General features: G+C 48.7%; 95 protein-coding genes and 2 pseudogenes (1 of these 97 running past the window's edge). 20 read left to right on the top strand and 77 right to left on the bottom strand.

Going from position 1 to position 115,343, the window contains the following annotated elements; translation table 11 throughout:
* The 8 genes from AC3G2T_RS30230 to AC3G2T_RS30195 form a co-directional block, all read right to left on the bottom strand.
* Positions 1-337 carry the 5' portion of a hypothetical protein gene (locus tag AC3G2T_RS30230; protein ID WP_488437846.1) on the bottom strand. Its footprint begins 125 nt before the window's first position, so 337 of the gene's 462 nt are visible here — the first part of the coding sequence; its start codon is at positions 335-337; the stop codon falls past the left edge of the window.
* A 207-nt stretch (positions 338-544) separates the two neighbouring features.
* Positions 545-1,333 (bottom strand): spore coat protein, encoded by a 789-nt coding sequence (locus AC3G2T_RS30225; protein ID WP_488437845.1) that lies wholly within the window; start codon positions 1,331-1,333, stop codon positions 545-547.
* A gap of 28 nt (positions 1,334-1,361) precedes the next feature.
* Positions 1,362-1,595 carry a hypothetical protein gene (locus tag AC3G2T_RS30220; RefSeq protein WP_474684267.1) on the bottom strand — a complete coding sequence of 78 codons (234 nt, stop codon included), beginning with the start codon at positions 1,593-1,595 and terminating at the stop codon, positions 1,362-1,364.
* 165 nt (positions 1,596-1,760) lie between these two features.
* On the bottom strand, positions 1,761-2,960 hold the full coding sequence (locus AC3G2T_RS30215; protein WP_488437844.1) for an S-layer homology domain-containing protein: 1,200 nt from the start codon (positions 2,958-2,960) through the stop codon (positions 1,761-1,763).
* A 915-nt stretch (positions 2,961-3,875) separates the two neighbouring features.
* Positions 3,876-4,811, bottom strand: a complete 936-nt coding sequence (locus AC3G2T_RS30210) for a DUF4340 domain-containing protein (RefSeq protein WP_474684269.1) — start codon at positions 4,809-4,811, stop codon at positions 3,876-3,878.
* Entirely contained in the window at positions 4,808-6,202 is a 1,395-nt protein-coding gene (locus AC3G2T_RS30205) for a GldG family protein (protein ID WP_474684270.1), read from the bottom strand. Before AC3G2T_RS30205 ends, AC3G2T_RS30210 begins: the two co-directional genes overlap by 4 nt.
* A gap of 5 nt (positions 6,203-6,207) precedes the next feature.
* Complete coding sequence (locus AC3G2T_RS30200) at positions 6,208-6,924, bottom strand: ABC transporter permease subunit (RefSeq protein WP_474684271.1); 717 nt, start codon at positions 6,922-6,924, stop codon at positions 6,208-6,210.
* Entirely contained in the window at positions 6,917-7,945 is a 1,029-nt protein-coding gene (locus tag AC3G2T_RS30195) for an ABC transporter ATP-binding protein (RefSeq protein ID WP_474684272.1), read from the bottom strand. The genes AC3G2T_RS30200 and AC3G2T_RS30195 overlap by 8 nt, the downstream gene beginning before the upstream one ends.
* Before the next feature lie 798 nt (positions 7,946-8,743).
* Between AC3G2T_RS30195 and AC3G2T_RS30190 the strand changes: the two genes are divergently transcribed.
* The gene (locus AC3G2T_RS30190; protein ID WP_474684273.1) at positions 8,744-8,929 is read left to right on the top strand and encodes a hypothetical protein; all 186 of its coding nucleotides are present in this window, start codon (positions 8,744-8,746) and stop codon (positions 8,927-8,929) included.
* Positions 8,930-9,183: 254 nt separating this feature from the next.
* Here AC3G2T_RS30190 and AC3G2T_RS30185 read toward each other — a convergent pair whose 3' ends face one another.
* On the bottom strand, positions 9,184-9,912 hold the full coding sequence (locus AC3G2T_RS30185) for an AAA family ATPase (RefSeq protein ID WP_474684274.1): 729 nt from the start codon (positions 9,910-9,912) through the stop codon (positions 9,184-9,186).
* 108 nt (positions 9,913-10,020) lie between these two features.
* On the bottom strand, positions 10,021-12,564 hold the full coding sequence (locus AC3G2T_RS30180; protein WP_474684275.1) for a U32 family peptidase: 2,544 nt from the start codon (positions 12,562-12,564) through the stop codon (positions 10,021-10,023).
* 238 nt (positions 12,565-12,802) lie between these two features.
* Between AC3G2T_RS30180 and AC3G2T_RS30175 the strand changes: the two genes are divergently transcribed.
* The 6 genes from AC3G2T_RS30175 to AC3G2T_RS30150 all read left to right on the top strand — a co-directional run bounded on the left by AC3G2T_RS30175 (position 12,803) and on the right by AC3G2T_RS30150 (position 20,824).
* The gene (locus AC3G2T_RS30175) at positions 12,803-16,021 is read left to right on the top strand and encodes an FG-GAP repeat domain-containing protein (RefSeq protein ID WP_488437843.1); all 3,219 of its coding nucleotides are present in this window, start codon (positions 12,803-12,805) and stop codon (positions 16,019-16,021) included.
* 55 nt (positions 16,022-16,076) lie between these two features.
* On the top strand, positions 16,077-16,334 hold the full coding sequence (locus tag AC3G2T_RS30170; RefSeq protein ID WP_474684277.1) for an acyl carrier protein: 258 nt from the start codon (positions 16,077-16,079) through the stop codon (positions 16,332-16,334).
* 6 nt (positions 16,335-16,340) lie between these two features.
* Positions 16,341-17,537, top strand: coding sequence for a class-II aminoacyl-tRNA synthetase family protein (locus tag AC3G2T_RS30165; protein ID WP_474684278.1), 1,197 nt, complete (start codon positions 16,341-16,343; stop codon positions 17,535-17,537).
* Positions 17,538-17,625: 88 nt separating this feature from the next.
* A complete protein-coding gene (locus AC3G2T_RS30160) occupies positions 17,626-18,528 on the top strand; it encodes an SGNH/GDSL hydrolase family protein (protein ID WP_488437842.1) in 903 nt (300 codons plus the stop codon).
* Between the two features lie 118 nt (positions 18,529-18,646).
* Positions 18,647-19,801 carry an MBOAT family O-acyltransferase gene (locus AC3G2T_RS30155; protein WP_488437841.1) on the top strand — a complete coding sequence of 385 codons (1,155 nt, stop codon included), beginning with the start codon at positions 18,647-18,649 and terminating at the stop codon, positions 19,799-19,801.
* Positions 19,802-19,855: 54 nt separating this feature from the next.
* Positions 19,856-20,824, top strand: a complete 969-nt coding sequence (locus tag AC3G2T_RS30150) for a sugar phosphate isomerase/epimerase family protein (RefSeq protein WP_474684281.1) — start codon at positions 19,856-19,858, stop codon at positions 20,822-20,824.
* Between the two features lie 81 nt (positions 20,825-20,905).
* On the opposite strand, the gene AC3G2T_RS30145 is transcribed toward AC3G2T_RS30150, so the two are convergent.
* The 4 genes from AC3G2T_RS30145 to uvrB all read right to left on the bottom strand — a co-directional run bounded on the left by AC3G2T_RS30145 (position 20,906) and on the right by uvrB (position 27,284).
* The gene (locus tag AC3G2T_RS30145; RefSeq protein WP_474684282.1) at positions 20,906-21,112 is read right to left on the bottom strand and encodes a DUF2759 family protein; all 207 of its coding nucleotides are present in this window, start codon (positions 21,110-21,112) and stop codon (positions 20,906-20,908) included.
* Between the two features lie 373 nt (positions 21,113-21,485).
* Entirely contained in the window at positions 21,486-21,644 is a 159-nt protein-coding gene (locus AC3G2T_RS30140; protein WP_488437840.1) for a hypothetical protein, read from the bottom strand.
* A 674-nt stretch (positions 21,645-22,318) separates the two neighbouring features.
* Positions 22,319-25,201, bottom strand: coding sequence for an excinuclease ABC subunit UvrA (uvrA, locus tag AC3G2T_RS30135; RefSeq protein WP_474684284.1), 2,883 nt, complete (start codon positions 25,199-25,201; stop codon positions 22,319-22,321).
* Positions 25,202-25,286: 85 nt separating this feature from the next.
* Positions 25,287-27,284: an excinuclease ABC subunit UvrB gene (uvrB, locus tag AC3G2T_RS30130; protein WP_474684385.1), complete on the bottom strand. Its 1,998-nt coding sequence runs from the start codon at positions 27,282-27,284 to the stop codon at positions 25,287-25,289.
* Positions 27,285-27,542: 258 nt separating this feature from the next.
* Between uvrB and AC3G2T_RS30125 the strand changes: the two genes are divergently transcribed.
* Positions 27,543-28,340, top strand: a complete 798-nt coding sequence (locus AC3G2T_RS30125; protein WP_488437839.1) for a flagellar motor protein — start codon at positions 27,543-27,545, stop codon at positions 28,338-28,340.
* Positions 28,324-29,133, top strand: coding sequence for a flagellar motor protein MotB (locus AC3G2T_RS30120; RefSeq protein ID WP_488437838.1), 810 nt, complete (start codon positions 28,324-28,326; stop codon positions 29,131-29,133). Before AC3G2T_RS30125 ends, AC3G2T_RS30120 begins: the two co-directional genes overlap by 17 nt.
* Before the next feature lie 24 nt (positions 29,134-29,157).
* On the opposite strand, the gene AC3G2T_RS30115 is transcribed toward AC3G2T_RS30120, so the two are convergent.
* From AC3G2T_RS30115 to AC3G2T_RS30090, 6 genes are all read right to left on the bottom strand, one after another.
* Positions 29,158-30,441 (bottom strand): PDZ domain-containing protein, encoded by a 1,284-nt coding sequence (locus AC3G2T_RS30115; RefSeq protein WP_488437837.1) that lies wholly within the window; start codon positions 30,439-30,441, stop codon positions 29,158-29,160.
* A gap of 124 nt (positions 30,442-30,565) precedes the next feature.
* Positions 30,566-32,029, bottom strand: coding sequence for a S41 family peptidase (locus AC3G2T_RS30110; protein WP_474684288.1), 1,464 nt, complete (start codon positions 32,027-32,029; stop codon positions 30,566-30,568).
* A gap of 219 nt (positions 32,030-32,248) precedes the next feature.
* Entirely contained in the window at positions 32,249-33,466 is a 1,218-nt protein-coding gene (locus AC3G2T_RS30105) for a murein hydrolase activator EnvC family protein (RefSeq protein WP_488437836.1), read from the bottom strand.
* 75 nt (positions 33,467-33,541) lie between these two features.
* Complete coding sequence (gene ftsX, locus AC3G2T_RS30100) at positions 33,542-34,459, bottom strand: permease-like cell division protein FtsX (protein ID WP_474684290.1); 918 nt, start codon at positions 34,457-34,459, stop codon at positions 33,542-33,544.
* Positions 34,449-35,135 carry a cell division ATP-binding protein FtsE gene (gene ftsE, locus AC3G2T_RS30095; RefSeq protein ID WP_474684291.1) on the bottom strand — a complete coding sequence of 229 codons (687 nt, stop codon included), beginning with the start codon at positions 35,133-35,135 and terminating at the stop codon, positions 34,449-34,451. Before ftsE ends, ftsX begins: the two co-directional genes overlap by 11 nt.
* 431 nt (positions 35,136-35,566) lie before the next feature.
* Positions 35,567-36,586: a LacI family DNA-binding transcriptional regulator gene (locus AC3G2T_RS30090; protein ID WP_474684292.1), complete on the bottom strand. Its 1,020-nt coding sequence runs from the start codon at positions 36,584-36,586 to the stop codon at positions 35,567-35,569.
* A gap of 376 nt (positions 36,587-36,962) precedes the next feature.
* Here AC3G2T_RS30090 and AC3G2T_RS30085 point away from each other — a divergent pair, with 376 nt between their 5' ends.
* The 5 genes from AC3G2T_RS30085 (at position 36,963) to AC3G2T_RS30065 (ending at position 43,697) form a co-directional block, all read left to right on the top strand.
* Entirely contained in the window at positions 36,963-39,062 is a 2,100-nt protein-coding gene (locus AC3G2T_RS30085) for an amylo-alpha-1,6-glucosidase (protein WP_488437835.1), read from the top strand.
* 169 nt (positions 39,063-39,231) lie between these two features.
* Positions 39,232-40,542, top strand: a complete 1,311-nt coding sequence (locus AC3G2T_RS30080; RefSeq protein ID WP_474684294.1) for an ABC transporter substrate-binding protein — start codon at positions 39,232-39,234, stop codon at positions 40,540-40,542.
* Positions 40,543-40,623: 81 nt separating this feature from the next.
* Entirely contained in the window at positions 40,624-41,520 is an 897-nt protein-coding gene (locus tag AC3G2T_RS30075) for a carbohydrate ABC transporter permease (RefSeq protein WP_488437834.1), read from the top strand.
* Between the two features lie 18 nt (positions 41,521-41,538).
* Positions 41,539-42,372, top strand: a complete 834-nt coding sequence (locus AC3G2T_RS30070; RefSeq protein ID WP_474684296.1) for a carbohydrate ABC transporter permease — start codon at positions 41,539-41,541, stop codon at positions 42,370-42,372.
* A gap of 194 nt (positions 42,373-42,566) precedes the next feature.
* Positions 42,567-43,697, top strand: a complete 1,131-nt coding sequence (locus tag AC3G2T_RS30065) for an RCC1 domain-containing protein (protein ID WP_474684297.1) — start codon at positions 42,567-42,569, stop codon at positions 43,695-43,697.
* A 183-nt stretch (positions 43,698-43,880) separates the two neighbouring features.
* Here the strand turns inward: AC3G2T_RS30065 and AC3G2T_RS30060 are convergent, their stop codons facing one another.
* Positions 43,881-44,330 (bottom strand): hypothetical protein, encoded by a 450-nt coding sequence (locus tag AC3G2T_RS30060; RefSeq protein ID WP_474684298.1) that lies wholly within the window; start codon positions 44,328-44,330, stop codon positions 43,881-43,883.
* 173 nt (positions 44,331-44,503) lie between these two features.
* Between AC3G2T_RS30060 and AC3G2T_RS30055 the strand changes: the two genes are divergently transcribed.
* The 3 genes from AC3G2T_RS30055 to AC3G2T_RS30045 all read left to right on the top strand — a co-directional run bounded on the left by AC3G2T_RS30055 (position 44,504) and on the right by AC3G2T_RS30045 (position 47,698).
* The gene (locus AC3G2T_RS30055) at positions 44,504-45,973 is read left to right on the top strand and encodes a VanW family protein (RefSeq protein WP_488437833.1); all 1,470 of its coding nucleotides are present in this window, start codon (positions 44,504-44,506) and stop codon (positions 45,971-45,973) included.
* A 130-nt stretch (positions 45,974-46,103) separates the two neighbouring features.
* Positions 46,104-46,814 (top strand): HAAS signaling domain-containing protein, encoded by a 711-nt coding sequence (locus tag AC3G2T_RS30050; protein WP_474684300.1) that lies wholly within the window; start codon positions 46,104-46,106, stop codon positions 46,812-46,814.
* A gap of 2 nt (positions 46,815-46,816) precedes the next feature.
* Positions 46,817-47,698, top strand: coding sequence for a DUF4097 family beta strand repeat-containing protein (locus AC3G2T_RS30045; RefSeq protein WP_488437832.1), 882 nt, complete (start codon positions 46,817-46,819; stop codon positions 47,696-47,698).
* Positions 47,699-48,136: 438 nt separating this feature from the next.
* Here AC3G2T_RS30045 and argH read toward each other — a convergent pair whose 3' ends face one another.
* From argH to AC3G2T_RS29895, 30 genes and pseudogenes are all read right to left on the bottom strand, one after another.
* Complete coding sequence (argH, locus tag AC3G2T_RS30040) at positions 48,137-49,552, bottom strand: argininosuccinate lyase (protein ID WP_488437831.1); 1,416 nt, start codon at positions 49,550-49,552, stop codon at positions 48,137-48,139.
* Between the two features lie 132 nt (positions 49,553-49,684).
* Positions 49,685-50,923 carry an argininosuccinate synthase gene (locus tag AC3G2T_RS30035; RefSeq protein ID WP_474684303.1) on the bottom strand — a complete coding sequence of 413 codons (1,239 nt, stop codon included), beginning with the start codon at positions 50,921-50,923 and terminating at the stop codon, positions 49,685-49,687.
* Between the two features lie 20 nt (positions 50,924-50,943).
* Complete coding sequence (argF, locus tag AC3G2T_RS30030) at positions 50,944-51,900, bottom strand: ornithine carbamoyltransferase (RefSeq protein WP_474684304.1); 957 nt, start codon at positions 51,898-51,900, stop codon at positions 50,944-50,946.
* A 26-nt stretch (positions 51,901-51,926) separates the two neighbouring features.
* Positions 51,927-53,120: an acetylornithine transaminase gene (gene argD, locus AC3G2T_RS30025; RefSeq protein ID WP_488437830.1), complete on the bottom strand. Its 1,194-nt coding sequence runs from the start codon at positions 53,118-53,120 to the stop codon at positions 51,927-51,929.
* A 13-nt stretch (positions 53,121-53,133) separates the two neighbouring features.
* Entirely contained in the window at positions 53,134-53,970 is an 837-nt protein-coding gene (argB, locus tag AC3G2T_RS30020) for an acetylglutamate kinase (protein WP_488437829.1), read from the bottom strand.
* A gap of 21 nt (positions 53,971-53,991) precedes the next feature.
* Positions 53,992-55,224, bottom strand: coding sequence for a bifunctional glutamate N-acetyltransferase/amino-acid acetyltransferase ArgJ (argJ, locus tag AC3G2T_RS30015; RefSeq protein ID WP_488437828.1), 1,233 nt, complete (start codon positions 55,222-55,224; stop codon positions 53,992-53,994).
* 57 nt (positions 55,225-55,281) lie between these two features.
* On the bottom strand, positions 55,282-56,331 hold the full coding sequence (gene argC, locus AC3G2T_RS30010) for an N-acetyl-gamma-glutamyl-phosphate reductase (RefSeq protein ID WP_474684307.1): 1,050 nt from the start codon (positions 56,329-56,331) through the stop codon (positions 55,282-55,284).
* A 273-nt stretch (positions 56,332-56,604) separates the two neighbouring features.
* Entirely contained in the window at positions 56,605-57,423 is an 819-nt protein-coding gene (locus tag AC3G2T_RS30005; RefSeq protein ID WP_474684387.1) for a YitT family protein, read from the bottom strand.
* 229 nt (positions 57,424-57,652) lie between these two features.
* A protein-coding gene (gene prfB / locus AC3G2T_RS30000) for a peptide chain release factor 2 (protein WP_474684308.1) occupies positions 57,653-58,769 on the bottom strand; the annotation gives its coding sequence in 2 pieces (ribosomal slippage) (positions 57,653-58,696 and positions 58,698-58,769; 1,116 coding nt in all).
* Between the two features lie 50 nt (positions 58,770-58,819).
* The gene (gene secA / locus AC3G2T_RS29995) at positions 58,820-61,330 is read right to left on the bottom strand and encodes a preprotein translocase subunit SecA (protein ID WP_474684309.1); all 2,511 of its coding nucleotides are present in this window, start codon (positions 61,328-61,330) and stop codon (positions 58,820-58,822) included.
* Between the two features lie 164 nt (positions 61,331-61,494).
* The gene (locus AC3G2T_RS29990) at positions 61,495-61,842 is read right to left on the bottom strand and encodes a type II toxin-antitoxin system PemK/MazF family toxin (RefSeq protein ID WP_488437827.1); all 348 of its coding nucleotides are present in this window, start codon (positions 61,840-61,842) and stop codon (positions 61,495-61,497) included.
* Complete coding sequence (locus AC3G2T_RS29985; protein WP_474684311.1) at positions 61,836-62,111, bottom strand: hypothetical protein; 276 nt, start codon at positions 62,109-62,111, stop codon at positions 61,836-61,838. The genes AC3G2T_RS29990 and AC3G2T_RS29985 overlap by 7 nt, the downstream gene beginning before the upstream one ends.
* A gap of 167 nt (positions 62,112-62,278) precedes the next feature.
* Positions 62,279-63,541 (bottom strand): J domain-containing protein, encoded by a 1,263-nt coding sequence (locus tag AC3G2T_RS29980; protein WP_488437826.1) that lies wholly within the window; start codon positions 63,539-63,541, stop codon positions 62,279-62,281.
* Positions 63,542-63,553: 12 nt separating this feature from the next.
* Positions 63,554-65,427: pseudogene (locus AC3G2T_RS29975) on the bottom strand (Hsp70 family protein).
* Positions 65,424-66,023: a nucleotide exchange factor GrpE gene (locus tag AC3G2T_RS29970; RefSeq protein WP_474684314.1), complete on the bottom strand. Its 600-nt coding sequence runs from the start codon at positions 66,021-66,023 to the stop codon at positions 65,424-65,426. The pseudogene AC3G2T_RS29975 and the gene AC3G2T_RS29970 overlap by 4 nt, the downstream one beginning before the upstream one ends.
* A 120-nt stretch (positions 66,024-66,143) precedes the next feature.
* Positions 66,144-66,689, bottom strand: coding sequence for a ribosome hibernation-promoting factor, HPF/YfiA family (hpf, locus tag AC3G2T_RS29965; RefSeq protein ID WP_474684315.1), 546 nt, complete (start codon positions 66,687-66,689; stop codon positions 66,144-66,146).
* A gap of 238 nt (positions 66,690-66,927) precedes the next feature.
* The gene (locus tag AC3G2T_RS29960; protein WP_488437825.1) at positions 66,928-68,157 is read right to left on the bottom strand and encodes a Kelch repeat-containing protein; all 1,230 of its coding nucleotides are present in this window, start codon (positions 68,155-68,157) and stop codon (positions 66,928-66,930) included.
* Between the two features lie 701 nt (positions 68,158-68,858).
* Complete coding sequence (locus AC3G2T_RS29955; RefSeq protein WP_474684317.1) at positions 68,859-69,056, bottom strand: cold shock domain-containing protein; 198 nt, start codon at positions 69,054-69,056, stop codon at positions 68,859-68,861.
* 439 nt (positions 69,057-69,495) lie between these two features.
* A complete protein-coding gene (locus tag AC3G2T_RS29950) occupies positions 69,496-70,584 on the bottom strand; it encodes a glycosyltransferase family 4 protein (protein WP_474684318.1) in 1,089 nt (362 codons plus the stop codon).
* 49 nt (positions 70,585-70,633) lie between these two features.
* Entirely contained in the window at positions 70,634-72,124 is a 1,491-nt protein-coding gene (locus tag AC3G2T_RS29945; protein ID WP_488437824.1) for an FkbM family methyltransferase, read from the bottom strand.
* Positions 72,125-72,187: 63 nt separating this feature from the next.
* Complete coding sequence (gene rffA / locus AC3G2T_RS29940) at positions 72,188-73,318, bottom strand: dTDP-4-amino-4,6-dideoxygalactose transaminase (protein WP_474684320.1); 1,131 nt, start codon at positions 73,316-73,318, stop codon at positions 72,188-72,190.
* Positions 73,315-74,010 (bottom strand): WbqC family protein, encoded by a 696-nt coding sequence (locus AC3G2T_RS29935; protein WP_474684321.1) that lies wholly within the window; start codon positions 74,008-74,010, stop codon positions 73,315-73,317. The genes rffA and AC3G2T_RS29935 overlap by 4 nt, the downstream gene beginning before the upstream one ends.
* Before the next feature lie 10 nt (positions 74,011-74,020).
* Positions 74,021-74,710, bottom strand: coding sequence for a metallophosphoesterase family protein (locus AC3G2T_RS29930; protein ID WP_474684322.1), 690 nt, complete (start codon positions 74,708-74,710; stop codon positions 74,021-74,023).
* Positions 74,704-75,663: an ATP-grasp domain-containing protein gene (locus AC3G2T_RS29925; protein ID WP_488437823.1), complete on the bottom strand. Its 960-nt coding sequence runs from the start codon at positions 75,661-75,663 to the stop codon at positions 74,704-74,706. Before AC3G2T_RS29925 ends, AC3G2T_RS29930 begins: the two co-directional genes overlap by 7 nt.
* Positions 75,656-76,531: an NAD-dependent epimerase/dehydratase family protein gene (locus tag AC3G2T_RS29920; RefSeq protein WP_474684324.1), complete on the bottom strand. Its 876-nt coding sequence runs from the start codon at positions 76,529-76,531 to the stop codon at positions 75,656-75,658. The genes AC3G2T_RS29925 and AC3G2T_RS29920 overlap by 8 nt, the downstream gene beginning before the upstream one ends.
* A 4-nt stretch (positions 76,532-76,535) precedes the next feature.
* Complete coding sequence (locus AC3G2T_RS29915) at positions 76,536-77,258, bottom strand: class I SAM-dependent methyltransferase (RefSeq protein WP_474684325.1); 723 nt, start codon at positions 77,256-77,258, stop codon at positions 76,536-76,538.
* A 155-nt stretch (positions 77,259-77,413) separates the two neighbouring features.
* A complete protein-coding gene (locus AC3G2T_RS29910) occupies positions 77,414-78,235 on the bottom strand; it encodes a class I SAM-dependent methyltransferase (protein WP_474684326.1) in 822 nt (273 codons plus the stop codon).
* Positions 78,236-78,259: 24 nt separating this feature from the next.
* The gene (locus AC3G2T_RS29905; protein WP_474684327.1) at positions 78,260-79,054 is read right to left on the bottom strand and encodes a phytanoyl-CoA dioxygenase family protein; all 795 of its coding nucleotides are present in this window, start codon (positions 79,052-79,054) and stop codon (positions 78,260-78,262) included.
* 38 nt (positions 79,055-79,092) lie between these two features.
* On the bottom strand, positions 79,093-81,597 hold the full coding sequence (locus tag AC3G2T_RS29900; RefSeq protein ID WP_488437822.1) for a glycosyltransferase: 2,505 nt from the start codon (positions 81,595-81,597) through the stop codon (positions 79,093-79,095).
* The gene (locus AC3G2T_RS29895; protein WP_474684328.1) at positions 81,584-83,707 is read right to left on the bottom strand and encodes a glycosyltransferase; all 2,124 of its coding nucleotides are present in this window, start codon (positions 83,705-83,707) and stop codon (positions 81,584-81,586) included. The genes AC3G2T_RS29900 and AC3G2T_RS29895 overlap by 14 nt, the downstream gene beginning before the upstream one ends.
* 164 nt (positions 83,708-83,871) lie before the next feature.
* Between AC3G2T_RS29895 and AC3G2T_RS29890 the strand changes: the two genes are divergently transcribed.
* Together AC3G2T_RS29890 and AC3G2T_RS29885 are read left to right on the top strand one after the other, a co-directional pair.
* Positions 83,872-85,698, top strand: coding sequence for a glycosyltransferase (locus AC3G2T_RS29890; RefSeq protein WP_474684329.1), 1,827 nt, complete (start codon positions 83,872-83,874; stop codon positions 85,696-85,698).
* Positions 85,699-85,707: 9 nt separating this feature from the next.
* Positions 85,708-87,675 carry a tetratricopeptide repeat-containing glycosyltransferase family 2 protein gene (locus AC3G2T_RS29885; RefSeq protein ID WP_474684330.1) on the top strand — a complete coding sequence of 656 codons (1,968 nt, stop codon included), beginning with the start codon at positions 85,708-85,710 and terminating at the stop codon, positions 87,673-87,675.
* Positions 87,676-87,740: 65 nt separating this feature from the next.
* Here AC3G2T_RS29885 and AC3G2T_RS29880 read toward each other — a convergent pair whose 3' ends face one another.
* From AC3G2T_RS29880 to AC3G2T_RS29770, 23 genes are all read right to left on the bottom strand, one after another.
* Positions 87,741-88,106 (bottom strand): hypothetical protein, encoded by a 366-nt coding sequence (locus AC3G2T_RS29880; protein WP_474684331.1) that lies wholly within the window; start codon positions 88,104-88,106, stop codon positions 87,741-87,743.
* Positions 88,103-88,492 (bottom strand): flagellar export chaperone FliS, encoded by a 390-nt coding sequence (fliS, locus tag AC3G2T_RS29875; RefSeq protein WP_474684332.1) that lies wholly within the window; start codon positions 88,490-88,492, stop codon positions 88,103-88,105. Before fliS ends, AC3G2T_RS29880 begins: the two co-directional genes overlap by 4 nt.
* An 8-nt stretch (positions 88,493-88,500) precedes the next feature.
* A complete protein-coding gene (locus tag AC3G2T_RS29870) occupies positions 88,501-88,884 on the bottom strand; it encodes a flagellar protein FlaG (protein ID WP_474684333.1) in 384 nt (127 codons plus the stop codon).
* Positions 88,885-88,906: 22 nt separating this feature from the next.
* Positions 88,907-90,697, bottom strand: coding sequence for a flagellar filament capping protein FliD (fliD, locus tag AC3G2T_RS29865; protein ID WP_474684334.1), 1,791 nt, complete (start codon positions 90,695-90,697; stop codon positions 88,907-88,909).
* 51 nt (positions 90,698-90,748) lie between these two features.
* The gene (locus AC3G2T_RS29860; RefSeq protein WP_474684335.1) at positions 90,749-91,816 is read right to left on the bottom strand and encodes a tetratricopeptide repeat-containing glycosyltransferase family 2 protein; all 1,068 of its coding nucleotides are present in this window, start codon (positions 91,814-91,816) and stop codon (positions 90,749-90,751) included.
* Between the two features lie 67 nt (positions 91,817-91,883).
* Entirely contained in the window at positions 91,884-92,693 is an 810-nt protein-coding gene (locus AC3G2T_RS29855; RefSeq protein ID WP_474684336.1) for a flagellin N-terminal helical domain-containing protein, read from the bottom strand.
* Positions 92,694-92,809: 116 nt separating this feature from the next.
* Positions 92,810-93,043: a carbon storage regulator CsrA gene (csrA, locus tag AC3G2T_RS29850; protein WP_474684337.1), complete on the bottom strand. Its 234-nt coding sequence runs from the start codon at positions 93,041-93,043 to the stop codon at positions 92,810-92,812.
* Positions 93,044-93,047: 4 nt separating this feature from the next.
* The gene (gene fliW, locus AC3G2T_RS29845) at positions 93,048-93,470 is read right to left on the bottom strand and encodes a flagellar assembly protein FliW (protein WP_474684338.1); all 423 of its coding nucleotides are present in this window, start codon (positions 93,468-93,470) and stop codon (positions 93,048-93,050) included.
* Between the two features lie 61 nt (positions 93,471-93,531).
* Positions 93,532-94,098 carry a DUF6470 family protein gene (locus AC3G2T_RS29840; RefSeq protein ID WP_474684339.1) on the bottom strand — a complete coding sequence of 189 codons (567 nt, stop codon included), beginning with the start codon at positions 94,096-94,098 and terminating at the stop codon, positions 93,532-93,534.
* 23 nt (positions 94,099-94,121) lie between these two features.
* Complete coding sequence (gene flgL / locus AC3G2T_RS29835; protein ID WP_474684340.1) at positions 94,122-95,018, bottom strand: flagellar hook-associated protein FlgL; 897 nt, start codon at positions 95,016-95,018, stop codon at positions 94,122-94,124.
* Positions 95,019-95,053: 35 nt separating this feature from the next.
* Positions 95,054-96,604, bottom strand: coding sequence for a flagellar hook-associated protein FlgK (gene flgK / locus AC3G2T_RS29830; protein WP_474684341.1), 1,551 nt, complete (start codon positions 96,602-96,604; stop codon positions 95,054-95,056).
* Between the two features lie 14 nt (positions 96,605-96,618).
* A complete protein-coding gene (locus AC3G2T_RS29825; RefSeq protein WP_474684342.1) occupies positions 96,619-97,119 on the bottom strand; it encodes a flagellar protein FlgN in 501 nt (166 codons plus the stop codon).
* A gap of 32 nt (positions 97,120-97,151) precedes the next feature.
* Positions 97,152-97,430: a flagellar biosynthesis anti-sigma factor FlgM gene (gene flgM, locus AC3G2T_RS29820; RefSeq protein WP_474684343.1), complete on the bottom strand. Its 279-nt coding sequence runs from the start codon at positions 97,428-97,430 to the stop codon at positions 97,152-97,154.
* A gap of 110 nt (positions 97,431-97,540) precedes the next feature.
* Positions 97,541-97,960: a TIGR03826 family flagellar region protein gene (locus tag AC3G2T_RS29815; protein WP_474684344.1), complete on the bottom strand. Its 420-nt coding sequence runs from the start codon at positions 97,958-97,960 to the stop codon at positions 97,541-97,543.
* A 285-nt stretch (positions 97,961-98,245) separates the two neighbouring features.
* A complete protein-coding gene (locus AC3G2T_RS29810) occupies positions 98,246-99,043 on the bottom strand; it encodes a ComFC family protein (RefSeq protein WP_488437821.1) in 798 nt (265 codons plus the stop codon).
* A complete protein-coding gene (locus AC3G2T_RS29805; RefSeq protein WP_488437820.1) occupies positions 99,040-100,989 on the bottom strand; it encodes an ATP-dependent helicase ComFA in 1,950 nt (649 codons plus the stop codon). Before AC3G2T_RS29805 ends, AC3G2T_RS29810 begins: the two co-directional genes overlap by 4 nt.
* Before the next feature lie 33 nt (positions 100,990-101,022).
* Positions 101,023-101,424 (bottom strand): hypothetical protein, encoded by a 402-nt coding sequence (locus AC3G2T_RS29800; protein WP_474684347.1) that lies wholly within the window; start codon positions 101,422-101,424, stop codon positions 101,023-101,025.
* Positions 101,425-101,475: 51 nt separating this feature from the next.
* Positions 101,476-102,201, bottom strand: coding sequence for a response regulator (locus tag AC3G2T_RS29795; protein WP_474684348.1), 726 nt, complete (start codon positions 102,199-102,201; stop codon positions 101,476-101,478).
* Positions 102,179-103,363: a sensor histidine kinase gene (locus AC3G2T_RS29790; RefSeq protein WP_474684349.1), complete on the bottom strand. Its 1,185-nt coding sequence runs from the start codon at positions 103,361-103,363 to the stop codon at positions 102,179-102,181. Before AC3G2T_RS29790 ends, AC3G2T_RS29795 begins: the two co-directional genes overlap by 23 nt.
* An 88-nt stretch (positions 103,364-103,451) precedes the next feature.
* Positions 103,452-106,055: a stalk domain-containing protein gene (locus AC3G2T_RS29785; RefSeq protein WP_488437819.1), complete on the bottom strand. Its 2,604-nt coding sequence runs from the start codon at positions 106,053-106,055 to the stop codon at positions 103,452-103,454.
* A gap of 162 nt (positions 106,056-106,217) precedes the next feature.
* A complete protein-coding gene (gene metK, locus AC3G2T_RS29780) occupies positions 106,218-107,429 on the bottom strand; it encodes a methionine adenosyltransferase (protein ID WP_474684388.1) in 1,212 nt (403 codons plus the stop codon).
* 303 nt (positions 107,430-107,732) lie between these two features.
* Positions 107,733-108,008, bottom strand: a complete 276-nt coding sequence (locus tag AC3G2T_RS29775) for an alpha/beta-type small acid-soluble spore protein (RefSeq protein ID WP_474684351.1) — start codon at positions 108,006-108,008, stop codon at positions 107,733-107,735.
* 90 nt (positions 108,009-108,098) lie between these two features.
* The gene (locus tag AC3G2T_RS29770) at positions 108,099-108,638 is read right to left on the bottom strand and encodes a hypothetical protein (RefSeq protein WP_488437818.1); all 540 of its coding nucleotides are present in this window, start codon (positions 108,636-108,638) and stop codon (positions 108,099-108,101) included.
* 105 nt (positions 108,639-108,743) lie between these two features.
* Here AC3G2T_RS29770 and AC3G2T_RS29765 point away from each other — a divergent pair, with 105 nt between their 5' ends.
* The gene (locus AC3G2T_RS29765; protein WP_488437817.1) at positions 108,744-109,505 is read left to right on the top strand and encodes a stalk domain-containing protein; all 762 of its coding nucleotides are present in this window, start codon (positions 108,744-108,746) and stop codon (positions 109,503-109,505) included.
* Positions 109,506-109,533: 28 nt separating this feature from the next.
* Here AC3G2T_RS29765 and AC3G2T_RS29760 read toward each other — a convergent pair whose 3' ends face one another.
* From AC3G2T_RS29760 to AC3G2T_RS29750, 3 genes and pseudogenes are all read right to left on the bottom strand, one after another.
* Positions 109,534-110,199: an S-layer homology domain-containing protein gene (locus tag AC3G2T_RS29760; RefSeq protein ID WP_488437816.1), complete on the bottom strand. Its 666-nt coding sequence runs from the start codon at positions 110,197-110,199 to the stop codon at positions 109,534-109,536.
* Positions 110,200-110,372: 173 nt separating this feature from the next.
* Positions 110,373-113,648 carry an S-layer homology domain-containing protein gene (locus tag AC3G2T_RS29755; RefSeq protein ID WP_488437815.1) on the bottom strand — a complete coding sequence of 1,092 codons (3,276 nt, stop codon included), beginning with the start codon at positions 113,646-113,648 and terminating at the stop codon, positions 110,373-110,375.
* Between the two features lie 378 nt (positions 113,649-114,026).
* Positions 114,027-115,343: pseudogene (locus tag AC3G2T_RS29750) on the bottom strand (hypothetical protein); the annotation flags it as partial.

The following is a 115,343-nucleotide window of genomic DNA, read 5'->3' as shown; positions in this document are numbered from 1 at the left end:
CCAGCATCGCTTTTTGCTTGCCGTCCACATATAAGTGGAGGTGGCCCTCTCCTTGTACATTTTGCTTACCCATATGGTCGGTTGACAAGGCTAAGTTGTTGACGGAATAGTTGATTGTAGCGTTGCGGCCGTCTTGAGAAATTTGCGCATCGATGGAAGGAGCGACGCCTGCATGCACGGCCTTTGCGATGCTGCCGTTTGAAGTTTGCGTTTGGCCGGTTGGCGCAGAGATTTTCGAGGTGAGCTCCTCCTCTTCTCCTTTGGAACTGCAAGCTGTCGTTAGCATGCCGAGCAATGCCAAGGAAGCTGCGCCGTAAATCCACGGTTTCTTCATCATCCCAACACCCTTTTCCCTTAAATTGGACATCCTTTGTATCTATATATGTGTGACAAGCAGGTTCCATACCATGATTATTGGAAAAGTTCGGGCCATTGCGGAAAAGCCTGTCCGGCAAGCACGCAAAAAACGCCTGAGTGCTTGAAAATCAAGCTCAAAGGCGCTTTTTGATAGTTCTCAGGCAAAAGTGCGCTTCACACCCGCCGACTAGGCTCCGCCTGTTTGGCTGCGGGCAGACATACTCGGCTGCTGGCCTTTTCCGGCTGTCCCGCCCGCTCCGGAAGCGGTCGCAGAACCGGCATAATAGCTGGGCTTGCCGGCTGCGCTGGAGCTGCCGCTCATGCCGTAATCGGATGCGGAATAGCCCTGGGCTTGCGCGAAGCCTTGCTCTTGTTGGCTGCCGTAGCCGCTATGCTGTTGCTGCGCATTTTGCGAAAGATGTTGAGTTTGCACCGCATTCGGGTAGGCGGCCGCATGGATTGTCTGAATGGGCTGAAAAGCTTGCTGCTGCGCGAGCATTTGATTGTGCTGCTGTTGCTGCTGCTGTCCGGCCATGAACTGGTGTTGCTGGTTTTGTTGGTTCTGTTGGTTCTGTTGGTTCTGTTGCTGCTGTTGGGAGCCGGCGTTGTTGAGAGCCTTGCTCAAATTTTGCTGAACGAAAGACTGCAGTTTAGCCGCCGATTGGCTTTGCTTTTGCAGTTCTTGCTGAAGCTGCTGCTGCTGTGCGGGCTGGACTTCGTAACCTCCCAGCTTTTGAATTTCCTGAAACACCTCAGCTTGATCCTGTAAAGTTTTATGCACCAGCGATTGGAAAGTTTGCCGAATTTGCGGATTCGACGCCTCCAGAGCCGCTGTCGTATATTCACGGGCTGTCCTTTTCAGTTCGGAGAGAACGAATTGGGCCAAATCCTGTTCTTGCAAATACACTTGCTGGCCCTGGCTTTGCTGCTGCTGAGCGCCAAAACCTTGCTGTTGATAAGGATTTTGTTGGAACACGTTTTCTGCACCTCCTGATTATGCGGGTTTAGTGAGTGATGCCGGCTTGCTGCTGAAGCGTGTTGATCAGCGTGCTGATGTTTTGCAGACGTTCCTGCGACAATTGGGACAGCGTTTGTTTCAAAGACTGGCTTTGGCATTCTACAGCCCCTTGCACGCAAAGCTTGGTAAGTAACTCTTCGTTCTTGAGCGAATCCGTTATGTACGCGAGTTCCTTGCCGGAAATGGCTTGGTTTCCTTGTTGATTTCCTTGATTGTACATAGTGATCGTGGCCCTCCTTTCCGTTGTTAGGTGTAGGATTCCCAATTTATTCCGCTTTATGTACGAACGCAAAAATACGCCGAATGATGAACACCGGCATAAAAAAGCTAAAGGAGCTTCTCCCTCTGTGGGGGAAACTCCCGGTTTATGACTTCTGCGTATGGGTTAGTTCGCCGCGTCGGCAGTGCCGAGCAAGCGCTCCAGCAAAGCAGCGACCTCAGCGCGGGTAATCGTTTGCTGCGGCGCGAAGTTTCCTTGGTCGTTGCCCTGAATCCAACCGTTTTGCACAGCGGTGGCTGCGTAAGGACGAAGCTCTGCCGGAATGCTGGCGGCATCTTTAAATCGTTCATTCAACAGCTTGTCCGCCGCGTCGGCATCCAACAGGCTCAAGGAGGTATTTTGCTTTAAAAGCACTTTGACCAGCGTGACGGCAACGTCCTGCCGTTTGGCCCCATCCGCCGGCTTGAAGCTCAGCTTGCCGCTGTCGTCTTTTTGCTCGTCAAAATAATCTTTGGTCGCTTCGATCGTTTTGAACGACCAGCGGCTTTGCGGCACATCGCTGAAATCGGCTGTGCCGGAAGCTGCATCTTGCGAGCTGCTCTCCAGGTTAAAGCTGCGCGCCACCATCGCCGCCAATTCCTCCCGCGTTACGGTAAAATCGGGATTAAAGCGCTTCTGATCATCGCCCTGCAAAATGCCCTTGCTCACCAGATGCTTGATGGATGCAGCCGCCCAATGCGAATCGATATCCGTCAACTGGACATCGGCAGAAGCGCTATTGCCCTGCTGCTTCTCGCCGCCGGCCGGTTTTTCGCCCTGAGAGGCCGGGCGTTCCCCTTGGCCACCCTGGCCGCCTTGCCCGCCCTGACCTTGGGGGCGGTCTCCGAAGCCTTTGCTCTCGATCTGCGTTTTCAAGCGATCGGACAAATCGGCAAGCTGTTTATCGGCTTGCTCTTGGGTTATGGTGCCGGCCGTCACCGCAGCCTGGATGGACGCCGTCATCGCCGTTGCGAGACGGCTCAGCAGTTCGTCCTCCGTCAGGCCGGCAGCGGATGCAGCTTCAACCAGAGTCTGCCCGTTCTTGAGAGACTCCATTAACGTTTGCTGCTCGACGCCAAGGATGGTCGCTGCCTCTTTCAAAAGATCGCCTCCCGGCATCCCCATTTGACCCGAGCCTTGTCCGGGGCCTTGTCCCGGCCCTTCAGGCCGTTTGCCGTCGGCGGACGCCGATGCGTCCGCAGTAACACCGGCAGCCGCCGTGTCCGACGAAGCGGCAAAAGCCGCCTGCTGCAAAATACCCGCAGAGCCGAGCAAGAAGGACGCAAGCAGGGTGCCGGTCAGAATGCGTTTGTTCAAAGATTTCATCACTTTATGCCACCTTTTCATTGGTTAGTTTTTCTTCCTAATGAAAAGAATAGCGGGTTTCGCTGAATTCTCTCTGAATGCCGCCTGAAAGATTGATGAGCATTTTCCTATAATTTCCTGAAGATATAGCGGTGGGCTTCTTTCTGCCGTTCGGACATCGAAGGGACGACATTCTGCCCCGGCGGTCCAACGGGGGGATACCGCGACCGCAGGTCTTGCTAAGATGAGCGCCCACGCTCGGGGAAAGACCCGGAATCGGGCAAACAGCTGCCCTAAAAGCTCGCGTAGGCTTCACTACGGGGCTAGCGCCTGAAAAACCTGCAAAAGTACAGGTTTTTGCACGTTGATTCGCCTGCAGCGAAAAATTCCTGCAAATGTGCAGGCTTTTAAGCTGCTGCGCGGGCTGAAGCCCATTTTTATAGGGAATTCCTGCACAATTGCAGGCATTTCCTCAAAATGAGCTTCATGCACAGAAAAAGCCTGCACTTTCGCAGGCTTTTAAGTTTGCCAAGCCGCTTCACGTACACATATGGCTGCACTCTAAAATCAAGCCCCCTCCGGCAGCCCTGAAAGTGTGTCGCGACTTTCTCGACACTCTGGCTTTTGCAGGTTCTTGCTCCAAGTCGCGCTTGCCACGATAAATTCCTGCAATTGTGCAGCAATGTGGTCGGCCGACCGCCGACATGCAGCGCAGCACCGCACGCTGGGTGCTGCACGCGGTGTTGCGCTGGGGCTCCGCAGGAAATTCCCGCACGATCCGCGCAGGTTTTCCTCCCGGCCTGGCCCGCCAAGCCGCCTCATGACTACTCCCCGTGCAAGCAGCTATCCGGGAAGAGGTCAGCGTCGGGAAGACCGGCTGCGCCGCTCCAGCAAAAAAAACGACTACCCTCCCGTATGGAGGTAGTCGTTTTGGGGTTATGGCGATGCAGTCCCCGCAGGTTTGCCGGCGTAGGCATCGGCCAATTTTTGCACATCTGCGGTGGTCAGCGCGTAGGACCACTCGCCGCCTTGTTTGGCCAGCCAAACTTGATCCTGGCTCAGCTTTCCTTCATAGACTTCCGTGGTGTCCTTGCCATCGGCAGTCAGGCCGAGCTCCACTTTAAGTTCGCCGCCTGCCGTCGGCTGTGACGCCGCAGGCTGCGGAAGCTGCGCCGTATGCAGGAAGGTCAGCTGATTGAGCAGCGGACTGGCGTCCGCCCCTTTCAGCTCCTTGTCTCCCAGCTTCCAGTTCGCCTCCGTAGTAACCTTGTCCTTGTCGGTCTTCGTCAGCGTCCACGTCTGGCCTTTCCACGTCAGCTTGACGCTCTGCACCTTGTCGTTGTCGAACAGAATCGGACTCGTCTCGGCGAAATCCAGAGGAGCCTTGTTGAGCTGCGACAGCGACTGGTCGCTAACCTGATAAACAGCCGGTGAATTCTCCGTTTTCACGTAAGAATACCCTTGGATCGGAAGCGCCGCCCCGACTTGCAGCCCTTTTTTGGAACCGTCCTTCATCGTCACTTCATACACTTGAGACGGCTGATCCAGTCCGTACTTGGACAAATCCGCGGCGTTGTCTTCGACTGCTTTTTCCTGGCTGACCAGCCCGAACGCATCAAGCCAGCTGTTCACCAGGTTCGTGTTCAGCGGCACTGCGGACGGTTTCGACATAGCCCAGCCGCTGTCTTTGCGGCTCAATTCGATCTGCTGCTGCGCCGTATGCAAACTTAAGGATTGCACCTGCTCTTGCTGAATCGAAACGAGGGCTTTCGGTTCTTCTTTCTTCTCTCGAAAGAAGTCTTTGCTCGAAGCGTACCAAAACGCTCCGATGCAAACGACGACTAACAGAATCGTAGGAATAAACCTTTTCATCCCCGTCTCCTCCTCCACCAAATGAGGCCCCCGATGACCAGGAACAGAATCGGCAGGAACACTACCGTCGTCAGGAAAATCGTATTCGCCTGGCTGGCCGTAATGACGGCTTGCTGAATGGCTGCCCCTTCACGCGGGCGGATTGTAACCTGCTCTTTTTGCTCTTGGAGCCAGCCGATGCTGTTCAAAGCAAAGTCTTTGTTGCCCTGATTTTGAATATCCTGGTCAAGCAGGAACGTGGAACCGCCCAGAATGACTGCCTTCGGCTTGTTATCCTTGCTCGCGATCGCGTAACCGAGGTTCAGAGGGCCTTTCACGTCATTCGCATCCTGCTTCGTCTTGGACTGGGTCAGCAGATTAATGTCCGTTTCCCCGTAAGCTTTGTCCGTCGTTTTGAGCAGCAGCGATCTCGTCCAGTTCGTATTGCTTTCATCCGAGTTCAGCGCAATCGCGAGCGACATGATCGTCACCAGATTGTAGCTGGACAATTTGTTCGTAATATCGTGGGAACCGTACTCTGGAATAATGGTAAGCGGATCGAACAAAGAAGTTTGCTTCGTTTCAATCGCCACCGCATGCTGATCCTGAACGCCGAACGTATTCATGATGGAATCGATATTTTTCCATTTCGTCGCCATGTCCTTGTTAAAGCCCAGGGCAATATAAATTTTGCCTTTATCTTTCAAATAGGCGTTAATCAGCTCGGTTTCCTTATCGTTCAAATCCGTTTGAGGCCCGAGCAGCAGCAGCATTTGCGCGTCATCGGGAATTTTGCCTTCGCGGTAGAGGTTAAGGTCCTTCACATCGTAATTTTCACCCTGCAAGCTGCTGCTGAGCACGCTCATGGCGGTAAGAGGGTATTCCTGGTGGCCGGACAGCACGTAGACGGTATGCTTTTCCGTGGAGGTCAGGCTGTTGATGGCCTGCGTAAATTTTTCCTCCCCGCTGAACGTATACGAGCCATCCTGCTGACCGTTGAACATTTCGTAAAAGTTGATATTTTTCTTCTTGTCACCGATCTCGAACACAAGCGTTCCGCTCTGATCGACGCCGTACTGCTTCGCCATGGAAGGCTGCTTCAGCATGTCGTATTGGTCGAAAGTGATTTTGCTCGTCTGTTTTTTGTACTCTTCCGCCAAATCCGTAACCTGCTTCGTGAGAAAATCATCCGCACTTTGCTGGCCGGAATTCGTGAAGGCGATGATGTGTATGTCCTGCTTCAAATTTTTCAGCGTGTTCACAGTCTGGTCGGAGAGCGTGAAGCTTTTATTTTTCGTCAAGTCAATCTGGAAGCCTTTGAGCGAATGAAGAAAAATCGTCAGAATGATGAAAATGCCGATAACGGCGATTGACAAAATAGTCGCATTGGTACCCCGTATCCACTTGTTCACCCTTCTCACCTCCAGCGCTTTCTTTCGAGTACTTGTATGCTAAGCACGATAAACACCGCTGCCAGCGTGATGTAGAACAGAATGTCTCCGCCGTGCAAAACGCCCTTTTGCAAATTCGCCATATGGCTGGTCAGCGAAAATTGACCGACCCACTCCTTCAGCTTGCCGCCAAAGCTGTCGCCCAGCCAATCCAGCAGCCACAGCAGCAGCAAAATGACGAATCCGGCGATGCCGCCCACCATCTGATTGTTCGTCAGACTGGACGCAAACAAGCCGACGGCCATCATCGCGCAGCCAAGCAAAAACATGCTGAGATACGACAGCCATAAAATCGGTTTGTCGAGAGTCCCGAATGCCGACATGATGAGCGGATAAATCAGGCTGATGGCAACCAGACCTAATTGTACGACCAATGCCGACAAATATTTGCCGAAAACAATTTCCCCGATCCCGGCCGGCGAAGTCAATAACAGCTCATCCGTCCCTTGACGGAACTCATCGGCTACGAGCCGCATCGTCAAAAGCGGGATGATGAACAGGTAGATAAAAGTAGTGTTGCCGACCACGTAACGAGCATCGACAATCGGCGGCTGTCCGGCGACAAAATTGACGTAGAAGAAAAAGCTCGACAGCACCACATAAAATGCGAACGCCACGTACGCAACGGGCGAATAAAAATACATTTGCAGCTCCTTGGAGCAAATCGCCCATACTCTACGCATCGGCGGCCACCTCCTCTTCGCCATCGTGAGCCGAATCCTGCGCTGCCGGCTCGTCGGTCGTCAGCTTGAGGAAGATGTCCTCCAGGCTCAAGCTTTCCCGCTTCATTTCCAAAATCGGGTAGCCCGCCTCGGCCAGACGGAAGAACAGCGCTTCCCGAATATCGGACCGGTCTGCGGACGTCACGAGCAGCTTCACGGATTCGGAAGCCTCCATGCCGGATACGGCGGACTCGTCCGACACGTCTTCCGCGCCGCCGAGCTCCTTCACGCCGGCCACGGCTTCCAGGCCGCTCAGCTCGGCAATGATCCGCTCGCGCGGGCCCTTGACCTCGAGCGATACCTCGAACGTCTCGCCCATCGTGCGGCCGAGATTTTCCGGACGCTCGTCGAGCACGACGCGTCCCGCGTTAATGATCAGCACGCGGTTGCACAGCGTGTTGATTTCAGGCAAAATGTGCGTGCTCAGCAGCACCGTATGATTCTCGCCCAGCTCGCGGATGAGCTGGCGGATCTCGATGATCTGCTTCGGATCGAGCCCTGACGTGGGCTCGTCCAGAATAAGCAGATCCGGCTTGTGCAGAATCGCCTGCGCGAGCCCCAGGCGCTGTTTGTAGCCCTTGGACAAGCCGCGGATGACCTGCTTCTCGCGTCCTTGCAATCCGAGCTTCTCTATAGCTTCGCCCACGCGCAGCTTTTGCTCCCGGACAGGCACATCGCGAAGGTTCGCGATAAATTTCAAGTAAGACTGCACCGTCATCTCCGGATACAGCGGCGGGGTCTCCGGCAAATAGCCGATCTTCCGGCGGGCCTTTTTCGGGTGATCCGCCATCGAAAACCCGTCCACAAGTATTTGCCCGCGCGTCGGGTTGACATATCCTGTAATCATTCGCATTGTTGTAGTTTTACCGGCGCCGTTCGGCCCGAGAAAGCCGACGATTTCACCGCGCTGCATCGAAAAATCGATGTTATGCACGCCGCGCTGGTTCTCATAGAGCTTGCTGACCTGTTTGACCTCAAGCATGAATGACCCTCCATTTCATACACTCGTTCATAGAAACCCTCATCACTATACCTTTGCAACAATAAGCCAACCTTAAGCCAATCTGAAAATTAGATTAAAAAATTGTGTCTAAAATGTGAAAAAAGTTAGGAATTTGAGGGATATACTCCCATCATGCCCAATCCATGGCATCTTGAAAAGTGACCGGACATATTTCCGCCTAAATGTATGGAGGATGTCCGATCGCAATATTGGCTTGAATGCAGCAGGTCCATGCAAACGAAAAAAAGAGCTGCCCCAGCAGCTCTCATTGTTAAAGTGGCAGCCCGCAAAATCTGCGATTGTCAGACCGCCCGAGAAAGTCGCGGCACTATCTTGAGAATAATGCGCGTTATGGGTGCAGCCCGGCGGCATGGGTGGGCTTTGTTAAGGCTGCCGGAAGTGGAGCTAATTGGGAGCGCAGCCATTCGCAACGTGGCTTAGCAAGCTGAAAAACCTGCGAAAGTGCAGGCTTTTTCCGCGAAAGCAGCTCGTTTTGACGAAAAGCCTGCAATTGTGCAGGAATTTCCGGTTAAAACGGGTCTAAGGCCGGGTGAGCGATGAAAAGCCTGCACTTTCGCAGGAATTTTTCGTTACCGGCGTATTCACGAGCAAAAAACTGCACTTTTGCAGGTTTTCTCCAAGTTTCGCAAGTCTTCTTCAAGTTGCCGAGCAGATATGTGCTGTCTCCTAACGTAAATGGAAGCTCCCCTCATAAAATGAATCTAAGGGCAAATCCATTGGACTTTCTCTACAGCCTGGATTGGGTAGGAATTTACCGTGAAAGTGGCTAGTTTTGGTGAAAAGTCTGAGATTGGGCAGGAAGTTTCCGTAAAAGTAGCTCGTTTCAGCGAAAAACCTGCGAAAGTGCAGGCTTTTTCCGCGAAAGTAGCTCGTTTTGACGAAAAGCCTGCAATTGTGCAGGAATTTCCGGTTAAAACGGGTCTAAGGCCGGGTGAGCGATGAAAAGCCTGCACTTTCGCAGGAATTTTTCGTTACCGGCGTATTCACGAGCAAAAAACTGCACTTTTGCAGGTTTTCTCCAAGTTTCGCAAGTCTTGTCCAAGTTGCCGAGCAGATATGTGTTGTCTCCTAACGTGCGGGTTTGCAGTAGTCTGACTTTTGCGGGTTTTCTACGCTTTTGCAGGTTTCCTGCCTCCTGCCTCTGCGTGCCGGCGGACGGGTATACCGATCAGGTCTTTCGACAGTCCCCGGGCGTCTTACGTATCCCGTTCGTCGTCCGGATCGTCGAATAAATGGCGCAGCATCGCATGCCTGTTTTCCAGAAAACGCCGGGTAATCTGGTAATGATCGGTATCCTCATAAGCGATTTGCGAAATCGGATCGCCGTCGAAATTTATAATTTGCGCGCCCGGGTATCCCATCAATATGGGCGAATGGGTCGCGATAATAAATTGCGAATCCCCGGATAAATCCTTGATTACTCTGAGCAAAGACAACTGCCTTGCCGGCGATAGCGCCGCCTCGGGCTCGTCTAACAAATAGATCCCTTTGCCTCTAAACCGGTTGTTGAACAAACTGAGAAACGATTCTCCGTGAGACTGGCTGTGGAGGGAGCGGCCTCCGTACGATTCGTACCTCCCGATTTGATCGATGTGGGTAGCAAACTCGTAAAACGACTCCGCCCTCAGGAAAAATCCGTTTGTTACTTTGGGGAACCAGGACAACCTCACGTAATTGCCCAATGCCGCCTCGGAGGATTCCACATGATAGGCGTTGTTCCGTCCCCCGCCGGCAGTATTGAATCCGCATTGATACGCGATTGCCTCAAGCAATGTCGATTTGCCAGAGCCGTTTTCGCCCACAAAAAATGTGACATTGCTTGAAAACTCAATGGATTCCAATCTTTTTATCAATGGCAAAGAGAACGGATACTCCTGGAAATGAACCATTTTTTCCTTTAGAATGGTCAAGCTTTTTAAAGACATTGCATTCTCCTCCATGCGGTCGACCGCACGCCGGGAGATGCATGCGGTGCGAAACGCCAAACCATGCCTTCATTATGATAGAGAGTTCCCCGCAGTCTATACGACTCTTTATTTTACCAGTTGCCCCCGCGTAACTCCCAGTTGGTTGGTAGCTTTCAGCGTTTTCCACACCTGGGTGCCGCTAATTTGCCCGCTGATCGCACGGCGGTACAAGGAAATCACTTCTTTCACCTTGTCCGGCGTCTCCTCCAAAAATTCAACCCGGAAAGTACGCACGCCCAGATCCATAAAATGGCTCAAATACTCCGCCCCGGATTGATCGATCGCATTGTACACGGTGTTGCGGCAGCCTTCGTCCACCCGAACCGGATGAGACATGCCGACGCGGTCCTGCAGCGATACGCTGTGCTCCTCGCATGGACGGCCGCAGTTCGTATAGTTCGTTCCCTCGCTCAGGAACGTGCAGTACACGCAGTGCTCCGTATGGAACATCGGCATATGCTGATGAATGACTACCTCCAGCTTGGACGTATCCGTGCGGCGCAGCAGATCGACCATTTGCTGGATGTTCAAGTCGTAAGAAGGCGTCACCTTGGAAAGCCCCGCTTCCAGGAACAGCGCAGCCGTCTTGTGATTAGCCACATTGAGCGAGAAATCCCCGATCAGCTGCGGATGCGGACCGTTCGCGCGCTCCCGCTGTTGTTTCAGGAAATAATATACAGCGCCGGTATTGCGAACCAGTACGGCATCCGGAGCAAGTTTCAATATATTGTTAAAATATCCCGTCTCCCCGGGCATATGAATACGCGGTGTTACAAGAGCTATTTTGCGCCCCGAAGCATGAACGGCTTCGACCGCAGCCGGAAACTGCTTGATGAACTCAAAATCCGCGTAAATGAAATTCACGTCGGTTTCAAGCACGGCCTTGACCTGCTCCAGATTGCGGCACAGCGCAGTCAGTTCCACTTGCGTGCGGTCCACGGCTTGCCCGGACGCAGCAGGCGCGGCAGGCGCGGCACCTGCTGCCCCCGCGGCGAGCACATCGCTGTAGACGCCGATGTGCCGCTTTTGATACGAACGCGGCTTCTGGCGCTCGTCTTCCAGCAGTTCGACAGCTTGCCTGCGCATGCTGTTGAGCTCCCTCATCGGCACGATCAGCTCGCCGTTCAGCGACAGGTCCAGCTGGGCAAGCTCGTAGATCGTGCCCCCGAGCCGGCCGAACTGCTCCTGAAAGAGCGCTTCGTCCATCGGCCGTTTTTCCGCGCGTACGAGCGGAAGCTCGGATTGGACAAAGACGGTATGGCCGCCGCGGACGTCCGTCCACCAGCTTTTCAGCGGCTCGCCTTCGGCGCCGGTGACGGTGACGCTGACCGGGAACGTCCGGTAAGGCTTGTCGGTCTCGAACGTTTGGCGCAGCCGCTTGTCCAAATGCGGATCGTTCGTCTTCCAGATGCGGTCCCCGACGTGCAGCCTGCCCAAATTCACATCATTCCGCCCCGGAATGATTTCGATCAGGCCGCCCTCGGCCTCGCCTTCGAGCTTCACGCCCTTGCGGCGCAGGTCGTACACGCGGCCGCCTTCCTCCTTCTTCGTCGGGTCCCCCGCGTCGAAGACGATGCCGTCGCCGCGCTTGAGCGGCGCCTCCAGCTCGCAAATCACCCCGTCGCGCAAAATCTGCTTGACGCGGCCCACAAACACACCGCGGCTCTTCGGATACGTCCCCTCGACGAGCTGCTTGTTGTTCGTCCCCTGCAGGAAGCCGAACGTGAACCCGCGCGAGAAGCTTTGCTCCAGCTCGCGCAGCTCTTCCTTCGTCGGGCGAGGGTTCTCGCCGTCGAAATAGCGGTCGATCGCGCGGCGGTACTTGCTCACGACGTTGGCGACATACTCGGGGCTTTTCAACCGGCCCTCGATCTTGAAGGACGTCACGCCGGCCTCAATCAGCTCCGGCACCAGCTCCAGCGCCGCCAAATCTTTGGGCGACAGCAAATAGGCGATGTCACCCATCGGCTTTTGCACGCCGTCGACCATCAAATCGTACGGCAGCCGGCACGCCTGCGCGCACTCTCCGCGGTTCGCCGAGCGGCCGCCCCACATTTCCGAGGTCAGGCATTGCCCCGAATAGGACACGCACAGCGCCCCGTGCACGAACACTTCCATCGGCAGCTTGGCCTGATCTCCGATTTGCTTAATCTGCTTCAGGTTGTTTTCGCGCCCGAGCACCACCCGTTCGATATCGAACGGCTTCGTAAACTCGACCGCCTCCGGCGAGGTGATCGTCATCTGCGTGGAGCCGTGAATCGGGAAATCCGGCGAAATTTCGCGAATCATTTTCACAAGACCGAGATCCTGCACAATGACCGCATCGACGCCCGCATCGACACAAGCGTCGATCAACTGCTTTGCCTCATCCAGCTCCTCCTCGAAAACGAGGATGTTGAACGTGAGGAAACCTTTGACTCCATATAGATGAAGAAACGACATAATCTCCGGCAGTTCGTCCATCGTAAAATTGTGCGCGCGCGCCCGGGCATTAAATTTTTCGACACCGAAAAATACGGCATCGGCTCCGTTAGCCACAGCGGCTCTCAGGCAATCCCAATCTCCGGCCGGAGCCAGCAATTCTATATCTTCTCTGCGTAACGTACGCATGGCAGCAAATCCTTTCGCAAATAACATTTCTATATTTATTCTTTAGTGTAACAGAAAGAGAGGGAGGGAATCCATAGAGGGAGCTTGGAAAGAACCCGCCAGGCGAATTCGGGCACGCGCCCCTTTCCGGACAAGCCGGTCTTCCCTCCCGGGGAGGCTTTGCACAAGTTAACAAACCCCGGAGTAAATGCTATAATGGCAAGGATAGTTACCACTACAGCAATTGAGGGATACCACTTTGGTTTTGTCGAAAATTCGTTTTTTCAAGCTGGTTGCCGGTATCGTCCTTGCTTTTATTCTTATTGTTTCGGTGCTTTTTTTTGTTCCGAAAACCGACGAAGTCAGGCTGCTTTACGCTACGGGCGGGGACACCTACGACTCCGCGGCATACGGAAATTTTCAGCAATCCTTGCAGGCGAACCTGATCGTTGAAAAAGCCGGCCTGCACGGCTTGTCAGCGCGCAATTTGAGCAAATACGACGCGATTTATTTGGACCCTGCGCTGCGGCAGGAAGCCGACTGGCAGGCGGACGCGGCCGTATTAATGAAGTACGTGAACAACGGCGGCCACTTGCTGCTTGAGAACGGTTTTGCCGCCAGCTTCCCGCCCGAATTCCTCGGCGCCGGCAAGGTGGAGAAAATCGGGGCGCCAAGCAGCCAAGGAGCGCAAGGAGCGGCGGCGCCGAGCTTCGGCTATCCTGAAGTCAGCTACAATCTGCAAAGCTTGCAGCAGGTGTTCAGGTTGTTTGCAGACAGTTACTTCAAGCACAATGCCATGACCGATCTGCCCGGGTTTGACTGGGGGTATGGCCTCGTTCCTTCTTCCGCGCAGACGGTCGTTTCGATGAACGGGCTTGCGCTAGTTGCATGGAACCAAGCCGGCAAGGGCACGGTGCTGCTCAGCAGCTCGTTCCTTCCGAACCGTTATTTCCCGACCGGCTACGACATGCAGAGCGGGATGGACCCGGCTCAAGGCTTCGCCCAGCTTGCGGCCAAGTACAAAGCCGAGAGCAAGCCGGCGCCGGGCAGCGCTTATTTCAACAAAAGAGAGCTGCCCCTGCAGCCGTACTTCAACTTCGCCTTCGCGGCCGCCAATATGCAGTTCCGCAGCGAAATGCTGGCGTACGTCTCCAAGGAAACGCTCGGCTACAGCGTCAAAAAAGTGCTCGGCCCGTACGGACGCCCGGCGATGGCGTTTCAGAACCATTTTGAAGCGATGCCGGCGATTCAGCAAAAGGACGGCATCGCCTGGGCCGAGCTGCTCAAAAAGTATAACGAGATCCCCTCGTTTACGCTTGTACGCAGCGCGTTTTATTGGGGCCAGTGGCGCGAAAGCCTGACCGTGCAGTTGAACACCGGGACGAACGCGAAGCCCGCGTTCGCCGGCGAACTGCCGGGCTCGGGCTACGCCAGCGGCCTGCACGTGATGAGCGGTGGCAAGCCTCTGCGCCAAGCCGTGTTCCCGCAGTACCGCGATCTGGCGAGCGCGATCGAGCTGCCTTACCGCGCGTACCCGGCCGCCGCGGATTTGAACGGCGACGGCCGCATCGACCTGCTGGCCGGCAGCGCCGACGGATTCGTGTACGTGTACACGAATCAAGGGCCTGACCCGGCGGCGTACGCGAGCGAGCCGCCGCCGGAGGGCGTGGCGCTGCCGGACACGTTCGCCGCGCCGGTGCCTTTGAAGCTGGAGGCGGGCGAGCCGCTCCGGCTGAAGCCTTACACCACCGTTCACGCCGCTGACGTGAACGGGGACGGGCGCCCGGACCTCCTCGTCTCCGACGAGTCCGGGGCCGTGCAGGTGCTGCCGCAGCTTGCGGGCGGCAGCTTCGGCAAGCCCGCGGCGCTGCGCGCGGGCGGCAAGCCGCTGCAGCTGCCCCGCGGGCCTGCAGCGGTAGCCGTCGCCGACATCACCGGCGACGGCAAGCTCGACCTCGTGGCCGGCGCTGCGGACGGCCGCGTCTATTTGTACAAGGGCAGCAGCGCTAGTGCCCTTGTGCTGGGCGAGGGCCGCGAGCTGTTCCGGCTGCCCGGCGGCAGAACCCATGCCGCGCCTGCGGTGCGCGACATGAACGGCGACGGCCGACCGGACCTTGTGGTCGGCAGCAATGAAGGGGACCTGCTGGTCTACCTCCAGGGCGCTGACGGCGCCTGGACGCTCCAGGGTCCCCTTGAGGGTGCAACCCTCAACCAGATGGGCAACCGCGCACTGGTTGCCGGTCATTACTCGGTTCCGCTCTGGCTCGATCTCAACCATGACGGCAAAGACGACCTGATCGTCGGCGGCGTCGAATTCGGTTCTCCGGTTCCGATCGACGATCCGCAGTTCCCTTATCAGGCGCAGCTTAAAGAGTTTATCCAGTATGCCAAAGACAATCATCTGGATCTGAATCCGCACGTGTTCGTGCATAATTTCAAAAGCGCCGAACAGGAACGCCAGGAACTGACCTTGCAAAAGCAAGCTTTTGACAAGCTGGGCATCCCGTGGCTGCATCCGGGTACGAATCAGCACACGTGGCGCATCAACAATCCGGAACGTCAGCAGACGCTGCTCAGCGAGCAGGCGCAAGGGATGTGGTACAACTTCGGCTTCCTGCCGTCGGAATCGCCGGTCATTCCCCGGCCTGACTCGATCTGGTCGCTGCCCTTCCTGCTGCAGGACAAGCAGGGTTCCGAAGAGACGATGCTTATTCATGCGCCGACGCCTGTGCTGCGGCAGGGCGATTACGCCACAACCGACATTTTTGAATCCATGGTCAAGCTCGATATGCCGATTGATTATTTCGAGCACATCGAGTACCATTTTCCAATACCTGCAAAAATCGCGGATTTAACCGAATTCGCCGATTATTTCGATAAACTGCGGACGCAGCACGACTACAACTTCATGACCGAGACGCAGATGGCCAAATCGTTTTTGGCCGCAATGAAGAGCGAAGTCCGCGTCAGCCGCCCGTGGGCCGTATATGCGTGGGACAGGCTGAAGGATGTTATCGCGGGGGGCAATCCGCACTGGAATGCGACGCTGACGCCGAACACGGCCAAAGTGCCCGATCTTGCCGGCGAATATGCCGGTACGCTTGGAGTCGTCGTGGAAAAAGGCGCCAGATTCGCCCAATACTCTTTGCAAAGCGACTCCGATATTTACAGCTCTCAGGATACCCGGTTCTATGTCGGCGTATCGAAGGAGACTACGCTTCGCATCAGCCGGAACGACGACCGTTTTCACATGATCCGCTCCAACGTACCGTTCTCCCTTAGCAAGGGGGTTGGAGACGCATACGAGCTGGAACTGAAATCTGCAGGCTTGCAGCAAATCAAGCTTTACAGCCCGGACGAACTGCGCTTCGATGCCGCGGACGCCACAATCGAGCATGACGCCCAGGCGCATACGTATACGATTACCCGGTACGGGGATCTCACCCGTCTTACCTTTGCGAAGGCGCAGTCACCTTAAAGGAACGCCGCCTTCCTTTTGCTTTTACTTTACTTGAATCAGGAGGCTTTCCAACATGTCCAACGAAGAACTTGTAGCACAGCTGGAGCAGCACATTCGCGAGCGCTATGAAATCGAGGAGGATGACGACGATTTCGGCGTTGACGTCCATCTGTTCGATTACGGTTTTATTGATTCCATCGGCGCTACCGCGCTCATTGCCCATATCGAAAAAACATACGGCATCCAGGTGACGAATCAGGATCTGATGCTGTATCCGCTGAACACGGTTCGGGAAATCGCCGATTTCATATCCCTTAAGACTGCGAGGTAACTTTGCATGCAATGTGTCATTTCTTTGGAACGGTTGGCTGAAAGCCAGCATGGACAGCTCAAATACGCCTCCGCTTTCGTCGACGAGCATATTCGCGACATTCGCATCGCTGACGGCCACATCCATATTGAACATGAATCGCCGGCAGGCAACGAGGTCATTGCCGAGCGTATCGAGCGTTTGATCGAGCGCTTTTCCAAGGGCGATTTTGGCTTCAAGGAAAACATTTTGTTCGAACACAAAGTCGATACGCCGTACGAAGGCGATATCGTTGCCGAATTGGTTGAGCGCAAAGCCATTAAAGTGCTGGAGCCGGGATTGTTTATTTTCCGCGAGCCGTTTTCCAGCTTGATGCGCTTCCTGGATTACTCCTTTGTGACCAAAATCGCCAACCGCTTTGAAGGCGTTCAGGAGGAATCTTATCCTGCCGTCATTCATGCCGAAACTTTGAACAAAACGAATCATTTCACGTCGTTCCCGGAACATATTCATTTCCTGACGCACCTTCGTGAGGATCTGGACATTATCGAGTCCTTCTCCCAATCGATCCGCGAAGCCGGCGGCTGGAATAAAGATCACGTTCTGGATCTTGACCGCAGCATGCCGAAGCCCAACTTTACGATGAACCCTTCCACCTGCTATCACTGCTACGAGGGCTTGCAGGACGAGACGCTCGAAGGCGAAGGCATCGTTGTTACGGCCATTGCCAAATGCCACCGCTTCGAATCCAAAAACCACAGCGATTTCGGCAGGCTGCTCGACTTCTCGATGCGGGAAATTATTTTTGTCGGCAAGCCTGATTTCGTCAAGGAAAACCGCCTCAAATCGATCGAATATTTGAAAGAGCTGGCTGTGGAATGGAACGTGGACAGCTTGCTGGAAATTGCCAACGATCCGTTCTTTACGAACGATTTCCAGGTAAAAGCTTCTTTCCAACGCAACCAGGAGATGAAATACGAACTGCGCTTGACGATTCCGCATATTAACAAGTCGATCGCCTGCAGCTCCGTGAATTTCCACAGCAATACGTTCGGCAATGCCTTCAATATCAAAATGGGCAAGCGCAACGCCGTGACCGGCTGCGTCGGCTTCGGCATCGAGCGCTGGGCTTTCGCTTTCCTCGCGCAGTACGGCTTGGACGAGCAGCAGTGGCCGGCGGCTTTCCGCGAACAGTACCATGCATGGCAGGAGAAGGCGCTGTAGCTGTAAGTGAAGCGCCCTCGTGCGACGGATGCTCTGAATTGTCGATTTCATCATGCAGTCCAATCCACCTGATAATGAGTGATATCCTGTGAAGTTTGCGGCTTTTCTCAAGAAAAACAGCTTTATTCTCGGCCTGCTGCTGGCTCTCGTGCTTTCCGACCTGCTGGTTTCATGGTGGAACCCGATGGTCAGCTCGCGCCGTTTTTACAAAAACGATTTTACCAAAACGCTTTATCACCATGGCTGGTCCCAATCGGGGCCGGTTTTCTTCGGTAATTCCTCGGTTACGGCTTCCTACATTGAAGAAAAGTCGGACGCTCATCTCGTTGAAATGGGCTTGTCGTACGGGAAAATTACCGATTTGAGGGAAATTTTGGACCGCAAGCTGTACCAGTTCCAAGGCGAGCTTGTGATCGGCATCGACGTGCATACGATGATCGACAGCCTGCAAACCGACCCGACTTACCAGTGGTTCAAGCCTTGGTACCAGCCGTACGTATACACGTACCGCGACTATTTCCGGGATTCCGGCGAAGAATTCGCCAAAAATTTATTCAAAGGCAGTCTGGCCTACGAGCCGCGCTGGATCGATAAAGAGCTGTACCCCGGCCGCCAGGACGATGCCGCTCTGAAAGAGAAATGGGCCGATTACGACAAGCGGTTCGGCTGGATGACGCTGAAGGACTTTCAGGCGAATCTCGATGCGATGCAGTGGGTCATTCGCTATGCAGGGGAGCACCGGCTTCCGCTGCGCGTCGTTTGGATGCCTTGGAACAAAGCGTACGCCCAGCCGCCTTATGTCGCATCCCTCAAGCAAGCTGTAAATGCTCAGCTTCAGGCGGCGAATGTGCCGACGCTTGATGTGATGGACCGCTACGAACCCAAATATTTTCACGACCTTGTTCATTTGAACCGCGAAGACGGGGCGCCGCTTTTCACGAAGGAGGTTGACGCATGGCTAAAATCGTTAGAAAAACCTGCGAAATCTTGATCTATCTCGTCATGCTGTACCTGGTATTGATTTATTTCACCGGCAAGGGCTTGTTTATTTACGAGAAATTCTAGATGCTACGGCTATTCCAGCAGCATATACGAGGAGTTCTGCAGCCATGTTTTATATGAACATGAACGCGATTGTCGCCATGGCCGGCATGATCGCCGTTCTGATGCTCACGCGCAAGTGGGCGAATAACAAAAGAATACTCATGATCGTATTCAGCTTGTGCTTCCTGCTGCTGTTCAGCATAAAGCTCTGCCTGTTCTACGCCGTGTATACGCTGATCAATTACGGCGGATTTGTTTACCTTTGCAGAACGAACGTTCGCCGGAAGGCGACGTTTATTTTTGCGATCGCCGCTAATGTTGTCGGCGTTTTTGTTGGGGTCCGGCTTTTCGTCATGGATGTGTTCCACAACCCGCTTTTTGACGCGGTTATTTATTTGGGACTCATTTATAACGTCCTGAAAGTGATCGACGCTTATTATTTCGCGTACTTTTTCGGCAAAGACGGCGAAGTGCCCGCCATTGATTACTGCAATTATATTTTGTTCATCCCGACGTTCACATCCGGTCCGATTTTGAAGTTTCGCGATTTTATGGCGGATACGAAGCAGCCTTATAAGGTCGATTCGGCGCTTTTTGAGGACAGCGTGAAGCGGATTATTCTCGGGTTGTTCAAAAAGCTGGTCGTCGTGACGTGGATGATGGGGATTTTCAACGAAGTGTTGAAGCAGGATCTGCATACGCACCAGTCCTTGTTCCTGATGATCTGGTTTTACGCGCTTATTTATTTTGATTTCTCCGGGTACTCCGATATCGCCATCGGCTTCGGACGGCTTATGGGGTATACGATGCCGGAAAACTTCAAAAAACCGTTCCTGTCGCCTTCCATGACCCAGTTTTGGCGGAATTGGCACGCCACTTTGGGCGACTTTTTCCGCGATCATATTTTTATGTTTTTCTCGCGCAAAGCCCCATCCCGCCAGCTCGCATCCGGGCTTTCCATCGTCATTATGGTGTCGATCGGGCTATGGCACGGCTTCACGTGGCTGTACTTCTTTTACGGCCTGTACCACGGCATTATTCTCGCTTTGGAAAACTTGTTCAAGCTGACGACGGTGAACAAAAAGAAAGTGTCCAAAGCTTATTTTTATACGAGGTGCTTGATTACCCAGGCGCTCGTTACGTTCTCGGTCATCATCTACAGCTCCAATTATGAAACCGTGTTTAGAATCTACAAGGGCTTGCTTCATTTTGGCTTGTAGTGGTGGTATAATTTGTAGTGGTTCTTTTTTTACCATTTATGGAGGTGTAACCTAATGAAATTAGGCGTTTTTATGGTTCTGTTCAGCGGCAAGCCTTTTGAGGAAGCTCTGGACTATGTAGCTGCAAAAGGTCTTGATGCCGTTGAAATCGGAACCGGCGGATACCCGGGCAACGCTCACTGCAAACCGGAAGAGCTGCTTGCCGACGAAGGTAAATTGAAAGCGTTCAAAAAAGCGGTGGAATCCCGCGGATTGACGATCAGCTCGCTCAGCTGCCATGGCAACCCTCTGCACCCGCAAAAACAAATCGCTAAAGAGTACCACGATACATTTATTCAAACCGTTGAACTGGCTCAGCGCCTGGAAGTTCCGGTTGTTACAACGTTTTCCGGCTGTCCAGGGGACCACGAGGATGCCAAATATCCAAACTGGCCTGTAGCCCCTTGGCCGAACGATTTCCAGGACGTGCTGAAATGGCAATGGGAAAACAAAGTCATTCCTTACTGGACTGAGACCGGTAAATTCGCTTCCGACCGCGGCATCAAAATCGCTCTCGAGCTGCACGGCGGCTTCTCGGTACATACGCCGGCGACGCTGCTTCGTCTGCGCGAAGCGGCAGGCGAAGTGATCGGCGCCAACCTGGATCCAAGCCACATGTGGTGGCAAGGTATCGATCCGGTGCAAGCGGTGCAAATTCTCGGCCGCGCCGGAGCAATCCACCACTTCCACGCTAAAGATACGACGATTGATCCGGTCAACGTCAACCGTTACGGCTTGACCGACATGCAGCCCTACACCAACATGCTGGACCGCGCTTGGCAGTTCCGCTCCGTAGGCTTCGGCCACGACCTGAAAACTTGGGCCGACATCATTAGCGCGCTGCGTCTGGTCGGCTATGATTACGTCGTGAGCATCGAGCATGAAGACGGTCTGATGTCCGTCGATGAAGGCTTCTCCAAAGCCGTGCAAAACCTCCAGCAAGTTCTCATCAAAGAACCTCTCGGCGAGATGTGGTGGGTGTAACACCACAGCCAAAAAGCCCGCAGGCTACCGATTCATCGGTACTGCGGGCTTTATTGATTCGTTTCGTTCATTAACGCTTATTTACCAGCCTTTGATCATAACGACATCCATGATGCCGAATACGATTAATGCGACTGTGGCGAAGCCAAGTGCAAACAAATTTTTCTTCGGTGCAATCAATTGCCTGACGAAAGCGATTGCGATAATGAGCGTGAAGAGCAATACGTAAATATCAAAGGAACTATATGTACTTGTTGTTGCTGCTGCCGCTTCTTCAGCGAATAACATTGCGAAACCCTCCTCTTGATAACTCGGTGCATGGCACAGTTTCAGCTATTTTACTACTATGTTAGCCTGAATGTGAACAAGAATCAAGTGATTCCCCGTATGTGTAACAACTTTGTCAAGATTTGCATGCAAAAACCCCTTGCCATTCATTAACTCAAAGACAAGAGCTGATGGACACGATGGAACTCACGAACCAATTGAACGATTCTTCTTAATGAACTGCGATTTCTCCAATCTGCTGCGTAAGTATAAAATGTCCATTTCCTCAAATATTTATAACTCCGGACATGCTGTCAATATGCATAAAACAAAAAACAAGCGGGCCGCTGCTGCACTTCCCCCTTGCTTTTACTTTTCAACTGCCGTCTTTTGTTCAAATGACCAATTCATATACGGAAGCTCCCTTTTTTTCGGAGGAAACGGTTTTTCTATCGGCGTTATGTACCATTTCTTGTTCTTTCCATGCTTCGAAGCTAGCTGCATCAATGCCGAGTTGCGCCACCAGTTGTTGAATTTCAAAAGTTATTTTCATGAGGAATCCTCCATATCTACTTTAACCGTGTCTGTCTACGATTATTAATCTATAATTCACTTTAATTATACCCCCGTTTACCGTAGTCTTGAAAGAGGTTGAAATTGTCGAAGCTTGTATGATTCAGTTAAATCTTAACAAAAAATGTCTTATATCTCCCAGGCTTACCCGAAAAGCCTGCAAAAATGCAGGCTTTTTCCATGGAAGTGGCCCGTTTTGGCAAAAAGCCTGCGATAGTGCAGGAATTTTCGCTCAAAATGGGTCTGAGCCCATGTCCCCGCTGAAAAGCCTGCACAATTGCAGGAATTATTCGTGTCCAGCGATCACGGACGCAAATTCATGTATTTTTGCAGGTTTTCTTCGTACAGCTAGGCAGATTGTGGGTATCGCTTCTGACGCGGGGTTTTTCAACAGTGTGACTTTTGCAGGAATGTTTCGCTGCCAGCGTATTAACGAGCAAAAAGCTGCACTTTATACGAAAATAACACGGTAGACCTGATTATTTTCTTTATGTGGGGTGACGTCCACGGCGTCATGAGAGTTTTTGCAGCAATTTTTCTTCGCATTGCTAGGAGATTGTCCCAGCTCGGCGAAATGACGTGACAAACGTTTAGGCGGTAAAAAAGCCCGGACCCTACCGACACTTACAAGTGTCGCGGGTCCGGGCTTTGGTGTTATCCGACAGCGTCTTCCAACACCTCAAGACGCTTGGCATAATCCTCCGAACGGGCGCGATCGCGTTCGAGGATCGGTTTCAAATACTGGCCGGTGTAGGACCCGGCCACTTTCACTACATCCTCCGGCGTGCCGGTAGCTACGATCTGTCCGCCGCGGCTGCCGCCTTCCGGCCCCAGATCGATGAGATAGTCCGCCGTCTTGATCACATCGAGGTTATGCTCGATGACAAGCACAGTCTCCCCGCTCTCTACGAGGCGGTGGAGCACTTTCAGCAGACGATCGATATCGTCGATGTGGAGCCCCGTCGTGGGCTCATCGAGGATGTAGATCGTCTTGCCTGTGCTGCGGCGGTACAGCTCCGCCGCCAGCTTCACGCGCTGGGCTTCGCCGCCGGACAGCGTCGTCGCCGGCTGGCCGAGCGTCATATAGCCCAGCCCCACGTCCAGCAGCGTCTGCAGCTTGCGGTGGATGCGCGGAAGGTTCTTGAAGAACTCGCAGCCGTCTTCGATGGTGAGCTCCAGCACTTCGGAAATGCTTTTGCCCTTGTACTTCACTTCCAGCGTCTCGCGGTTGTAGCGCTTGCCCTTGCACACTTCGCAAGGCACGTAAACGTCCGGCAGGAAGTGCATCTCGATTTTGATGATGCCGTCGCCGCGGCAGGCTTCGCAGCGCCCGCCCTTCACGTTAAAGCTGAACCGGCCCTTCTTGTAGCCGCGTACCTTCGCCTCCCCTGTATTCGCATAAAGGTCGCGGATATCGTCAAATACGCCTGTGTACGTAGCCGGATTCGAGCGCGGCGTACGGCCGATTGGCGATTGATCGATGTCGATCACTTTGTCAACGTGTTCCAACCCGTTGATTTCCTTGTATGCGCCGGGACGAACCTTCGCGCCGTTCAGATCCCGGGCCAGCGTTTTGTAAAGGATCTCGTTGATCAGCGTACTTTTTCCAGAACCCGAGACACCCGTCACTGCCGAAAATACACCAAGGGGTATTTTGATAGAGACGTTGCGCAAATTGTTCTCTTTGGCGCCTTTCACTTCGATCCACTTGCCGTTCGGCATGCGGCGCTGGGCCGGAATAGGAATAAATTTCTTGCCGCTCAAATATTGGCCTGTCAGCGAATTCGGGTCTTCCATCAGTTCTTGCGGCGTTCCCTTGGCGATAACTTGACCGCCGTGAATGCCCGCTCCCGGTCCGATATCAATAATGTAATCCGCGGCCATCATCGTGTCCTCGTCGTGCTCGACGACAATCAGCGTATTGCCGAGATTGCGCATATGTTCAAGCGTAGAGATCAGTCTTGTATTGTCGCGCTGATGAAGACCGATGCTGGGCTCGTCCAAAATGTAGAGAACGCCCATCAGACTGGAACCGATCTGCGTCGCCAGACGAATCCTCTGCGCTTCACCTCCGGACAACGTACCGGCGGCCCGGTGCATCGTCAAATAATCCAGACCGACGTTGACCAGGAAACCAAGCCGGGCATTGATTTCTTTCAAAATCAAATGAGCGATGGCCCGCTCTTTGTCCGTCAGTTCGAGTCCCTCAAACCACTGCTGCGCCTCTCCGATGGACAGTGCCGTAGCATGGGCGATGTTTTTGCCGTTGACCGTAACGGCAAGCGTCTCGGGTTTCAAGCGCTGACCCTTGCATTTCGGGCAGGGCTTGGTGCTCATGTATGATTCGATATGCTCCCGGATCCCGTCCGAGAACGTATCTCGGTATCTGCGCTCCAAATTGCGGATGATGCCTTCGAAAGGCACGAGAGCTTCCTTCGACGCTCCCATATCGTTCTCATAGCGGAAGCGGATCTTCTCCCCGCCTGTTCCATACAGGAGAACCTTCATCTGCTCGCTGCTCAGCTCGGATACGGGGATGTCGCGGCGTATTTTGTAATGATCGCATACGGCAGCCAAAAATTGCGGGTAGTAGTTCGAAGTGCTTCCCGCCCACGCCTCGAATGCGCCGTCTTCTATGGTCAATTTGTTATCGGGAACGAGCAGATCCGGGTCCACGATCATCTGGCTGCCCAAACCGTCACATTCCGGACAAGCCCCGAAAGGACTGTTGAATGAGAACATTCTTGGAGCAAGCTCCTCAATGCTGAATCCGCACTCCGGACAAGCGAGGTTTTGGCTGAACAGCAGCTCCTCTTTGTCGATAATATCGACGATGACTCTTCCGTTCGCCAGCTTCAGCGCCGTTTCCAGCGAATCCGCCAAACGGGCATGAACGTCGTCTTTCACGACGATCCGGTCGATCACGACTTCGATGCTGTGCTTTTTGTTTTTGTCCAGCTCGATCTTCTCGGAGAGGTCCATCGCTTCGCCGTTTACACGGACCCTGACGAAGCCTTGCTTTTGAATGTCGGCCAGCAGTTTCGCATGTTCGCCCTTGCGTCCCGATACCAAGGGAGCAAGTATTTGCAGCTTGGTCCGCTCCGGGTACTCCATGATGCGGTCGACCATTTGCTCCACGGTTTGCGAAGTGATCTCGATACCGTGCGTAGGGCAATGCGGCCTCCCGATACGGGCGAACAGCAGCCGCAAGTAGTCGTAAATCTCCGTTACCGTTCCGACAGTGGAACGGGGGTTGCGGCTCGTCGTCTTCTGGTCGATGGAAATGGCCGGCGACAAGCCTTCGATCGAATCCACGTCCGGCTTATCCATCTGCCCCAAAAACTGCCGGGCGTAGGCGGATAGCGATTCCACATACCTGCGCTGCCCTTCCGCATAGATGGTATCGAAAGCCAGCGACGATTTGCCTGAGCCGCTAAGCCCGGTCAGCACGACAAACCGGTCGCGCGGAATCGTCACATCAATGTTTTTCAGATTGTGAGCTCTCGCTCCCTTAATCACGATATTGTCTCTGGACACAGGTACCCTTCCTCTCAAGTCCTCTTATCGCATCATCCGGTAAATCCGGACGCTCTGCTCTAATCAATAATACCGGCATGGCAGGCTATGCCTCGGCCTTCATCTCCATAATCGCATCGCGAAGCTCGGCGGCACGCTCAAACTGCAAGTTCTTGGCGGCTTCCTTCATCTCCGCTTCCAGGCGTTCGATCAGCGAAGCCCGGTCTTTTTTCGACATTTTCGCGCTCTTCGCTTCCGTGAGGTAGTCCGCCTTCTGCTCGGCTACTTTCGTAGCTTCAATCACGTCGCGGATTTTCTTGGCAATGGTTTGCGGCGTAATGCCCCGCTCCTCATTATGCGCTTCCTGGATACTGCGCCGGCGATTCGTCTCACGGATAGCCTTTTCCATGGAATCCGTAATTTTGTCCCCATACATGATAACCCGGCCCTCGGCGTTGCGCGCCGCCCGGCCGATCGTTTGGATCAGCGAGCGTTCGGCCCGCAGGAACCCTTCCTTATCCGCATCCAGGATGGCGACCAGCGATACTTCCGGCAGGTCAAGCCCTTCTCTCAAAAGGTTGATCCCAACAAGCACATGGAACGTCCCCAGCCGCAAATCCCGCAAAATCTGCATCCGCTCGAACGTTTTAATGTCCGAATGCAAATACCTGACTTTAATTCCGACTTCTTTCAAATAATCCGTCAAATCCTCGGACATCTTCTTGGTCAGCGTCGTGACCAGCACACGCTCGTCCTTGCGGATCCGTTCGTGGATCTCCGCCAGCAAATCATCGATCTGCCCCTTGGTCGGCCTGACTTCAATAATCGGATCCAGCAGCCCTGTAGGGCGGATAATCTGCTCGACCATCTCAGGGCACTTCTCAAGCTCATAAGGCCCCGGCGTTGCGGAAACATATACGATTTGGCTGATTTTATCCTCAAATTCCTCGAAACGCAGCGGGCGGTTATCCAAAGCGGAAGGCAGACGGAAGCCATGCTCCACCAGCACTTCCTTCCTCGCTCTGTCGCCATTGTACATCGCGCGGATCTGCGGCAGCGTTACATGGGATTCGTCCACGATGAACAGCATATCCTCCGGGAAATAGTCCATGAGGGTATAAGGCGTCGCTCCCCGCTCCCGGAACGTCAGCGGGCCCGAGTAGTTCTCAATGCCAGAACAGAAACCCATCTCCTGCATCATCTCGATATCATACCGCGTGCGCTGCTCCAGTCTTTGCGCTTCCAGCAGTTTTCCTTGCTCGCGAAGCTCGGCGAGCCGTTCTTCCAGTTCCCGCTCAATGTCCACCAATGCGCGTCTCATCGAATCCTCGTGCGTCACGAAGTGAGAAGCCGGGAAAATCGCGATATGCTCGCGTTCGCCGATAATTTCGCCGGTAAGCACGTTGATTTCCGTAATCCGTTCAATCTCGTCGCCGAACAGTTCCACCCTGACGGCTTGCTCTCCATGCGACGCCGGGAAAATCTCAATGACATCGCCGCGCACCCGGAACGTGCCGCGCACAAAATTCATATCGTTCCGCTGATATTGAATATCCACGAGACGATGCAAAATCTCGTTGCGCGATTTCTCCATCCCCACACGCAAAGAAAGCAGCAGGGAACCGTACTCCGCCGGCGATCCCAAACCGTAAATGCACGATACGCTCGCCACAATAATGACGTCCCGGCGCTCAAACAACGAGCTTGTCGCCGAGTGGCGAAGCTTATCGATTTCTTCATTGATGCTTGAATCTTTCTCGATGTAGGTGTCGGAGGATGCGATGTAGGCTTCCGGCTGGTAGTAGTCGTAGTAGCTGACGAAATAGGAGACTGCATTATTGGGGAAAAATTCTTTGAACTCGCTGCACAGCTGTGCGGCTAATGTCTTGTTGTGCGCGATAATCAGCGTCGGACGATTCAACCTGGCGATGACTTGCGCCGCCGTAAACGTCTTGCCCGTACCGGTCGCGCCAAGCAGCGCCTGGTGCTTGTTCCCCGCCTCAATGCTCTTCACAAGCTCATCGATCGCTTTGGGCTGGTCGCCTTGAGGTTCGAATTCCGAAACAAGCTCAAACTTTTTTGAACTGACCGTAATTTCATTCATCATTATCACCCGCACCATCGAAATCAAACTGTCTATAAACTTTCTGTATTCAATTTCCGATATTAAATAAGAACTTCCAAATATTTTAAATTTCCGATAAGAATGTTTGTTCTGCTTTTTCCATTATACTCTTCTTGCTGTCATGTTGCAAACGGCAATATCTGCTGGTTTCGATGCTGCGAATTGTTTGCCGCCATCAGGATACCGGCATTTTACTCTGCCCTATAGTTCTTATGCTGAAATAGGAGTGGTATGATCATGGATTTGACAACTATTCTGGGATTGCTTCTGGGACTTGCCGGCTTGATCGGCGGGTATATGTGGGACGGCGGCCATATCAGCTCGCTGTTTATTCCCAGCGCAATGCTGATCGTCTTCGGCGGAACGTTCGGCGCGGTGGCCGTCAGCTTCCCCGGACGCATCTTGAGAAAAATTCCTCAAGCTCTCAAAATCGCTTTTGTACAAACGCCTAAAGACCCGGGGGCTATGATCGCCGAAATCGTCGATATGGCCACAATAGCAAGAAGAGAAGGCGTTCTTGCCTTGGAACAGCGTGCCCAGGATCACGCCGATCCCTTTTTGAAAGACGGTCTTCAAATGGTCGTGGACGGTACGGATCCCGAGCTGACGCGCCAAATACTGGAGCTAGAAATGGACGCTATCGAACACGAGATGGAGAACATGTCCAAAATATTCGAGGCAGGCGGCGGCTATGCCCCTACAATGGGTATTATCGGCACCGTCATGGGGCTGATTCACGTACTGGGCAACCTCGACGATCCTTCCAGTCTGGGCCCGGCGATTGCCGTCGCTTTTACAGCGACCCTGTACGGCGTCATGAGCGCCAACCTGATCTATCTGCCTATCGCCAACAAAATCAAGCTTCGCGGCAAAGAGCAAATAGCCGACATGGAGCTGATGCTTGAGGGCATACTCGCCCTGCAGGCCGGCGAAAATCCTCAGTTGATCAAGAAAAAACTGAACTCCTTCCTCCACGACAAATCGTCCGCAACCGATCAGCGAGAGGCAGGTGCAGGCAATGCCGAGGAGAGGTAAGAAACAGCCGGAGCACAGCAATCACGAGCGCTGGCTCATTACCTATGCCGATCTTATTACGCTGCTTCTCGTTTTTTTCATCATCATGTACGCCATGAGCAAAGTCGATGTTCAAAAGTATTCCGTTCTTGCCCAGGCCTTAAACCTGCAATTTCAAAAAGCCGACTCCATCTTGGAAAACGGCAAGGGAATCAGCGGCCAAATAACCCCGAAGGAAGGCGACTCGGACAGCAAGGACAAAGATTTCAAGCAGCAGAACGTGGATACCAAACAGAATGACGCCGAGAAGGAAAAGAAGGAAAAAGAGCTTCAGGACCTGCTGAAACAAATCCAAGCCTATATTTTGGAGCAAAATCTTCAGTCCGATGTATCTGCAACGGATACGGACCGCGGAGTTGCGATAACGCTGAACGATCTGTTCCTGTTCGATTTGGGCAAGGCGGACTTGAAGCCGGCTTCATACCCGATTTTGCAAAAGCTGGCCTCCCTGTTCCCGACGCTTCGCTCCAAAGTGAGCATCGAAGGGCATACGGACAACCTTCCTCTCGCGACAGGCTCCCCCTTTAAGGACAATTGGGGGTTGTCGTTCGCCCGTTCGCTGTCCGTGCTGCGCTATTTCAGCGATACCGCAGGCGTGGAGGACGACAAGTTCGTCGCAACCGCCTATGCCGATACGATGCCCAAAGTCAGCAACGACAGCGAAGCGAACCGCGCGAAAAACCGGCGCGTCGAAATCATCGTCCTGCGCAACGATCTGACGCCGACCCAACCCAAAAAACCTGCTTCTCCGTAAGGAGAAATGCAGGTTTTTTTCATTCTACATCGGCTTGCCGGAATCGTTCGACAATAAGCCCGTCAATTTGCCGCGCAAATAGGAGAACAGATGCATGGGCCGATGTTCCACATAATACATGGCTTGCTGATCCGGCGCCAAAATAATGCCCAATTGGTGATGGTCGCCTTCAAAGATCGCCCTCTGCACAAACCTCACTTCGCCTTGCCCGTTCAGCACTTCCAGCTTGCAAAACGCGGGATTCAGCTGCATGGCGGCATGAAGATCGGCTTTGCCCGCTATTTTGCGGCCGTTCACTTTATGAATCGTTTCGCCTGCCAGAATGCCCATCTCGGCCGCCGGACTCTTCGGAATTACGGCCAGCACCTTAAGGCCTTTAGGGGAATGAACGAAGAACGGAACTTGCTTCGCTTCCGACCAGCTGTGATACCAGATCAACGCTTCGTGCAGCCCGATCGTCAGTATCGATGCGGGAATCACCAGCGGTGTCCAGCAGGCGGCTGCGACAGCCGCCCCGAGCACGATGATCCCGTACAAATAGAGCATGCTTGCGCTCAGACGCGTTTTTTCGCGCGGCAGCTTGGAAACCGTCAGCTCGGTGAAGCCGATCATCACCGGGAAGGCGAGCATGCTCCAGCCCGAGTCCAACTGGGCGCCGAGCAGCGTCTCCCACGGCACAGCCTCCGTACTGCCGCCTGCAAACGGCACAAGCAGAAACAGCGGAACCGGCCAAAATCCTTGCAGTTGGTAGCCGCCGACGATTTTTCCGCGCTTGCCTTCCAGAAACAGCGGGCTGGCCATTCTCGCTCCCTGGAGACCGACCAGCAGCCCTTCGAGCAGGTGCAGCACCGCCGCAATCAGCAGAAGCGACGGAACGTCCGCATTTGCGATCCACTCGAGAACCGGAGCCGTCTTCCGCAGCTCTGCCATTTGGGGAAGCCACACGGCGATCGTATGGGCAATGCCGAGAACTCCCGCGGCGTAAGCGAAGCAAAGAAAACGGACGCGGAACAGCAGCAGCACGATGGAAACCGCCCATAAAAGCATGACCGATTCCGACTGCACGCTCACTCCGGCAAAAAGGATGAGAACCGAGGCGCCGAGGCCGCCGATCCATCCCCAGAGCACCATCCGCCAAGTTTCGCTCAGCATCGAGTGCAGCTTCGTATGAAACAGCTTGCGCTCCAACTGAACTTGCTTCCGGTATTGAAGGATGATAAACAGAATGCCTATATAGTAAAAAGGATTGATCAACAACTGCAAAATCGCATACAAGAACCTTTCTAGAAGTTGCGCGACAAATTCCATAAGATCGAGGCTCCTTGATAAAAAGAAATAGGAAGGACACCCGGGGGCATCCCTCCTATTTGATTTCGACCAGCGGCGCCGATTTCCTGCCTAAACGGCGAATTTCCAATATCTGCGCGCATATTTATTTCGCAAGCTTTTGCTGCAGCTCTTGCACCGCAGCTTTCAGCTGCAAATCGTTCTTCGGCTCGCGGATTTGCGCCAAGATCGATTTTTCCAGCTTGTTCGCCGTTTCCGTGTCCACTTCGCCTGTCATCGGCAAGTTGTTCACGCGCTGGAACGCCTTCACGGACTGCGCCGTCTTGTCGCTGAAGTAGCCGTCCGTGCGGTCCGGCGCGAAGTTCAGCCCGGTGAGCATCAACTGCAAATTTTTCACATCGTCGCTCGTTGTATCCTGTTTCAAAACCGTTTTCTTCGTGAGCGGAGCTACCTTGAAGTATGCGGGCTGCTCGACGGCGATATCGGGCTGAATTCCCTTTTTGTGAATCCAGTTGCCGTTTGGCGTCAGCCATTTGTATACCGTCATCTTGATGTTGCTGCCGTCGCCCATTTCCTTCTCGAACGTAACCTGCACCGTGCCTTTGCCGTAGGACGTTTCGCCGATAATTTTGCTCCCGACAGCTTCCTGGAAAGCTCCCGCCAGTATCTCGGAAGCGCTGGCGCTTCCTTTATTGATAAGCACAGTTACCGGGTAATTTTTGCCCTTGCCCGTGGAAGGGGTCGGTTCGCGCTTGCCGTCGCGATTCTGCACCTGTACAATCGGCTTGCCGTCTTTGACAAACGGATTGACGATATCGACGACGACGTTCAGTAGGCCGCCCGGGTCGTTGCGCACGTCGATGACGAGCCCTTTCATGCCTTTGGCTTCGAGGTTTTTCAGCTCTTCCGCAAATCGGGTCGCCGTATTCGAGGAAAATTGGCGAATCTCGATTTTACCGATCTGATCCTGCAGCATTTCCGCATGTACCGTTTCTACATCAATATCATCGCGTACGACGATCACCTGAATCGGATCGCCTACGCCTTGGCGAATCAATTCCAACTTGGCCTGCGTGCCCTTGGGCCCGCGGATTTTCATGACCGCCTGGTTCAGCGTAAGCCCGTCCAGCTTTTCGCCGTTTACCGATGAAATGACGTCATTCGCCTGAATGCCCGCTTTTTCGGCCGGAGATCCTTTGATCGGAGAAACGATGACGACCTTTCCGTCCTCCGTGGAAACTTCGGCGCCAATCCCTTGAAAAGATGAAGTAATGCTTTCGTCAAACTGCTTGGCTTCCTTCTGATCCATGTACACGGTGAACGGGTCTTCCAGCGATTCCAGCATCCCGTTGATGGCGCCGTTAATGACCTTGTCATGATCCGTCTGATTCAGAAACTTGTTCTCGATCAACTGATAAGTCGTCGCGATTTTGCTCAAATCCTTGTTGGTCATTCCCGAATTAGCAGGGGCCGCCACAGCGGCGCTCCCCGCCGGCTTTCCCTTCCATGCGGCGAGCATCGAGGAATCCACGATCGTCAACGTCACTATACTGCTTGCAAACATCGATAACAAAATAAAGACAAGCACCGTTCGCCCTTTGAATTGCACAGCGTGATTCACCACCTTTTGTCCTTAACCCGTGTCAGCCGGGATTCGGCTGAAGTTGTTGTATCCGGGGCCTGCTTTCCGAACAGCCCGCCTGTTTAGTATATGACAAGCGTTCCCCGTTTTATAACCAAGGAGTCTGACCGATGAAGTATCGCAGCAGTTACATTTTATGCATAATGACCGCACAAAAGTAACTCCGCCCGCCGGACTCCAGTTGTCCTATCTCAAGTAAGGTTTGGGATCTACGGGATTGTCGTTGATTCTGACTTCAAAATGCAGATGGTTCCCGGTCGATTGCCCCGTAGAGCCCACGCCTGCTATTCTTTGGCCGCGTTTGACCGTATCGCCTTTTTTCACATAAATGCCGTCGTTCATAATGTGGCCATACATCGTCCAAACGCCGTTTCCGTGATCGATAATGACGCAGTTGCCATAGCCGGCCATCCATGACGCATAGATGACGGAACCGTTCTCCGCGGCGCGGATTTCCGTTCCTTTGGGCACGGCAAGGTCGATTCCTTTGTGATTCTCCGGCTTTCCGGTTATGGGATTGATCCGACTAACAAAATCGGACGTTAATGTGCCCTGGGTCTCAAGCGGATAGCCGAATTTGCCGCCGCTGTATGTGAAGGGGGACGCCACTTTGGTCTTCGATGCCGCCGCCGCCGCCGCGGCCTCTGCACGCTTCTTCGCCTGGAGCTCGGACTCCTGCTTGGCCATGGCGATTAACTGCTGCTCACTATCCTCCGAGATATCCTCCTGCACTTTCTCCTGCTTGGTTAAAGAAGCCATCTTCACTTCTTTTTCCTTCTCCTTCACCTGCAGCGCGGAACGGGTTGCATCCGCTTCGGCATACAGTCCCTTCACCTGTTCGAGCTGCTGCTCGGTCTCATGCTTTTTTTGCTCAACGGTATCCCGGTCTTTCTTGTTCGCTTCCAGTATTTCCTTGTCCTGGTTGACGATCGATTTGAGCGCCTCCAAACGGCTCAGGAAATCGGAAAAGCTGGTTGCGCTCATCAGCACGTCCATATAAGAGACAAAACCATTCATATACATCAGGCGCACCCGCGATTTCAGCATCTGGTCGCGGCTTTCGACCCGCGCCTCCGCTTCGTCTAGCTGCTTGGCGTTCTCCTCAAGCTGATCGGATACGTCATCGATCTGATTGTTCAGTTCCGTCAGCTTTTTACTCTGCTCGTTCACTTGAGCGATAAGGGTTTTTATGTCCTGATTCGTTTGTTCTTTTTCATTTTGAATTTGCGTGATTTGATTTTTGGCGTCGTTTGCTTTTTGCTGCGCTTCCGCTTTTTTCTTTTTAAGCTGAGACAGCTGTTGATCGATCTTTTCCGTAGCTGAAGCGGCGTAGCCTTCATAAGGAACCGTCAGGGAACCTGCGATTCCGAATGACAACAACAAGGGCAGAATCTTCTTTTTCAAGCACTTAGCCTCCTCATTCTTCCAAACCGAACCTGGAACTTAAATCTAGCAAGTATGAAGCTATGGACTGCTCGCTTATACGCGCAAAAATTTGCGGACGGAAATCAGACTTCCCCATATTCCGATGATGATGCCGATGCCAATAAGCAGCGGGATTAGCGTAATTGCGATCTTGTGGAACGGCGTCAGTTTGATCATGAGCAGGTTCATATCCAGCGATCCTATGTTCATAAGCTTCCAGTACCCGCTTACTATCAATCCGGTCGGAATAATAGAGCCTACGAATCCTATCAAGGCGCCTTCGATAAAAAACGGCCAACGTATGAAAGAGTTGGTTGCGCCGACGAGCTTCATAATGGCGATCTCCTTGCGGCGCGCCAAAATTGTAATTTTGATCGTATTGGCAATGAGAAATACTGCGGTGAACGATAACAGAATAACAATGCCGATGCCAACCCAACGGATGATTTCGGTGACTTTAAACAGCGTTTCGACAGTTCCTTTGCCATAATTCACTTTATAGATCGGCTTAGGGTCCTTGCCCAGATTCAGCGCGGCAATTTTATCGGCTGCCGCCACTACGTTATGCGGATCGCCGACCTCGACGGTAAACGAGTCATTCAGCGGATTGTTGCTGCCGTCAAAACCTTCCAACAGCTCATTGCCGCTCTCGCCAAGCTTGCCCCGCAAATAAACGAGTCCTTCTTCCTTGGAAACGAACTTGACTGTTTTCACTTCCGGGATATCTTTGATCTGGCTTGCCAAAAGTGTGATCTGATCTTGCGGCGTGTTGACCTCCAAATAAACGTTGATCTCAACCTGCTTCTCGATCTGGCCTGTAATATCGTTGATGTTTAAAGTAATCAGTACAAAAATTCCAAGAATGAACAGAGAAATCGCGATCGAACTGATCGAAGCGAACGTCATCCACCCGTTGCGGATAATGTTCTTCGCGCCTTCCCGCAAATGACGAGCGGCCGTACTAATCTTCATAGCCGTATTCCCCCCGCACTTCGTCACGAGCAATAATGCCCTGCTCTATCGCAATGACCCTTTTGCGCATCGTGTTGACGATTTCTTTGTTGTGAGTGGCCATAACAATCGTAGTGCCGCGGAAGTTGATTTCCTCCATAAGCTTCATGATTCCCCATGACGTGTCGGGATCCAAATTTCCTGTCGGTTCGTCGGCAATAATGACGGAAGGATTGTTCACTATTGCCCGGGCAATAGCCACCCTCTGCTGCTCGCCGCCAGACAGCTGGGAAGGCAGGGAATTCGCTTTATCCTTCAGCTTTACAAGCTCCAGCACCTCCATGGTGCGCTTCTTGATCTGCTTCTTGGGGGCTTCGATAACTTCCATGGCGAAAGCGATATTTTCAAACACATTCAGCTTAGGCAAAAGTCGGTAATCCTGGAAAATAACGCCAATATTCCGGCGCACATACGGGATTTTGCGCTGTTTCAGCTTTTCCAAATTAAAGCCGTTCACAAAAATTTGCCCTTTGCTCGGCTTCTCTTCTCTATACATCAATTTCATAAACGTCGATTTACCGGCTCCGGACGGCCCCACAACATACACGAACTCGTTGCGGTCCACCTTTATGTTAATCCCTCGCAATGCATGAGTACCGTTGGAGTATGTTTTCCATACGTCCTGCATTTCGATCACAATATCACATCCCAATCATATAGATAGCCTATATACTTTCGACATAAAAGACGAAAATCCTTTACTTCGCAAGATATTTCGTGAACTTTGCCACTATTATATCATTTTCCGAGAAAATATGATTCTTTCGCCTCTGGCATTTGCAAACGAAAAAGCTTCTCTGGGCAGCCCAAGCGGCGCAGAGAAAACCCGCAATAGTGCAGTTTTTCGCTCTCGGATAAGCCATTGGCCACGCCAACAATTCAGGCTCCCTACCTAAACCGAGTATCGCGCCCCCCAAGCCGGCTCACGAACGAACGATTCTGCCATCTTCGTGCCATACCCTTCCAAACGACCAAGCCCCCCCGATTGCAAAAAATCTCCAAAAGCCGCGCCCGGCCTTTGGAGATTCGTTATTCGTCATATTTAGCGAATTGGGATGCAGCGCCGGATTAATGCGCTCTGGGCGCCGCGACACTGGCTCGGACCAGTACTTCGGTAGGGAGTACCAGTTGTTTGGCAACCTGACGTCCTTCCAGCATGTCGATCATCATTTGCGCGGATTGATAGCCGATTTCGTAGGGGTTTTGACTTACGGTGGTCAATGCCGGGGAGCAGTACGCGGAAATGCTGATGTTGTCGAACCCGGCCACCGACACATCGCCCGGAATGCTCAGTCCAAGGCCGCGAAGCGCCTGCATCGTGCCCAACGCCATCAAGTCGCTGGCGCAAAAAATCGCGGTAACGTCGGGGTGCTGCGACATCAGCCGATAAGTGGCGTCGCGGGCACTGTCATCGGCGAACCCTCCGTCGAGCACCAGCTCTTCCTCGAACGGGATGCCGGCTTGCTGCAGCGCCTGCCGATAGCCGTCCAGACGCTTGATGCTGACGTCGGCCTGGGCATGGCCGTTCACAAGCGCCACCTTGCGGTGACCCTGATCGATCAAATATTTGGTCATCCGGTATGCGCCTTGAACGTTGTCCGATGTCACATAGCCGACATTGCTGTTCTTAAAAGGAATGTCGATAAGCACGCAAGGCAGCTTGGAGCCGACGATTTCTTTTAAATAAGGGTCGTCCAACCGGATGCCCATAATAATGACGCCGTCGACGCCGCGCTCCTGGCACAGCGATTTGTACGATTTTGCGGCCTGCTTCTGCGGCGTCGTGCTGAACAGAATGAGATCGTAATTCAGCTCCCCGGCCCGGTCGTTCATGCCGCATAAAGTTTCAAACGCAATGCTGTCTTTGGAGCTGTTGCGGGTAATGCCGGAAAGCAGCAGCCCGAGCGTTTTCGTTTTTTTGGAAATCAAGCTGCGGGCGGCCATATTCGGACTGTAACCAAGCCCCTCCGCGATAAGCTGAATTTTTTTTCGGGTATCTTCGCTCACATCGTCATATCCGTTAAGCGCGCGGGAAACGGTTGTGACGGACACGCCCGCTTCTCTTGCGATATCTTTAATCGTAATCATATGGTTTGCGTGTTCGCCCCTTTTCCAAAACGTTTTGGCAATATTTCATTCAATTTTCGTATAAATTCTATATTAATATATTACCCTTAGAGTTTCAACGTTAATTATCCGCTTTTTGAAAACGCTTAAAAAAGTGTTTTTAGGGGATTGTCAACGAATAGATCGTTATGTATAATCAAAAATAGAGATTACCAAAACGTTTCGGAAATATTTTAGTCGCTACAACGGTTGAATCATTAAGCGGGAAAAAGGAAATGATACGGATTAATTCCACTTCTTTCACTTTTCCCCTTCTTTTCAAATTTATCCGAAACGTTTCGGTAATTAGAATGCACATGGATGCATCAAGAAAACACAGAGAAAAGAGGTGGCCCGAATGGATTACCGCGTCATTAAAGAGAACGATCTCTTTCTGATGACCGATAAAACCGGCGATATTCCCGCTGGCAATGAAGCAGGTCACGGTCTGTATACGAAGGATACCCGCTTCCTGAGCGGCTTCGAAATCCGGATCAACGGCAAAAAGCCGATTCTGCTCAGTTCATCCGCAGGAACGAATTATATCGCTGCCATTCGCTTGACAAACCCTCATATGGAATCGGATGGGCAGTTGATTCTTTGGAGAGAATCCGTAGAACTGGAAAGACAACGATTCATTTATGAAGGAGCGCTTTACGAAACCGTATCATTTACCAACTTTTATCCGAAACCTGTGGCGTTCGACTTTACCGCCCGTTTCGAAAGCGACTTCGCCGACATGTTCGTCGTTCGCGGCTTTCAGAACGGCACGTTCGGGGACACGCTCCCGGATGTTCGCGAGCAAGGGAAGCTGATCAAAGGATACAAAGGCTCCGACGGCGTAACCCGTCAGACGCACATCCTCTGGGATCGCGCGGAAACGTCGATCGGCGAAGACGGCACCATCGCTTACAGCTTTGAGCTGGCTCCCAAAGAGCGCCAGTCCGTCACTTTCTTCATCGCTCCTTTCATTGACGGCGAAGGACCGAAGCAAGTTCCGGCCGGGCAAGCGATCGAGCAGCTGCAAGCTTCCTACAAGGAGTGGGACGACAATACCGCTTCCGTGGAGAGCGATCACCCGCTGTTCAACCGCCTGTACAACCGCGGACTTCAAGACCTGCGGGTGCTGCTCACCGATCTCGGCTATGGGCGATTCCCGGTAGCCGGGCTGCCGTGGTATTCGGTGCCGTTCGGCCGCGACAGTCTGATAGCCGCCCTGCAAATGCTGCCGGCAGAGCCGAACGTGGCCAAAGGCACGCTGCTCACGCTGGCCGCATATCAAGGCACCAAAGAAGACGTATGGCGCGATGAAGAGCCGGGCAAAATCATGCACGAAATTCGTTACGGCGAGTTGGCGCTGACGAATCAGGTTCCTTTTACGCCATATTACGGTACGATTGACGCGACGCCTCTATTCCTTCTACTGGCCGCCGAATACGTCGACTGGACCGGGGATACGGCGCTGATCGAGCAGTTGATGCCGAACATTGAAAACGCGCTCAAGTGGATTGATCTGTTCGGAGATGCGGACGGAGACCGATTTGTGGAATACTATCAAAAATCGTCCAAAGGCATCGCCAACCAGGGCTGGAAAGATTCCGGCGACTCGGTCGTGCACAAGAACGGCGATTATGCCAAAGCGCCAATCGCGCTGGCAGAAGTGCAAGGCTACGTGTATCATGCAAAAACGAAGCTCGCCCCGATCCTCCACAAGCTGGGCAAAGAGCAGTTGGCCGGCGAGCTGGAGCGTTCCGCGGAAGAGCTGAGACAGAAGTTCGAGGACAGCTTCTGGATGGAGGACGAAGGCTTCTACGCGATCGCGCTGGATGCCGACAAGCAGCAGGTGCAGTCCGTGACGACCAACCCGGGCCACGTTCTGATGTCCGGCATGCTGCAGCCTGACCGGGCCAAATCCGTAGTGCGCAGACTCGTTGCCGCGGATATGTTCAGCGGGTACGGAATCCGCACGATGAGCACGGAATCGTCGGGGTACAACCCGATGAGTTACCACGACGGCAGCATTTGGCCGCACGACAACTCGCTCGTGCTGCTAGGCATGAGTCGCTGCGGCTACAAGGAAGAGACGCTGCAGGTCATCAAAGGCTTGATGAAGGCGGCGGAAAGCTTCGAATACGACAGGCTGCCTGAGCTTTTCTGCGGATACGACGAATCCGTCGGGGAACCTGTGCCGTATCCGGTAGCTTGCTCGCCGCAAGCTTGGGCGGCAGGCACGCCGCTGATATTCCTGCAAACGATGCTGGGGATCGAGCCTGACGCGCTGGGCGGCACGATCCGCTTGAATCCGGTGCTTCCGGCGGGAATGACCGAGCTGAAAGTCCACCACATGACGTTAGCGCAGGGCAAATTGAGCCTGCACGTTCAGCTTGACCCGCAATCGCACAAGATTGCAGTCGACGTGCTCCATAATACGACCGGTCTTCAAGTGCTTCATTCATAAACGTATAGACGCTTAGAGATAGGTGAGATAAACCTCTATCGAGGCCTTTTCGAAGATGAGCGACCGCGTTCAGAGGTAGGTTTATTCGCCAATAAGAATGCTGTTCTACGCGCTTTAGCGCTAAAGAACTTAAACATTCTTATGTGGAAAAAAAAGGGAGGCATTATCTATGAAAAAATGGCTTACTGGCATTTCACTCGTTGCGTTATCTTCGATGATCGTCATTTCCGGCTGCGGCAGCAGCCAGAACAGTGCGTCCCCTGCCCCATCCGCTCCTGCGGCTACGGCGGGCGGCCAATCCAAATCTTCGGAACCCGTTACGATTACGTTGAACGGCTGGGGCTCCAGTCCTGAAGAAACAGCTCTGTTCCAGCAGGTGCTGAAAGATTTTCAAACCAAACATCCAAACATCACGGTCAAATTCGACGTCATCGCGGACCAATACATGGACGTAATCAAGACGCGTCTGGTGGGCGGCGAAGGAGCCGACGTGTTCTTCCTTGACGCTTTCGAAGCGCCGGGCCTGATTGCCAAAAACGTGCTCGAACCGCTCGACAGCTACGTGAAGCCTGAATTTGACGTCGCCGATTTCGAAGAACCGCTGGTCAACGCCTTTAAAGGCAAGGACGGCAAAAGCTACGGCTTCCCGAAAGATACGTCCACTCTGGCGTTATTTTATAACAAAAAAGATTTTGCGGACGCCGGCATCACCAAAGTTCCGACTACTTGGGAAGAGCTCCAGGACGCCGCCAAAAAACTGACGCAGGCTGACGGCGGCAAAGTATCCCGTTACGGATTCGGTACGGCTCCCGAGCTGGCCCGTCAAATGTTCATGATTCAAGCGGCCGGCGGCAAAGTGTCCGACGACAACGGCAACGCGGCTTTCTCGTCCCCTGAAGCGTTGAAGGGGCTGCAGCCGGTCGTTGACATGCACCTGAAGGACAAATCCGCAGGCGAGCCGAAAGATCTCGGCGCAGGCTGGGGCGGCGAAATGTTCGGCCAGCACAAAGCTTCGATGGTGATCGAAGGCAACTGGGCGATTCCTTACCTGCAAAACACATTCAAGGATCTTGATTTCGGCACGGCGGAAGTTCCGACCGTCCTTGGCAAAAAATCAACGATGGCCTACACCGTTGCTTACGTCATGAACAAAAATTCCAAGCATAAACAGGAAGCATGGGAGCTGATCTCCTACCTGACCGGCAAAGAAGGCATGAAAACGTGGACCAGCAAAGGTCTGGCGCTGCCATCCCGCAAATCCGTGTCCAAAGAGCTTGGTTTTGACAAAGATCCGCTGCGCGCTGCGCTCGTAGCCGGAAACTCCTACTCGATTCCATGGCAAGCCAAAGAAACGCTGCCGACAATTATGAACAACTTCAACAACCAATTCATCTCCGCCTACCAGGGCAAAGTATCTCTGGAAGAGGCGCTCAAAAAGGCGCAAGAAACAGCCAACAAAGAGATCGCCGCAAGCAAATAACCGGATAGACGTTAGTAACGACCGTAAAAGAGGAGAAGCTTCCTCTTTTACGGCATTTTTGAGGAAAGGGGGAGCAATCCAATGAAAAACCGCTGGAACCGCCGCAAATGGCGGGACGTCATATCCGGATATTTGTTCGTATCGCCTTCGCTTATTGTGCTTGGCGCCTTCTTTTTGCTGCCGATTTTATACGCGGTCTTTCTTTCTCTCCATAAGGTAGAACTGCTCGGCGGCGTCAACTACAAATTTATCGGCCTGCGCAATTTCACCCGCATCGCGGATGACGAACGCGCCTGGATCGGGCTGCGCAATACCGTCGAATACGCGCTGTATGTCGTGCCCGTGCAAACGATTGTCGCCATGCTGATGGCCTCCGTGCTGAATTCCAAAATACGGTTCCGCAATTTTTTCCGGGTCGTCTATTTTATGCCGACCGTTACTTCATCCGCGGTACTGACACTCATCTTCATGTGGATCTACAAATCCGACGGACTGCTCAACGATATCCTCAATATGCTTGGCATGGACAGCTATAACTGGCTGGGGGATCCGAGCGTCGCCCTCAAAGGCATTATGATTATGAATATTTTTTCCACGGCGCCGCAATTTATGGTTATTTACCTGGCAGCGCTGCAGGATATTCCCGATACGCTGTACGAGGCCGCAGGGCTGGACGGCGCCGGAACGTGGCGCAAGTTCATCTCCATTACCGTGCCCATGCTGAAGCCGGTTACCTTTTTCGTCGTGACGATGGGGCTGATCGGCACATTCCAATTGTTCGACCAGGCTTATATTTTATCCAACGGCTCCGGGGGGCCCGACAACTCGACGCTGACCCTCGTACTGCTGATTTACCAATATGCTTTCAAAAACCTGGATATGGGCTACGCCTCCGCTTTGGCTTTTATGCTGGCCTGCGCCATTATGGTCGTTACCTTGATTCAACGCAAACTGTTCGGCGAGGAAAAATTGAACTAGGAAAGGAGAGTCCCGAAAATGGCGGCATCCAAAACCCGCATGATTGTGCGCGCGTTGACTTATCTCATGCTGTTCTTCTATGCGGTCGTTACCGTAGTTCCGTTCTTGTGGGCGCTCTCCGCTTCGTTCAAAACGCTCGCGGAAATTTCCACAACCGGATTGTCGTTTATTCCCAAGCATTTTACGCTCGATAACTACAAATATATATTTACCAACGAGCAAATGTTCCCCCGCTGGTTTATCAATAGCGTATTTGTCGGTTTGTCCGTTACTCTGCTGAACCTGCTGCTAAACTCTATGGCCGGGTACGCCCTGGCAAGATTTGATTTTCCCGGCAGCAAGCTTATTTTCTTCTTCATATTGAGCATTCTGATGGTACCGGATAAGGTTACGCTGATTCCGCAATACCTGATCATTAAAGATATCGGCTGGCTGAACAGCTTCCAGGCGCTGATTATTCCCGCGGCCGTGCAAGCAACCTACATTTTCATGATGCGGCAGTTTTTCATCAGTTTTCCCAAAGAGTTGGAGGAAGCTTCCGAAATGGACGGCATGTCGCGTCTCGGCATGTTTTTCCGGGTAGCGCTCCCGCTCGCCGGACCGCCGCTGGCGGCAATGGCGATCTTCACTTTTATGGGATCGTGGAACGAATTCCTTAAGCCGCTGCTCTTCATGTCCGAACGCGCCATGTTCACGCTTCCTCTGGGCATGAACACGTTCAAAGGCCAGTACATTTCGTACTGGAACTATATTATGGCCGCGTCGATGGTCTTTACCTTGCCGGCTTTGCTCGTGTATGCATTCGGCAACAAATTTTTCATCAAAGGCATTACGTTTACCGGAACCAAATAACAACTGTTGAAACAAGGCCATGTGCTTCTGCAACTGTAGAGCGACATGGTTTTTTCTTTTGGGAAATACATGTACAGGTGAGCTTGATTGCGTATGACCAATTGAAAATTAAGGATAATATGAAACTTTATACAATAAACTTGCGTCTATTCTTAAGGAAAATATTAACATACCCTATTCAAGGAGTGAAATGTATGAAATTCAACTTGCAAACGGCCATCGTGGGCCGCACTTGCCGCACGATGCTGCTCGTCGCCGCTTTGTCGCTAACAGCCGGGGTTCAGGCGCTTGCTGCGCCGAGTTCGGACTCGGACAAAAAGGCTCCGACGATTGCCGTTACGGCATCGGATTACCACAGCGTCGCCTACAGTGACGACGGCAAGGTCTGGTATTGGGGCGGCGTAGCCGACGGCGGCGGCTCGGACCCAGTCAAGTTACGGGACAATAAGCCGGAGCTTATGCAAGGCCTGGACAACGTCCAATCCATAGCTGCCCAATACGGAAACGGCGATTTGATCTTGAAGAAGGACGGGACGGTTTGGGATTGGGGCCGCAAGTACAACGAAGCCAAGAAAATCTCGGAATTCCCTGCTCCTAAACAGATCAAGGAACTATCTCATATTACGAAAATTTCTGCTATGAACGGCCTGGCTGCCGCCCTGGATGAGGACGGCAAAGTTTGGACTCGGCTCCCTGAGCCTTACTCGACCACGCCCGTGAAACTCACCAATATCGAGAAGGCCAAGGAGATTACGACCGGTGGCCACGGCAACGTGATTATTCTGAAAGAAGACGGAACGGTATGGGAATGGTTCGCGTATTCCGAACTCGCAGCAAACACCGACTATAAAGCACATCAAATTGAGGGATTGAGCAACGTTGTAGCCTTATCGCACGGCCAATCGGGACACTACTTTGCGACGAAGAAAGACGGCTCCGTGTGGGGCTGGGGATCGAACAGATTAGGATCGCTCGGAATTCCGAAAGTTGACGAGGTTACCCGCCCCGTCCTCATTGAAAGCTTGAAAGACGCCGCTTCAATTTATACAGGTTTCTATACAACCGTGGTAGTGAAAAAAGACGGAACCGTAGGTATAATAGGCGGTGCCTTGGGAACGGATTCTCCTGTATGGAATGATAAACTGAGAAATATCGAGGACCTAAAGAATGTCACCTCCGTGGCATTGGGCTATGACCATGCGGTAGCCGTGACCAAAGACGGCAAGCTGTGGGCATGGGGACAAAATCAGGCAGGACAACTCGGAGACGCCAGCTTTAAAAACAGCGCCGTTCCAATCCCAGTCAAGCTGCCATCAAGCAAGTGATCTGTGCGAAAATAATGCCAGGCTAATTGGCGGCCAACCCGCTAGATAGAAAGACAAAGCTTTCTTGCACCGCCAGCTCGTTAAGGGCGCCCCTGCGCAGGGGCTTGGCCAATTAGCGGAAATTCTGCAAAATGGGACTATCGCGAAACCCAACCGTTTCAACTCATGCATCTACTTGGCGATTTAGCAAAAAGCCTGCAAAAGTGCAGGCTTTTGCTGTTGATATGCTTGCCTCCGAACAATTCCTGCAAATGTGCAGGTTTTATAGCTAAAACTTGGGTTTTGGCCTCTCACGATCAGAAATTCCTGCACAATCGCAGGCTTTTCCCCTAAACGTGCCGGTTCCAACGAAAATTCCTGCACTTTTGCAGGTTTTGCTAGTTTTGCAGGCTTTGCCGCGAAAGACGGGTAGACTCGGCGGACTTGGTGGACTCGGTGGAACTTGAGCGGAAGACAGGCGGAAATCGGGAGGAAAACAAACGGAACTTGGGTGGAAAACGGGCTGAAAATGGGCGGAAATCGGTAGATACAGGCGAAAGGCACTGTTTTGCGGCACGGCCCAGCTTCTCCAACGCGTTCGAGCTCAAACTTTACTCTAAACCATCCCTCCCGAACCCAGAATGTGTAAAACAAGACCATGCCCTTCTGCAACCGTAGAACGGCATGGTCTTTCTATTGCCAGGCACGCCACCGTCGAAGGCCCGACGACCGGAAGTACTAAAATCCTTTTGCCGACGATACATATGGTAGTACAGGCATTGGTTTGCTTGACTTCTTTTATCCGAGTGCAAAGGAGACGCTGTTCCATGCCATCGAATTTGCTGCGCCCATCGCCTGCCCGCAAATATTGGCTCGCCGCATCGATCATCATCGTCCTATTGGCCGGCGTCGCAGGCGGAGCTCTGTACAAATACGGAACCGGACAGCAGTTGCCCGCTCATTTGCAGGTTGCGGGCTGGAAGGCGGGCGGCATGCGCTATACCGCTTTTCAGCAGCAGTTGAATCAGCAGTTGAAGCTGCTTTCTTCCCTCAAAGTGCATCTGGAATCTGCGCATCCCAATATCGCCGCTAAAGACCTGTCGCTTGAAGATTTGGGACTGGTCGTTCATAGAGAGCAGCTGGATACCGCGATGCAGCGCTTGTTTCAAGGTTCGCTCGCCGACCGCATTGCCGCCAGATGGTCGTTAGCCAAAGCCCAATTGCCGCTGCAGGCTTCCATCGACCCGAACAAGCTGAATGCCGCGGTGAAACAAGCCTGGAAAGAGCTGTATGGCCGTAAGCCTGCCGCGGCCCGCCGCATCGTGAATGCCGATGACACGATCCAATACGAAAGTGAACGCGGCGTGCCCCGATTCGATACGATTACGCTGCGGAAAGAGCTTGAAGCGCGGATTCCGCCGATCGGCACGCTGCAAAGCGGAATGCCACCGGTAAAAGTTGCCATACCGCTCTATACGGAACAATCCTCCGTCACCGTCGATTCCCTGAAAAAACAAGGAATCGAACGCAAAATCAGCGAATTCACTACTTCCTTCCCCTCATCGGGAGAAGGGCGCATTTATAATATCCGCTCGACGGCGGCAACGATCCACGATCTGCTTCTCGTGCCCGGCGATACGTTCGATTACAGCAAAATTATCGCCCAAACCGAAGCCCGCTTCGGCTACAAAGAAGCGCCGGTCATTTTGAACGGCAAGCTTGTTCCCGGCATCGGCGGCGGCATTTGCCAAGTGTCCTCGACTTTGTACAACGCCGTACTGCGGACGGGTCTGGAAATCGTCGAGAGGCGCAACCATTCGCTGCCTGTCAGCTACGTGCCGCTCGGCCAGGATGCCACTTTCGCCAATGGCTATATTAATTTCAAATTCCGCAACAATACCGGCGCTTATTTGCTCATTCGCACCATTGCGTCCGACCGCGACGTGACCGTCAAGCTTTTTGGAAGCATGTCTGCCTCCACCACCTATGACATTGAATCCCGCATAGTGAAGACGATTTTGCCGCCGGTAAAATATGTGCACAACCCGGCCCTTCTCCGCGGCACAACCCAACCGATCAGCACGGGGAAAGTCGGATATATCGTGGAAACGTACCGCTACAAACGCCAGGACGGCCAGCTTGTCAGCCAAGAGCTGATCTCCAAAGATCAATATTCGCCCGTGCCGACCCTCGTCGCTTCCAACAGCGGCGATTTCAAACCGGACGACGGAAATTACACCGCTCCAGGTCAGCAGCCGATCGTTGAAGACGGCATCAAGGGACCCGCTTTTCGCTAGGTTTTTCCTCCTTTCAGGCTCGCTTACTTTATAGAAGTAGTGACAGGTCATATGACTCTAGATACTAGGTCATTATGACTTTTTTCTTTTATTCTTAGGTACATAGGAGCAATGAAGGAGGCAAGAAGCGATGAGCAAAGCGGATTATTTTAAAGAATTAAACTACAGACTGCGCGGACTTCCTGAAAAGGAACGTAATAATATATTATCGGTATATGAAGAGCTATTTCAAAAAGCTATCGCGAACGGGAAGCACGAGGACGAGGTCGCACAATCCCTGGGATACCCCCGGGTGCCCAACTGGGAAGCGGTGCGTGAAACCCCTCAGGAAAAAACGAAACCGGCGGCTCCGGATGCGAATCGGACGGCTTCTTTTTCCAAGCCTGAACCGCCCCAGCCTCAGCCGCAACCGCGGCACGAGCCGATCCCGGACACAAACTATTACGCCAACCCCCACGCGGCTCATTCCTTTGCGAATATGCCGCCTTATCCTTATCCATACCCGGTCAAACCCGAATCGAGCGTTAAACCCATTATCGTCAGCATTACGCTCGGTTTTTTTAATCTGCTCGTTGTCGTCGGCCCCTGGTTCGGATTATTCGCCGCCCTCATCGCCTTGTTCGTCGGCGGGTTCGCTTTAACTATAGCACCGGTCATAGGCGTTATCGGCAGCATGTGGGAAAATCCCGGGCAGGATCTTAAGCTGATTATATTCGCAATGCTCGCCTGCTTCGGCCTCGGAATCATCCTGACCACCTCTGCCACCTGGCTGTTCAAATGGTTTTTCAAAATTACCTGGAAATACATCCAATTCAACGCGAAGCTGATCAAGGGGGCATAGTCATGAAGCTTGGAATGAAATTTTTTATGCTGCTCGGCTTTGTCTGCCTGGCCGTTGGCTTGACGGGGACGGCGATCGCGTTCAAGGAGACCGATTTCAACTCCGGCATCATAAATGTCGATGTCGATCAGAAAATCAACGCCGCCGGCATCGATGCTCTTAACATCAACACCGTCTATGGGGGCGTCACCTTTATTCCTTCAAATACCGATGAGATTAAAGTACGGTTGGTCGGAACCGCCAGCGAAACTCTTGCCAAAGACTGCACCATTGACGCGACGGAAGATTCCAGCACCTGGACAGTCAACGTATGCCATAAGAAGAACAAGTTTCACATCGGCATTGATATCGACGAATTAAAAAATTTGATTGCCAATCACGAAAACCGCCTAAAAACGGAAGTCATGATTCCCGACAAAATGTTCAAATCCATTAATGTGAAATCGAATACCGGCGCCATTCAGCTAAAAAATGTCAAAGCCGAACAACTGGTCGTCAAATCCGACACCGGCGCCATAGCTCTCGACCGGTTCGAAGGCAACGATCTCGAACTGAGAAGCGACACGGGCCGGATTACGGTAGGCGACGGTCAAGGGAACGTGCGGTTGCGGACGAACACGGGGAGTATTGAAACAAAGCTGAGGGAAGTCGGGGATAACGTTAATATTAGAACGGATACCGGATCTGTCAAACTTCAATTAGGCTCCGTTCCGCCCTCCGTCAAGTTCGACCTCTCTTCGGATGTCGGCAAAGTCACCTTGGATGTGCCGGGAGTCGACGTATCGGAGAACAATCGCAACGCCATAACGGGCACGATTGGCGACGGCAATAAAAAAGTGCTTGCGCAAACTAGTACCGGATCGATCAAGGTCGAAAAATACTAGACGGAAAAAGGCGCTCACTGGCGGTGCTGCGTACAAAAACCTGCAAAAATGCAGGTTTTTCAGCTCATACACGAGCTCAGAGCCATTTTCAGCCAAAATTCCTGTACAATCGCAGGCTTTTCGCCGAAACGAGCCACTTTTATCGAAAAAGCCTGCACTTTCGCAGATTTTTCGGGCCGCCTGCGCTGCCACCTGTCAGCTACCACCTGCCAGCTACCACCTGGCCGGGCCGCTATCGCGCCTTCTTTAGCGGCAAAACAAAACAGGGCTGTCCCATAAATGCTCGCAACCACGGGAACAGCCCAAAATCAAGCAAAAGGACCTCAAATCCCACTACCAAGCGGGGAATTGAGGTCCTTTTTCAAGGCATAGCAGGGCAAGAAAACTCATAAATTGATTTTTGGGACGCCCTTTTTTGTGCCGGATCGGATCGGCAGCTTATCTGCTTTTTTCCAAATACGTCTGGAACCACTCGTTCGACTGCTTCAGCACTTCTTCCGCGCGGCCGATGGCGGCGGATACCTGGTTGCTGGCTGTTCCGCCAAAGACGTTGCGGGCGTTCACAACCTGTTCAGGCTGAAGCACCTTATAAATGTCAGCTTCGAACAGGCTGGAGAAGCTTTTGAATTCTTCGATGCTCATATCCAGCAAATACTTTTTGTTCTGGATGCAGTAGAGCACCGTTTTGCCGATGACTTCATGTGCCTGACGGAACGGAAGCCCTTTGTTCACGAGGTAATCCGCGATATCGGTCGCATTGGAAAAGTCCTGGTTCACCGCTTGCCGCATCCGCTCTTTGTTCACCTTCATCGTGGACACCATCGGTGCGAACAGCTGCAGCGCACCTTGCAGCGTGCGAACCGTATCGAACATGCCCTCTTTGTCTTCCTGCATGTCTTTGTTGTAAGCCAGCGGCAGCGCCTTGAGCACGGTCATCAGACCGAACAGGTTGCCGTAGACGCGGCCGGTTTTGCCGCGGACGAGTTCGGCGACGTCCGGATTTTTTTTCTGCGGCATGATCGAGCTGCCGGTGCAGAAAGCATCGTCGAGTTCGACAAACGCGAACTCCGTGCTGGACCAGAGCACCATTTCCTCGCAGAGGCGTGAAAGGTGCATCATGATCATCGACGCGTGCGAGAGGAATTCCAGGATGAAGTCGCGGTCGCTGACCGCATCCAGGCTGTTCTCGTACACGCGGTCAAACCCGAGCTCGGCCGCTACAAAATGGCGGTCGATCGCGAACGTCGTGCCGGCGAGCGCACCGGCGCCGAGCGGCAGCGTGTTGATGCGCTTGTAGCTGTCCTGCAGGCGCTCAAGGTCGCGCTGGAACATGCTGACGTAAGCCATCATGTGATGCGCAAACAAAATCGGCTGCGCGCGCTGCAGATGCGTATAACCGGGAACAATCGTATCGAGATTGTTCTTCGCCTGACCAAGCAAAGCCTCCTGCAGCTTGATCAGCAGGCCGACGAACTCGACCACGCGCTTGCGCAGGTAGAGATGCATGTCGGTCGCCACCTGGTCGTTGCGGCTGCGGCCGGTGTGCAGCTTACCGCCGACCGGGCCGATCAGGTCGATCAGCGTCTTTTCGATATTCATGTGAATATCTTCGTTCTGAACCGTATATTCCAATTCGCCGCGGCGGATCATGCCCTGTACCGCGTGAAGTCCGTCTTTGATTTTCTCCACATCGTCGGCAGGCAAAATGCCGCACTTGCCCAGCATCGTCACATGCGCAAGGCTGCCTTGAATGTCTTCTTCGGCCAGCTCTTTATCGAATGTAATGGAAGCCGTATATTCTTCGACCAATTGGTCGGTTTGTTTCGTAAAACGTCCACCCCAAAGCTTTGACACAGGGAATACTCTCCTCTCGTATGGCCACCGTACCGCTGCAAGCGCCCCCGCAAACCGGGGAGCCGCCGCACGCTATAGCCCAAAGGCTTTCCGCCCGCAGACAGGAAAGCCTATATGATGCGCTCTATGATATTATTTTGTCGACTTTTGCTGCACGCCGGAAGACACTTTCAAACGCAGCGCATTCAAGCGGATAAAACCGGCTGCGTCGCCTTGGTCGTAGGCTTTGGAAGGGTCCGCTTCCATCGTGGCGATGTCCGGGTTGTACAAGGATACAGGGCTTTTTACGCCTGCTCCGATGACGTTGCCTTTGTACAGCTTCAAGCGCACCGTACCGGTTACGTTTTTCTGGCTCTCTTCCACCAGCGCCTGGATCGCCAGACGCTCCGGTGCGAACCAGAAGCCGTTGTAGACGAGCGTCGCGTACTTCGAGATCAGCGAATCGCGCAGATGCATCACATCGCGGTCCATCGTCAGCGACTCCATTTTGCGGTGAGCGGTGAACAGGATCGTGCCGCCCGGAGTCTCATACACGCCGCGGCTCTTCATGCCGACGAAGCGGTTCTCTACCATATCGACACGGCCAATGCCATGCTTGCCGCCGATTTCGTTCAAAGCTTGCATCACTTGCAGAGGCGACAATTTCGCGCCGTTCAAGCCTACGCACTCGCCTTTTTCAAAATCAAGCTCCAAATACTCAGCCTGATCCGGAGCATCCTCAGGAGCGACGCTCAGCACGTACATGTCCTTGTTGGAATCCGCAGCCGCATCGAACCAAGGATCTTCCAGCATGCCGCTCTCGAAGGAGATGTGCAGCAGGTTGCGGTCCGTCGAGTACGGCTTTGCCGCCGAAGCGGTAACCGGAATGCCGTGCTTCTCGGCATAAGCGATCATTTCCGCACGGCCCGGGAACTGCTCGCGGAATTCTTCGAGGCGCCAAGGGGCGATCACGGCAAGCTCAGGCGCAAGCGCCGCAGCCGTAAGCTCGAAGCGCACCTGGTCGTTGCCTTTGCCGGTTGCGCCGTGGGCAATCGCCGTAGCGCCTTCCGCGCGGGCGATCTCGACCATGCGCTTGGCGATCAGCGGGCGCGCAATGCTCGTGCCGAGCAGGTACTGCCCTTCATACAGAGCGCCCGCCTGGAACATCGGGAAGATGAAATCTTTGGCGAACTCGTCCTGCAGGTCGTCGATGTAGATTTTGGATGCGCCGGTTTTCAGCGCTTTTTCCTCCAGACCGTCCAGCTCTTCCTTTTGTCCGATATCCGCCGTAAAAGCGATGATTTCCGCATCGTAAGTTTCTTTTAGCCATTTCAAAATGACCGAAGTGTCCAGCCCGCCGGAATAGGCAAGCACGATTTTTTCCTTAGCCATGAATAAGATCTCTCCGTTCGTTACATAATTGCGGCCATGATAGCCTTTTGCGCATGAAGACGGTTCTCCGCCTCGTCAAAAACAACCGAATGTACGCCGTCGATCACGCCTTCGCTGACTTCTTCGCCGCGGTGCGCAGGCAGACAGTGCATGAACAAGTAATCCGGCTTGGCATATTGGACGAGCGCTTCGTTCACCTGATAGTTCTTAAAGGCGATTTCCCGCTCTTTTTGCTCCGCTTCAAAGCCCATGCTCGCCCATACGTCCGTATAGACGATATCGGCATTTTCCACCGCTTCGCGGGACTCGCGCGTCACAAGCAGACTGCCTCCCGTTTGCGCTGCGTTCTCTTTGGCCGTTTGAATGACTTCGGCGTCGGGCTCATAGCCTTCCGGCGTCGCCACGGCAAAGTGCATGCCCAGCTTGGACGCTCCGATCATGAGGGAGTGCACCATGTTGTTGCCATCGCCGATATAAGCGACTTTCAAGCCGCGCAGCTTGCCTTTTTTCTCCAGCGCTGTCTGGTAATCGGCAAGCACCTGGCAAGGGTGTGCGTGATCCGTCAGTCCGTTGATAACCGGCACCGTCGCCCCTCTGGCCAAATCGATCACCTTGCGGTGCTCGTAAGTGCGGATCATGATGCCGTCGAGGTAGCGCGACAACGTTTGCGCCGTATCCCAGACCGTCTCCCCGCGTCCGAGCTGAAGATCGTTCCTGCTCAAAAAGAGCGCCTGCCCCCCCAGCTGGTACATCCCCACCTCAAACGAAACCCGCGTACGGGTCGAGGATTTTTCAAAAATCATCCCCAGCGTTTTGCCCGCCAGCAGCTTGTGCGGCTCTCCCGCTTTTTGCTTGCGCTTCAGGTCAATCGCCAGGTCGATCAAATATTCGATCTCTTCCGTTGTATAGTCAGTCAGAGCAAGAAAATCCCGGCCCTTCAGTTGGGCCGCCATTTCTTCCTTTACAATACCGCTCATTTCATCCTACCTCTCTGCTGTTAAAATTACTGAATCGCGGCAGTCGCTTTCCCGGCGAGCACGGAGCAGACAATGTCCAGGCCGCGGTCCAGATCCTCCTGCGGAATCGTCAAGCTCGGCACCAGACGAATCACATTCGGCCCCGCCGGAATGACCAGCACGCCCTGCTTGTGAATTTCGCTAATGATCTCGCCTGTAGGCTGCGTGCATTCAATGCCAATCAACAGGCCGATGCCCCGCACCTTCGCCACAAGCGGATTGTCGGCGAGGCTCGTTTGCAGCTTTTTGACCGTGTATTCGCCGAGTTCAGCCGCCCGTTCAGGCAGCTTGCCATCCAGTATCGCCTCTACGGAAGCGATCGCCGCTGCCGTTGCAATCGGCGTTCCGCCGAACGTGGAGCCATGGCTGCCGGGGCCGAACGCCTCGGCGAGCTTCGCCTTGCCCAGCATCGCGCCGATCGGAAAGCCCCCGCCGAGCCCTTTGGCCAACGTGAAAATGTCCGGCTCAATGCCGTAATGCTCGTAAGCGAAAAGCTTGCCCGTCCGCCCGATGCCGGTCTGGATTTCATCCACGATCAGCAGCAGGCCGCGCTGCTCGCACAGCTCCGCGATTTGCTTAACGAAAGCGGGATCGGCAGGCAGTACGCCGCCTTCGCCCTGCACCATCTCCAGCATAATCGCGCACGTATTATCGTTCACAAGGCTGCGGACAGCCTCGATATCGTTGTAAGGGGCGTACACGAAGCCCTGCGGAAGCGGCAAAAAGCCTTCCTTCACTTTATCCTGCCCCGTAGCGGTCAAAGTAGCAAGCGTCCGGCCGTGGAACGACATGTTGAACGTAATGATTTCGTATTTGCCGTTCTGCAGCACCTTCTGCGAATACCGGCGGGCGAGCTTGATCGCCGCTTCATTCGCCTCCGCTCCCGTGGAACAGAAGAACACCGCATCCGCGCAGCTGTTGTCCGTAAGCAGCGTCGCCAGCTTCTCCTGATTCGGGATGTGGAACAAATTGCTGACATGCCACAATTGATCGAGCTGCTCGATCAGTTTTTCCTTGACGGCCTGAGGCGCGTGTCCGAGATTCGTCACCGCGATTCCGCTCATCAAATCGATATATTCTTTGCCCGTATCGTCCCACAGACGGCTTCCTTCGCCTTTGACCAATGTGATCGGATATCTGGCGTATGTCGGAAAGAGCGAGCTTTTTCCTGCTTCACCCATGTTAAACCCTCCTTTATCTTACGATCCGCGTCCCGATGCCGCCGTCTTTGAGCGTCTTGCTCAGCACGTTCGGCTCGGAGCCGTTGACGATGACGACTTCCTTCACTTTGCCCTGTATGCACTGAATCGCTGCGCGAACCTTCGGAATCATGCCTCCGTAGATTTCGCCGCTGGCGATCATGTCTTCGATCTCCGTAACGGTGACGACAGGCAGCACCTGCTTCTCGCCGTCCACCGTCTTCATGATGCCTGGCACATCCGTCACCACGATCATCCGCTCGACGCCGAGATGCGAAGCGACCGCGCCAGCAGCCGTATCCGCGTTGATGTTGTAGCGCTGCCCGCCGTCCTCTCCAAGCCCTACAGGCGCAATCACCGGAATGTAGCCCATCTGCACGATGTTCTGAATGAGCTCCGCATTCACCTTCGTCACATCGCCGACCAGTCCGACCTCGCCCGCGTTGCTGACCGGCTGCGCCTCAATCAAATGTCCGTCCACGCCTGACAGGCCGAGCGCCGAAGCGCCCGCCAGTTGAATGCGGCGTACGATTTCCTTGTTGATCTGGCCGGAGAGCACCATCTCCACGACATCCAGCACCGCTTCGGTCGTACGGCGAAGGCCGTTCACGAATTCCGTCTCGATGCCCAGCTTCGCCAGCGTATCCGAAATCGCTGGCCCGCCGCCGTGTACGATGACGGTCACGATGCCTTCGTCCTGAAGGTGCCGCATATCCTCAAAAAAGCTCTCAGGCAAAGCAGCCAACGTGCTTCCGCCGCATTTCATCACAAAGCAATTGTTCTTCACCGATTTCGCTTCCCCTTTACCCCTTTGGCTTACAAACTCTTCCATCCGATCTCCGCTCCCGGATCGTTACGTCCGGTAGGCCGCATTAATCCGCACGTAATCGTAAGTCAAATCGCAGCCCCAGCCTGTCGCCTTGCCGCTGCCCATATGCAAATTCACATGGATGTGAATCGTGTCCGTTTTCAAATACGCCAGCGCCTGCTCCTCGTCGAACTTCACGGGACGCGACTGCTCCAGCACGACGATGTCGCCCAGGCGAATGTCGACGGTATCGACATTTACCGGCTGGCCCGAATAGCCGACAGCCGCGATAATGCGGCCCCAGTTGGCGTCCGCGCCGTAAACCGCCGACTTCACGAGGCTCGAGCCGATGATCGATTTCGCGATCGCGCGCGCCGCGTTGTCGGACGCCGCCCCGATCACGTTCACCTCGATCAGCTTCGTCGCGCCCTCGCCGTCGCGGGCAATCGCCTTGGCGAGATACTCGCCCACGTATTGCAGTCCGGCCGCGAACGCTTCCCAATCGGGATGGCCCGGATGCAGCGCATCCCCGCCGGCCAGCCCGCTCGCCATCACCACGACCATGTCGTTGGTGCTCGTATCGCCGTCCACCGTAATCATGTTGAACGTGTTGTCCGTGATCCGGTTCAGCAGCAGCTGAAGGTGCTCGCTCTCAATGTTCGCGTCGGTCGTGATAAAACCGAGCATCGTCGCCATGTTCGGGTGAATCATCCCCGAACCTTTGGCCGCTCCGGCAATGTGAACTTCCTTGCCGCCGACCGTCAGGCGGACGCACGTCATCTTCTGCACGAGATCCGTCGTCAGGATCGCCTGACAGAAGTCGTCGCCTCCGTCCGCCTTCACGCGCTGCGGCAGCTGCTCGATGCCGCCGAGCACTTTGCCCATCGGCAGCAGCTCACCGATGACGCCGGTGCTCGTCACGCCGACGTGATGCTCCGCCACGCCAAGCGCCTTCGCAGCGGCGGCGCGCATCGCGCGCGCGTCGTCCTCGCCCTGCTGGCCGGTGCACGCGTTGGCGTTGCCGCTGTTGACGACCATCGCCTGCAGCTTGCCGCCTTGGGCGATGCTCTCCTGCGTCACGCGCAGCGGTGCCGCCTGGAACGCGTTCAGCGTGTATACGCCCGCCGCTGACGCCGGCACCTCACACACGATTGCGCCGAGATCGTGGCGCTCCGTTTTTTTCAGGCCGCAGTGCAACCCGCCTGCGCGAAAACCTTTCGGCGTCGTGATCGAGCCTTCCGGCAATACGATAAACTTTCCTTGCTCATGTACCGACATTTCCGTCCTTCACCTGTCCCTCCAGAGGCTTGATTAACTCTTGATCTGCTTGCGAATTTATGGATATACCGGAGAAAACAACAATCCCGTCGTTTCGTCCCAGCCCATCATGATGTTCACATTTTGAATCGCTTGCCCTGCCGCGCCTTTGACCACGTTGTCGATAACGGAGCAAATCGTGACGCGCCCCGTACGCGCATCCACCGCAAACCCGATGTCGCAGTAGTTCGAGCCGAACACTTCTTTGGTGGACGGCATTTTGCCATTGCTGCGAATGCGGACGAACCTGCGTCCTTGATAAAACTCGCGGTAAAGCTCGATGAAATCGGCCTCGGAACGGTCGCCCAGCACGGATGCATACATCGTCGACATAATGCCGCGCGTCATCGGGACCAGGTGCGTCGTGAACGTCGTCACGACCGGTTTGCCGGCAATGCGGCTCAGCGCCTGCTCGATTTCCGGAATATGCTGATGCTTGTTCACTTTATATGCACTCAGGTTCTCGTTCAGCTCGGAATAATGAACCCCAAGACTGACGCCGCGACCTGCGCCGGAGACGCCGGATTTGGCATCGATAATGATCGTCGCAGGGTCGATCCAGCCCGCTTTCACCGCAGGGATCAGACCGAGCAGCGTAGCCGTCGGGTAGCAGCCCGGATTGGAAACGAGATCGACGCCCTTCACTTCATCGCCGAACACTTCGGACAAGCCGTATACCGCCCGTTCCAGCTCAGCGGCAGGCGCAGCAGGGTGCTTATACCATTTTTCGTAGTCAGCCGCCGACTTCAGACGAAGATCCCCGGAAATGTCAACCACCTTGAGTCCCGCCGCAAGCAGCTTCGGAGTAAGCTCCGCACTTACGCCCGCCGGAGTCGCCAGGAATACGAGATCCGCTTTTCCGGCAATAAGCTCCACGTTCAATTCATCCAAAATGTCCGTGCAAATTTCGTTCAAATGCGGGAACCCGTCCGCGATCGGCACGCCCGCATTCGATGTCGAGACGACCGAAGCTACCGTAATATACGGATGCGCCTGCAAAAGCCGGATCAACTCGGCGCCGCCGTAGCCTGTCGCCCCAATAATCGCCGCTCTCAGTTCGTTGCCCATTGTTTCATTCCTCCCCAACGTCCCTAAAAAGATATGTATTATTATACAGTCGCATACATAATAATTCAATGCATTTTTTCCAGATTTCATGCGCTTTAAAGCGTTTTTCCCCCATGGGACCGGCAAAGGTTTCCGGCGCTTCTACAGCCGATTATTCAGTCCGTTTTCACCCGCGGACAGTCCCTTTTCCATTATCCCAGAATCCCCGCCCAAAGAGCAACTATTGCTTATCCGAACTGCATTAACCACGCTTATCTTGTATTGTCCGAACGGTCAGGCGTGCCGCTTGAATCCTTCCCCCAACACTTCATGCGTTTCGCTCAAAATGACAAAAGCCTGCTCGTCCACCGAGCGCACAAGCGTCTTCAGACGGCTGACCTCGTTCTGGTTCACCACGACCATGAGAACGGTCCGCGAAGCCCCCGTAAATCCCCCGGCGCCGTTAAGCTCCGTTAGTCCGCGGTCCAGCTCGTACAAAATCGCCTGCCGGATGGCATCCGTATGCTCGGAAATGATGAAAGCTACCTTCGAATAATTAAAACCGAGCTGCACGACGTCGATCGTTTTCGTTGACACAAACAGGCCGATCAGCGCAAAAAGCGCATTTTCCGGTGTAAACACGAAGCCCGCCGACAAAATGACCAGCCCGTCCAGAACGGCTACGGCGAACCCCAGACTCAGCCCCGTATATTTATGCAAAATCTGAGCCGCCAGGCCAAAACCGCCCGTCGATCCGCGCCCACGGAACACGATGCCGAGCCCGAGGCCAATCCCCATCCCGCCGTACAGGCTGGCGAGCAGCGTGTTATGGGTCGGCGTTCCGATATGGCTCGTCAGCAAAACGCACAGCGGATATACGACAGAACCTACCGCGGCTTTCATGCCGAATTGGCCGCCCAGCAGCCACAAGCCCAGGAAAAACAACGGAATGTTGAGCCCCCACTGCGTAAGGGCCGGACTGATCCCGGTCAAATGCTGCACAATGGTCGAGACGCCGGATACGCCGCCGGACGCAATTTGATTCGGGTTTAAAAAAGCGTTAAAACTGGCCGCCATCACCAAAGACCCGATCACCAGCAGCGTGTATTCCATTGCCGTATGTGCGGGGCTGCCGACCCGGAGCCGTTGTTTTCTTCTCGGCACTATGCAGCGCCTCCTTTGAATTTTCGGTCAAAATCGTGGACGGCTATGCTTCCAAAACGATGCGCCCGACGCGCACGCAAGAAAAATCCTACACCGTCTCAGGTGTAGGATTTTTCTTGGACGCTTGTTGTATGCGCGTGATGCCGTCCGGCGCTTCGATTGGCCCAATACTCGTATCTTAATCGTTCGGATCCTTGCGGATTTGAAGACGCAGGTAAGCGTCGATGAACGTGTCCAGGTCGCCGTCCATGACAGCGCCGACGTTGCCCGTCTCCGCAGAAGTGCGGTGATCCTTGACCATACTGTAAGGATGGAACACGTAAGACCGAATCTGGCTGCCCCATGCAATATCGGACTGCTCTCCGCGAATTTCCGCGAGATGCTTCTCCTGCTCTTCGATTTTCTTCTCGTAGAGCTTGGAGCGCAGCATCTTCATCGCCTTTTCGCGGTTCTTGATCTGGGAGCGCTCCTGTTGGCAGCTCACCACAACACCGGTCGGTATGTGCGTAATCCGCACGGCGGAATCGGTCGTATTAATATGTTGACCGCCCGCTCCGCTGGCCCGGTACGTATCGATTTTGAGATCCTCGGTGCGGATCTCGATCTCCGCATCGTCCTCGATCTCCGGCATAACGTCGCACGACACGAACGACGTGTGGCGGCGTCCTGAGGCATCGAACGGCGAAATGCGTACGAGCCGATGCACGCCTTTCTCCGCCTTCAGGTAGCCGTAGGCGTTGAAGCCTTTGATCATTAGCGTGACGCTCTTCACGCCGGCCTCGTCGCCGGGCAGGTAGTCGAGCACCTCGACCTTGAAGTCGCGCTTCTCCGCCCAACGGCGGTACATGCGCAGCAGCATCTCCGCCCAGTCCTGCGACTCGGTGCCCCCTGCGCCGGGGTGCAGCTCCAGAATCGCATTCAGCCGATCATACGGCTGACTGAGCAGCAGCTGAAGCTCGAACGCTTCGAGCTTCTTGACCAGAGCCGCGATGCCGCCGCCAATCTCCGCGGCCAGACCGTCGTCGCTTTCCTCCTCCTCGAGCTCGACCAGCACCAGCAGGTCGTCGTACTCGCCGGAAAACGCCTGGAACTGCTCCACAACGCCCTTGATCGCGTTGAGTTCGCCGATCGTCTTCTGGGCCTTTTCGTTATCGTCCCAGAAATCCGGCGCAGCCATCTTTTCCTCAAAATCTCCGATCGCTTCGAGCTTATGATCTAAGTCAAAGAGACCCCCGTAATTCAGTTAGTCGCTTTGCCGTTTCCCTTAAATCCTGTTTCACTTCTGGTTCCAGCATGTCTTACACCTCTTTTAATCTACTTGCCGCCGGCACAGCAGCTTTGCCTATTAGCTGCCCTGACCGTGGCATTGCTTGAATTTCTTGCCGCTGCCGCAAGGGCACGGGTCGTTGCGTCCGATGCGATCGTCGCGGACCAGCGGCTTTTTGCCGGCCGCTTCGTTCTTCGGATCGACGGCCTGGCCTTCGGCTACCGCCTGGCGCTCCAGATTGCTTTGCACGTGCGCCTTCATGATGTACTTCGCGACTTCTTCCTGAATGTTCTCGATCATTTCCTGGAACATCTCGAAACCTTCAAACTGGTACTCGCGCAGCGGGTCGGTACCGCCGTATGCACGCAGATGGATACCTTGGCGAAGCTGATCCATCGCATCGATGTGATCCATCCATTTGCTGTCCACCGCGCGAAGCGCTACGACCTTCTCGAATTCGCGCATGAATTCGCCGCCGATTTCCTGCTCACGCTCATCGTAACGGGCTTTGACGAGCCCTTGGATATGCTCGATAATTTCCTCTTGTTCCTTGCCCCAGATATCCTCATCCGCCACTTGACCTTCCGTCAGCAGGTTGTTATTGACGAAATTCGCCACTTCGTGGATTTCCCACTCTTCGGGAATTTGATCTTCCGGACAATGCGCTTTGACCACGCGCTCGATAACCGAATTGATCATGCTCTCGACAACTTCGCGGATGTTTTCGGATTCCAGCAGCTCTCTGCGCTGCTTATAAATAATTTCGCGCTGCTGATTCATAACGTCGTCATACTGGAGTACGACTTTACGCACGTCGAAGTTGTTGCCCTCTACGCGCTTCTGCGCGGATTCGACGGCACGCGTGATCAGCCTGCTTTCGATCGGTTGATCTTCTTCCATGCCAAGACGATCCATCATCGCCATGATGTTCTCGGCGCCAAAACGCTTCATCAACTCGTCTTCCAGCGAGAGGTAGAATTGGGAAGAACCCGGATCGCCCTGACGTCCGGCGCGGCCGCGCAGTTGGTTGTCGATCCGTCTGCTTTCGTGACGCTCCGTACCTATAATATGCAGTCCGCCCGCATCGTGCACACCGTCGCCCAGCATAATGTCCGTACCGCGGCCGGCCATGTTCGTCGCAATCGTAACAGACCCGGGTTGTCCCGCGCGCGCTACGATTTCCGCCTCTTCCGCATGGTATTTCGCATTCAGCACTTTATGCTGAACGCCTTTTTTCTTCAGCATATCGGACAGACGCTCGGAATTTTCGATGGATACCGTACCGACCAGCACCGGCTGATTCTTTTTGTGGCGTTCCGTGATCTCTTCCACGACAGCCTTGAATTTGCCGGTTTCCGATTTGTACACGATATCCGGCAAGTCTTTTCGAATCATCGGACGGTTCGTCGGAACAACAATAACTTCCAGGCCGTAAATCTTTTTCAGCTCTTCCTCTTCCGTTTTGGCCGTACCCGTCATGCCCGCAAGCTTCCGGTACATACGGAAATAGTTCTGGAAAGTGATGGTCGCCAGCGTCATGCTCTCATTTTGCACTTGCAGTTGTTCCTTGGCCTCAATCGCTTGATGCAGCCCGTCGCTGTAACGGCGGCCCGTCATGATCCGGCCCGTGAACTCGTCGACGATCATGACTTCGTCGTCCTGCACCACGTAATCCACATCGCGCCTCATAATAAAGCGGGCCTTGAGGGCTTGCGTCACATGGTGGTTGATCGTGACGTTCTGATGATCGAACAAGTTCTCGATGCCAAAAGCACGCTCGGCCTTCGCTACGCCTTCTTCGGTCAGCGCTACGGAGCGCACCTTGATATCGATGGTGTAGTCTTCTTCTTCCTTGAGCTTCGCTACGAAACGGTCCGCCGCGTAGTAAAGATCCGTCGATTTGGCAGCTTGTCCGGAAATGATCAGCGGCGTTCTCGCCTCGTCGACCAAAATGGAGTCCACTTCGTCAATAACGGCAAAATACAGCGGACGCTGCACCATTTGCTCTTTGTACAGCACCATGTTGTCGCGCAGGTAATCAAAGCCGTATTCGTTGTTCGTGCCGTACGTGATGTCGCAAGCGTATGCCGCCTGCTTCTCTTCGTGCGACAAACTGTGCAGATTGACCCCAACCGTCAGGCCGAGGAACGTATATATTTGACCCATCTCGGCGCTGTCCCGCTGCGCCAAGTAATCATTGACCGTTACCACATGTACGCCTTTGCCCAGCAAAGCGTTCAAATAAACAGGAAGCGTCCCGACGAGCGTCTTCCCTTCGCCCGTTCTCATTTCCGCGATACGGCCTTCATGAAGCACCATACCGCCGATGAGCTGAACGTCGTAATGCCGTTTGCCGAGAACACGCTTCGCGGCTTCTCTCACTACCGCAAAAGCTTCCGGCAGCAAATCGTCCAGCTCTTCGCCTTGTTCCAATCTGTTTCTGAACTCTGCCGTCTTGCCTTTCAGCTCTTCGTCCGACAGCGGTTCAATCGTTGCTTCCAGCCCGTTGATATGGTCAACGGCTTTCAGCATCCTTTTAATTTCCCGTTCATTGGAATCACCAAAAATCTTCTTCACAAGTCCTAGCATCGGTGAACCCCTTTCCCTTGCATTCGTATCCTTAAATTGTACCAGTTTGGCGGTCCTGCCGCAACAAATGCAATGCGAATTTGGTTTTAATTCCTATTTCTTATTATTTTTTGGAAGCGTCGAAAGCATTCATCAGGAACTTCTCAACATTATCGCATGTATGCTTACTCCAGATCTAAATATCTCTTTATTACTTCTTTAATTTTTGCCTTTGTTTCATCCGACTCAATATTACCGCATTTCATACCTAATCGTTCTTTACTTATTGCTCTTATCTGGTGCGCCATAGCGATTGAATCTTTAGGCAGACCCGTTTCTTCTTTTAAATAAACTTCAATGGGATATATGTTCCTGCCAGGTTTTACAGACGTTAATGAAATAACCGTTACAATCGGCAATGCCTGATTCACTTCTTCCACCGAAATGACAAGTACAGGTCTTCTGCCGGCTTGTTCTGACCCTTGAGTCGGATTTAAATCCGCCCAGAAAATTCCCCATTGATAGCTTACCATTCAGCAGTCCCCTTCGCCGCTTCATCATCTGCAGACTCAAAGGCTTTCATGCTTTCTTGCAAATCCTTCATAAACAAAGGATCTTTCGATGCCTGGGACATTTCCGCTTTCAACATCTCTTTTTCAATTTTTTTAGAATATTGTTCAAGCGCCTCTTTAACTCCGGCATTTACAGACGGTATAACATTCTCTTTAACAAAAAACTTATATTTCTCCACCAATTCAGGCGGCAGCGTAAAAGTTACATTTTTAGGTTTGGAAGTCTGCACTTAAATCACTCCTCTTATTGCACAATATTATTGCATAATATTATTGTATATGTTTTATGTTGTTTTTAAAATGCTTTTTGGCTCAAAAAGAGAAAAAGCCGATCAGACCGGACTTCACTTCACACTGACAGTGTTGTAAAGTCCTTCATCCGTACCGGCTCGCCTGCTTACCTCAATCTTCTTCTCGCTTCCCGGTTCAAACCGGATACCGCTTCTTCATACATCTCCGTCCAATTTCCCTCAAATCGCTTAAAAACCGCCGGATATTTCTTCTTAGCCCTGAGGATGCCCGCGGCAAACTCTTCTTTCATCGTCTTCATTTGAGCCAGCTGCCCCTGCGACAGTTGTGCTCTTATTTCGTCCAGCGTATCAAAATCCCTCAAGCCCTCATAAAACCATTCGATCGCATACAGTGCAACCAGCGGAAATAAATCCATATCTTCTTGCATGCGTTCGACTTCCTTCTTTACTTTCGCCAACTCCTGAACATCGCGGCGGGCTTCCCGAATCTCAGGCTGCTGCGGCTCAAAATAACAGGCTAAATCGGCGTATATTTCCGCTTCACGAAAGCGGTTGACGTCGTAGAAGCTTAGAAATTCCATCAATAGTGAGGCAGATACATACACTCGGTCTTCTTCCTCTTGAACGGATTTAAGGAATCTCTTTACGCGTGTCTGAACCTTGCCCCATAAATTCCATTTTTCCGCCTCCATCATCGAGTTGATCCAATCGATAAATTTCAGCAAATCCTCCGGTGTTTGAGATTGTTCGTCAGGAATAGCCGCTTCTGCGAGCAGCCATGCTTCCTCAGCCCGATCCAAATTCACGTAAGAGAGTAATATATTTCTTCTTAAAATATCAATTTGTTCCGGATACGCTTCTTTCGCTTCCAGAAGCTCCTCAAGCGCCTCTTGCGCCCTATCCTCTTCCAGAAGAAGCTTTCCCTTCAGCGAGGCTACAATCGCCTTCTCTTCATCAGTCGAAGCCAGGTCGCGTCCCAGACTAAACTGATGTTGGAAAGTCACCTCGTCCCCTTTCATAAGAGAGGCTTCCCCCAGCCCCAGGCATACGGACAAATTATCCGGCGATATTCGCTGCGCCTGTCGGAATAGTTCAACCGCTTCGTCCCAGCGCTCCGATTCCATCTTTTCCATCGCTTCGTCTACAATATTCTCCAGATTGTCCCCATACTTGCGAAGCAAGTCATATTCTTTACGTTTGATGGGGTCTTTCAGAGTCTCATAGGCTCCGCGAATTTGTTGAAACTGTTCCGGGTGCGTTTCCGGAGGAAAAGCTTTAACCTTCTCGATATAAGCCTTTTTGATTGAAGCTTGAGTTGCATTGGCGCGAATTCCAAGAATTTTGTAGTAGTTTTCAATTTTCGTTTTCGCCTTCGCTTTCTTCCGCGCAGGCCGCTTGGTTGCTTCCATACGTGATTCCTCCTACATTTCCAAATCAATAAGAGCGTCTGTTGCTTGATCTACAGCTTGCTCCAAACGTTCGGCATTATCATCTTGCAAGGCTTGTTCGAGAGCAGCAACGATCTCCTGAGCTGCCGCACGGCCCGGCTCATCAAGTTTCAACTGCAAGGCTGCTGCACGATCCCTCAACGTGACAGCCTGATTGCGGAGCTCGGAAGGAGAGACGGTTTCATATTCGTCTACTTCCTCATCCAACTCACTGTCCGCCATCAAATCAAGCAGATCCCAATCTTCGTCGTCTTCATCGACCTCTGGTTCTGAGTCCGCGACGTCTTCAACCGTTGCACTCCAGAGGCTCTCCAGTTTAGACAAGCTCTCTTCATAGGCGGCCTGAGAATCGCGCTGCAAAGCGTCCTGCACGGAAACAGTCATTGCTTTCCCTGTGCTGACGCATTTGGAAGATACTTCGAGAATACCGTTCAAATTGTATCGGAATGTTACTTCAATTTCTTCATTCGCATTCCGGTTCTCCGGAATACCTTCCATGAGGTAGTCTCCCAAAGGATGGTTATGTTTCACCCATTCGTGTTCACCCTGATAAATCTCAATGGACACAGCGGTTTGGCCAGGGGCAGCCGTATAAAACCTCTCCGACCTCGTCACGGGAATCGTCGTATTGCGGGGAATGATGGGCACGAATCCGCCGGGCTTCATCCTCCCCAGCTTGCCCTCTTTTAACGCTGCAACTCCCATCGAGAACGGGGCGACATCGGTAGCAATAAGTCCGCTGCTTGACAAGGCCCCGGACTTGAGCCCAGCCTGAACGGCAGCTCCTAACGCTACGGCTTCATCGGGATTCACGTCAGCGCGCGGCTTTTCCCAAAGTAGTCGGCAATCAGCTGATGCACCCGAGGTATCCGGGTAGAACCGCCTACCAGCAGTACGTGGTCAATATCCTTCCCGGACAACCCTGCATCGGCTACGACTTTGCGGACGCTGTCTAACGTTTCGGACAGCAAATCCTCAATGAGGCTTTCCAATTGTTCACGGCGAACTCGGACGAACAAGCCTATTGGCTTGTTTTCCTTGATCGTGACCAACGGGAGCTCCACGTTCGATTCGGACTGCGCGGACAACTCCATCTTCACCCTCTCCGCTTCCTGTTTCAAAAGCGCTTTGGCGCGAATATCGAATCGAGGATCTACACCGTGCTGAGCGATCATTTGTTCCGCGAACCAATCCACAAGCCGCCAATCAAAGTCCTCGCCGCCAAGGTGGCGATTGCCCGCAGAAGCTTTCACCTCGAGAATGCCGCTCATCATCTCCACGACCGAGACATCGAACGTCCCGCCACCCAAGTCGTACACGAGAATGTGGCAGTCCTCATTCAGATTTTGCAGTCCGTAAGCCAGTGCGGCAGCCGTCGGTTCGTTAATAATCCGCTCCACCACGAATCCGGCTAATTCACCGGCCTCCTTCGTCGCTCTCCGCTGTTCATCCGTGAAATAAGCGGGAACCGTTATGACGGCTTCTTTTTCTCCGTCTCCATACAGAGCATCGGCAAAACCCTTAAGCTCTTTAAGAATCAAAGCGGAAATCTCTTGCGGCAGCAGCTCCCTGCTTGCCAAAGGAATACGTTCGCTTTCGCCCATCTTTCTTTTCACAGCAGCGATCGTACGATGAGGCATAGCGACGAGCGCATCGCGGGCATCCTTGCCGACGATTGCTTTCCCCGACAAATCAATCATAACAACCGAAGGAATGATGGTATCGCCTTGAGAGGAAGGAATGAGTTCCGGTTTTCCATTACGTATGTAAGCAATGGCTGAATTTGTTGTCCCCAGGTCGATTCCTACAATAGGGCGAAATCCGTTATTGGTATTAGGTTCTGTCATTGCGTATCTCCCTCTCTCACCGTTATTACTTGAGCCTTGCGCAGCAAACGGCCATCCGCATGAAGATAACCCCGCTTAATGACTTCAACAACTTCGTAAGCCACATACTGTCTGACCTGATCTTTGGCTCTCTGGATCAATTCGGCCACGGGTACGGTCTGTAACGATTCTGCATGCCGGGGATCAAAGCTCCGTCCACGCACATTGATTTCATTAACGCCTAACGTCGCAAGAACCGCGATGACCTGATCCGCCCAACTAATCATCAGTTGCTCCCACGCCGACTGTTCCTTACCATGTAGTTGGGCAATCGCGTAATCCAGTTCATCCAACCAACTGATCAGCGCCCCAATAGTTCTTTGTTCCTTATGCTCGAACTGCTTGATGACAGACTGGGCCTGCTCATAAGTGGATTGCCAGCCTAGCAGTCCATCCACATTTTCGGACAATCGCTCCACTTTCCCCAAGACATCCTGGCTCGTTTTATATTGCAAGCGAGTCAGCTTATTCAATTGGTCACCCAACTCAGTTACCCGGGTATGGAGGTTTTCCATTAGCGGATCTTCCTGCTTCCTATTCCAAAACTTCCAGCTCATTTCCTGATTCTCCTCTATACACATAATGCCTTCATTATACCATCTTGACTAATGGAAAAAAGCCTGATCCGGCCGCGGCCGAACCAAGCTTCAATTCATATTTGTATGGTATGAGTTCAATTATTGGGCCGGCTCGATTAAGCCGTATTTGCCGTCGTTGCGCTTATACACCACATTCACTTGATCCGTATCCATGTTGGAAAATACAAAGAAGCTGTGACCCACCATGTTCATCTGCAGGATGGCTTCCTCGACATCCATCGGTTTCAGCGTGAAGCGCTTGTTGCGAACCAGTTCAAAATCGTCTTCTTCGTCCACATAAGCCGATGACGTATCGACTTTAAACAAATCCCGCTTGCCGCCTTCCTGGCGAATTTGCCGGTTGGCTTTCGTCTTGTGCTTGCGAATTTGACGTTCCAGTTTGTCTACAACCAGATCAATCGATGCATACATATCGTTATTCCGTTCCTCTGCCCGCAGCAGCACGCCTGATAGCGGGATCGTCACTTCAACCGCCTGATAACCTTTCAGAACGCTTAAAGTCACATACACATCGGAGGTAAGGGGAGCTTCAAAATACCTTTCTAGCCTTCTCAATTTCTTCTCGACGTAGTCCCTGAGGGCATCAGTTACTTCAAGGTTTTGTCCACGAATGCTAAAATTCATTGTGCATCTCTCCCTTCTACTACATTATACTACATTCCAGCCCATCTTTAAAATTCCTTCATATTTCGTTCTTGTTTTATTTTTATACAAAATATTACTCAGATGAGAGACATCAGGGAACCGACCAAAAACGCCGAGTCATGCTGATTCGGCGTTTGCGGGAAGGAAACTTTTCAAGTGCAAAAAAAGCCCTCAATCCTTTTGGAAAGAGGGCTTTATCGATTAATAGCATATTCTTTTACGGAGTCGTAACCGTGTATTCGCTAACTTCATAAGTCAAAATCTTATTAAAAATCACATAATCTTTCCTGCTACTGAAAGGCCCCTTGTTGTTATCATGCTTATTAATTGCATAAGATGCTGTGCCTGTTCCAGCAGATTTAGCTTCAAACCAAGAAATGAAAGCATTTACTTCTTTCATGGATAGATCGAACTCTTTTTCAAGACCAGTGTCTAGTGTGATTGTTAGAATAGCTCTTCTGTTATCATTGCTCGGAGGCACTTGTCCACCAGAAACTGTGAGTTTTTCCACGCTACCTGTGGCTGAAAGAGATGTGGTACTTCCACCAATAACGTAAAAATTCCCGTTTATATTTGCTGATCCATGAAGATATCTTGCATTAACCACACTTGGTTCTGTTGACCAAGTATTTGTCTCTAAATTATATGCCTCAACTGTATTTACTACTCCTGAAGCATTTGCTCCGCCTATTGCATATATTTTCCCTGCATAAACCTCCGCACTAAGAGCGCTTCTAGGAGTAGGCATATAAGATTGTGTACTCCATTTATCATTTATTGGATCATACTTTTGCATAATAGAGTAAATGGCACTAGCTTGATTATTTTTTCCACCGACTAAGTAAACACTATCACTTACTACAACTGCAGCTGCTCCGGTGTTTACCAATGGCATTTTAGACTTATATGTCCAAGTCTCAGAGACAGGATCATACACAGCTACTGTGTCAATCGAAGTATATGTATTCCCATAACCACCAAAAATATAAATTTTATCATTATACACAGCGGAGGCTGCTGCACCTAATACAAAAGGCATGTCTGCTTTCTTTGTCCAAGTGTCAGTAGTAGGGTCATAGACTTCAACTGTGCTAAGTGCTTCTCCACCACTCCATGATTGTAAATTTCCCGTATATCCACCCATTATATATATTTTATTATTTATAACTGCTTTAACTGCATAACCTCGGGCTTTCGACATACTTGTCTTTATAGACCATGTATTTTTAGTTGGATCGTATACCTGTACATCTGAGTATGCAGTAGATCCATTTGCACCACCTATTGAGTATATTAATCCATTTACTTGAACGACCATTGACCCTGTCCTTGGATTGGTCATTTCCTTTTGCTCAACCCAAGTCTGTTCAGAAGCAAAAACAGAGGAAATAGGAGCTACTAGGAAAATCATCATAGTTAACAGAATAATCGAAACAAGTTTTTTCAATACAATCTCTCCTTTATTTACTTATTCGATCATAATCATACATTTATTATAAAATCTTGTCTAAACATATGGTGGAATATTTTGAAAATTTTATTTTTTTAAATCAAACAACCAAATATTTAAAATTTTTCATGTGAAAGCAAAAAAAAGCTGCAGCGGAATAAGCGTGCAACGAAGGCTTTTGGCCTCTGTTTATCAAAGTAATGAAAAATCATTCTTAGATGAACAGGGGTTTCTTTATGCGTCCTAAAAATAGATTATTCCTGAAAAAAACATATACTTTCGTCACGAAATGTCCAACTGTCCACATTGTGAATCAAAAATAGTTCGAGCCCCTACTGTTCGAAAAAAAAATTGCTAAACTTCAAGGGGTCATCTTCGCTTGGAGTATGTCCTACCGCTGCCCAAATTCGCAATGCACTCATTCAGAAGCCCTCAGATGAACTGAATCGCCGCGGCGTCAAAACGACCGATCGTAACAGTGCTGGAATAGCAGATTAAATAAAAATGTACTTCGTAGAAGGTTCAGAAAAGATCCTGTAAAGTACCTTTAAGAAATTGAAAACAAGCATAGTATGCTGGTTATTCCGCTATAGAAAAAAAGGCTGAGGATTTTATCCTCAACCTTTTCTACGGTCAGCCCCATGCATCCACAGGGCTTCATTTCTGTTTGTATTCAAGCGGCTCTCTCAGCCGGATGATTAAAGTTTTGTCACGTTTGCTGCTTGCGGGCCGCGTGCGCCTTCTACAATATCAAACTCTACGGATTGACCTTCTTCTAAAGTTTTGAACCCATCGGATTGGATAGCGGAGAAATGTACGAATACGTCTCCACCGTCTTCGCGTTCAATGAAGCCATAGCCTTTTTCTGCGTTAAACCATTTAACTTTACCTTGCATTGCAGCACAATCCCTTCATTTTCAAATAAATGTAAGCCCTTACTTAACGAATATACCACTCGATAGATTGACATGTCAATTTATATGTACAAAATTTTTAGAAAATTCGCGTATTCACATTTCCTTAACATCGAATTTTGTCGTGAAAGCTTGTTTTCATTAGTTATTCACAAAATTATACACATTATCCACAGGTTCGTGATGAGGTTATTCACAACAAATTGGCATGAGCCGGATGAGTTGTGCACAATGAAATCACACTACTACATCGGGACATTTCTTTACCCACAGATCTTGTTTAAGTGTGTCAAATCGCTCTCTGTATGATATACAGAATTAATGCCGCGATACCTTTAGTGACCCATAAAAAATAAAGCCTCAAGGAATATTGATCCCTGAAGGCTTTAATTAGAGCCATTTCGTTTTCCTAGCCTGGATTTTACTTGCTCTGATAGATATCCATAATACGCTTATTGAGATCGCCGCATAAGGTTGGCCAGTAAAATTCCTCATAAGCATAATCTTGAATATGTTCGCACGTCCACTTTAGCTTTACCTTATTTTCACAGCTCATGACCAATGCTTCAGCCAGCTTAACGACGCTATCTACAGGGAAAATCTTCCCGTACATCTCGTTATTTGTAATATCCCGGCTTGCAGGAAGGTCAGAAGCCACTATAAAGCAACCATTCTTCGCAGCTTCCGGAAAAACTAATGGAAAGCCTTCGTCCCTGGACGGCAGACAGAACACTTTAGCTTTTCGATAAACATGCTCAAGCCGATCCCGATCCGATATAGGGCCCACAAATTCGATTCGGTCCCTCAGATCTGGATTTCGTAAGAAAAATTGATCTATATAGCTCTGGAACTTGGGCTCTATTCCTCCAACTAATTGAAGCTTCCAATCGGGCAAAGACCCCCTAGCCATCTGAAAAGATTCCAGCAATAATTCTGTTGCTTTTTGAGGCGTTCCCAACCGTCCGACAGTTAGAATAGTATTATCTTTATATTCATAAGGAATTTTTTCACGAATTCCATTATCGTAGAAGCCATTAGCGGAATGCACAATAGGCACAGGCCAAGCAGCGTTGATTTTCTCTTTGATGGACCTGCTTTCCACTGTAATTATGTCGCACAGTTTTAATAATCTAAAAACGTCATCGTTAAATTTCTCATGCACAATTCCAGATGGGGCGTCTAGTTTTAATAACACAATCCCTTTAGGATTTAAATGCTTATACAACGCAATCCATTTTAACGAATACTCCGTCAAGTGATAAACTTGCAATACATCTATATTCCTGGCTTGTTCATTAATATAAATAAGGCCGTTTGTAGCGAAGTTATCAGTTATCTTCCCTACCAGTTCCGTGCGAATCGTCTTTGATATATTCGGTTCATAACACGCAATCCAAGCCTCATAATGATAATGCTTCTGTAAGATGTAAGGAATCATTCCTACATCTTTTGTGAGGTGAAAATCTTGCGCATCCGGGAACAAAGTGCAAAAATTTAAAGTTGTTTTCATTTTTAATTTTACTCCAGATTAAGTGATGGTATCCATGAGAAGATCACTTTCATGAGAAAATTGGACGCATTTTTTCCTTTGGTACTGCAAACAATATTGTTTCAAAGCTAAGTATTGTACTATGATTCAATAAGTAAATGTAGTCTTCACAAAGTTGAGCAATAAACTCAGGTACATCTTGAAAATCACTTATTTGATGATATAGTGAAATAGCGAGAGTAGGGCGGAATTTGCTAATGGTGTTAACTGCCCCTTGCAGAGCTTTCATTTCAGCGCCTTCAACATCCATTTTTATGAAATCCACTTGTTCCAATCCATATTTAATTACCAAATCATCAATAGTCAAAGTTTGAACCGTTTGATCACTATTACCAAACGGTTCCATACTAACAAGGCTTGCGCCCCCACGGTCCACATAGTAAGCGGATTGATTGGATTCATTCCATACTGGATTCGGAACAACAGTGATTCGATTCTTTAGTTCGGGGTTCAAATCTAAATTACGATAAAGAATGTTCAAATTACTCGGAATAAACTCCATGGTGTAGACTTTTCCGCGTTGTCCGACTTCGTTCGCAAAGTACAACGCTGTGTCTCCCCAACAGCCCCCGCAATCAATGACAATATCATCCTCCAGCGCTTTGATATGCATTGAGGAGCTATGATGTTCATACTGTTTCGTCACAAAAATATGATGAATTCCGGGCGCAGCATTATACATCTGTATAGGAATACCTACGCTGTTTAAATTATAAATCTGTAAATACAATTTTTCATAAGCAGTAATTAACGTGTCTTGGGAAACAACCCAACCTCTGATCTTCTTTCTCTGTTCCCAGTATTTTGTATTATTTAGTGGAAGTTGAAGCTTCTGATTGCCTAAAATACGAAAAGTTAACACTTTTAAAAGTAAGTTTTTGGAATTTTCGTCGTGTAGAAGATTGAAGAGTCGAGATAAACCCTCGATATGTTTTGCAATAGCTTTACGTTCAGAAAGGACATCAATAATTTGAACATTCTGAATGGGGTGCTTCATCAAGTCCATGTACTCAATATCAACATTGTATTTATAATGATTAGGAAAATTCGAGTACACCTCTTTAAGCAATAAATATAAAAACGAATCAGGTTCCCTGTTTGTCTCCCATGCATCCGATAATTGGTACTTTCTTTCAACTTCTTCGAGATACTTATTTAAATCTGGAACTAACTCGGGTTTTTGAGAATAGTCGATTGCTATCGATAACATGTACTTAGCTTGCGAATCCTTACCTGCTTGAAACAAAATAAAAGCTAAATTGAATAACAAATCTGAGTCTATCGGATTCAACAGTAATCCAATTTCCGCGACTTCTTCCGCCTTTGCCAAATCATTTAAATGGAAAAATAGTGTCGACTTAATAGAGTAGATTTCAGGATCATTTAACACAACACGTTCTAATTCCTCAATGAGGCGCATGGATTCATTCAAATGTCCCCTTTGAATAAGCTCCGTAATCCTTTGTTTTATAGTGATTAATTGCTGATTAATATCTTGCATCTCGCCACGCCCCAACTAATTAAAGTTATAAAGATTACTACCAATCATCTTAGAGGACACATGCTACTTATTGTAGAATGCATATATGCAATCAATAACTTTATCAATATCTTGTTCCAGCATATTATAATATAATGGCAATCTAATTATTCTGTTGCTTTCACTAGTAGTAAATTGATCCGTATCTGAGAATTCCCCATATTTTTGCCCTACTTCAGTTGTGTGTAGAGGCACATAATGGAAAACCGCCGCAACTCCTCGATCTTTTAAAAATTGTATCAAGTTGCTCCTTTCTTCCAAATTCCGGGCTTTTATATAGAACATATGAGCATTGTGCTTACAATAAGCGGGGACGGTAGGTAGTGATAGGATCTCCAAATCATATAGTGGCTTTAGCTGAACAAAATATCTATTCCAAATAGAGAGACGGTTATCATTAATTTCCTCAGCTTTTTCCAACTGACCGAATAAAAAAGCAGCGTTCAGTTCGCTTGGAAGATACGAAGAACCTATATCAACCCATGTATATTTATCTATCTGTCCCCTAAAAAAACGTGACCGATTGGTTCCTTTTTCTCTTATAATTTCTGCTCGCTCATAAAGTGATTGTTCTTGGAATAGGATCGCTCCGCCTTCTCCACATTGCAAGTTTTTTGTTTCGTGAAAGCTGAAACAACCCATGTGGCCAATGGTCCCCAAATATTGACCCTTATATTGGCCCATGATGCCTTGAGCAGCGTCTTCTATCACCATTAGTTTATATTTTTCAGCCAAATGCATGATCGTGTCCATCTCACATGAGACGCCTGCGTAATGGACCGGAATGATTGCCTTTGTTTTTTTTGTAATGGCTTGCTCAATTAAATTTTCATTCATATTAAGGGTGTCAGGGCGTATGTCTACAAATTTTATTCGCGCCCCTCGTAAAACAAAAGCATTAGCCGTTGAAACAAAGGTATAAGAGGGCATAATAACTTCATCCCCAGGTTCTATGTCAGCCAATAAGGCCCCCATTTCAAGCGCATGTGTACACGAAGTTGTTAACAATGTCTTATGCGAGCCAAACTTATGTTCAAGAATCCCGCTGGCCATTTTTGTAAAGTATCCATCCCCCGATAATTTTCGGTTTTCAATGGCTTTTTTTATGTATTTTTCCTCGTTTCCCGTCACTGCAGGGACGTTAAAAGGAATCATAATTGTCTCCATCCCCAAATAAAATTTGCTGCATCCGGACCTGTGTGGAATAATAAATCTAATATCGTTACGTAGTGGTCAAAAGGTGGATGTATCTGAGGGTATACAGGGTATCCTGTATAATTCTTATAGATTAACTCTATCCCATTGTCAAAAAATGTTTGATCTGTTATATAGGTTTTTGCAGCAGGACCGGACACATAGACATCCGATTCAACAAGCTTTAATAAATTGATAAGTCGATCAAGCTTTGCGCCTTTTAAATTGTACTCTCGAGAATCTGAGAATTCAGTCTTGCACCCTAGGAAATCTTTTGAAATGACCTTTATAAGATATTGATTTAATTCCGATAAATTCATCCACTCTTTTTCCAGGTACACATTTTCAAGAAAATCTTTATATCTTTTGAAGAATGGAGCTCTAGAATAGTTAGCCTTAATAGTATAAAAATGTTTTTGGGCCCATCGTTTATTTTCGAGCGTAATTTCACATATCAATTTATCATTATGAGAACCGATTGGGATAGTTAACCATTGAGAACCTTGCTGTGACTTTATTTTATTACGGTTTCTCCAGTCGTTCTTGGTATATTGCACATCATCATAAAAAATAAATAGATCAACGTCGTTGATTATGTCAAAATATCCTTTCCAAGGAATATAATTTGATTGGATTATTGCAATTTTTCTCATAATACACCTATTATTTATAATGAATTTGGGAGATTCGGCCCCCGATTCGAGTTCCAGCATATAAATTGCTATAGTAATACGAATCGAACCCGGATTTTTCCATATTGTCAGCAATTAAATCGACATCGTATTCGACCCTTTTTAAATAAATTTTTCCATATTCGAATATTGCATACGCTGCTCTCCAATCACCATCTCTTGGTTGCCCAACAGACCCTGGATTACAATAAATTTTATCGCCCAATTCCGCCAACACTTGCACATGAGTATGACCAGAAAAAAAATAGGTTTCTTTTTTATCGGCAAAGTATTCAATTCTTAGTTCATATAAGTACTCATCCAATGAATCATTCCAGCCTCCATGCACCATGCTGATATCATTATGAGCAATATGTTCAACTGCATTCGTCAACCATTGTAAATTTTCATTTGTTATATTCGATCTTTGGAAATCCAGGCACCTATTAGCACTATTGGAACGAGGGCAGGGCGAATTATGAGCTAAATAATAATCATGATTACCCATCAGATTCACAACGTTACGATCCCGCAATAAATCAATACATTCATTAACCATGCAATAATACCCTGCAACATCGCCTAAAGAAATAATTTTCTTGCATTGCAAATGATCAATCTCATTCATTACGGCCTTTAATGCAGGGTAATTTCCGTGTATATCCGAAATAATCGCTAACATAGTGTTATCCTATCTTCAATATATCTTTGAGCGGAACCGTTTTTGATTTCCCGAATCGCAGGTATTTTACCTTCCAAGTAGAATTCAATACTCATCTCTGCTTCATTGAAACCGAAAGCACTTCTTAACGAAGTTGACGATGAAATTCTAGGATTAATTTCCAAAAGCAAAAATATCCCTGCTTTTTTTCTAAATTGGAAATTTGTCGGTCCTATTGGTTGGAAGACCTGACTTAAGCGCTTTACAAGATTTTCAAGTTCACTAATATGGCAAACTTTAGCCTTAGAAGTAGCTCCTTCACCACTTAATTTTCTCTGCAGTGTTATTTGCTGACAGATTGTTCCATCCCCTAAGCCGAAAGCACCAACAGTATATTCCTCTTCTTCGCTTCCAACAATCTCCTGAACCATAAAGTTATCTCTCAATTTATTCTTCCAAAAAGTAAATTCGTAATCTGAATATACTCTTTGTATTCCCTTTGAAGCGTAAGATCGCCTTGGTTTCACTAGCATAGGCACATTCAATTTTTCCGATAATTCAGTAAATTCACCTTCGACGTAGGAATTAATAACATCAAATTCATTTTGAATTAATTTTTGATGTGTTAACCATTTATCCGATGCTATATCTATTAACTCAAATCGGTTTAATACAATTTTAACATTCAAACCTTCGAATTTATCGAATTCTTTTGCTAAACGAAAACCATCTTGCTCAATACCTGGTATAATTAAATCAATCTTGTATTTTTTTACTATTTTTTCAATAAATATAGGATATTCTGGGGCATTTGCTGGAACAGCTTTTTCAAAAAAATCGCACCATTGTTGCCCAACTGCGTCTTCATAGATATCCATGCCTACGATGTTCACAGAGTACTTGGAATTTCTTAAAGATTTTATAATTCCGTATCCTATAATTGCTCCAACCCCTGTAACTAATACATTAAACATTGGTTATCCCTCCATTTCGAAAGTGTTCCTTAATCAACGTCAATCCAGCCCTCATATCAGTTTGAGGTTCATAATGTATCTGTTGATATAGGTCTATATCGTCAGGAATAAAAATTTCGGGAATACTAGGTTTATCTTCTAAAAATTTTACTGATCCAGTACCCTCAAAAATTTCCAATGCAAGTTCGGCGATTGTGCTTAATTTATAATTTTGAGGATATATACATGGGTATACTCCAATTATTTTGTTTTCAACAACCCGCTCAATAATTTCTACTAAATCACTTACGTATAGATAATTTCTAACCACATCTTTTTTTCCGAAGATCTCAATGTCATTTCCTTGCTGGGCACAATTAACAAAGTGATAGAGTAGCTTTTGATGTTTTTGAGCCTCCCCCATTTCATCATAGATTTGAGAAGGCAATAAAGCCGTATAGCGAATGCCCTGATTTTTGCAAATAAATTGCAAATTCTCATGTCCATGTTTTTTCGAAAGCCCATAAGAACCGAAATATTCATTTTCAACACAATCATAAGCAGAGAGGCTAGATATATATACGATCTGATCGCACCCAATTTTAGAGGCTAATAATCCAACTTTTAAAGATCCTACAGAATTTATTATTTCATTTGTTATTGTTTCTTCACCTGTATTTCCTAAAAAACTGGCAGCACAATGAACAATTACGTCTACTTTTTCTAATAAAGAATAATTATTTAATAAACTAATCTCAGTTTCATTTAAATCAATAAAAACATCTGAACGGTCACTTCGACCACATGTAATTACTTCATGTTTAATGCAAAGTGCATCGTTTAATCGTCTGCCTATCATAGATGTGTGACCGACAATCATGATTCTCATATTCTTATTCCACCTTTAGTTCCATAAGAATACCCACGCTCAATTCCGGATAATCAATTCCGGCTTCCAGCATAGCATGCAACACTTCTCTCGATAAACCGAGCTGCACAATTTGACTTGTGGTAATAGGTTTTAACAAAAGACCTTCAACAGTTTTAACTTTGAACCCTGTATTCTCGACAAGCTCCGTTAAAGTTTTGACACTGAAAAGCCTTTGGTGTCCTAGCGCTTTATCAGCCTCAGACAGGGCTGTTAAATCGCTAATCATTCCAGCAAAATAACCAATTCGTTTATTCAAAGCCTCATAATTAGGAACACTGACAAAAATAGATCCATCCGGTTTTAAAAATTGTTTATATTTCTTCAATATCAATTCGGGATCATCAACATGCTCCAATATGAAGCCCATTACAATAACATCAAACTTTTCCGTTGTGTCAAATTCTTCAAAGTATGAATGTAAAATGTGTACATTCTGCTTTCCATGTTTCTCGTGGAATTTTTTTATAATCTCTGTTGACCCTTCGATAACTAGATAGCGCTCGAAATGTTTACAAAACTGTACAGTCGCATAGCCATGCCCGACACCAAGCTCTAGTAGGCTCTTCTTTCCTTCCACTAGATTTAAAATTCTACCAGGATACCAATTTATAATTAGGTCATTATCAAGAGCATATAAGAAGGTATCTTCATATGCCTCTGCATATTTATCCAATTGATTTGTCATTATATACTCCCAATATATAGAATATTACTTTCATTTGTTTACGGACTTAGAACCGGCTTTCTAGGCCGGGCGTTTATTGAAAACAAACTATCCTTTCAGGTTCGTTCACGCGAAAAGCGATGTTCCACCCGCATAACTTTCCCTTAATTCCCATTTCATTTAACAAGAACAAAACGTAAATATTTATAAAGATCATCGCTCAGCGGAGAGATTGATCTTAGATACTCATCAACTGATTGCGCATCTTCAAAGGATTGACCATGCATAACCGAACCTTGACCAAGAAACCATTGAAATGAAATTTCACATTCGCTGAATCCTATTTGCATAGCATCCTGTTTAAACTGATAGGGCTCAATACCACCTAAAATATTTTTTATATATTCCGCTTTATTGAATGTATCTTTGTTGATTCCGTATTCCTTTTCTACCTTTACATCTGTATATAATACCGATGCAACTTCTTTTACAACAATATCTGACAATCCGGATTTAACATCTGATTTATCAAGCCTATTTATTTTTTCCCAAAATAATTTATTTGGCTCTAAATCAACATAAAAAATACCTCCCGGTCTCAACACTCGATAAGCTTCCTTCAAAATCGCAACATAATCCTCAACATGATGTATAAAAGAATACGCTGTAACCATATCAAAATATTCTGCTTTGAATGGAACTGCATCAGCTGATGTATTATGCAGCGTTATGTTGCCATTCGATGTATCGACTTTATCCAGCATAGCTTGCGTAACATCAACGCCATGAATCTCTTTAAACAAATCCTTTGCAAGGTCAATTATAAATCCGGTTCCACATCCCATATCCAAAAGCTTTGCCGCATTTTCAGGCCGTAGCTGTATTAAGTTATTTCTAACCTTAGCTTTATTCTCTGGTTTAAAATGAGGCTCTGTATGATAGGTATCGGCAACAATTGTATGAACCTCAATATTTGCATTAATAATCTCTGAACTCATCCTGATCTCCCCTTCTACGCATAACTATTCTTGATTTGGTTTATATAGACGATCTTCATCTCGAACAAAAAATTGTTCCATGCTCGTTGGCAATCTAGTATCAAAGCCGATGATTCTACGTGCTTGTGAGTTTAACTGATCAGATATGGCTTCTGGAATACACCGCACCCAATCCATCCTTTGTTTCATATATGGCCGACAAGCATTCATTGTTAATGAATGCCTCCAATTGTCTGTCTTATTTACCCCCGCACGGTGCCATACTCTCGCATTAATAACAATTATCGAACCTTTTGAACAAGTCAACTGTTCACAGTTTTTTTCAAAGTACTCCTCGGTAGGTACTGCAGTGCTATTATGTGATCCTGCTAGAACTTTTGTTGCGCCATTTTCAACCGTAAAATCATCTAATATCCACATGACTCCAACATTCGTCGCGTAATTTGGAATATGTCTCGGACAATCTACATGCAATCTACTTCCATAATTATCACCATGTGGAGGTAAAGAGGATGAAGTATAAGCGTACATAATCCAGTATTCCCCAAGAACAGCCCCCATTAACTTTTGCAGCCTTGTATCCTCTAATAATTTTCCAAAAGCCAGATCCTGACAAAGCAGATCATGAATTAGATATTTATCTAAAATACTACGTTCAGTACCAGCGGGCTTGTATTCCTGAATAGCCTTCATTAGCCTTTCTTTTAAGATTTCACATGAATTGTGATCTAAAAAATTTTCAAATACACTGTATCCTTTAATTTGCATATTGTATTGGTGTTCCTCTAACATCGAAGCAGAGATATCATTTAAATTCATCCTATTTTCCTCCAATTTTTTATAAAAATACGTTTTGCTTAATTATTCGGTAAGGAAATAAACTCTTTCACTGCTTGAACAATATAATCTTCTAGATTATTTTGGATAATAACATGGGACATGTTCAAATTGCTATAAAATTCTACGATGTGCAAACATGTTGCGATGTATTTAGACAAGCTCATTCTATAATCTTTCGGATCATTTAAGAAACCATCTTTCCGGGCATCTTGAAAAAGATTGTACCAATTAGAAATATTATAATAATAATAATTAGGATTATCTTGAGCTTGATCGCTGTGTCGACGGAAATAGCTTAGCGGTTCCGCAATATAAACCCCTTTCCCTTGAGCAAGGAGTTCAATCCACACAGCCAGATCGATAAGACAATTGTACCAATGATCCGTATCTTTGTATGTACCATAGTATTGAATATTACTTTTCCTAAACAAAACAGTTGTGGGCTCGCCAATAAGATTAATCATGTTTCTCAGAACATAATTTCCCAATTCTTTGCCGTCAATAATTGTATCCGTGTTAAATAATTTGGCATTATAAGCTTTCTGAGGAAGAGGTCGTCCATTTTCATCAATTATTTCTCTGTATGAAGTCACTAAGGTTATGCTAGGATCCGCTAAATAATACTCTATCATGCGTTCTATCTTCTCAGGATGAAATAAATCGTCATCCATTAAAAAATTTACATACTCTCCTTTAGCAAGTTTAAAACATTGAATAAAATTTTCCCTTTGTAACGAGGGTTCGTTTTTAATGTAAATAATATGCTTATGATTTTGCAGATAAGGCTGTAGCATTTCCTTTACTTCATCATTCGTGCTGTCGTCACTAATAATTATTTCTATATTTCTATAGGTCTGATTTAACACGCTTTGCAAAGCCAATTCTAAATAATGCGGCCTATTGTACGCGGGAATCAATACGCTGACCAGAGGCTGCTCCTGCTTAATAGCCTCCTCTATTTCTTCCAGTTTCTCATGCAGTAGCCGATAGTAGTCTCGGCTCTCTTGATAAAGCTCCCCCACCCTGTCTTCCTCATTCAATTGCCGCTCAATCTGGTTAAAATAACGGATAGCGTTGCTTATAGCTTTATGATAGTTTTCTTTGTCGGCAAAGAAACCCTTGTAGGGGCTCTCCAGCACTTGATGAGCAAGATCGCATAGTCCGCCGATGAGCATTTTTTTCGATTGAAGTTGCTGCTCTCCATGTTTACGGTAATAGCTGAGTGTCTCTGCGATATATACGGTTTTGCCTTTAGCTTGCAGGTTGCCCCATGAGGCCATGTCTACGTTACATATATATTTTCTGCCGCGGAAACACCCGAAAGGTTCTTCCAAGTCTTGCTTTCGAAACAAAACAGTTGTCGGCTCACCGATAAAATTTAATACTTGGCCCAGCATCAGTTCCCCGGCCTCGATTCCATTTATAACGGTATCTGTATCAAAAAGACGAGCGGTAGCTTGAAGCTGCCCTGCGTATTTGCCACTATCGTCAATTAATTGCCTATGTGAGGTAACGAGCGTGATCTCCTGTTCGGTATCTTCAATAAAATACTGCATCATCTTCTCGATTTTGGAAGGATGGAACAAATCGTCATCCATCAAAAAGTTTACAAACTGCCCTTTGGCCAGTTCCATACATTGAAGATCGTTATCAAACTGACCGAGATTGGCAGGATTCTTAAAATAACGGATTTGCTTGAATTTTTGCAAGTAAGGTTGAATAATTTTACTCGTTTCGTCATTGGTGCTATCGTCACACACGATAATCTCAATATTTCTATAGGTTTGTTGAAGAACACTCTGCAAAGCTAGTTCAAAATAGTAAGGTCTATTATAGGTCGGAATCATAACGCTTACTAACGGGTACAAAACACGCGCGTACTCTCCCAATAAGGTTTCTTTATCCTTTTCCCATCGCGACTGTGGAATGACAGGCTGCTCAGAGATGCACCACGGCGTACTTTGTCTGGCAACCCCCACTTCAAATCCAGCTTGCTTGAATTCCAGCGATTGAGACAGGTCAAAGCACTGATCTCCGTTGAACAAGTCTTCTCTCCAAGGCAGATCATACTGCGTTATCATCAAAAAACCATCGACCGCTTGTACTTCAACATAATCAAAGGGCACACCGCTATGTGAAACCAAGCTCATTTTATGATCGACATATTTATACATCATGCCATAAGGATTTTTGAACTCGTACGGGGATCCTGTCACTGAAATTTGGCCGCCTACCATGCCTAACATACCGAGAGACGGATGCTTTTGAAACAGCCCCACTACATCGCATATAAAACTTTTGTTCACAATGAAGGCCGATTCATGCACATAAACTTTATATTTAGCATCAGAACTACTCATCGCTTGATTGTATCCTGCTGCGATCCCGGCGGACTCCTTAACGGCAATAACCTCTACTTCAAAATCTTTAGGTATAACTAAAGAACTCAAGTACTTTAAAGACTCTTCGTAGTAATGTTCATTACTAATAGAGTAAATAAAGCAAATTTTAGTATTGTTCATGGAGAAGTCCCCTTCTTATTAAGTCAATCGTTTCAATGATTCCATCATCTTTCTCAACGATTTGCTCCAGGTAATGCAAAGCGCTTGCATGTTCACCTAGTTGATGCAGGAACATCCCAAGATTGTATAAAGCTGCTGGATTAGCAGGGTTCCACGCTAGCGATTGATTAAACAAAGGTATGACCATATCGTACAACTCGTGCTGAGCGCATACACAGCCCAACTGATTCAGCAGTTCTGCTTTATGAATAATATCCGTTTCGACCGTCTGAATGATCTCCTCAACTTGAATCTGACCATTCTGCATCACTCCAATAAACTGTTGTACAGCTTCTTCTTCATCTATATTAAATTCGATTCTTCTAAGAATATGTTTAATGGAATCCCCTTGGCTCGCTGCTTTCCTGAGTTCCAATTGAATATGTTGAAGTAAATCTTGCAGCTCTTCGTCTGGTTGACGAATCTCGTTTAAATAGCTTAAAGCAGTTTCAGACTCGCCATATCTGTAAAGGATATATCCCAGGTTGTATAACGTCGTTTCATCGCTGCTATTGAGCGCATGCGCCTGATGCAAGTAAGGCAGCACCTGCTCATGATAGCCCTGCTCATAGTGAAGAATGGCGATTTGATTCAGCAATTCGCTTGGATTGCTCGCCGTTTGCAGCAGCGTATCTATAACTTCGGAAGCATCGAACACTGCCAGCTTTTGAATTGCCGCATTCCTGGAAGTTTCGTTCAGCAAGTCCCCCAAAACCTCGGCAATGGCTCTATTCCCGATTGCTTTGACGCCAGCCCTAATCAAAAAAAACTCGATCTCATAGGCTGTGCTTGAAGGGGCTTGCGCCAGCTCCGCCAACTTTGCAATAAAACTCTGATCGTGCGCCCCCATTCTGGCCGAAGGAACTCCTGTAATACCAACATCTGTGAAACCAGCTTCATCGAACGCACGGTTAATTTCACCAAGATTGTAAAAGCCTCTTTGTTCTTTGCCGATATTTCCGGTAATGAAGCTCTTGACGGCTCGATAATGAAGAATATTAGGAACAGCCATGAGCAGCTTGCCATCCTCTTTCAAAAGCTTCCGGTAACCACTCAGTTTGTTGTGCGCATGGTCGGCCAACAACGTTCTATCCGAAAATAGTATATAATCGAAATAGTTTTCTTCAAACCTCAATTCATCTGGGCTGCTTATTTCTGCAAAATGGCCCGCTATTTGCTTGCAGACAGTATTGGTTTCCACTCCGTGAAGCTCTGCGTGAGGGTACATATGCTTGATTCGAAGCAACGTTCCGCCGCAAAGGCATCCTACATCCAAAACTCTGATTGCTTGATCCCAAGGTTTAACCAGCAGCGTGACCAAATCTTCTCGGATGATGTTGGAAGTATCGGCATCAAAATTCCATTTGTCCAGAAATTTCTCCCGGTTTGTCATCAATAATTGCACAAACCTGGAGTTGTCTTCTTTAAAAGAGGTGCTGCCATAATGATGGATAAATGTATCTCTGCAAACCATCAGTTTGTAGCCGGCGAGTACAATGCGTACGGAGTAATCGTCATCTTCATAATTTCCCGGGGTGAATCGTTCGTCCAACAGGCCGATTTCTTCCACAACTGAAGTTTTAATTAACATGCAAAAACCTACGAGTTTAAGGCATTCCTCCCATTTAGAGGAGTCGGAAACGTTATGCATAGCTGCAAAACCTTGCATCTCATCCAATGTTCCGTATGTCGTCGGAATTTTTTGATAGTATGAAATATTATTCGTGACTACGCCAACGGCCCCCACATCGTCCTTGCTGTATAAACACGCCAACATGTTGTCGAGCCAATTGGAAGTTACGATGGTATCGTTATTCAGTAATAAAATATTATCTCCGGAAGCTATCTCTATCCCTTGATTGCATGCTTTGGGGAAACCGAGGTTCTCCTGATTGGCAATTAAACGAATGTCGTTTTGTTGGGAAAGCCATGCAACAGTTTGATCGGTGGAATAATTGTCCACAACAATGATTTCGTAAGAGCCTGGTTGCGTATAAGTTCTGATACTTTCAATACATTGTTTTGTATAGTCCAACTTGTTATAAGTGGCTATTACGATACTTGTTTTCAAAGGAACTCCCCCGACTATTCAAATAAATACTGTTATTACTTAATATCGACAAACGATCTGCATTTAATTAGAATTGCGACACGATTTAACAAATTCTGATATACTGTAACAAGATTCGCATTTTAGGAGCCGTAATATCATAACCAACCATTGAGGAGAATACAATGAATCCCTTTATAAGCTTGTGCATGATCGTCAAAGACGAAGCCGAATATTTGGACAAGTGCTTGCATAGCGTCTCCGGTTGCGTTGATGAAATCATTGTGGTCGATACGGGTTCGACGGATGCTACAAAGGAAATAGCCCAACGCTATACCCCTAACGTCATCGATTTCGTTTGGAAACAAGACTTTGCCGCGGCACGCAATACTTCTATTCGCCATGCAACAGGAAAATGGATTTTGATCCTGGATGCCGATGAATACTTAGACTCCCAAGCTGCGTCTGACCTGGTCATTTTTCTAAAAAACCTTTCCGTCCAAGGCCCAACCGGCATCATCGTCCCGATCTATAATTATGTAGGACTGGCCAACTCGGGCAAAATTTCCGAATCCAGGGCGATTCGCGTGTTTAATAATAACCAGAGCATTCATTTCATCAGACCTATCCATGAGCAGTTGCACAGCTCGAAAGGCGATTTGCAGGAGATTGAAGGCTCATTCGCTATTTACCATACGGGCTACCTCCAGGATGTCATTGACGCTAAACAAAAATCATCCCGCAATATGGCCATCTTTGAGGCAATGCGAGATCAAGGCAATCTCTCGTGCTATGACTGGTTTACACTTGGAAATGAATATACCATGCAACAAAATTACCAGGAAGCTTTAAAATGCTACCACCAAGCCAATCAACCTTCCGAGGCGGATAAAAGCTGGCTGCCTCTCTGCATCGGCAATCTTATTAATTGCTGTATGAATTTGGCTGAATATACGGAAGCATATCGTCAGATCCTTGCCGCTCAAGCGAAATGGCCTTATTCTTGCGATTTTCATTGGCAAAAGGGCCATCTGCTGGCCAAACTGGGTTTTGACGGTCTTGCTCAAGATGTTCTAAGGATTTGCATGAATTTGGCCGATAATCCTGATATACCTCAATCCGAGAAGGTACTGATCAGTCCGAACTACGCCAGTTCGCTTCCGCTGCAGCAGCTTGCCGTCTTACATATGCGCAATTTCGAGCATCAAGAAGCTGTCCCTGTCTTGTCCAAACTGATCTACGTAAATCCGGATCATATAACAACGCTGAAGCAATTGTTCATCATCCTGCATTCTTTTGGCGAATCGGAAGGATTCGAATCGCTTTTGCAATCGTTCTATCCGGAGCCTCAACCGTATCAACTCATGATGATGCTCGAATTGTGCATAGAGCTGGGGCGGAAACCGTTGTCAGCTGCCTATTGGAAGCTTTGCGAGCAACGTAATGTAGAGCCACCTCTAAGGCTGAAGCTATTGTATGCGATGCTTTTTGAGAATACCTCTCTCTATCATTCGTTCATACAAGAGGAGTCACCTGCTGAAATCGACCCTGACGTCGCGTATATGGCTTTTTTATTGTGGGGGGTCTCCGGCCAAAAAACGTATGAAGATCATTTGTTAGTGAATGTGTACATGAGATTTTTTTACGCCGAACAATACCACTGCTGCGACCTACTAATCAATGAATTCAACCATTCTTCTTTCTTAAACTTGCTGGGCGACAGTTTCTTTAAAGATCGCCAATATGAACTAGCTATTGACTTCTATTCCTCCCTGCTTAATCATCAAACTCTTGACTCGCAAGGCTTTGAACATGTAGGGAGACTTTATGTCGCTCAAGGCGATCTCCTGGAAGGCCTCGATTTTATAAGAAAATCCTTGGAGCTTGACCCGCAAAATGTGACACTCTATACGTTCTTGCTCCAGCATCTGGCTGCAAGCGAAGATCGGGAAGAGGTACGGTCAATATTAGTGAATAAGTTTCCGGGGCTGAAAGATTTCCCATTTGCTTAAGGAGGATTTATGGATAAACTGCTCTCTCTTTGCATGATCGTTAGAGACGAGGAAAAAGTGTTGCGCCGCTGCCTGGATAGTGTAAAAAATTACGTTGATGAAATCGTCATTGTGGACACCGGATCCGTAGATTCAACGAAACAGATTGCTCTGGAATATACGAGCCAAGTTTTCGATTTCGAATGGATCAACGACTTCGCCGCGGCCAAGAATGAAGCTATACGGAAGGCAACTTCCAAGTGGATTTTGGTTCTGGATGCGGACGAATACGTGGATAGCACACAGATGGACCGTCTAAGGGATATGCTGGAGCAAAATGATAGCGAGATCCCGATGGGCTACATCTTAACCATTTACAACTACACCGGACCTATCAGAGAAGGGAAAATGGTGGAATCAACTGCATTGCGTTTGTTCTCCAACGATCCCGATGTTTATTTCGAGCGGGCTATTCATGAACAGGTTGTTTATAGGCACGGTGAAATCAAACAAATTTACTATCGCCTTTCCATCTTTCATACGGGGTATACACAGGAAACGAAAAAAGAAAAAAACAAGTCAAACCGCAACCTTGCCATTTTTGAAAAACTAAAAGAAACGAGACAATTCGAAGAATACGACTACTTTACGCTTGGCAACGAATATTTCGGCGTAGGAGATTTGAAGAAGGCTCTTTATTATTACAAGAGAGCTATGACTAAGAAAGCTGAAAATCAAGCTTTTATTCTGCATTGCATGAATCAAATGGTTATCACTCTTATAGAGCTGGATCGTCTTAAGGAGGCTTTGGAGGTTGTCGCGGAAGGTCTTAGACGCTTTCCCGCTTATGCCGATTACTATTGCTATAAAGCGTTGATTCTCGAAAAAATCGGACTCACTGACCTTGCAGCCGAATGGTTTGAAACGAGCCTGAAAATTGCTGCGTCCCCGGCAGGAAAAGACGGCAGATATTGGCTTGTGTCTCCCAACTACGGAAGCATTGTTCCTTTAGTGCATCTGACGAATATTTATTTATCGAAATCGGATATTCCGAAGTCCGTATCCGTATTGGCAAAACTCATTAATTTAAGTCCCGGCGATCAGAAAGTTCTTTATCAATTATTAAATTTGCTGTCTCAATATGAAAGTCCAGAATCTATCACAGCGTTCATGGAGAAAATTTTCGTGAACCCGTCTCAATCGGACATTCTTCAGCTCTTCCAGGTTAGCCTTCTGTTAGGCAACCAAGCGCTAATTGATTATTACCAACTCTTATGCGAGAAGCATCAAATCACTTTGTCCTCCCACTATCAACTGCTCGTGGCATTGATTCGAAACGACCAGCACGCGTTTGACCGTTTCGTCCAAAACATGGAGCAAGGAGAACAAAGCGAACACAATAATAAGCTGTTCGTCTTAGCGAGTTTGATATGGAATCAGCCTGCTTATGCCGGGCTTTTGCAAGAACCTAATGAGACGGAAGCATTGAATTTGGAACATTTAAAACAAATTATCTCGGTCGCGACCGATTCTCTCTCGACTGAAAATAGACATGAACCTTCATTCACTCCTTATCAGCTTAATTATATAGTTACGCTGCTGATTGATTTATTTAAGTTCGGCTACTTTGACACCTATGATTTGTTTATTCAACGCTTGCAATCCTACAATCATCTACTGGCCAATTTATTAGGCGATCATTTCTACGCCCAAAATCAGCTCCAGCTTGCCCTTGACTACTACTCCCTGCTGATTCAGGATGATCAATTGGGTGCGGTGGGGTACGAAAATTTGGGCAAGCTTTATATCAATCAGTCAGAACTTCAAGAAGGGCTGGAGTTTGTCTATAAATCGATCGAACTGAACCCAACCCAGCCTTCGATCTATGTACTTTATTTAACCCGGTGCACCGATACTGAGCTGTCAAAGGCAATGTTAACAAAATACAAAGAACAATTTCCTCATTATTACGGAATATTCATGAACCATATCACTTAACAACCGACATTATAAAAAGCCGATTTATAAGCAAAAACTTGCTCATAAATCGGCTCTTCCCATCTTTATTTTTTTTGATCAACAAAATATCCTTCAGCTTGCGTATATTGGCTCTGATAAGAATGTTTAAATTGAGCGGCGTGATTCATCTTATTGATCTGAGACTTAACCTCACCCTGAAATTTATGAAGCTTCTCATTGAACAAGGTTTCAAGACGGTTGCATTCGGAAGCAAGATGAATAATTTCCGGATCTAAGGGATCGGCTAGATCGATCTCCCCTAGCTGCTTTAATATATCCGCTTGTTTTGATTGCAATGCCTCTAAAGTGGACATCTCAGCTTCAGATTCAATATCAAGCTCTAACAACAGCCCAGTGGTTTGTTTTAGCTCTTGAAATAAGGAAAATGCCGCTTGTCCTGTAGCCATCATGATTGAACCTTCGCTACAGAATGAAGCTCCTTCATTGCGATTACCCATGTATCCCGCAATTCCGTAATCAAGTCAATACATTCTTGAAGCACATTGGTATCCAATTTAAAATTAGCGTGAAAAAGCCTTCTTTTCACGTAATCATAAATCCTTTCTAGCTGGCCCGCAATTTCGTAATTATGATTCAGTGTAATGAGTAACTCATCTATAATATTTACTGCTTTCTTAATATTCACGTTTTTAACGTTATAATCTTGATTTTGGATGCCTGATAGTGCCTGCTTCATAAACTTGATGCATCCGTTAAAAAGTAAAGTTGTTAATTCCCAAGGAGCTGCCGTGTTAACTTGCATTCTCAGATAAGTTTCCTGAGCTTGTAGATTCATGCTAGCACCTACCTTTTCTCATCAATAGTTAGCCCATTAATTTCTTGAAACTTTGCAATCAGATCAACCACTTTTTCACTCGGAATTTCTCGGATAACCTCATCCGTGTCCGCATTAATGACCTTCACTAAAATCTGCTTCGTTTTCTCGTGAATACTGTATTGAATTTTATGTCTGGCTCCCTCAAGAGTTTTATTCACTTTTTCGATGGCTTGTACGAGGGCTTTATCTGAAATACTCAATTCGTAATCATGCTTATGCAGCAATTGATTTGTCGATATCAAACCGCCTAGCTCTGTTTGAACGGAGTCAGAAGAACTATCAGGAATAGAATGCGATGTCGGATCGTTGCCAACCCGTTGCACTCCAGTTGTTATTGGTCTTAACTCCATATTGGGTCCCCCCTTCGTATCATTATAAATACTTCGAGATTGAACTTAAAACGGAATTACTCTTACCAATAGCCGAATCCATGGCGGAGAACATTTGGTAATAATAATTCTCTTTCTTATCTAATTTCGCATTAGTATCAGTAATTCGCAAGTTAAGGTCCGTGATTTGCTTTCCTATTGTGCTGGTAACATTGTCCGTAGAAGTGCCGGTCCCCCCGGCCTTCTCGATGATCTGCGACATCGTTTTGGAAACCTGATCGTACATTTTCTGTGCAATCCCGTCAGGTTGATTGGAGAACACCTGAACCACAGCGTTAGGATCAGCGCTTAAAGCTTTGCGAAGCTCATTTTCATCGAGAACAAGCTTGCCTGAGTCGCTTGTTGCAGTTGCACTGTAACTCTTTGTGGTGATGCCTATCTTATAAAGCGCATTGTACGTAGTGGAAGAGGATGAGTTTACCGTTGCGCTCACCAACGGCCTCAGACCGCTTAACGCCGATTGGAGGATATCATCGCTTCGAAGCAAACCGCTTTTTGCTTTATCCTCCCAAAGCTTGATGTCAGTATCTTTCATATCTGCTTTTTGATCGTCGCTCAGAGGTGCAAAGCCTCGATATTTATCTTCTTTTACCCTTTTATTCAGAAGATCGAGAGCATCGTTGTAAGCTGTTACGAAGTTTTTAATTTTGTTTACCGTACTATCGATATCCTGGCTGATATTGACCGATACCGGACTTGTTGTCACCTGATTTAATGTATATGTAACACCGCCAGTGGAAAATGTGTTAGAACTTCGTGTTGAGGATATGCCGTCAATAACCACTTCCGCATCGACACCCGCTTTAGCCGTAACATTATCCAGCCCTAACGCGTGCAATAATTTCCCGCTGCCGGCTGCTTCGCTCATGACGATTTGCGTATTAGCGCCGGTATCTTTAGAGGTCACAATCACTTTGTCCATCGTAGAATCATAGGACATATTTACCCCTGCTCCCGATGAATTGACTCTGGAAATAATAGAGGTCAGCGTATCGGTAGCAGAATACGATATTTTCTGACCGTTAATGGTGAAGGACAAGTCGCTGGAACTCAAGTCCGGCGCAGAATTAAATTGTGCCTGATTACTCAAGGACAACGAGAGATTTAACCGATTGGTTTGACCATTGGTAAAACCAATCGACGCAATTCCTGTATTCCCCGAAACCGAACCAACTGTGATTTGTTTCTGACCACCGACATCTCCGAACTGAATTTTACCCCCAACGTTCGTAACATTGATTTTGCCGCTGCCAAAGCTGCTGTTAATCTGATTCTGTATTTCCGCGGCTAATTGCGTCTCATCATACGTACCGTCTTGCAACGTAATTGTTCTTCCAATTCCATCGTAATTGACCGTAAATGAATTATTATTGGAGGCGCTGCTAATAGTAGTTGAAGCGCCAACTGCGCTTCCCAACATATTGTTTTGCGTAATGGAAGAATTCGTGTATGAAGTAGCTGCCGTTGCCAATGTGGTTACTGAAATGCTATGAGAGATCGAACTAGCCGTTCCATCCGCCTTTACTGTAACGGCCCCAGTGTTAGATGAAGTGGCCGAGAGCTGTTTCCAATCGCCCGACAACCTCATAGTATCCAATTGAGATTTTACAGCGGAAAGCTTCGTGTTAATCTCCCGATATAAATCTGAAGTCCATCCCAGCGTAGTCTTTTTCTGCTGCAATTTCTCCAAAGGAGCTTTTTCCGCTTTCATCAGCGAAGTAACCATTTTCTCAATATCCAACCCCGAATTCAATCCCGTTACCCGATTAACCATGTCATCACTCCCTAAATTTTAGTCTTTACTTAATTTATCGTAATTTGCTGCTCATTTATGAAGAGAATTTTGTAAAATTGATAGTCTGGAAGAAGCCTCCTCATAGTCTAAATCGGCGGCATGTTGATAATATTCCAGAGCCTTTACCAACCTGCCCGTTACTTCGTAGTATACTCCCAAATTATATGCCGCTTTAAAAGAACCGACTCCTGCAACAGAACTGTATTTTGTGGTTTCGCCAATTTCAAGCGCTTGTTTAAAATAAATTTCAATAGCGCCAATGTCCCCTGTATCCATTGCCAAAAGCCCAAGCAGAAATGGCATATCAGGAAATTGGGGATAGTTCGGGGCAAATTGCTTTAACAAGCCGGCAGCTTCAACGAACTTTCCCTGCTCTTTAAGTACGTAGCCCAACATCACTACCATGACCGGAAAATACAAAGAAGAGGTTTCATCTATGTTTAAACTGAGACAAAGCTGGCGCTCCGCCTCGATATAATTTTCCATACTATAGTATAACTTACCTAATTGATACCGCATGTAACCGTCATCAGGATACTTCTCCAGGTGAGAGAAGTACATAGGCAAGTAACGATTCGCTTTATCCTTCTCCAAATAAATATCGTTGCCGTAACCGTAATGCGTAATGACGAGTCCTGTATCTTCGAACAAAGCCCGCTGTGAGTTAAAATATACTTGCTCATGAACAATTCCGTGAAATTTGTACTCCGAACGGTTCGGGTAAAAGCGAACCATCCGATGATGTTTGACCCCGTCTTTCGTAATATTGTTCAAAATAACGGAACCGGCCGAATCGGGATATTTACAAATAAATTGTTGCAACACCTCCATCGTGTTGCCCGGCAATTCCTCATCTGCATCTAGGAATAGAATAAAATCTCCGGTCGCATGTGAAGCGCAATAGTTTCTTGCCTCTGAAAAGTCATTGTTCCATGCATAACTGAACGTGCGGGCACCAAAATTCTTAGCAATTTCTAAGCTTCGGTCTTGAGAACCTGTGTCCAGAACGATCGTCTCGAACTCTCTCGGTATACTCGATAATGATCTCTTTAACTGCTTCTCTTCATCTTTAACGATCATGCACACGGTGATTTCCATAAGTCCCCCTTAGTAAACAAGAAGCCCATTACAATGTAATGGGCTTCTTCGGAACGATCCACTAAAATTAGCGGAGCAATTGAAGCACACCTTGAGTTCCTTGGTTTGCTTGCGCCAGCATCGATGTGGAAGCTTGTTGCAGGATGTTCAGTTTCGTGTAGTTCATCATTTCTTTCGCCATGTCTGTATCGCGGATACGGGACTCGGCTGCTTGCAGGTTCTCGGTAGTAGTTCCGAGGTTGTTGAATGTGTGCTCCAATTGGTTTTGGATAGCACCGAATCCGGAACGAGCAGAGTTTACTTTCAGGATGTCGCTGTCGATGTTAGCCAAAGCCGTGCTTGCGTTAGCCATTGATGTAAGGTCTTTACCGCTGATGCTAAGCGAAGACAATTGGATGTCTTGCAGAGATACTGTAACGATATCTCCGGCTTTGTCGCCGATTTGAATAGTAACTCCGCTTGTGCTGTTCAGAACGTTGATACCGTTGAAGTTAGTTTTCTTAGCAATGTTGTCGATCGCTGTGCTAAGGGACTTGAACTCGGAATCGATTGCAGCAAGGTCGGAACCATTGTATGTACCGGTGGAAGCTTTAACCGCCAGTTCTTTCATACGGGACAACATGTCGGAAACTTCGTTCATCGCGCCCTCTGCAGTTTGTACCAAGGATACGCCGTCTTGAGCGTTTGTTTGTGCTTGGTTCAAAGCTCTGATTTGAGTACGCATTTTCTCGGAGATCGAGAGACCAGCAGCATCGTCAGCAGCACGGTTAATTTTGTAACCGGAAGACAATTTCTCACTGGATTTACCTTGAGCGATGTTGTTGGATTGCAAGTTGCGGTGTGCGTTCATTGCGTTAAGATTGTGGTTGATAATCATGGATAATTTCCTCCCTGAATGTATAATTCCACTTCCATGTGGAGTAGGCTTAAAGCCTTACATTATTATATATCGGAAGGGCCGGTTGATTAGTTTATAGCTTTTTAGGCTTCTTGCTATTTTTTTTTGAATTTCGCCATATTTTTCAACTGCTCGGGATCGATTTTTACTTTTGCCGCTTCTATGTTGCTGGATTGGATCGAATCGTATACTTCTTTTCGCAGAATGTTAATCTCTTGCGGCGCCTTAATAGCAACTTTAACTTGATCGCCATCAATTGCCGAAATCAAAATTTCAATATTGTTGCCGATAAGTATGGATTGACCCCTTTTTCTGGAAAGTATGAGCATCCGTTTATTCACCGCTCTCTATCAGGCTGCTTGTAAACAAAGGTTCGTTTGTCTTGTATGCGCTTTGCGGCGGAAGGACGACTTGCCTCCCAATCATCGTTCTAATATTAATGACGATCGGGGCTAATAAGTTAATCGTCGATTCTGCGAATTGCTCATGAATGGTAATGATGGCCGCAACAAAAATGTCCTCCTGAGTTTCGACCTGCAAGGCTGTTTTTACTTTTTCCTCCAGCTCAAACGAGTACCGCTCATGGAAAGAAAAAGGCGATGCAATTAAAAAAGATATCTCCGGCTCGGTTAAGCTTTGCATATAGGCAAACTGTTCGTTTTCTTCAACGATTGAAATTTGAAATTCATTGAGCGTATCGAATCCAAGGATACTTCCCTGCATTTGAATAACGGAATCATGTAGTACAGCTAACATCTTTTCGGGCTCCTTCCACGAAACAGAACAATGCTATAGCCTTGGCTATAGCATTGCCTTTTTATTTGTAAAAATCATATTGGCTGACCTGGATATCAATGGAATTCATTTGCTTCATATAGATTTCCACCGATCCCGGATTATACTGAATATCCGGTTTTTTAGGCGTATATTCAATGATGGCTTTTTGCGGATCGATTTGAATAATAGGCGCGTTGGCTTGATAATATACCTTCACGTTCATATTGGAAGCCTCGGTAGCATACTCCACCGGATTAGGAGCGTGCATATTGTCATAAGCAATTTCGGCAAAGGCATTTTTGGAGTTCGTAATTTGCGCCATCCGATTCCCTTCTTCCACTATCCTGGCAATTCCTTGAAGAGCAATATTCGAGCCCTGGCTGTATATATTGCTCATGAATTGCAAATGCGGACCTTCAGCCAGCGCGCTCCAGGCTGCCGTCGAATCAATTTCCAATTGACCTGCCGGTTGTTGTATGCTAACTTCAGCTTTTGGTTGCTCAATGGACAACTCTCCGCGCTTAGACTCCGTCTCTTGACTGGCATTATGTGTATTAATGCCAATCTGACCGTAAGTTTGGCTAATCGATAAACGTAAAAGGTTCATTTAAAAACCTCCTTGCAAACTACTTATCGGAGATAATCCAGCAGGCTCGGTTGTATGATCTTTGCCCCGGTCGACAAAGAAGCCTGATAAACGCTTTCTTCCGATTTCAGCTTCGTAATCGTTTCGGCCATATCGGCGTCTTCCGTCAAAGCATCAAGGCTGTTTAAGTTCAGGTCCATATCCTTAGTGCGATTATCAATCAGCTCGAGACGATTGCCCCTAGCGCCAACTTCCGACCTAACTTCAAGAACTTTCGTTATTCTTGAACCCAGCTTATCGAACAACGCCGTTGCAGTAACTTGATCGCCTGTTGAAAAAGCATTCTGAAGTCCCTTCAAAACTGAAAACAAGTTATCTGTATCGGATGGCTGGCCGAACACTTCATTCCCGGTAACATTAGTAGGAATAACCACACCGGCTGCGAACTGCGAGAGAATCTCGCCGGAGTCGGTTGACTCCGTCATCGCTCCTGCAGCTGTGTAAGGCTTGATGTCTGTTTTTTGTCCGTTAAAAATATATTTCCCATTAAGTTGATCGTTGCCTAATGTGACCGCTTGCTCATAGATTTGACCCAATTCCTCAGCAATGGCGTCCAAAGCCGATTGCGGATTCGTTCCGTTCAACCCTCTTGTTGCCAGCTCATTAGCCCGTTGAGCCAGATCGCCAAGCTGGCCTAATACGGTGTCCGTATGTTCAACCTGAGACTTGGCCATATCTACATTTTTTTGATACTGATCATTAAAGGAGATTTCGCTGCGATATCTTAGTGCAAATGTAATTCCGACAGGATCGTCGGACGGTTTATTGATCTTTTTCCCTGTGGACTCCTGATTCTGAAGATTGTTCATGCGCAACAAGTTATTGTTGATATTACCCAGCAATTGCATCGTGGTCATGGATTGGGTTACACGCAATGACATGATTAAACCTCCCGGAAGCTTTCTTTATCAACCATCTAAAGCCCTACTCTACCCATACCGTTAATCACTTTATTCAAATTTTCATCAAAGGTGGTCATTACACGCGCAGCAGCGGAGTAAGCATGCTGGTACATGATCAAGTTGGACATCTCTTCATCAAGCGAAACCCCGCTTACGGACTGGCGACTTGAGTTTACTTGATCAATCAATGCCTTCTGGTTCTGGGCAATACGATTGGCTCCCTCAGCCTGGACGCCCAGTTGGCCGACCGTCGAATTATAATAACTGCCAATAGTAGTCTGGTTTGAGCTGGCGGAGGTTCCAAACTCAAATTTCGTGTCTTTCAATTGGGAAATCAGAAGAGCCATTGTATTGTTGCCGATGACCGGCGATTCGGTACCGCTCGCAGTCGATGTTCGTATGGACGTAGATATCAGACTTACATTAGCTTGAATAGCGGGATTCAGTTGAATGTTTGAGGCCGTTATCGTACCTCCACCCGAGGAAGTAAAGAAGTCGCCGGCAACGGTCGTGCTATTGGAGATATATCCAAGCTTATGAAGGCCATTCAAACCATTCACCTGAACCGTTAAGTCACTTGTCAACGTACGTGAAGCGCCGGAATACGTTACCCCATTGAGTATCGTTCCTTCCGGAAGTACAGAACCTTTTGGAATAGTAACTGTAATTTGCCCGTTTGCCAACGTGTTCGCCAACGTATCCAATTGGGTCTGGTAGTCCTTAACAATCTTGTCTCTGGAGTTAATCATTCCATAGACTGAACCGCTGGTAAGATCACCGCTGGTATAGGCTTGCTCCAGTGTGGTATTGCTAATCGTATTGGCGGTATCTCCGGTAACCAAGTTCGTGGACCCCATCGAGATCGTATAGCCTTGATCTGTTCGCTGCACACTGATGTTCACAATGTTGGAAAGCTGATCAGTCAGCAAGTCCCGCTGATCCCGCAAGTCGTTGGCGTCATCCCCGAGACTTTCTATTTTTTTAATCTGATCGTTCAAACTTGCTATCTGAGCCGTTTTGTTATTGATATTAGCTGCTTCTACGCCTACGTTTGTTGTCAAGTCGTTGCTCAGATCGGACAAACTCTTGCTTACGTAATGAAAAGTGTCCGTTAGCGCCATCGCATTCTCGCTGACAATCTTACGGGCATCAAGGTTCTCCGGGTTTTTGCTTAAATCGGACCAGCCGTTCCAAAATTTGCTCAATACCGTTTGCAAGCCTGAATCGGACGGTTCGTTAAAAACCTTTTCCAGCTTCGAAAGCGTATCCTGCTGGATGGTCCAGCTCCCGTATTCTTTGTTCTCATTACGGTACTGGTCGTCCAGGAAATTTTCACGAATCCTTGTAACAGACGTGTACTCGACCCCAGTACCCAATTGCCCGGGCGCATTAGAGCGCATATAGCCGGGAGCCTCGATCGGTATGGACGCAACCATATTGACTCTTTGCCTGGAATACCCTTCCGTATTCGCATTTGCAATATTATGTCCGGTTGTGTTCAAAGCAGCAGTCTGTGTGAATAACGATCTCTTTGCCGTCTCTAATCCCATAAAGGTTGAAGTCATAACAGTTCTCCTCCTTATGCTTTGGTATCGAAATAACCGGTTCTTTTTAACTGATTCCGATGCAGGACAGGGTTGCTATAAAACAAATCATCCCCCTCGTCTCCTGTGATCAGGTTCAGCGAATAATCGATGAACGATAGCGATTGCTTGATCATTTGCTGATTCAGTTCGTTAATCTTCTTGAGTTCATTCAACTTGAGCAGCAATGACTGTTGTAAAGTTTGAAGAGCCGTTTTATCCTCGGCTTTGAACACGACTTTGGCCAAGTCGCTGACCGTTACATTGGGGTTGGGATAAAATCCCCGGGAAATCAAATAAGTTCCGATCTCCATGACTCGTTGTTTCTCAAGGGCTTCCATTTGTTTGACCAGCTTGCTTTCCTTGAGTACAATCTGATTCATAAGCTCCACATCATTGACGATAAGAGCTTCTTTTTTTTGCAAGCCCAATTCCAAAAGCAAGTCTTGGATATCAATCAACTGTTCCATAGTTGTAATAACCGGCTCAAGCGACAACGCAGATCACCTGTCTCTTCTTGTTTTCTCGTTTATAACCGGAAGTAGGGCAACAATTTCTCGGCGATTTTATCCGCCGGCACTTTGTACGTTCCGGATTGTATATTATTTCTGAGTTCTTCCAGGCGTTGAGTCTGTGACTCCGTCCGATTCGCACTGTAAGCCTCTTCAAGCAGTTCCTTCGCCTCGGAAGAAATGACGATTTCATCTTTTTGCTTGGATTTTTTTCCGATGTTCTCAGCCGCTTTATAATCGCTGGATTTTATATAGTTATTAACGGCTCCGATTCGTCGAGATTCGTTGATGTTCAATTGAACCATCCTGCCTTTCATTCAAAAAATAGAAATAGACCGATAACGTGTAGTACTATTATCGGCCGAAAATATAAAAAAATGAATACATTCGCATATAAAAATAAAATTTATTGCCGGCTATCATTCAATCGATCCTTAATATTAAATCCCTCTTTGTAACCACGGGCAGGAGTCTCTTGGACACGAGCTTCATTCTCTTGCATTCGTTTCACATCCTTGGCCAGCTTTTGGCGGCACTCCTCGCACATTGTGCCTTCGCGAATCGATCTGCTGCATACTTCACAAGGATAAGACATATTCACATTTTGGGCAATTGAAATTCGCCCTTCGCGAATAAATCTCGTTATTTGTTTGATCGGCACTTCCGTTGCTTCGCTAAGCTCCTGCAAAGAGGCCTGCCTGTTTTCCTGCAAATATTTCGCGCACTTATCATACTGCAGCTGCATCTGTTTGACACAGGCTGGACAAATATCGTGAATTCCTTTCATAAACAACTTCCCGCAATTTGGACAATTGGCAGCGTTCATCGGTCAGCCCCCTAATCACTATTCTCGTATATCTTCATTTTACCTTACTTATCAGTAGTTGGATACCATTTCCTAATAATATTCAACAAGAATCTCTAAAGTTCGAGTTCTATCGTCTAAATTTGTCAAGCACATCCAACACATCGAAATCCACCCGGAAATGAACTTATCCCCAAATGTTTCCACGAAGGAAGGCCGACTTACTCACGTCTCCTGATAGCTACATTCTTTATTCCATCTTCGAAATCCAGTATCCTCTAAAATCGGGTCATTCAATTTTAACACCTACCTGGCCCAAGTCAATCCGTACACCTCTGCGGTCAAGCAACCCTTGATCGCCTTCGCGCATTGGTTCAACGTGCTGCCGGTCGTATAGACATCGTCAACGACATAAATGACCGGCGCTGCACCGGGCGTACCTGCCCTCACAGCTCCCGTAACCCGCTCCGACAAGCGTGCGTCCGCCTCAAAAGCGTTCTGCAGATCCTCAAGCCGCTCGCTTCTGTTCTTGAAGCTCTGCTTGTCCGTATGCCTGGCTCTATGCAGCATCGGGACCACCGGGATGCCCACCCTCCGGCCTAGTTCCTCTGCCATTTGCTCGGCTTGGTTAAACCCGCGCTCCAGCAGCCTTCGTTCGCTGACCGGTACAAAAGTTATCAGCCGCTGAACCTCTCCTCGACCCGGCTTCGCACAATCCGTCTCGGCTTGCAGCAAGCGGTATGCATGAACCAGCATCTGCCCTACGACAGCGCGCAATCGTTCGTCTCCGCGATATTTATATCGTGCGAGTAATTCTTTCATCGCGGCGTCATATCTGACTGCACTGCGGCTTTTTACAAAATAAGCCTGCTTCCTCCGCACGCAGTCCGGGCAAGCCTCTCCTCGCCCGCAGGTGGGACAAAGCGCACTTCGAATCCAGGGGATGCTGAGGTAGCAGGACTTGCACAGCCCCAGCTCATTGCCGCTTACCGCCGCGGAGGTCTGCTTGCAAAGCAGGCATTCCCCCTTGCCGGGGCTCAGCAGCGAGTGCAAGGCGCCTGCGGCACGGCTCGCCCAACTTTTCCACAATGGCCGATCGATCACGAATCTCCCCCTTTCAAATACCCGTGCTTACGGGCAATCCGGTTCATCTGCTTAATCTGGCGCACCGCCTCTTTCTGTGACTTCGTCCATTCCTTTGCCGCAAAATAAACCTTGCCTGCCGGATCCTCCTGCGATCTGCCGGCACGTCCTGCCATCTGGACAAGGGCGGCTTCGTCAAAAAGACCCGAATCCGCGTCGACAATAAACACGTCGGATTTCGGCACCGTCACGCCGCGCTCGAGGATCGTCGTCGTGACGAGCAGCCGTATGTCCCTGCTCCGAAACCGCTGCACCTTCTCCACGCGCAGCGGGTCCTTGGACGACGTCCCCTCCACGCGGGACGCCGGCTCTTCCGTCCCCGCCAGCAGGCGCCGGCGCAGCAGTTCCACCATCGGCTCAACCAGCCTGATGTTGGGCACAAACACAAACAGCTGCGCTCCCCGCTCCAGCGATGTCTGCAGCTGTGCCGCCAAAGCGTGCGGCACTGTGTCTTTCTCCACGCACCGGCGCAGCGGGGGAACGGACAACCGCTGCGGTACCGGCAGCGGGTTTCGGTGAAACCGCGCCGGCACCTTTACGTGCGGCAGCCGTCCGCGCTCGGCAGCCTTGCGGACTGCGCGCGGCGGCGTCGCCGTAAGCAGGATCGTGCTGCCGCTGCGCTTGCACGCTTTGCGGGCGGCATATTCCAGCATGGGATTGCCGTGGTAAGGAAAAGCATCGATCTCGTCGATGATCACCAGATCAAACGCTTCATGGAAGCGCAGCAGTTGATGCGTGGTGGCAATCGTAATCTCCCCCTGCTCCCAGCGCTGCTCGCTGCCTCCATACAAAGTGACGACGCGGCAATCGGCAAATGCTTTGCCGATCCGCGGCTGCAGCTCCAGCACGACGTCCTTGCGCGGCGTCGCTACAAGCGCCCGGCCTCCGGCAGCAACCGTGCGCTGGATAAAAGGAAAAATCATCTCCGTCTTGCCAGCCCCCGTCACCGCCCAGATCAAAAAGCTGCGGGGCACCCTCCGACCAGCGTCTTCAGGGGGGCTTCCTTGGCTCCCGCCGCCGCTCGGACGGTTTCCCCGACCCGTGCCGCCGCCCGGGCGACTCCCCCGGGCATCCTCAAGGAAGCGGAGCCCTTCCAGCGACGCGGCCGCTTGAGCTTTGCTCAGCCCCCACGGCTGCAAATATGCTTGATAATCAACATCCTCCGCGGAGGACCGTTCTCTACCGCCCATTTCAGCGGCAACCCCTTGAATGAGCAAAGAACAGCAGCGCGTCCTGCCCATCGTCAGGCATTCTTCACAATAAGGGCACTCCTGCCCGCAGTACACACAGGCCGACCAAAACATGCGTTCAGAACCGCTACCGCATCTTTTGCAGCTGTATGAGGCCATTTTCCGAAAGCCCCGGCGCCAGTCTCTTCGTTCATCGAGCTTGAAGCCGTTCGTCACCATGACATCCTTGTTCAGAAATGCAAGTTGAATATAGGGCAGCCAGTCATCCGGCTTCATTGAGGCTCCCAAATATTCCAGCAGCTGCTGGAGTTCTTCGGCTAGAAGCGACCTGCCGCTGCAGGCGCGGACCATATTCCGGTAAAAATCGGTATCCAGTCGAACACGCGGAAACATGCCTTGCTTCCACATGCCGTAATCGATGGGTTTGAGGTGAAACGACGCGTAAGAGCCGCTTGTCATGCCGCACGCTTCGGCGGCGCGACGCAGAATGCTGATATACTCGAGGGATTGAGAATGGATTGACGTTGGAGAGGTTTCGGAGGCAAGCTTGTTAAGCATTTGTATAGCTTGTCCTAACGAAATAAAAGGTTCCAGCATGACGATGCCGGCGTCGGCAGCGTATTGCTCGAACCAATAATGAATGTCGGTGTATGCGTGGATCGTAAGATGCCACTCCAGCTTGGACCCAATATGCAGCGCATAAAGTTGAGCCTTCATTCTTCACCTGGCTTTCAATTGTAAAGTAAACGGTTACTGCATGACAAACGGAATCTCGATAAGTTCCTCTCTATTGCTGATATTTACGACAATGACAGCTTCCATCTCATGCTGGTGCAAATAATGATCCACAGATTCATAATTGGAATCGCTGCAGATCTCCAGCGGGAAAGTATGGGATAATCGCTCAATGATCTTCATTGTATCATCCGACGAGCCTTTATCGATAACGGTTGTTTGCAGCTCCCGTCCTTTGACCCGCGAAAAGAAGAACAATGAGCGAATATACCATTCAATTTGATTTTCATTGTTTTTGGTAATGAGCAGAACTCTTGCTGCTTTCTTGCTGCTGGCCTTGCGGCTGCCGAACAAGATATGAAGCACGGCAATGCTGAGTCCGTAGCAGCCAACTATCCAAAGCAATCCGATCCACATGGCGGCTCCCTCCCTTACCTGCATTGTATGCGGTGGAGGGAGGGGGGGTTCCTACAAAGTCACCCAGCCGTTTTTAATGGCGATAATAACCGCTTGCGTCCGGTCGTCAACTTCCATTTTCTGAAGGATGCTGCTCACGTGATTTTTTACGGTTTTCTCGCTAATGTAGAGAAACTCGCCAATCAATTTGTTGCTTTTGCCCTCAGCCATCAGACGAAGCACTTCCGCTTCGCGTTTGGTGAGCGGGCTATTCGTATTATGTATATATTTGAGACCGGAATCCTTGACTCCTTGACCTGGGCCCACTACGCCTACGTCATCCAAATACGTCATTCTTCTCAGTTGATTAATCAGCTTGCCCGTCACTTTAGGATGAATGTAAGCATGACCCGCGACGACGGAACGAATCGCATTGATCAGTGACTCCGCTTCCATATCCTTTAGTAAATAACCGGATGCCCCCTTACGCAATGTTTCGAATACATAACTTTCATCATCATGAATAGACAAAATAATGACCTTGATATCCGGGAAAATAAGTTTTAACCGTTCAGTCGCCACAACCCCGTTCTCAAGCGGCATATTGATGTCCATCAGAACTATATCCGGTGTGATCTGGTTACAAAGTTCAATAACTTGTATACCGTCTCCGCACTCGCCAATCACCTCCATGTCTTCTTCCATATTAATGATCCGCTTGACACCTTCACGAAAGAGCTGGTGATCATCCGCAATAATAATTCTTACATTGCGTTTATGACTCGCCGTGTTGTCCATACTGATTTTCCTCCTTGTTCTCTGCGCCGCCTATAGGGATCAGCATCGTAATTTTTGTGCCTGAATCTTTTGCGGAGTCCAGATCCATCGAACCTTCCAGCAGCTCCACACGCTCTCGCATGCCAAGTAAACCGAAGTTGTTTCCCTTAGCAATTCTTTGCTCAATCTGTGCTACATCAAATCCGACACCGTTGTCTACCACATAGATCTGAACCTGTTCGGGCTCCAATGTTAACTCCACAGATACGAAAGTGGCTTTGGCATGCTTGATCACGTTAGAAAGAGCTTCCTGCACCAGGCGGAAAATCGCGATCTCCAATCCGGATGGAATACGGGTCTCTTTGCCTACGAGATTAAACTGCGTACGGATCTTGTGCTTCTCCTCAAAATCCTGCACATATTTGCGCAATGTAGGAACAATTCCCAAATCGTCAAGCGCCATAGGGCGGAGGTTGAAGATAATTTTGCGTACTTCTTCAAGCCCCCCTCTGACTTGTCCCTTCAAATCTATTAGTTCTTCTTTGACTGCAGATACATCTTGCTTCATCAGCATTCGCTCTGCGATTTCGGTGCGAAGCACGACATTGGCCATTGTTTGCGCCATACCGTCGTGAATTTCCCGGGCAATTCTTTTGCGTTCTTCCTCTTGGGCCAAAATAATTTTCAGCCCGAACAATTGTCTATTTTTTGCTGATTCCAATATGCGGGTAACCTGGTTCAAATCGCCGGATAAATATTCAAGTACGACATTCATTTGGGAGACTATCGTTTCGGCCCGTTCCACTTGCTTGTCCACATTTTTGACGCGCTGCTGAAGATCGTTGCGCCGCGCCTTCAGATGGTTTTCTTTTTCGCGTGCGATCGTAAGCTCCAGTTGGAGAGCGATCGCGGCCTCGTAAGCCGTTTTGATATCTTCTTCGCGGTAGCGATTGAAATCGCGGCTTACCTCCGTAAGACGAATACGGGATCGTTTGTAGTCCTTTTCCAACCTATCCACTAGTTCGATAGTAATGCTGGCCTCTTCTTTAATTTCTGCCAATTCGCGAACAAGAGCCTCTCTTTCCAGGCGGGACGTTTCAGCAATTTCAAAAATTTGATACTTGCTGCTCTCCATGACGTTAATGGCGTTTTTTATGACACGATCTATAGCGTCCGGCTGCAAATGGAACAAGCTCCTTTATGAAAACGAAATTGGTCTACCCCATATTGTAACATAATTCTACAGTTTTGAAGTGTACTTCTAGCACTATTTATTCCAGCGTAATGCCTTGATTTATAGGTTCCCAGCCCACCTTCCACCCTAATTTCTCGGAAATTAGTCGCAGAGGCACCATAGTCAGATTGTTCATAATCCGCGGGGCTACTTCCGCAGTCACGCGTTCCCCATTCACGATCAAATCCGGATTGTCGAGCCATAGGTCGATCAGTTTGTCTCCGCGAATAATCGTTACCTTGCGCTCTTTATCGTCCCATTTTACATTGCCGCCCAGTGCTTCCGTAACAAAACGAATCGGTATCATCGTATTCCCATTAATAATGACCGGCGCTTGTTCCAATGTCATCGGATTGTTATTCAGACTTACCTGCTTTTTATTTACGTTCAGCTTCACCTGATTTTTTGGGAGCTGAGCCATTTGTCCTTTGTAAATGAACGAGATGTCATCAATATTAATTTTCCCTTTGGACGCCCTTTCATCCTGTCCAATAGCTGGATTGGCAACGTATACGCTCTTCAATGTTACGGGAAACTTCAGGCCCGACATATCGGCAGTTACCTTTTTCCATCCGGTCCAATTCATATTCTCCGTAAAGCTTCTCAACTGCTGCTTGCCGTCGGCATCCACAAACTCTGCACGCACCCAGTTCATGCTTCCATCGCCATATACTTTCGCCGTAATAAACTGCGGTTCACCGTCTACTGGCGTCCCATTCGGAGCGTCAAATCTGGCATAAGCCGCTTTTGTACCTGAGCCCTTGGTAAAATCATAAGAGATTTCCAGGTTTTTATTGCCGTTCATTTGGCTTATTTTGACGTTGGAGACGACCTCAGCCGGATATTGGTCTCCATTCGTCATTACCGCGTTATGATCCAGGTCGTACCAAATCTTCTCTTGACCTACAGGCAATGTGACCATTGTACTGTAGCCGTCATATCTGGCAATAACCTGGGCTCCCTGGCTGCCTGCCGTACTATCCACATGCAGCACACCGCCGGTAATTTTCCCTTGAATTCCGCTAAGCTCCCAATCCGCCGAAGCGGCAGGCAGCTCTCTCGTTAAACCGCTTTTCGTAGTTACTGTAATAGGAAGCCTGAAATCCCCACCCTCCGTCAATGAAAATCCGCCTGCGCTAAAAGTCATGGACGCGATCTGGTCACGTCCTACTACTTCTACGTCCATAGACGCAGAACCTTTTCCGGACGTCGCGGTAATTTGCGTTTTGCCCACTTGCGCCGGCGTAAATACATTATCTTTGAACGTTCCCGCGGACCCGGAGCTGCTCCATTGCGGGACAATCGAAGATACGTCCATTGGATTGTAATAGTCGTCATAGGCGCTGAATTGATATGTACTGGACTCGTTTTTAAATAATACGTTCGCTCCCCTTAAAATAAGTCCTTTCAGCTGGCCTTTGGGAGCTGTCGAGTATACGCCGACACCATTCGCTACCGCGCGCTGATTGCCATTCTCGGTTTTGTTCGTCAGCTTTGGCGCCGTTTCTCCCAACGGCCTCGATACCATCTGCGTAGATCCGCCGCCGTCCAGAATCATACCGCGCCATACGCCGGCCTGGATCATGAACTGCTGGAGCTCGGGAAGCGTCATTCCTTGGCTGCCGCCGCTCCTATCGGATGTAAGAATATATGCGGTTTTCATATCTTTGGAATAGCCGATCGCCGTTCTGGAACGCGGCGTGTAGCCGTTGAAATCATTCACATTCCGTGTGAAATAACTCGGCTTCCCTTCATCGACAAGCAGTGTGCTGCCGCCGATCATCGTCTTGAACGTTTTCCAGTCGTACGTTTTGGAAGCGTCATGCGGGATCATATCGTATTTTGCCGTAATTTTATCCCCGACTTTAAGATGGTTGACGATAAAATCTCTCGCCTGCCCCGAGCCTCTGAGAATGAAACCGTCTGCCGGAGGAATCATTTTGACGTTTGTATCTACTTCGATTTCCTTTACTACACCGTTCTGAACCAATGCCTCCGTAGGAACATTCGTTCCGTCCACGGCACGCTGCTGATTTCCCCAAGCATTCGTATACAAAAGCAGACCGTTCGCAATCATTGGCGTGCCGCTTTCATCCCAATAATACGTCTTGTTCACTGCCGTAAGATCGAAAGCTGTTCCGTCTTTGGCCGTGACCGATCCTTTGAAATCAAAAATATCAATGATCGGCTGATTATCCTTCGTAATCGCAAACGAATAAATTCCGGATGTCTGAGTCGGGCTTGACATGATTTGACCATTGGTTATTTGCGCCCCTTCAGGAGCTCCTTCTGCCGTTGTATCGAAAAAGTCCCCGTTAATCCCTGCCACGGCACCGGTATCCCTAGCCATACCCAGCACACTCTGGTTTTTCGTGAACTGATTGTTCGTTCCCGCCATTGCGTCAATCTTGACATTGGGGTTTGTTAAATCTACTTCTATGACATTCGCATTCACCGATACATTCTTATTGTTTCTCGCAGTCGACCAAACGTAATTTTTGAGAATAGCTCCAGAAGTAATCGTCTCCTGCGAACTTAACGTCAATGTTGAATCAGCCGCCCTGACCGGGGTTCCTATAACCATCTGCAATGACAATGCGCAAGCCAGCGCTCCAATCCCCAACTGCTTCCGTAACCTCATGCTGCTTTTCCACTCTCCTCTATCAGTCTACTATCTGAACTTAACAAATATATAGACTCTGATTCTATTGAAAAAGTTACGGAGCAGCAGCCGTTGTATTTATATGATTGAAAAAAAATACAAAAAAAGACCATCCCGTTGAGGGATGGCCTCTTGACAATCTTAGCTATTGATTAAAGCTTCCGCTTTTAAAATTTCAGCTTTATCCGTACGTTCCCATGGAACATTCAGATCGTTGCGGCCAAAGTGACCGTAAGCTGCCGTTTGACGGTAAATCGGACGGCGTAGATCCAACTGCTTGATGATACCGGCTGGACGAAGGTCAAAATGCTTGCGGATCAGCTCGACAAGCTTGTCCTCGCTAACTTTGCCTGTGCCGAAAGTATCCACTGCGATCGAAACTGGTCTTGCTACGCCAATTGCATAAGCCAATTGAACTTCGCATTTGTCGGCGAGACCCGCGGCTACGATGTTTTTGGCAACATAGCGAGCAGCGTATGCACCGGAACGGTCAACTTTTGTCGGATCCTTACCGGAGAAAGCGCCGCCGCCATGGCGAGCGTATCCGCCGTAGGTGTCGACGATAATTTTACGGCCTGTAAGACCCGCATCCCCTTGAGGTCCGCCAATAACGAAACGGCCAGTCGGGTTGATGAAATAGTTCGTATTATCATCCAAAAGTTGCGCAGGCACGATAGGCTTAATAACATGCTCTTTGATGTCTTTTTGGATTTGTTCCAAAGTTACTTCCTCGCTGTGCTGCGTGGAAACGACAATCGCGTCAACGCGAACCGGTTTGTCTCCATCGTACTCTACAGTAACTTGAGTCTTGCCATCGGGACGCAGGTAAGGAAGAGTTCCGTTCTTGCGAACTTCAGTCAGACGGCGCGCCAATTGGTGGGAAATCGAGATCGGCAGCGGCATAAGCTCCGGAGTCTCGTTAACCGCAAATCCGAACATAAGACCTTGGTCTCCTGCGCCGATTGCTTCGATTTCCTCATCGGACATTGTACCTTCTCTTGCTTCAAGCGCTTTGTTGACGCCTTGCGCAATGTCAGGGGATTGCTCGTTCAGGGATACCAAAACCGCACATGTCTGGGAGTCAAAACCATATTTAGCGCGAGTGTACCCGATTTCTTTGATCGTTTGTCTTGCGATAGCTTGAATATCTACATACTCAGAGCTGGAAGTGATCTCACCAATTACCAATACCAAACCCGTTGCAACGGATACCTCGCACGCTACGCGCGCATTCGGATCATTTGCAAGGAAAGCATCCAATACCGAGTCAGAAATTTGGTCACAAATTTTATCAGGATGACCTTCTGTTACGGATTCGGATGTAAATAAACGACGTCCACGTTCTAGTGCCATGTCATTCATCCTCCTATAATCATAGTATGTATGAAAAGCCCCCAATTGATGCCTCTTGCCATCATTCGTTCGCGCTTTAATCAGCAGCTTTTCATGCTGACCGGAATGTGTATTCTACTCGCTGGTGCGGTGTAAAAAATAAACATTTCCGACATAAAGAATAGTTGTCTTATAACAAAAATGAACCTTCTCCGGGTGGAAAAGGCTGCAAAGGCATTGACCTTCAATTAATTATCTTACTGCATTTGTTGTCTAGTGTCAACGAAAGCATGTGAAATTAATAGAATCATAACAATTTTTATCCTACAAAGTAAAAAGGGTCTCTTCCGCTTTTTGGATCAGCCGTCTCGTAATATTGCCCCCGACCGCCCCCGCATCCCTGGAAGAAATATGGCCCCAGTAATCCTCTTTTATGGAAGAGGCGGGGATCGAACCTAGCTCGGTAGCAAACTCCGTATTGCCGAGACCATAGGCATTTTTACCTACAGGCAATCCAAGCTCTTCTGCAATTTCATACTTAAGGATATCCAGCGCCTTCTTCGACTCGGGAACAACCTTGACGTTATTGCTTCTAGCCATAACTATTCTCCTCCTTAAGTTGTGTTCAACTGTAGTATGGCTAGATTGCAGATGCCGAAAACTCATAAGATGTTGTCAACTGGGGTAAAATTATGGAGTCACTGTACTGCCGTCAGCATTGAGTAAAAGATAACTGCCGCGCACCATGACATAAATGTCTGCTGTATTTTTCGGGCTCGGTTTAATACCGCGGCCTTCGCGCGGAAAAATAAGCAAATGATTTAATTCCACAGCTGCTCCCTCTGCCACATCTTTGCCAGCAGTAACGTCGGGCACACCCTCACCATCCTTGCTCACTACAACAGTTTTGCCCGTTCGCACAATAAACTCACTGCCACTGCCGGCATAGAGAGTTTGTCCGGATTTTAGCAAAACTACGTTCATATTCGATGAAGTCGCACTCCCACCTGCGTTTGTGCCGCTGGACGTATCGCCCTGACTAGCAAGCGCCGAAGCGATAAGTTCTTTCACCTTTGCTTCGCTTAAAGTATTTTGATCAAAATAACTCTTGGTAATAACCGGATCCGTCGATGATCCTGGCATTGGAGCGTCGGCTTTTGATACGGACAAAAAAGACGTCGATAAAAAAATAACCGAAAAAGCTGTCGCAAGAACTCTTTTCTTCTTCATAGTTGTGCACTCCTGTCATTAAAAAATCTGGTAATATAAAGGAAATTCTTATCCTTTTGTTGAAGTATACTTTATAACTATATTCGACAAAATGGAGTGATTCCGGTGAAAAGGTTACTAACCGCAACTTTGATTTTATTCTTTATATCCAGCAGCGTCAATGCCTCTACCAATCACGGCAGTTTCGAAGGAAATCCCATAGTAAGCATACAATCTAGTGGAAAAGAACTAAAAGTCGATGATGTCCCCGCCATTAATTACAACGGAAGAACTATGGTCCCGATTTATTTATTGAAGGAACTCGGCGTCGAAGCCGTATGGAACGATGCAACTTACAGTGTAAATGTAACAGTAAAAGATAAAGCTGCCGGAACTCCAGTTACCCAAACCCCACCCAAAAATGATGCAAATATAAAAAAAGACGACCTCGAAATTCTTAAAGACACCTACAAATGGCTGAGCGATACGGATATGGCACTCTTGATGTTTGCCGTAAGATTGCAGCAGTATGCGGATTCGGATTTGACAATTAATCAGGATCATTTGACGGATAGCGACTACGAAGACCTAAATAATCTTTATAAAGAATCGCTAGCGTTTGCTACCGAGAGAATCAATGATATTAAAATCAATAATTCTATCAAAGACATTCTTACGAATCAATCCAATGCGCTAATACAGCTTAGCCAAACAAGAAACCTGATTACTCTTTGGCGGTCTAAGTCTAATGACACCCAAATAACAAATAGTTTAAAAATTAGTTTGTTAAACTCTCAAACCATAACCCAGAAAAACCTAAACTTTACCAACAAATGCATTCATGATCTTATAGCAGCCAAATATAAAAGCAGTAAAAACCCTTCATAATAGAAGGGTTTTACTGCTTTATACTGCCTTATTTAATCAAGTTTAAAAAACGTACAATAACAACGGAAGCCTGAGCTCGTGTTGTTTGCTCGTTGGGGCCAAATAATTCATCATTTAAACCGTTCATAATTTTAGCATTAAGAACTTCCGCGATTTCCTTCCTGCCCCAGGAAAGATTTTTTAGATCGCTGTATTGGCCAAGCAATTCCTTTTCTCTTACATCACCAATGGATAGACCAATATTGCTATGTTCAAGAGCCCGTACCAGTATACTTGCAAGCTCTACTCTTGTTACTGCTTTATCCGGCTGAAATGTACCATTTTCATATCCGCCAATAATCCCCTCTTGTGTAGCCTCCGTAATATACGGATAAAACCAATCGCTTTGATTCACATCTTGAAAATATGTTTGCTTCGTCACAGATGTTTGCGAGCCGGTGTTCATCGCTTTTACCAACATGGCTGTAAACTCAGCCCGAGTCAAACTTTCATCAGGGGCAAAAGAAGTCTCTGTCTTCCCGGCAATAATTTGTTTACTGGCCAAATAGTCTATGTATTTGCTTGCCCAATGATTTTGCGTGTCTTCAAACTTGCTTGTATCAGTACTATCGGTATTCGCGAATGCTGCTAACGGAAGAATACAAATTGCGAACAACATGAAACATGCAATGCGGGTGATATTTCTCAAAGTCATGTCTAACCCCCTAAATTCATTCAAAATATAACATTATTATACTTTGAATTGAGGTGATTTATCAAATATCGTTTTTCATCTCTATCTGCGTCTCTCATAAAGATCGGGATTGGATTGTCCTTTAATTAAAATAAAAAAAGAAGATCCCAAAGGATCTTCTTTTTTTATAGATATTAATTGTCAAGACCGTTGTATGTTGCTTTGTAAGAAGTTGTAGCGGCTTTACCATTTGGTGCAGTTGAAGTCACATCAAATGTTACTGTACCGTTGTTAACACTAGGCGTTGCTACGATATTTCCGTATTGGTCAACAGATACAGTACCACCAGTAACATGATCTACACCAAATGTGATACCATACAGATAGTTGTATTTCTTAGCATTTGTTTCTTCGTTTTTGATACCATAGTTATCAGTTACATTAAGTTGAGTGAACACATTGTAGTTGCTGTAACCGATTGTTTTGGAGGAATCATCAACTGTAATTGTGTCGACTGCAAGAGCATCATTCTTAACAGTTACAGTTGTTGTTGCTGTTTTCACTTTGTTATCATTTGTTTTATAGCTCACGTTGATTGTTGCAGTACCTACTTTATTACCAATTACATAAGCTTTTCCAGCACCGTTGTATACAACTTGAGCAACGGAAGTGTTAGAAGATGTAATCGCAGTAATATTTTTAGGTAAAGCTACTGTGTCGCCACTAGCAGTTGTCGCAGAAACTGTTACTTCGCGAGCAAGTCTGCTTTTACCTGCATCCTTCTGTTCGCCATCAGCAAAAGTAGTATTATTAATATCATATTGATGGAGATTATCAATAACACCACTATCGATTGCGTTAAACAAATTAGGAACGCTGTTCAAGCCGTAAGTAAGGCTATCGCTTGTAGTAGCTACATCAAGGTTACGAGTAACTGTATCGATAACAGTTGCAGTGTTATTTTGGAACTTGATCAGTTCAATTTTAACTCCAAAAGTTCCGGAAGCTGTTGCGCTTGTAGCTATGCGGTAAGTGTCATTAAGCTTGTCAAAACCTTTGTTTTGCAGAACGCCTGTAGTATTACCTGGCACTGCAGTCAAGTTATTCAAGACTGCATCACTAAGGTTCGCAGTAGTTGCAACGCTACTAGAAGCAGTATCGTTATCATCTGTGATTGTTTGTTTATAATCAGCCATATTTATAGGAGTAACTTTAGTGTAGTAATAGACACTTCCTGTTACACCGCCAGAAGAAACGCTGCCTTGACCGTCAGTTGTCAAGAATTTATCTTGGCTCTTGTCGTATTGGTCCAAAGCTTGAACAACAATTTTAGTGTATCCGCCTGCTACAATTTTCTTAGCCGGTTCAGTAATCACTTTAAGTTTATCTGGGATACGTACGTTACCAACAGTGAAATTCTTTGTAGCTTGGCTGTTAGCACCGGCAGTTGCGATATAAGCGTTCAGGTTAACAATACCACTGCGACCTGCTGTAATAGTGGACAAGCGAACGCTACCTTTGTGTTCACCACTTTGAAGCACTTTAGCAAGTGTTGTCTCTGTGGATTCACCTTCATTCTTTGTCAATGCGCCAGACAGGGATACATTGATCCGTTTTACGTTTTGGTCGCTTGTCAAATCATCAAGGCTTAATTTATTTCCATCAGCATCGTATGCAGTAATTGGAACATACACATCTGTATCTCCAGTAGCCACGCCACCACTGATATCACCGATTTCCACTTTTGTAGCTACAGCAGTAGAAGTCACTGAAATTTTTGTAGTAGCAGCTGCACCTTGCAGATATACCTGAGCAGTGTAATCGCCGGTTTTCTCAATGTTGTTATTTAAGCTTACACGAACTGCAGGAATGTCATTATTATCATAATCTTGAATACCAGATTTCAGAAGCTCTTCGTAAGGTGTAAAGATAACTTGTGCTTTTCCATCAGCAACAAGATCGTTTGCACCGTTAGTAACAGAGATAATTGACGAAATAGCTTTGAAACCTAATTGGTTACCGTATTGGTCATATACATTTAATGGGAAAGTTGCAGTCTCACCTTTTTTGGTGATTCCTTTTTTACCATTAGAGTATTTAATATCTCCAGCTTCCATTTTTGTAATGAATGGAGCCACACCTACTGTGAAGTTTTTGCTTGCAGACAAGTGTGTATCATTGAAGTAGATGTTTACTGGAATGACAGTCAAGTTGGATTGCGATTCCGAACTTGGACCAGACTTAGTGCTATCAAAAGTAATTTTCAGTACGCCATCGTCTTTTTTAGTAATTTGAGCAGTTTGGCTGTTGCCCAAAATTACTGTGTAAGAACCAGCTGAGAAGGAAGCATTTTCACCGTATTGGTTAGTAGCTTTAACAAGTACAGTTGCGCTTGTAGTTTTAGCGATTGTATCGCTAGCATTTACGAAGTCGATTTTCTTAACAACTTCGTTTTCAGCAGTGAATTTAGCAGTTGTTTTATCAACAACTTTTTCATCCAAGCCGCTCAGCGTAACTGTGTACTCACCAGCACGAAGATTTGCATCTAAAGACAAGGTTGCGGATTTTTTATCATCAGCAAATTTAGTAGTCGATACAACATCAGTGTTGCCTTGTTTCACGGAAAGCTTAGCTTTGTCAGTGTCAACTGGTTTGTTGAAGCTAACTACAACTGTTTTAACGCCAGTAGGCTTAGCTTCTGTTACGGAAATTTTGCCAGCTGGAACGTATTGTTGTTTAGCTTCGTATGCGCCAGTCAGAAGCAGGTCGCGAGTTGCGTTGGATTTACCGCCGAAACCGCCGTCAGCTGCTGGGAACAATTTCAGTTCAAGAGCCAATGCTACATAGCCTTGTGCCCATTCGTCAACTGTTGCATCGTCGCCAGTTTTTGCTTTTGCTTCAGCATCTTTACCCAGTACGCGAACCAGGAAAGTTGCCAATTGTTCTTTAGTTACTTTACCAGCTGGGTTGTAAGTACCTTCGCCGTAACCGTCAGTTACGCCGGCAGTTTTCAGAGCTTCGATGTAAGGAAGCGCATAGCCGTTAGCTGCATCGTCGGATTTAACATCGGAGAAGCTGGAAGTTTTCAGGTCTTTGTTGATGTCAAGAGACATGACCAAAGCCGCTACTTTAGCGAATTGAGCGCGGTTCATTTCTTCTTTCAGACCAAACTCAGTGTCGCTGATTCCGTCGAAGATTCCTGCGCTAATCATAGCGTCGAATTTTGCTTTTGTCGCTGCGTCAAGATCTTTAAGATCTGTGAAGTTAGCGGATGTTTTTGTTGCTGTAGTTGCTGATGTAGTTGTTGCTGCTGTATCAGCAAATGCTACGGAAGAAAATACGGATAATGCCATTGCTGTAGAAAGAACTACGGATAAACTTTTCTTCATAACCTTTTTTTCTCCTCCTCGAATATCTTTCGCTTTATTTTGTAGGTTTGATCTAACAATATTTGAGCTCGATTCACTCATTGTCCGGTTCACCCCCTTTCCAGAGTTGGAGCATAATTATAACTAAGTTCGCTTGTAGCCCTTTAGCCACATGGAAACTAGTAAACTTTAACTAGAAAAGAAAAGATAGGTACCCACTCATACCACTTCACATTATACAATGGTCGAATAGCGTCGTAAAGAGTTATTTTTAATCATTTCCAAAACAGGCTAACTGTTCTTCTTGCCTTAACTGTTTTCAAAAGTATTAAACGCAGTATTCGAAAAAAAGTTGCGTCACATGAAAAAAAAGTTTTTTCTGCATCATTTTTTATTTTGAATTGGCTAAAAACACGTTGTTTGCATAAAAATAAACAAACAAAAAAAGACCCCGAAGGGTCTTCTTTGCTTGCTTATTGATTATTGAGCAGTCAATGCGATGCTTGCCGATTTGCCGCTTGGTGTTGTAGCTGTCAGATCGAAGCTTACGGATGTCGATGGGCTTGTTGGCGTTGCCACTACGTTGCCGTATTGGTCTACCGATACCGTTCCGCCCACTACATGGTCGACCGAGAATGCTGCGCCGAGCAGGTAGTTGTACATTTTCGCGTCGCCGTCTTCGTACTTGATGCCGTAGTTGTCGACGATGTTCATTCCAGTGAAGGCGTTGAATCCGCTAAGTCCGATCGTTTTGCTTGTATCGTCGAAGCTGATTTGATCTACCGCAAGCGCGTCGCTCTTCACGGTTACTGCTGTTGTTGCTGTTTTCACTTTGCCGTCGTTCGTTTTGTAGCTCACGTTGATCGTTGCCGTTCCCGCTTTGTCACCAATCACATATCCTTTGCCGTTGGTGTACACGACTTGAGCTACCGATGTGTTCGAAGAAGTGATGGCGGTAATTTGTTTCGGAAGCGCTACAGTATCGCCGGCTGCATTCGTTGCAGATACGGTTACTTCGCGGGCCAGTTTACTTGTATTAGCCGCTTTTTGATCCGCTGCGCTCAGTGTGCCGCTTGTGTCGTATTGTGCACCGTCAATGATCACTCCGCTATCGATAGCGTTGAACAAAGCCGGTACGCTGTTCAGACTGTAGCTCAGGCTGTCGGTCGATGTCGCTACGTCGATGTTGCGAGTCACGGTATCAACTACGCTCTCATTGCCCGATGCGTCTACTTTGATCAGTTCCACTTTCACACCGAACGTTCCCGACGCGCCGGATCCGGTTGCCAAGCGGTACGTATCGTTCATTTGGTTGAACGCTGTGTTCTCAACCATGCCTGTAGTACCGCTCACAGCTTGAAGGTTTTTGAAGCTGTTTGCCGTTGTGAATGCAGCTGTTACGGCGCTGGATGCAGTGTCATTGTCCGCTGTGATCGCTTGAACGCCTGTTGTTGTGTTCACCGGCGTCATTTTTGCGTAGTAGTACACGCTGCCGGAAACAGATGTAGGAGTAGCGTTTGTCGATGCATTGCCTTGACCGTCCGTTGCAAGGTAGGAATCCTGGCTTTTGCCGTATTGGTCAATCGCTTGAACCACGAAGCTTGTGTAGCCGCCTGGTACGATTTGTTTAGCCGGCTCAGTGACGACTTTCAAGTGATCCGGGATACGTACGTTGCCGACCGTGTAGGACTTCGTAGCCGTGCTGTTCGCACCGGACGTTGCGATGTAGGCATTAACCGTTACAACGCCGTTATGGCCCGCTGTGATGTTCGACAAGCGGATGGAACCTTTGTGTTC

It is taken from the genome of Paenibacillus sp. sgz302191 (assembly GCF_057749925.1).
This window is presented reverse-complemented; position numbering and strand designations above follow the sequence as displayed.

Excerpts from the sequence above, each read along its gene's own strand:
- AC3G2T_RS30220 (WP_474684267.1), bottom strand. The coding sequence starts at position 1,595 with ATGTACAATCAAGGAAATCAACAAGGAAACCAAGCCATTTCCGGCAAG.
- AC3G2T_RS30215 (WP_488437844.1), bottom strand. The coding sequence starts at position 2,960 with ATGAAATCTTTGAACAAACGCATTCTGACCGGCACCCTGCTTGCGTCC.
- AC3G2T_RS30210 (WP_474684269.1), bottom strand. The coding sequence starts at position 4,811 with ATGAAAAGGTTTATTCCTACGATTCTGTTAGTCGTCGTTTGCATCGGA.
- AC3G2T_RS30200 (WP_474684271.1), bottom strand. The coding sequence starts at position 6,924 with ATGCGTAGAGTATGGGCGATTTGCTCCAAGGAGCTGCAAATGTATTTT.
- AC3G2T_RS30195 (WP_474684272.1), bottom strand. The coding sequence starts at position 7,945 with ATGCTTGAGGTCAAACAGGTCAGCAAGCTCTATGAGAACCAGCGCGGC.
- AC3G2T_RS30185 (WP_474684274.1), bottom strand. The coding sequence starts at position 9,912 with ATGTCTTTAAAAAGCTTGACCATTCTAAAGGAAAAAATGGTTCATTTC.
- AC3G2T_RS30180 (WP_474684275.1), bottom strand. The coding sequence starts at position 12,564 with ATGCGTACGTTACGCAGAGAAGATATAGAATTGCTGGCTCCGGCCGGA.
- AC3G2T_RS30170 (WP_474684277.1), top strand. The coding sequence starts at position 16,077 with ATGTCCAACGAAGAACTTGTAGCACAGCTGGAGCAGCACATTCGCGAG.
- AC3G2T_RS30165 (WP_474684278.1), top strand. The coding sequence starts at position 16,341 with ATGCAATGTGTCATTTCTTTGGAACGGTTGGCTGAAAGCCAGCATGGA.
- AC3G2T_RS30155 (WP_488437841.1), top strand. The coding sequence starts at position 18,647 with ATGTTTTATATGAACATGAACGCGATTGTCGCCATGGCCGGCATGATC.
- AC3G2T_RS30150 (WP_474684281.1), top strand. The coding sequence starts at position 19,856 with ATGAAATTAGGCGTTTTTATGGTTCTGTTCAGCGGCAAGCCTTTTGAG.
- AC3G2T_RS30145 (WP_474684282.1), bottom strand. The coding sequence starts at position 21,112 with ATGTTATTCGCTGAAGAAGCGGCAGCAGCAACAACAAGTACATATAGT.
- AC3G2T_RS30140 (WP_488437840.1), bottom strand. The coding sequence starts at position 21,644 with ATGAAAATAACTTTTGAAATTCAACAACTGGTGGCGCAACTCGGCATT.
- uvrB (WP_474684385.1), bottom strand. The coding sequence starts at position 27,284 with ATGAATGAAATTACGGTCAGTTCAAAAAAGTTTGAGCTTGTTTCGGAA.
- AC3G2T_RS30125 (WP_488437839.1), top strand. The coding sequence starts at position 27,543 with ATGGATTTGACAACTATTCTGGGATTGCTTCTGGGACTTGCCGGCTTG.
- AC3G2T_RS30120 (WP_488437838.1), top strand. The coding sequence starts at position 28,324 with ATGCCGAGGAGAGGTAAGAAACAGCCGGAGCACAGCAATCACGAGCGC.
- AC3G2T_RS30115 (WP_488437837.1), bottom strand. The coding sequence starts at position 30,441 with ATGGAATTTGTCGCGCAACTTCTAGAAAGGTTCTTGTATGCGATTTTG.
- ftsX (WP_474684290.1), bottom strand. The coding sequence starts at position 34,459 with ATGAAGATTAGTACGGCCGCTCGTCATTTGCGGGAAGGCGCGAAGAAC.
- AC3G2T_RS30090 (WP_474684292.1), bottom strand. The coding sequence starts at position 36,586 with ATGATTACGATTAAAGATATCGCAAGAGAAGCGGGCGTGTCCGTCACA.
- AC3G2T_RS30085 (WP_488437835.1), top strand. The coding sequence starts at position 36,963 with ATGGATTACCGCGTCATTAAAGAGAACGATCTCTTTCTGATGACCGAT.
- AC3G2T_RS30080 (WP_474684294.1), top strand. The coding sequence starts at position 39,232 with ATGAAAAAATGGCTTACTGGCATTTCACTCGTTGCGTTATCTTCGATG.
- AC3G2T_RS30075 (WP_488437834.1), top strand. The coding sequence starts at position 40,624 with ATGAAAAACCGCTGGAACCGCCGCAAATGGCGGGACGTCATATCCGGA.
- AC3G2T_RS30070 (WP_474684296.1), top strand. The coding sequence starts at position 41,539 with ATGGCGGCATCCAAAACCCGCATGATTGTGCGCGCGTTGACTTATCTC.
- AC3G2T_RS30065 (WP_474684297.1), top strand. The coding sequence starts at position 42,567 with ATGAAATTCAACTTGCAAACGGCCATCGTGGGCCGCACTTGCCGCACG.
- AC3G2T_RS30055 (WP_488437833.1), top strand. The coding sequence starts at position 44,504 with ATGCCATCGAATTTGCTGCGCCCATCGCCTGCCCGCAAATATTGGCTC.
- AC3G2T_RS30050 (WP_474684300.1), top strand. The coding sequence starts at position 46,104 with ATGAGCAAAGCGGATTATTTTAAAGAATTAAACTACAGACTGCGCGGA.
- AC3G2T_RS30045 (WP_488437832.1), top strand. The coding sequence starts at position 46,817 with ATGAAGCTTGGAATGAAATTTTTTATGCTGCTCGGCTTTGTCTGCCTG.
- AC3G2T_RS30035 (WP_474684303.1), bottom strand. The coding sequence starts at position 50,923 with ATGGCTAAGGAAAAAATCGTGCTTGCCTATTCCGGCGGGCTGGACACT.
- argF (WP_474684304.1), bottom strand. The coding sequence starts at position 51,900 with ATGAGCGGTATTGTAAAGGAAGAAATGGCGGCCCAACTGAAGGGCCGG.
- argD (WP_488437830.1), bottom strand. The coding sequence starts at position 53,120 with ATGGGTGAAGCAGGAAAAAGCTCGCTCTTTCCGACATACGCCAGATAT.
- argB (WP_488437829.1), bottom strand. The coding sequence starts at position 53,970 with ATGGAAGAGTTTGTAAGCCAAAGGGGTAAAGGGGAAGCGAAATCGGTG.
- argJ (WP_488437828.1), bottom strand. The coding sequence starts at position 55,224 with ATGTCGGTACATGAGCAAGGAAAGTTTATCGTATTGCCGGAAGGCTCG.
- argC (WP_474684307.1), bottom strand. The coding sequence starts at position 56,331 with ATGGGCAACGAACTGAGAGCGGCGATTATTGGGGCGACAGGCTACGGC.
- AC3G2T_RS30005 (WP_474684387.1), bottom strand. The coding sequence starts at position 57,423 with ATGGAATACACGCTGCTGGTGATCGGGTCTTTGGTGATGGCGGCCAGT.
- secA (WP_474684309.1), bottom strand. The coding sequence starts at position 61,330 with ATGCTAGGACTTGTGAAGAAGATTTTTGGTGATTCCAATGAACGGGAA.
- AC3G2T_RS29990 (WP_488437827.1), bottom strand. The coding sequence starts at position 61,842 with ATGGTAAGCTATCAATGGGGAATTTTCTGGGCGGATTTAAATCCGACT.
- AC3G2T_RS29980 (WP_488437826.1), bottom strand. The coding sequence starts at position 63,541 with ATGGAAGCAACCAAGCGGCCTGCGCGGAAGAAAGCGAAGGCGAAAACG.
- AC3G2T_RS29970 (WP_474684314.1), bottom strand. The coding sequence starts at position 66,023 with ATGAGCTGGAAGTTTTGGAATAGGAAGCAGGAAGATCCGCTAATGGAA.
- hpf (WP_474684315.1), bottom strand. The coding sequence starts at position 66,689 with ATGAATTTTAGCATTCGTGGACAAAACCTTGAAGTAACTGATGCCCTC.
- AC3G2T_RS29955 (WP_474684317.1), bottom strand. The coding sequence starts at position 69,056 with ATGCAAGGTAAAGTTAAATGGTTTAACGCAGAAAAAGGCTATGGCTTC.
- AC3G2T_RS29950 (WP_474684318.1), bottom strand. The coding sequence starts at position 70,584 with ATGAAAACAACTTTAAATTTTTGCACTTTGTTCCCGGATGCGCAAGAT.
- AC3G2T_RS29945 (WP_488437824.1), bottom strand. The coding sequence starts at position 72,124 with ATGCAAGATATTAATCAGCAATTAATCACTATAAAACAAAGGATTACG.
- rffA (WP_474684320.1), bottom strand. The coding sequence starts at position 73,318 with ATGATTCCTTTTAACGTCCCTGCAGTGACGGGAAACGAGGAAAAATAC.
- AC3G2T_RS29935 (WP_474684321.1), bottom strand. The coding sequence starts at position 74,010 with ATGAGAAAAATTGCAATAATCCAATCAAATTATATTCCTTGGAAAGGA.
- AC3G2T_RS29930 (WP_474684322.1), bottom strand. The coding sequence starts at position 74,710 with ATGTTAGCGATTATTTCGGATATACACGGAAATTACCCTGCATTAAAG.
- AC3G2T_RS29925 (WP_488437823.1), bottom strand. The coding sequence starts at position 75,663 with ATGTTTAATGTATTAGTTACAGGGGTTGGAGCAATTATAGGATACGGA.
- AC3G2T_RS29920 (WP_474684324.1), bottom strand. The coding sequence starts at position 76,531 with ATGAGAATCATGATTGTCGGTCACACATCTATGATAGGCAGACGATTA.
- AC3G2T_RS29915 (WP_474684325.1), bottom strand. The coding sequence starts at position 77,258 with ATGACAAATCAATTGGATAAATATGCAGAGGCATATGAAGATACCTTC.
- AC3G2T_RS29910 (WP_474684326.1), bottom strand. The coding sequence starts at position 78,235 with ATGAGTTCAGAGATTATTAATGCAAATATTGAGGTTCATACAATTGTT.
- AC3G2T_RS29905 (WP_474684327.1), bottom strand. The coding sequence starts at position 79,054 with ATGAATTTAAATGATATCTCTGCTTCGATGTTAGAGGAACACCAATAC.
- AC3G2T_RS29900 (WP_488437822.1), bottom strand. The coding sequence starts at position 81,597 with ATGAACAATACTAAAATTTGCTTTATTTACTCTATTAGTAATGAACAT.
- AC3G2T_RS29890 (WP_474684329.1), top strand. The coding sequence starts at position 83,872 with ATGAATCCCTTTATAAGCTTGTGCATGATCGTCAAAGACGAAGCCGAA.
- AC3G2T_RS29885 (WP_474684330.1), top strand. The coding sequence starts at position 85,708 with ATGGATAAACTGCTCTCTCTTTGCATGATCGTTAGAGACGAGGAAAAA.
- AC3G2T_RS29880 (WP_474684331.1), bottom strand. The coding sequence starts at position 88,106 with ATGATGGCTACAGGACAAGCGGCATTTTCCTTATTTCAAGAGCTAAAA.
- fliS (WP_474684332.1), bottom strand. The coding sequence starts at position 88,492 with ATGAATCTACAAGCTCAGGAAACTTATCTGAGAATGCAAGTTAACACG.
- AC3G2T_RS29870 (WP_474684333.1), bottom strand. The coding sequence starts at position 88,884 with ATGGAGTTAAGACCAATAACAACTGGAGTGCAACGGGTTGGCAACGAT.
- fliD (WP_474684334.1), bottom strand. The coding sequence starts at position 90,697 with ATGGTTAATCGGGTAACGGGATTGAATTCGGGGTTGGATATTGAGAAA.
- AC3G2T_RS29860 (WP_474684335.1), bottom strand. The coding sequence starts at position 91,816 with ATGGAAATCACCGTGTGCATGATCGTTAAAGATGAAGAGAAGCAGTTA.
- AC3G2T_RS29855 (WP_474684336.1), bottom strand. The coding sequence starts at position 92,693 with ATGATTATCAACCACAATCTTAACGCAATGAACGCACACCGCAACTTG.
- csrA (WP_474684337.1), bottom strand. The coding sequence starts at position 93,043 with ATGCTCATACTTTCCAGAAAAAGGGGTCAATCCATACTTATCGGCAAC.
- fliW (WP_474684338.1), bottom strand. The coding sequence starts at position 93,470 with ATGTTAGCTGTACTACATGATTCCGTTATTCAAATGCAGGGAAGTATC.
- AC3G2T_RS29840 (WP_474684339.1), bottom strand. The coding sequence starts at position 94,098 with ATGAACCTTTTACGTTTATCGATTAGCCAAACTTACGGTCAGATTGGC.
- flgL (WP_474684340.1), bottom strand. The coding sequence starts at position 95,018 with ATGTCATTGCGTGTAACCCAATCCATGACCACGATGCAATTGCTGGGT.
- flgK (WP_474684341.1), bottom strand. The coding sequence starts at position 96,604 with ATGACTTCAACCTTTATGGGATTAGAGACGGCAAAGAGATCGTTATTC.
- AC3G2T_RS29815 (WP_474684344.1), bottom strand. The coding sequence starts at position 97,960 with ATGAACGCTGCCAATTGTCCAAATTGCGGGAAGTTGTTTATGAAAGGA.
- AC3G2T_RS29805 (WP_488437820.1), bottom strand. The coding sequence starts at position 100,989 with ATGAAGGCTCAACTTTATGCGCTGCATATTGGGTCCAAGCTGGAGTGG.
- AC3G2T_RS29800 (WP_474684347.1), bottom strand. The coding sequence starts at position 101,424 with ATGTGGATCGGATTGCTTTGGATAGTTGGCTGCTACGGACTCAGCATT.
- AC3G2T_RS29795 (WP_474684348.1), bottom strand. The coding sequence starts at position 102,201 with ATGGACAACACGGCGAGTCATAAACGCAATGTAAGAATTATTATTGCG.
- AC3G2T_RS29785 (WP_488437819.1), bottom strand. The coding sequence starts at position 106,055 with ATGAGGTTACGGAAGCAGTTGGGGATTGGAGCGCTGGCTTGCGCATTG.
- metK (WP_474684388.1), bottom strand. The coding sequence starts at position 107,429 with ATGGCACTAGAACGTGGACGTCGTTTATTTACATCCGAATCCGTAACA.
- AC3G2T_RS29775 (WP_474684351.1), bottom strand. The coding sequence starts at position 108,008 with ATGGCTAGAAGCAATAACGTCAAGGTTGTTCCCGAGTCGAAGAAGGCG.
- AC3G2T_RS29770 (WP_488437818.1), bottom strand. The coding sequence starts at position 108,638 with ATGAAGAAGAAAAGAGTTCTTGCGACAGCTTTTTCGGTTATTTTTTTA.
- AC3G2T_RS29760 (WP_488437816.1), bottom strand. The coding sequence starts at position 110,199 with ATGACTTTGAGAAATATCACCCGCATTGCATGTTTCATGTTGTTCGCA.
- AC3G2T_RS29755 (WP_488437815.1), bottom strand. The coding sequence starts at position 113,648 with ATGAGTGAATCGAGCTCAAATATTGTTAGATCAAACCTACAAAATAAA.